The organism is Bradyrhizobium sp. KZN70725 (genome assembly GCF_055264925.1).
Genome location: NZ_JBUYWT010000003.1, coordinates 169,952 through 284,075 on the forward strand (window position 1 = coordinate 169,952; position 114,124 = coordinate 284,075).

General features: G+C 65.3%; 100 protein-coding genes (2 of these 100 cut by a window edge). 41 read left to right on the top strand and 59 right to left on the bottom strand.

Translation table 11 applies throughout. The annotated features are described in order from the left end of the window. Positions 1-80 carry the 3' portion of a YcjF family protein gene (locus tag ACZBJS_RS04370; RefSeq protein ID WP_316395305.1) on the top strand. Its footprint begins 952 nt before the window's first position, so only the last 80 of its 1,032 coding nucleotides appear in the window; its start codon lies beyond the left edge, outside the window; its stop codon occupies positions 78-80. A 115-nt stretch (positions 81-195) separates the two neighbouring features. On the opposite strand, the gene ACZBJS_RS04375 is transcribed toward ACZBJS_RS04370, so the two are convergent. Further along, complete coding sequence (locus ACZBJS_RS04375) at positions 196-1,737, bottom strand: glycosyltransferase family 39 protein (RefSeq protein WP_316395343.1); 1,542 nt, start codon at positions 1,735-1,737, stop codon at positions 196-198. A gap of 220 nt (positions 1,738-1,957) precedes the next feature. Here ACZBJS_RS04375 and ACZBJS_RS04380 point away from each other — a divergent pair, with 220 nt between their 5' ends. The 5 genes from ACZBJS_RS04380 to ACZBJS_RS04400 all read left to right on the top strand — a co-directional run bounded on the left by ACZBJS_RS04380 (position 1,958) and on the right by ACZBJS_RS04400 (position 6,308). Beyond that, on the top strand, positions 1,958-3,703 hold the full coding sequence (locus tag ACZBJS_RS04380; RefSeq protein ID WP_410469703.1) for an adenylate/guanylate cyclase domain-containing protein: 1,746 nt from the start codon (positions 1,958-1,960) through the stop codon (positions 3,701-3,703). Positions 3,704-3,865: 162 nt separating this feature from the next. After that, on the top strand, positions 3,866-4,093 hold the full coding sequence (locus tag ACZBJS_RS04385; RefSeq protein ID WP_316395304.1) for a hypothetical protein: 228 nt from the start codon (positions 3,866-3,868) through the stop codon (positions 4,091-4,093). A gap of 208 nt (positions 4,094-4,301) precedes the next feature. After that, positions 4,302-5,501: a SorA family sulfite dehydrogenase catalytic subunit gene (gene sorA, locus ACZBJS_RS04390; protein ID WP_316395303.1), complete on the top strand. Its 1,200-nt coding sequence runs from the start codon at positions 4,302-4,304 to the stop codon at positions 5,499-5,501. Positions 5,502-5,512: 11 nt separating this feature from the next. Then, positions 5,513-5,824 carry a SorB family sulfite dehydrogenase c-type cytochrome subunit gene (sorB, locus tag ACZBJS_RS04395; RefSeq protein ID WP_050386875.1) on the top strand — a complete coding sequence of 104 codons (312 nt, stop codon included), beginning with the start codon at positions 5,513-5,515 and terminating at the stop codon, positions 5,822-5,824. A 283-nt stretch (positions 5,825-6,107) separates the two neighbouring features. Then, positions 6,108-6,308: a cold-shock protein gene (locus tag ACZBJS_RS04400; protein ID WP_057019268.1), complete on the top strand. Its 201-nt coding sequence runs from the start codon at positions 6,108-6,110 to the stop codon at positions 6,306-6,308. Positions 6,309-6,521: 213 nt separating this feature from the next. Here ACZBJS_RS04400 and ACZBJS_RS04405 read toward each other — a convergent pair whose 3' ends face one another. The 3 genes from ACZBJS_RS04405 to ACZBJS_RS04415 form a co-directional block, all read right to left on the bottom strand. Next, the gene (locus tag ACZBJS_RS04405; protein ID WP_316395302.1) at positions 6,522-8,594 is read right to left on the bottom strand and encodes a tetratricopeptide repeat protein; all 2,073 of its coding nucleotides are present in this window, start codon (positions 8,592-8,594) and stop codon (positions 6,522-6,524) included. 205 nt (positions 8,595-8,799) lie between these two features. Further along, positions 8,800-9,423 (bottom strand): hypothetical protein, encoded by a 624-nt coding sequence (locus tag ACZBJS_RS04410; protein WP_375166689.1) that lies wholly within the window; start codon positions 9,421-9,423, stop codon positions 8,800-8,802. 104 nt (positions 9,424-9,527) lie between these two features. Next, on the bottom strand, positions 9,528-9,989 hold the full coding sequence (locus ACZBJS_RS04415; protein WP_038386239.1) for an Lrp/AsnC ligand binding domain-containing protein: 462 nt from the start codon (positions 9,987-9,989) through the stop codon (positions 9,528-9,530). 114 nt (positions 9,990-10,103) lie between these two features. On the opposite strand from ACZBJS_RS04415, the gene putA reads away from it, so the two are divergent. Together putA and ACZBJS_RS04425 are read left to right on the top strand one after the other, a co-directional pair. Then, positions 10,104-13,112 (top strand): bifunctional proline dehydrogenase/L-glutamate gamma-semialdehyde dehydrogenase PutA, encoded by a 3,009-nt coding sequence (putA, locus tag ACZBJS_RS04420; protein ID WP_316395301.1) that lies wholly within the window; start codon positions 10,104-10,106, stop codon positions 13,110-13,112. A 171-nt stretch (positions 13,113-13,283) separates the two neighbouring features. Next, a complete protein-coding gene (locus ACZBJS_RS04425; protein ID WP_057019265.1) occupies positions 13,284-14,489 on the top strand; it encodes a CaiB/BaiF CoA transferase family protein in 1,206 nt (401 codons plus the stop codon). A 153-nt stretch (positions 14,490-14,642) separates the two neighbouring features. Here ACZBJS_RS04425 and ACZBJS_RS04430 read toward each other — a convergent pair whose 3' ends face one another. The 3 genes from ACZBJS_RS04430 to ACZBJS_RS04440 form a co-directional block, all read right to left on the bottom strand. Beyond that, positions 14,643-14,807, bottom strand: a complete 165-nt coding sequence (locus tag ACZBJS_RS04430; RefSeq protein WP_316395300.1) for a hypothetical protein — start codon at positions 14,805-14,807, stop codon at positions 14,643-14,645. 98 nt (positions 14,808-14,905) lie between these two features. Further along, positions 14,906-16,453, bottom strand: coding sequence for a hypothetical protein (locus ACZBJS_RS04435; protein WP_316395299.1), 1,548 nt, complete (start codon positions 16,451-16,453; stop codon positions 14,906-14,908). A 91-nt stretch (positions 16,454-16,544) separates the two neighbouring features. Then, the gene (locus tag ACZBJS_RS04440; RefSeq protein WP_463438451.1) at positions 16,545-17,621 is read right to left on the bottom strand and encodes a hypothetical protein; all 1,077 of its coding nucleotides are present in this window, start codon (positions 17,619-17,621) and stop codon (positions 16,545-16,547) included. Between the two features lie 203 nt (positions 17,622-17,824). Here ACZBJS_RS04440 and ACZBJS_RS04445 point away from each other — a divergent pair, with 203 nt between their 5' ends. From ACZBJS_RS04445 to ACZBJS_RS04455, 3 genes are all read left to right on the top strand, one after another. Next, positions 17,825-18,199: a Crp/Fnr family transcriptional regulator gene (locus ACZBJS_RS04445; protein ID WP_018273297.1), complete on the top strand. Its 375-nt coding sequence runs from the start codon at positions 17,825-17,827 to the stop codon at positions 18,197-18,199. Beyond that, positions 18,196-19,005, top strand: coding sequence for an MBL fold metallo-hydrolase (locus ACZBJS_RS04450; RefSeq protein ID WP_057019263.1), 810 nt, complete (start codon positions 18,196-18,198; stop codon positions 19,003-19,005). Before ACZBJS_RS04445 ends, ACZBJS_RS04450 begins: the two co-directional genes overlap by 4 nt. Before the next feature lie 139 nt (positions 19,006-19,144). After that, complete coding sequence (locus ACZBJS_RS04455) at positions 19,145-19,759, top strand: glutathione S-transferase family protein (protein WP_225646486.1); 615 nt, start codon at positions 19,145-19,147, stop codon at positions 19,757-19,759. Between the two features lie 197 nt (positions 19,760-19,956). On the opposite strand, the gene ACZBJS_RS04460 is transcribed toward ACZBJS_RS04455, so the two are convergent. From ACZBJS_RS04460 to ACZBJS_RS04470, 3 genes are read right to left on the bottom strand one after another with little or no spacing between them, the layout of a single operon-like run. Beyond that, complete coding sequence (locus ACZBJS_RS04460; protein ID WP_057019261.1) at positions 19,957-20,451, bottom strand: TPM domain-containing protein; 495 nt, start codon at positions 20,449-20,451, stop codon at positions 19,957-19,959. Between the two features lie 2 nt (positions 20,452-20,453). Beyond that, positions 20,454-21,350, bottom strand: a complete 897-nt coding sequence (locus tag ACZBJS_RS04465; RefSeq protein ID WP_316395297.1) for a TPM domain-containing protein — start codon at positions 21,348-21,350, stop codon at positions 20,454-20,456. 21 nt (positions 21,351-21,371) lie between these two features. Beyond that, positions 21,372-21,989 (bottom strand): LemA family protein, encoded by a 618-nt coding sequence (locus tag ACZBJS_RS04470; protein ID WP_028334935.1) that lies wholly within the window; start codon positions 21,987-21,989, stop codon positions 21,372-21,374. Between the two features lie 160 nt (positions 21,990-22,149). Here ACZBJS_RS04470 and ACZBJS_RS04475 point away from each other — a divergent pair, with 160 nt between their 5' ends. The 3 genes from ACZBJS_RS04475 to ACZBJS_RS04485 are packed head-to-tail and all read left to right on the top strand — an operon-like array spanning position 22,150 to position 25,368. Further along, positions 22,150-23,004: an enoyl-CoA hydratase gene (locus ACZBJS_RS04475; RefSeq protein WP_082653946.1), complete on the top strand. Its 855-nt coding sequence runs from the start codon at positions 22,150-22,152 to the stop codon at positions 23,002-23,004. An 8-nt stretch (positions 23,005-23,012) separates the two neighbouring features. Continuing rightward, a complete protein-coding gene (locus ACZBJS_RS04480) occupies positions 23,013-24,158 on the top strand; it encodes an acyl-CoA dehydrogenase family protein (RefSeq protein WP_253625666.1) in 1,146 nt (381 codons plus the stop codon). Positions 24,159-24,171: 13 nt separating this feature from the next. Next, positions 24,172-25,368, top strand: a complete 1,197-nt coding sequence (locus tag ACZBJS_RS04485; protein ID WP_316395296.1) for an acyl-CoA dehydrogenase family protein — start codon at positions 24,172-24,174, stop codon at positions 25,366-25,368. A 122-nt stretch (positions 25,369-25,490) separates the two neighbouring features. Here the strand turns inward: ACZBJS_RS04485 and ACZBJS_RS04490 are convergent, their stop codons facing one another. From ACZBJS_RS04490 to ACZBJS_RS04520, 7 genes are all read right to left on the bottom strand, one after another. Then, positions 25,491-27,818 (bottom strand): xanthine dehydrogenase family protein molybdopterin-binding subunit, encoded by a 2,328-nt coding sequence (locus tag ACZBJS_RS04490; RefSeq protein WP_463438452.1) that lies wholly within the window; start codon positions 27,816-27,818, stop codon positions 25,491-25,493. A 160-nt stretch (positions 27,819-27,978) separates the two neighbouring features. After that, entirely contained in the window at positions 27,979-29,067 is a 1,089-nt protein-coding gene (locus ACZBJS_RS04495; protein WP_316395294.1) for a S1C family serine protease, read from the bottom strand. A gap of 98 nt (positions 29,068-29,165) precedes the next feature. Next, a complete protein-coding gene (locus tag ACZBJS_RS04500; RefSeq protein ID WP_316395293.1) occupies positions 29,166-30,041 on the bottom strand; it encodes a dihydrodipicolinate synthase family protein in 876 nt (291 codons plus the stop codon). Next, the gene (locus tag ACZBJS_RS04505) at positions 30,034-30,990 is read right to left on the bottom strand and encodes an NAD-dependent epimerase/dehydratase family protein (RefSeq protein WP_316395292.1); all 957 of its coding nucleotides are present in this window, start codon (positions 30,988-30,990) and stop codon (positions 30,034-30,036) included. Before ACZBJS_RS04505 ends, ACZBJS_RS04500 begins: the two co-directional genes overlap by 8 nt. A gap of 23 nt (positions 30,991-31,013) precedes the next feature. Continuing rightward, positions 31,014-32,654, bottom strand: a complete 1,641-nt coding sequence (pgm, locus tag ACZBJS_RS04510; RefSeq protein WP_316395291.1) for a phosphoglucomutase (alpha-D-glucose-1,6-bisphosphate-dependent) — start codon at positions 32,652-32,654, stop codon at positions 31,014-31,016. Positions 32,655-32,884: 230 nt separating this feature from the next. Then, positions 32,885-34,537 carry an acetolactate synthase large subunit gene (locus ACZBJS_RS04515; RefSeq protein ID WP_316395290.1) on the bottom strand — a complete coding sequence of 551 codons (1,653 nt, stop codon included), beginning with the start codon at positions 34,535-34,537 and terminating at the stop codon, positions 32,885-32,887. Between the two features lie 78 nt (positions 34,538-34,615). Beyond that, positions 34,616-37,282, bottom strand: coding sequence for a M1 family metallopeptidase (locus tag ACZBJS_RS04520; RefSeq protein WP_316395289.1), 2,667 nt, complete (start codon positions 37,280-37,282; stop codon positions 34,616-34,618). Positions 37,283-37,532: 250 nt separating this feature from the next. On the opposite strand from ACZBJS_RS04520, the gene ACZBJS_RS04525 reads away from it, so the two are divergent. Then, entirely contained in the window at positions 37,533-38,987 is a 1,455-nt protein-coding gene (locus ACZBJS_RS04525; protein ID WP_316395288.1) for a GH1 family beta-glucosidase, read from the top strand. A 1-nt stretch (position 38,988) separates the two neighbouring features. Here ACZBJS_RS04525 and ACZBJS_RS04530 read toward each other — a convergent pair whose 3' ends face one another. Further along, a complete protein-coding gene (locus ACZBJS_RS04530; protein WP_316395287.1) occupies positions 38,989-40,056 on the bottom strand; it encodes a maleylacetate reductase in 1,068 nt (355 codons plus the stop codon). A 20-nt stretch (positions 40,057-40,076) separates the two neighbouring features. After that, positions 40,077-41,057, bottom strand: coding sequence for a helix-turn-helix domain-containing protein (locus ACZBJS_RS04535; protein ID WP_316395286.1), 981 nt, complete (start codon positions 41,055-41,057; stop codon positions 40,077-40,079). Between the two features lie 152 nt (positions 41,058-41,209). Here ACZBJS_RS04535 and ACZBJS_RS04540 point away from each other — a divergent pair, with 152 nt between their 5' ends. Next, the gene (locus ACZBJS_RS04540; RefSeq protein WP_316395285.1) at positions 41,210-41,935 is read left to right on the top strand and encodes an alpha/beta hydrolase; all 726 of its coding nucleotides are present in this window, start codon (positions 41,210-41,212) and stop codon (positions 41,933-41,935) included. 197 nt (positions 41,936-42,132) lie between these two features. On the opposite strand, the gene ACZBJS_RS04545 is transcribed toward ACZBJS_RS04540, so the two are convergent. Both ACZBJS_RS04545 and ACZBJS_RS04550 read right to left on the bottom strand, forming a co-directional pair. Beyond that, positions 42,133-43,626, bottom strand: coding sequence for a flavin-containing monooxygenase (locus ACZBJS_RS04545; protein WP_316395284.1), 1,494 nt, complete (start codon positions 43,624-43,626; stop codon positions 42,133-42,135). A gap of 121 nt (positions 43,627-43,747) precedes the next feature. Further along, entirely contained in the window at positions 43,748-44,197 is a 450-nt protein-coding gene (locus tag ACZBJS_RS04550; protein ID WP_057019245.1) for a cupin domain-containing protein, read from the bottom strand. A 263-nt stretch (positions 44,198-44,460) separates the two neighbouring features. Between ACZBJS_RS04550 and ACZBJS_RS04555 the strand changes: the two genes are divergently transcribed. From ACZBJS_RS04555 to ACZBJS_RS04570, 4 genes are all read left to right on the top strand, one after another. Continuing rightward, complete coding sequence (locus ACZBJS_RS04555; protein ID WP_316395283.1) at positions 44,461-45,489, top strand: AraC family transcriptional regulator; 1,029 nt, start codon at positions 44,461-44,463, stop codon at positions 45,487-45,489. 97 nt (positions 45,490-45,586) lie between these two features. Further along, positions 45,587-46,453 (top strand): S1C family serine protease, encoded by an 867-nt coding sequence (locus ACZBJS_RS04560; protein WP_316395282.1) that lies wholly within the window; start codon positions 45,587-45,589, stop codon positions 46,451-46,453. After that, entirely contained in the window at positions 46,450-46,821 is a 372-nt protein-coding gene (locus ACZBJS_RS04565) for a response regulator transcription factor (protein ID WP_057019243.1), read from the top strand. The genes ACZBJS_RS04560 and ACZBJS_RS04565 overlap by 4 nt, the downstream gene beginning before the upstream one ends. Positions 46,822-47,218: 397 nt before the next feature. Beyond that, a complete protein-coding gene (locus ACZBJS_RS04570; protein ID WP_057019242.1) occupies positions 47,219-47,431 on the top strand; it encodes a hypothetical protein in 213 nt (70 codons plus the stop codon). Between the two features lie 139 nt (positions 47,432-47,570). Here the strand turns inward: ACZBJS_RS04570 and ACZBJS_RS04575 are convergent, their stop codons facing one another. Further along, on the bottom strand, positions 47,571-47,921 hold the full coding sequence (locus ACZBJS_RS04575) for a hypothetical protein (protein WP_057019241.1): 351 nt from the start codon (positions 47,919-47,921) through the stop codon (positions 47,571-47,573). Positions 47,922-48,091: 170 nt separating this feature from the next. Continuing rightward, the gene (locus ACZBJS_RS04580; protein ID WP_316395281.1) at positions 48,092-49,450 is read right to left on the bottom strand and encodes a metallophosphoesterase family protein; all 1,359 of its coding nucleotides are present in this window, start codon (positions 49,448-49,450) and stop codon (positions 48,092-48,094) included. A 131-nt stretch (positions 49,451-49,581) separates the two neighbouring features. Here ACZBJS_RS04580 and ACZBJS_RS04585 point away from each other — a divergent pair, with 131 nt between their 5' ends. From ACZBJS_RS04585 to ACZBJS_RS04615, 7 genes are all read left to right on the top strand, one after another. Further along, a complete protein-coding gene (locus ACZBJS_RS04585) occupies positions 49,582-50,694 on the top strand; it encodes a mandelate racemase/muconate lactonizing enzyme family protein (protein ID WP_463438453.1) in 1,113 nt (370 codons plus the stop codon). Between the two features lie 219 nt (positions 50,695-50,913). After that, a complete protein-coding gene (locus ACZBJS_RS04590; protein ID WP_057019239.1) occupies positions 50,914-52,332 on the top strand; it encodes a M20 family metallopeptidase in 1,419 nt (472 codons plus the stop codon). 446 nt (positions 52,333-52,778) lie between these two features. Continuing rightward, positions 52,779-54,569 carry a peptide ABC transporter substrate-binding protein gene (locus ACZBJS_RS04595; RefSeq protein WP_316395279.1) on the top strand — a complete coding sequence of 597 codons (1,791 nt, stop codon included), beginning with the start codon at positions 52,779-52,781 and terminating at the stop codon, positions 54,567-54,569. Between the two features lie 280 nt (positions 54,570-54,849). Beyond that, complete coding sequence (locus ACZBJS_RS04600; protein WP_016842735.1) at positions 54,850-55,806, top strand: ABC transporter permease; 957 nt, start codon at positions 54,850-54,852, stop codon at positions 55,804-55,806. Beyond that, on the top strand, positions 55,772-56,689 hold the full coding sequence (locus ACZBJS_RS04605; RefSeq protein WP_028334911.1) for an ABC transporter permease: 918 nt from the start codon (positions 55,772-55,774) through the stop codon (positions 56,687-56,689). The genes ACZBJS_RS04600 and ACZBJS_RS04605 overlap by 35 nt, the downstream gene beginning before the upstream one ends. Then, positions 56,686-57,666 (top strand): ABC transporter ATP-binding protein, encoded by a 981-nt coding sequence (locus ACZBJS_RS04610; protein ID WP_229190991.1) that lies wholly within the window; start codon positions 56,686-56,688, stop codon positions 57,664-57,666. The genes ACZBJS_RS04605 and ACZBJS_RS04610 overlap by 4 nt, the downstream gene beginning before the upstream one ends. Beyond that, positions 57,663-58,631 (top strand): ABC transporter ATP-binding protein, encoded by a 969-nt coding sequence (locus tag ACZBJS_RS04615; RefSeq protein ID WP_168855782.1) that lies wholly within the window; start codon positions 57,663-57,665, stop codon positions 58,629-58,631. Before ACZBJS_RS04610 ends, ACZBJS_RS04615 begins: the two co-directional genes overlap by 4 nt. A 187-nt stretch (positions 58,632-58,818) precedes the next feature. Here the strand turns inward: ACZBJS_RS04615 and ACZBJS_RS04620 are convergent, their stop codons facing one another. Continuing rightward, a complete protein-coding gene (locus ACZBJS_RS04620; protein ID WP_057019235.1) occupies positions 58,819-59,781 on the bottom strand; it encodes a LysR family transcriptional regulator in 963 nt (320 codons plus the stop codon). Positions 59,782-59,881: 100 nt separating this feature from the next. Between ACZBJS_RS04620 and bla the strand changes: the two genes are divergently transcribed. After that, complete coding sequence (gene bla, locus ACZBJS_RS04625; RefSeq protein WP_316395278.1) at positions 59,882-60,781, top strand: class A beta-lactamase; 900 nt, start codon at positions 59,882-59,884, stop codon at positions 60,779-60,781. A 34-nt stretch (positions 60,782-60,815) separates the two neighbouring features. Here the strand turns inward: bla and ACZBJS_RS04630 are convergent, their stop codons facing one another. Next, on the bottom strand, positions 60,816-62,237 hold the full coding sequence (locus tag ACZBJS_RS04630) for an amidase (RefSeq protein ID WP_076830648.1): 1,422 nt from the start codon (positions 62,235-62,237) through the stop codon (positions 60,816-60,818). A 222-nt stretch (positions 62,238-62,459) separates the two neighbouring features. Between ACZBJS_RS04630 and ACZBJS_RS04635 the strand changes: the two genes are divergently transcribed. Beyond that, positions 62,460-63,374, top strand: a complete 915-nt coding sequence (locus ACZBJS_RS04635; protein ID WP_158074220.1) for an ankyrin repeat domain-containing protein — start codon at positions 62,460-62,462, stop codon at positions 63,372-63,374. A gap of 115 nt (positions 63,375-63,489) precedes the next feature. Here ACZBJS_RS04635 and ACZBJS_RS04640 read toward each other — a convergent pair whose 3' ends face one another. From ACZBJS_RS04640 to ACZBJS_RS04690, 11 genes are all read right to left on the bottom strand, one after another. Beyond that, entirely contained in the window at positions 63,490-64,056 is a 567-nt protein-coding gene (locus ACZBJS_RS04640; RefSeq protein WP_244558909.1) for a c-type cytochrome, read from the bottom strand. A gap of 247 nt (positions 64,057-64,303) precedes the next feature. Then, entirely contained in the window at positions 64,304-66,013 is a 1,710-nt protein-coding gene (locus ACZBJS_RS04645) for a pyrroloquinoline quinone-dependent dehydrogenase (RefSeq protein ID WP_168855785.1), read from the bottom strand. 403 nt (positions 66,014-66,416) lie between these two features. After that, the gene (locus ACZBJS_RS04650) at positions 66,417-67,355 is read right to left on the bottom strand and encodes a carbohydrate kinase family protein (protein WP_316395277.1); all 939 of its coding nucleotides are present in this window, start codon (positions 67,353-67,355) and stop codon (positions 66,417-66,419) included. A gap of 10 nt (positions 67,356-67,365) precedes the next feature. After that, positions 67,366-69,018, bottom strand: a complete 1,653-nt coding sequence (locus tag ACZBJS_RS04655) for an FGGY-family carbohydrate kinase (RefSeq protein WP_316395276.1) — start codon at positions 69,016-69,018, stop codon at positions 67,366-67,368. A 42-nt stretch (positions 69,019-69,060) separates the two neighbouring features. Beyond that, complete coding sequence (locus tag ACZBJS_RS04660) at positions 69,061-69,834, bottom strand: SDR family NAD(P)-dependent oxidoreductase (protein ID WP_057019317.1); 774 nt, start codon at positions 69,832-69,834, stop codon at positions 69,061-69,063. A gap of 93 nt (positions 69,835-69,927) precedes the next feature. Beyond that, a complete protein-coding gene (locus ACZBJS_RS04665) occupies positions 69,928-70,935 on the bottom strand; it encodes an ABC transporter ATP-binding protein (RefSeq protein WP_057019230.1) in 1,008 nt (335 codons plus the stop codon). A 16-nt stretch (positions 70,936-70,951) separates the two neighbouring features. After that, entirely contained in the window at positions 70,952-71,782 is an 831-nt protein-coding gene (locus ACZBJS_RS04670; protein ID WP_028334898.1) for a carbohydrate ABC transporter permease, read from the bottom strand. Between the two features lie 4 nt (positions 71,783-71,786). Continuing rightward, a complete protein-coding gene (locus ACZBJS_RS04675; RefSeq protein WP_316395275.1) occupies positions 71,787-72,659 on the bottom strand; it encodes a carbohydrate ABC transporter permease in 873 nt (290 codons plus the stop codon). A gap of 136 nt (positions 72,660-72,795) precedes the next feature. Continuing rightward, positions 72,796-74,109: an ABC transporter substrate-binding protein gene (locus ACZBJS_RS04680; RefSeq protein WP_316395274.1), complete on the bottom strand. Its 1,314-nt coding sequence runs from the start codon at positions 74,107-74,109 to the stop codon at positions 72,796-72,798. Between the two features lie 367 nt (positions 74,110-74,476). After that, on the bottom strand, positions 74,477-75,430 hold the full coding sequence (locus ACZBJS_RS04685) for a sugar-binding transcriptional regulator (RefSeq protein ID WP_076830623.1): 954 nt from the start codon (positions 75,428-75,430) through the stop codon (positions 74,477-74,479). A 9-nt stretch (positions 75,431-75,439) separates the two neighbouring features. Beyond that, positions 75,440-76,105, bottom strand: coding sequence for an HAD family hydrolase (locus ACZBJS_RS04690; RefSeq protein ID WP_229190986.1), 666 nt, complete (start codon positions 76,103-76,105; stop codon positions 75,440-75,442). A gap of 114 nt (positions 76,106-76,219) precedes the next feature. Here ACZBJS_RS04690 and ybaL point away from each other — a divergent pair, with 114 nt between their 5' ends. Together ybaL and ACZBJS_RS04700 are read left to right on the top strand one after the other, a co-directional pair. Continuing rightward, entirely contained in the window at positions 76,220-77,941 is a 1,722-nt protein-coding gene (gene ybaL / locus ACZBJS_RS04695; RefSeq protein ID WP_316395273.1) for a YbaL family putative K(+) efflux transporter, read from the top strand. A 61-nt stretch (positions 77,942-78,002) separates the two neighbouring features. After that, positions 78,003-78,236 carry a hypothetical protein gene (locus tag ACZBJS_RS04700; protein WP_028343292.1) on the top strand — a complete coding sequence of 78 codons (234 nt, stop codon included), beginning with the start codon at positions 78,003-78,005 and terminating at the stop codon, positions 78,234-78,236. A 260-nt stretch (positions 78,237-78,496) separates the two neighbouring features. On the opposite strand, the gene ACZBJS_RS04705 is transcribed toward ACZBJS_RS04700, so the two are convergent. From ACZBJS_RS04705 to ACZBJS_RS04730, 6 genes are all read right to left on the bottom strand, one after another. Further along, positions 78,497-78,721 (bottom strand): hypothetical protein, encoded by a 225-nt coding sequence (locus ACZBJS_RS04705; RefSeq protein WP_016843345.1) that lies wholly within the window; start codon positions 78,719-78,721, stop codon positions 78,497-78,499. Between the two features lie 64 nt (positions 78,722-78,785). After that, positions 78,786-79,061, bottom strand: a complete 276-nt coding sequence (locus ACZBJS_RS04710; RefSeq protein WP_057019224.1) for a chaperone modulator CbpM — start codon at positions 79,059-79,061, stop codon at positions 78,786-78,788. Continuing rightward, positions 79,058-79,960 (bottom strand): DnaJ C-terminal domain-containing protein, encoded by a 903-nt coding sequence (locus ACZBJS_RS04715; protein ID WP_316395272.1) that lies wholly within the window; start codon positions 79,958-79,960, stop codon positions 79,058-79,060. Before ACZBJS_RS04715 ends, ACZBJS_RS04710 begins: the two co-directional genes overlap by 4 nt. A gap of 125 nt (positions 79,961-80,085) precedes the next feature. Beyond that, positions 80,086-80,268 carry a hypothetical protein gene (locus tag ACZBJS_RS04720; protein WP_057019222.1) on the bottom strand — a complete coding sequence of 61 codons (183 nt, stop codon included), beginning with the start codon at positions 80,266-80,268 and terminating at the stop codon, positions 80,086-80,088. Between the two features lie 83 nt (positions 80,269-80,351). Then, entirely contained in the window at positions 80,352-81,776 is a 1,425-nt protein-coding gene (locus ACZBJS_RS04725; RefSeq protein ID WP_316395271.1) for a YXWGXW repeat-containing protein, read from the bottom strand. Between the two features lie 96 nt (positions 81,777-81,872). After that, positions 81,873-82,097: a hypothetical protein gene (locus ACZBJS_RS04730; RefSeq protein WP_141340045.1), complete on the bottom strand. Its 225-nt coding sequence runs from the start codon at positions 82,095-82,097 to the stop codon at positions 81,873-81,875. A 347-nt stretch (positions 82,098-82,444) separates the two neighbouring features. On the opposite strand from ACZBJS_RS04730, the gene clpB reads away from it, so the two are divergent. The 5 genes from clpB to ACZBJS_RS04755 all read left to right on the top strand — a co-directional run bounded on the left by clpB (position 82,445) and on the right by ACZBJS_RS04755 (position 87,703). Beyond that, entirely contained in the window at positions 82,445-85,057 is a 2,613-nt protein-coding gene (clpB, locus tag ACZBJS_RS04735) for an ATP-dependent chaperone ClpB (RefSeq protein WP_316395270.1), read from the top strand. Positions 85,058-85,157: 100 nt separating this feature from the next. Next, positions 85,158-85,412 carry a DUF2171 domain-containing protein gene (locus ACZBJS_RS04740; protein WP_057019219.1) on the top strand — a complete coding sequence of 85 codons (255 nt, stop codon included), beginning with the start codon at positions 85,158-85,160 and terminating at the stop codon, positions 85,410-85,412. Positions 85,413-85,559: 147 nt separating this feature from the next. Continuing rightward, complete coding sequence (locus ACZBJS_RS04745) at positions 85,560-86,621, top strand: Dyp-type peroxidase (RefSeq protein WP_316395269.1); 1,062 nt, start codon at positions 85,560-85,562, stop codon at positions 86,619-86,621. Next, the gene (locus tag ACZBJS_RS04750; protein ID WP_168855797.1) at positions 86,614-87,429 is read left to right on the top strand and encodes a family 1 encapsulin nanocompartment shell protein; all 816 of its coding nucleotides are present in this window, start codon (positions 86,614-86,616) and stop codon (positions 87,427-87,429) included. The genes ACZBJS_RS04745 and ACZBJS_RS04750 overlap by 8 nt, the downstream gene beginning before the upstream one ends. A gap of 82 nt (positions 87,430-87,511) precedes the next feature. Beyond that, positions 87,512-87,703: a hypothetical protein gene (locus ACZBJS_RS04755; RefSeq protein ID WP_057019217.1), complete on the top strand. Its 192-nt coding sequence runs from the start codon at positions 87,512-87,514 to the stop codon at positions 87,701-87,703. A 15-nt stretch (positions 87,704-87,718) separates the two neighbouring features. Here the strand turns inward: ACZBJS_RS04755 and ACZBJS_RS04760 are convergent, their stop codons facing one another. Then, the gene (locus ACZBJS_RS04760; RefSeq protein ID WP_316395268.1) at positions 87,719-89,008 is read right to left on the bottom strand and encodes an MFS transporter; all 1,290 of its coding nucleotides are present in this window, start codon (positions 89,006-89,008) and stop codon (positions 87,719-87,721) included. A 118-nt stretch (positions 89,009-89,126) separates the two neighbouring features. Between ACZBJS_RS04760 and ACZBJS_RS04765 the strand changes: the two genes are divergently transcribed. Further along, on the top strand, positions 89,127-90,338 hold the full coding sequence (locus tag ACZBJS_RS04765) for an amidohydrolase family protein (RefSeq protein ID WP_316395267.1): 1,212 nt from the start codon (positions 89,127-89,129) through the stop codon (positions 90,336-90,338). A 27-nt stretch (positions 90,339-90,365) separates the two neighbouring features. On the opposite strand, the gene ACZBJS_RS04770 is transcribed toward ACZBJS_RS04765, so the two are convergent. The 3 genes from ACZBJS_RS04770 to ACZBJS_RS04780 all read right to left on the bottom strand — a co-directional run bounded on the left by ACZBJS_RS04770 (position 90,366) and on the right by ACZBJS_RS04780 (position 93,604). After that, positions 90,366-91,388 (bottom strand): glycoside hydrolase family 5 protein, encoded by a 1,023-nt coding sequence (locus ACZBJS_RS04770; RefSeq protein ID WP_410469702.1) that lies wholly within the window; start codon positions 91,386-91,388, stop codon positions 90,366-90,368. Beyond that, positions 91,385-92,674 carry an O-antigen ligase family protein gene (locus ACZBJS_RS04775; protein ID WP_253625636.1) on the bottom strand — a complete coding sequence of 430 codons (1,290 nt, stop codon included), beginning with the start codon at positions 92,672-92,674 and terminating at the stop codon, positions 91,385-91,387. Before ACZBJS_RS04775 ends, ACZBJS_RS04770 begins: the two co-directional genes overlap by 4 nt. A gap of 75 nt (positions 92,675-92,749) precedes the next feature. After that, positions 92,750-93,604 carry a WecB/TagA/CpsF family glycosyltransferase gene (locus tag ACZBJS_RS04780; RefSeq protein ID WP_316398888.1) on the bottom strand — a complete coding sequence of 285 codons (855 nt, stop codon included), beginning with the start codon at positions 93,602-93,604 and terminating at the stop codon, positions 92,750-92,752. Positions 93,605-94,065: 461 nt separating this feature from the next. Between ACZBJS_RS04780 and ACZBJS_RS04785 the strand changes: the two genes are divergently transcribed. Further along, positions 94,066-95,196 carry a GNAT family N-acetyltransferase gene (locus ACZBJS_RS04785; protein WP_316398889.1) on the top strand — a complete coding sequence of 377 codons (1,131 nt, stop codon included), beginning with the start codon at positions 94,066-94,068 and terminating at the stop codon, positions 95,194-95,196. A 24-nt stretch (positions 95,197-95,220) separates the two neighbouring features. Here ACZBJS_RS04785 and ACZBJS_RS04790 read toward each other — a convergent pair whose 3' ends face one another. Next, positions 95,221-96,441 (bottom strand): FAD-dependent oxidoreductase, encoded by a 1,221-nt coding sequence (locus ACZBJS_RS04790; RefSeq protein ID WP_316398890.1) that lies wholly within the window; start codon positions 96,439-96,441, stop codon positions 95,221-95,223. 618 nt (positions 96,442-97,059) lie between these two features. Between ACZBJS_RS04790 and ACZBJS_RS04795 the strand changes: the two genes are divergently transcribed. Then, complete coding sequence (locus ACZBJS_RS04795; protein ID WP_410469820.1) at positions 97,060-98,385, top strand: lipopolysaccharide biosynthesis protein; 1,326 nt, start codon at positions 97,060-97,062, stop codon at positions 98,383-98,385. Between the two features lie 18 nt (positions 98,386-98,403). On the opposite strand, the gene ACZBJS_RS04800 is transcribed toward ACZBJS_RS04795, so the two are convergent. Continuing rightward, the gene (locus ACZBJS_RS04800) at positions 98,404-100,509 is read right to left on the bottom strand and encodes a GumC family protein (protein ID WP_410469819.1); all 2,106 of its coding nucleotides are present in this window, start codon (positions 100,507-100,509) and stop codon (positions 98,404-98,406) included. 279 nt (positions 100,510-100,788) lie between these two features. Here ACZBJS_RS04800 and ACZBJS_RS04805 point away from each other — a divergent pair, with 279 nt between their 5' ends. Further along, a complete protein-coding gene (locus ACZBJS_RS04805) occupies positions 100,789-101,979 on the top strand; it encodes a glycosyltransferase family 4 protein (RefSeq protein WP_463438463.1) in 1,191 nt (396 codons plus the stop codon). Positions 101,980-101,994: 15 nt separating this feature from the next. Then, the gene (locus tag ACZBJS_RS04810; protein WP_316398893.1) at positions 101,995-103,551 is read left to right on the top strand and encodes a glucosamine inositolphosphorylceramide transferase family protein; all 1,557 of its coding nucleotides are present in this window, start codon (positions 101,995-101,997) and stop codon (positions 103,549-103,551) included. Positions 103,552-103,567: 16 nt separating this feature from the next. Here the strand turns inward: ACZBJS_RS04810 and ACZBJS_RS04815 are convergent, their stop codons facing one another. The 11 genes in view from ACZBJS_RS04815 to ACZBJS_RS04865 are tightly spaced (at most 55 nt apart) and all read right to left on the bottom strand, a layout consistent with a single transcriptional unit that may run on beyond the window. Beyond that, on the bottom strand, positions 103,568-104,770 hold the full coding sequence (locus ACZBJS_RS04815; RefSeq protein WP_076830579.1) for an ABC transporter substrate-binding protein: 1,203 nt from the start codon (positions 104,768-104,770) through the stop codon (positions 103,568-103,570). A gap of 55 nt (positions 104,771-104,825) precedes the next feature. Then, on the bottom strand, positions 104,826-105,527 hold the full coding sequence (locus ACZBJS_RS04820; RefSeq protein ID WP_057019207.1) for an SDR family NAD(P)-dependent oxidoreductase: 702 nt from the start codon (positions 105,525-105,527) through the stop codon (positions 104,826-104,828). Positions 105,528-105,566: 39 nt separating this feature from the next. Continuing rightward, entirely contained in the window at positions 105,567-106,373 is an 807-nt protein-coding gene (locus ACZBJS_RS04825) for a glutathione S-transferase family protein (protein ID WP_168855807.1), read from the bottom strand. Between the two features lie 24 nt (positions 106,374-106,397). Then, a complete protein-coding gene (locus ACZBJS_RS04830; RefSeq protein WP_253625628.1) occupies positions 106,398-107,558 on the bottom strand; it encodes an iron-containing alcohol dehydrogenase in 1,161 nt (386 codons plus the stop codon). 40 nt (positions 107,559-107,598) lie between these two features. Next, the gene (locus tag ACZBJS_RS04835) at positions 107,599-108,372 is read right to left on the bottom strand and encodes an enoyl-CoA hydratase-related protein (RefSeq protein WP_057019204.1); all 774 of its coding nucleotides are present in this window, start codon (positions 108,370-108,372) and stop codon (positions 107,599-107,601) included. Between the two features lie 12 nt (positions 108,373-108,384). Then, positions 108,385-109,395, bottom strand: coding sequence for an NAD(P)H-dependent flavin oxidoreductase (locus ACZBJS_RS04840; RefSeq protein WP_316398894.1), 1,011 nt, complete (start codon positions 109,393-109,395; stop codon positions 108,385-108,387). A 21-nt stretch (positions 109,396-109,416) separates the two neighbouring features. Next, complete coding sequence (locus ACZBJS_RS04845; protein ID WP_168855810.1) at positions 109,417-110,604, bottom strand: acetyl-CoA C-acyltransferase; 1,188 nt, start codon at positions 110,602-110,604, stop codon at positions 109,417-109,419. Positions 110,605-110,619: 15 nt separating this feature from the next. Beyond that, on the bottom strand, positions 110,620-111,750 hold the full coding sequence (locus ACZBJS_RS04850) for an acyl-CoA dehydrogenase family protein (protein WP_316398895.1): 1,131 nt from the start codon (positions 111,748-111,750) through the stop codon (positions 110,620-110,622). A 20-nt stretch (positions 111,751-111,770) separates the two neighbouring features. Next, on the bottom strand, positions 111,771-112,952 hold the full coding sequence (locus tag ACZBJS_RS04855; protein ID WP_253625624.1) for an acyl-CoA dehydrogenase family protein: 1,182 nt from the start codon (positions 112,950-112,952) through the stop codon (positions 111,771-111,773). A gap of 12 nt (positions 112,953-112,964) precedes the next feature. Then, on the bottom strand, positions 112,965-113,702 hold the full coding sequence (locus tag ACZBJS_RS04860) for an SDR family oxidoreductase (protein WP_316398896.1): 738 nt from the start codon (positions 113,700-113,702) through the stop codon (positions 112,965-112,967). 52 nt (positions 113,703-113,754) lie between these two features. Further along, positions 113,755-114,124: the 3' end of a class I adenylate-forming enzyme family protein gene (locus ACZBJS_RS04865; RefSeq protein ID WP_316398897.1), read on the bottom strand. Its footprint extends 1,178 nt past the window's final position; the window shows 370 of its 1,548 coding nt (coding positions 1,179-1,548); the start codon falls outside the window, past its right edge; its stop codon occupies positions 113,755-113,757.

Genomic DNA, 114,124 nt, shown 5'->3' on the forward strand with positions numbered 1-114,124 from the left:
TTCCCTTCAACGCCCTGCCGCGCCCGGCGCTGACGGATCTCGCGAAAGACCTGATCCGCAAGCGCGAGGAAGAGGAATGAGGTGCTTGCCTCGCCCCGCTTGCGGGGAGAGGCCGGAATTTTCGCGAAGCGCAAATTTCGGGTGAGGGGGAGTCTCCGCGAGACCAACTCTCGCCGTCCCCGTGGAGACTCCCCCTCATCCCGACCTTCGCAGAGCGAGCTCTGATCGTCTCGTCCCCGCAAGCGGGGAGAAGGAGGAGGCCAGCACGCGCCAGCGGAAGAAGGTGGTGTCCGGCGGCGGCGACAGATCGGGGGTCCAGCCGCTGATCTTCTCCAGCGCATAGGTGTCCATCACCATGCCGCGCCAGCTGCGCGTCACGCGCTCCAGCGGCTGGCGCACCGCTGATGTCTCGCTCCACAGCGGCAGATTGTTCTCGGACTCGCGCCCGACATAAATGCCGGCGTGATCGCGGATCTTGCTCATGCCGGGATCGGCAAAGCCCTGGAAGCGGCCGCGTTCGTTGATTTCGATGACCGTCACCTTCCCGCGCAGCAACCAGCGCAGCATCGCATAGGTGCGATAATCCGTGGTCGCGACCCAGGTCGCGCCGGTCGCCTCAACCTGCGCCAGCGTGCGCGCAGCCACCACATCGTAGCCCGCCTCGGTGCCGATCGGATCGGTGCGGCCGATCAGATTCCACGGCGCGAACATGTAGTAGAGGAAGACGCAGACGACGAACACGATGCCTGATGTGATCGCGGTCCGCGCCCAATATACCGTCGATTTGACGAGCTCGACCGACCAGCCCTCGAACGGCATCCGCGTGACGTTGATCGCGACCGCCGCAAATCCGGCTGGCCACAAAAACATCGGCCAGGTGTCGCCGACCCGCAGCGTCAAGGACTTCCAGAGGAAGTAGATGAACGGCACCAAGACCGCGGTCGCCAGCAGGATCGCAACCGGCTCGCGCTTGCGATAGCCACGCCATGCCGTCAGCGCGGTGCCGAACAGCGTCACCGGCAGCAGCACGAAGCCGACCAGGCCGAACTGCATGCCGACGAATTCGCCGACGGTGCGCAGCGTGAAGGCGCGCTCGGCGGTGGCGCGCACCGCCTGGAAGCGGAACGAGGCCCAGTCGTGCTCGGCATTCCAGATCAGCACCGGCGAGAACACAACGATCGCGATCAGCACGGCAAGATACGGATACGGGCTGCGCAGCCAGCGCCAGCGCCAATCCGGCACCAGCGCAAAGGCGAGCACCGCCGGCGCGAACATGATCGCGGTGAATTTCGACAGCAGCGCCAGCCCGGCAAATAGCCCCGCGGCGAGCCACCAGCGCCCGTCACCGCTTTGCGCAAGCCGCACCAGCGACCACAGCATCGCCACCGAAAACGGGATCAGCGCCGTATCCGGCGCGACCTTGGCCATCAAGAGGCCGTAATACAGCGCCGCCTCCGGCAGCAGCAGCGCCAGCATCACGGCGCGGACGTTGTTGGCCGTCACGCGGCGGACGATGTCGGCGAGCAGGAGCTGGGTGGCCAGCATCGCGACGATGCCGCCGAGGCGGACGCCGAGATTGGTGTCGCCGAGGATCGCGGTGCCGAAGCGGATGAACCAGGCGACCATCGGCGGATGGTCGAGGAACGACAGCACGTTTTCCTTCGACCAGGTCCAGTAATAGGCCTCGTCGGTGCGCAGATCGAGCGCATGGGCGTAGACCAACCGCATCGCGGTCATGGCAACGATCACGGCGATGACGCCCCGCCAGTCCGGCGCGCGCGAACGGGCCGGCTTAACGCTGTTGTTATCGGCTCCAGGTTCGGCTTGGGCTATCGTCACGGCGCGCTTTTTGTTCGACTCTTAACGGAGTGTCAACGTGCCGCGCGGCCCGCTCTCACGGCTGGTCCGGACCCGCGGTGGTGTTCAGCGCGGGAATTAACCACTAGACTTGCCGATCATGAATCACATGGCCTCCCCCTCGCGCGAGCACTTGCAGGACATGGCCCGCGGTATCGGCCTGCGGCAGGTCCGCATCGTCACGGGGGCGATCATGTTCGCCTACCTGACCAGCCATTTCCTCAACCACGCGCTCGGCAATATCTCGACGCAGGCGCTGGCGATCGGGGTCTACTACCACACCGAGTTCTGGCAGTTCCTGCCGGTCGCGATCGTGTTCTACAGCGCCTGCCTGGTGCATACCGGGCTCGGCATCTGGGCACTCTATCAGCGCCGCGAGTTCCACTGGAAGGCGATCGAGCCGCTGCAACTCACGCTCGGCCTCAGCATCCCGATGCTGATCGTCGCCCACGTCGTCGGCGTACGGCTCGGCCAGACCCTGTACGGGCACGAGAAGCTCTACCCCCAGGAGCTGTACACCTTCTTCATCGCCTCGCCGAACCGGCTGTGGCAGATGCTGGCGGTGCTGGTGATCGCCTGGGTGCATGGCTGCATCGGCCTGTATTTCTGGCTGCGGCTGCGTCCGTTCTTCAAGCGCGCCGCGCCGTTCCTGCTCGCCGGAGCCGTGCTGATCCCGACCCTGGCGATGCTCGGCGTCTACCAGGGCGGCCGCGCCACGGTCGCGGATTATCAAGATCCCGACTGGCGGCGCGAGGAGCTGTCGGTGCAGAAGCTCGGCACAGCGGCGCAGGGGAGCACGCTCGAGAAGATCACCGACGGCCTGACCATCGGCTATCTCGGCCTGCTCGGCCTCGTGCTGCTGGCGCGCGGCGCGCGGGCCCTGCTGGAGCGTCGCGGCGGCATGATCGCATTGTCCTACGGCAACGGCCGCACGCTGCGGGTACCGAAGGGATTGAGCGTGCTGGAAGCAAGCCTGCGCTACAACGTGCCGCATGCGAGCGTCTGCGGCGGCCGCGCACGCTGCTCGACCTGCCGCATCCGCATCATCGGCGACCACGCCGGATTGCCCGAGCCCTCGCCGCGCGAAGCCTTCGTGCTGCACCGGGTCGGCAATGACGATCCGTCGATCCGGCTGGCCTGCCAGTTGCGGCCGACCGCCGACCTGAATTTCTTCCAGCTGTTCCTGCCGAGCACGACGTCGGCCAACGCCCACGCCGCCAATCCGGCACGGGTCGGCCAGGAGCGCTATCTGGTCAGCATGTTCGTCGACATGCGCGGCTCGACCCAGCTTGCCGAGAAGCGGCTGCCGTTCGACACCGTGTTCATCGTCAACCGCTTCCTCGGCGCGGTGTCGCAGGCGGTGCTGGAGGCCGGCGGGCGGCCCAACCAGTTCATCGGCGACGGCATGCTGGCGCTGTTCGGGCTTGCCACCGACCGGCAGGTGGCCTGCCGCCAGGCGTTGCGCGCGGCGGCGCTGATCGCAACCCATATCGACGAGCTGAATCAATTCCTGAGCCACGATCTGCGTGAGCCGATCCGCTTCGGCATTGGCATCCATGGCGGCGAGGTGATCGTCGGCGATATCGGCTATCGCGACCACATGGTGTTCACCGCGCTCGGCGATGCCGTCAACGTCGCGGCACGGCTGCAGGACATGACCAAGGCGCTGGCCTGCGAGGCGATCATCTCGGACGAGGTGCGCGTCACCGCCGGGCTCGCCGACGATGCCCTGCCGGCGCAGGAGGTCGCGATCCGCGGCCGCAACGAGCCGATGACCGTGCGCACGGTCGAAAAGACGCAGCTCCTATCGACGCTGGTCGACGACCGGCGTGCCGTCGCGGCCTGACCGGTTCATCTCCGCTTCAGCCCAATGTGACCTGCCGCACACCCGCCGGTGCGTTCAGCAGAGATGCTCGAACGTGCCCGGTGCCGGATGCGACTGACTGGCGATGGGTAACACTGCAACCGCGCCGCGACAGAGCTCAACGCGCACCTGAAGGAGAAGACCATGTTTCACAAAGTCACGCTCGCTCTCGCCACTGCCGCAACCCTCGGCGCCGCCGCGCTGGCGCCGACCGCAGCTTCCGCCAAGCCGTTCTTCTGGCATCCGCATCACCATCACTTCTGGGGTGGCCCGGGCATTGCCGTCGGCTTCGTCGACTCCGGCTGCTACGCCACCCGCCTGGTGCTGACGCCCTATGGCTATCGCTATCGCACCGTGAACGTCTGCTACTGATCGAACGTTCTACTTGGATGGAAACGCCCCGGTCGTCCACGCGACCGGGGCTTTTCGTTGTTGCGACGCAACGCTGCGAAAGCTCAATTGACTTGCCGTTCCCCGGTGCGACATTTGGACAGCGCGCATTCCGCGATGCGAAGGCGCGCAAGGCAATCTGGGCCTGGTGATGACCGGCTCACGACAGAACAGCTTCGGAGGAAGCGGAATGCTCGATCGACGAGACTTGATGAAGCGCGCCGGATTGGCCGCTTTGGTGACGGGGCTGGGATCAAGGGGTGCATTCGCCCTCGACACCGTGACGCTGCCCTTTGGCAATGGCGAGCGCCCGCTGGTGCGCTACCCGCAAAAGCGCCCGATGATCGGCCTGACCGCCCGCCCGCCGCAGCTGGAAACGCCGTTTGCGGTCTTCAACGACGGCCCGATCACGCCGAACAATGCGTTCTTCGTGCGCTATCATCTGGCAGACCTCCCCTACAATCTCGATCCGGACAAGTTCACGCTGGAGATCAAGGGCAAGGTCGACAAGCCGCTGAAGCTGTCGCTGAAGGACATCAGGAAGCTGAAGGCGACCGATATCGTTGCCGTCAACCAGTGCTCCGGCAACAGCCGCGGCTTCTTCAGTCCGCGCGTCGCCGGCGGCCAGCTCGGCAACGGCGCGATGGGCTGCGCGCGCTGGCACGGCGTGCCGCTGAAGACCGTGCTCGACATGGCCGGCGTGCAGGCCGGAGCCAAGCAGGTCACCTTCAACGGCATGGATGGTCCAGTCAGCGACAAGACGCCGGATTTCGTCAAGGCACTCGACATCGACCACGCACGCGACGGCGAGGTGATGCTGGCCTGGGGCATGAACGGCGAGGACCTGCCCTTCCTCAACGGCTTCCCGCTCCGCCTCGTGGTGCCCGGCTATTACGGCACCTATTGGGTGAAGCACCTCAACGAGATCACCGTGATCGACAACGTGTTCGAGGGCTTCTGGATGAAGTCCGCCTACCGGATACCGGATACGCCGAACAATGCGGTCGAGCCCGGCACCGCACCGAAGGCGACGATCCCGATCAATCGCTTCACGGTGCGCTCGTTCATCACCAGCGTTGCCGACGGCGCCAAGCTGAAGGCCGACCGCACCATGCTGCGCGGCATTGCCTTCGACGGCGGTAAAGGCATCAAGGAGGTGATGGTCTCGACCGACGGCGGCAAGAGCTGGACGCCGGCCAAGCTCGGCAAGGACCTCGGCAAATACGCCTTCCGCGAATGGAAGTTGCCGGTGAAGCTCGCGGCCGGTCCCGCAGAGCTGAAGGTGCGCGCCACCAACAATGCCGGCGACACCCAGCCGGTGGATCCGTTGTGGAATCCGGCCGGCTATCTGCGCAACGTCGTCGAAACCGTGCGCGTCACCGCAGCGTGAGGAGAAGCATCATGACCAGCAAGCTGCTTCCATCCCTCGCCGCGATCGCCGCGCTGTCGATCGGCGCCGCCATCGCCGCGCCCGTGAACTACACGGTCCCCGAGGAAACCGCGGCCTTCAAGCCAGGTCCCAACCTCGAGGTGGTGCAAAACAACTGCACCGCCTGCCACTCGGCCGACTACATCAAGACCCAACCGCAGGGCGAGAAGTTCAAGAAGGATTTTTGGCAGGCCGAGGTGACCAAGATGATCAAGGTCTACGGTGCGCCGATCGACGAAGCCGACGTCGGCAAGATCGTCGAATACCTCTCCGCGACCTATTGAGACGCCGCCGATCGATCCCCGCGCGCCGGCCGAAAAGGCAGCGCGCGGGACGATCGATCCAGTTCGGTACACCGGAACCGATCCGTTTTTGCAGCGCATCAATTGACCACGAAACGGGCAATCCGGCGTAAAACCCCCGCAAAGCGGGTTGTTTCCGGTCAAAAACACACCGTCGTTTGATCTACCCAGCTTTTTTCAAACTGCTATCCTGTCGTTGCGGACAAGCCGGTTTTTGCGGGGACCGACTGGTCTGTTTTCGATTGATTCCGCGGAGACGACTGGAATGCCCAAAGGTACAGTGAAGTGGTTCAACCCGACCAAGGGTTATGGATTCATCCAGCCCGCATCGGGCGGCAAGGACATTTTCGTTCATATTTCAGCAGTTCAGAAGGCTGGCCTTCAGACCCTCAACGAAGGTCAGTCGGTTGAATACGAAGAGATTGCAAATCGCGGCAAGACGTCAGCCGAAAATCTCAAGGTCTAGCGTCACAGCGCCAGATCCGGCGGCGCACTCTCGGACGCCATCCGGGAGTGGGGGCCGATCCACACACCAGACAACGTGACGTTCGGCGGGGCGGGCACGATGCCCGCGCGCCATGGCGTTGAACTATATGGCGTTGAACTATTTCGGCGGCCACCGCTCGCGCGCCGACGACTGCCTTTTGCGCCGGGAAGCGCGCGGCTGCGCATTGCAGCATCACAGGCACGTGCCGCTCTGGCCGTTGCCGCACGGCACCCGCTTCGACAGCTGCTGAACCTTGCGCTTCGACTCGGCCTGCGCCAGCACGTCGAACACGCTTGACGGGGTGAGCTGCGTGGCCTTGCGGAAGTCCTCGGTCGCCTTGTCGACATGGTTGAGCGCCTCATGCGCCTTGGCGCGGGCGAACAGGCCCTCAACCGTCTCCTTCTGCGCGATCGCCCGGTCGAGATCCTCGACCGCCTTGTCGTAGTTGCGCAACGCCGACCAGGTGATGCCGCGCAATGTCAGCGCCGGCTGATAATCGGGCCGCGCAGAGAGGATGAAGTTGAGATCCTTCATCGCGTTGTCCGGCTTCTTCAGCCCGAGATAGGCCCGGGCGCGCAGCACATGCGGGAAAGCATCGTTGGGCGCCCGCGTGATGATCTGGTCGAAGGCGGCGATGGCGCGGTCGTACTGGGAGGAAGTCAGCATCGCGAGCCCGCGGCCGAGCTGTGCCGTCGGATTGTTCGGGCTTCGCTCCAGCACAGCGTCGATATCGACCAGTCCCTCATCTGCGCGGCCCTTGAGCATCAACGCGAGGCCGCGCCACGATTTGGCGATCAGATTGGTCGGCACCAGCGCCAGGGCCTGATCGAAATCCAGCAGCGCCTTGTCGAGCTGATTGAGGCCGATATGGGCGAGCCCACGTTCGGTGAAAGCGAGCGTCTCCTTGGGATTGAGCGAGATCGAATGATCGTAGTCGGCGAGCGCGTCCTGCACCTTGCCGGTGCCGGCCTTGACGAGGCCACGCGCCAGATACGCCAACGAATTGTTCTGATCGAGCGTGATGGCACGGCCGGCGTCGGCCATCGCTTGATCGAACTGCCGCGTGCCGGCGGCATTGAGCGCGCGGGCCGCCAGCAGCTGCGGATCGTCCGGCTTGACCTTGAGCAGGGCATTGAGATCGTTGCGCGCGTCCGCCGACCGGCCGAGCTTTGAATAGGCCAGTGCACGCAGGCGCAGCGCAGCCTCGTTGCGGGGATCGCCGCCCAGCACCTGGGTGAGATTGGCAACGGCGCCCGCGTAGTTGCCCTGTGCGACGAGCTGCTTGGCCTGCTCGACCTGCTGGTTACCCGCCGCCGGCCCGGCTGGCCGCGCCGGCGGCGCGCCTGGAGCCGGTGCGGCCTGCGGCGGCGCGGCGCCGCCTGCTGCCTTGGCGAGTTCGGCCTGCATCGTGACCGCCTGCTGGCGCTGCTGCTGTATCTCCTTGTTGTCGGGAAGCACCGCCAACAACCGGTCGAAGTCGGCAATCGCGCGGGCATAGTCACCCTTGGCGCTGTAGAGCTGGGCACGGGCGAAATAGGCGTTGCGCTCGGCCTGCGGCGCCTGCGCGATCGCACGCGAGAAATCCTCGATCGCTTTATCCATGTCGCCCTTGCGGCGATGGGCCTGACCTCGCCAGTAGAATGCATTCGGCGTGCCGGCGTTGACGGCAATCGCGGTGTTGGCGTCGGCCACCGCCGCATCGGGCTGTCCGGTTTCGACATAGGCCCGCGCGCGCCCGACACGGGCAGCGGGAAGATCCTGCCGCAACGTGATCGCCTGGTCGTAATCCGAGATCGCATCGCTCCAGGCGTGCTGGTCGGCGCGCAGATTGCCGCGCGCCAGGAAGCCGAACGGGTTCTTCGGCTCGAGCTCGATCGCGCGATCGAAATCGGCGCGGGCCTCATCCAAGCTGCCCTTGCGTTGCTGGACATAGCCGCGCGCGATCAGCGCCGGCACGAATTGTCCATTCAGCTGCACCGCTGCATCGGCATCGCTGAGCGCCTGATCGATCTTGCCGCGCGCGATGCCAAATCGCGAGCGGCCGGTGAAGGCCTTGGTGCGGTCCTCCGTGGAGCGTGCGGTATCGTTGATGATGCCCGAGCACGCCGCCTCGGCCTTGTCCGTCGGCGGCCCGCTGCAATCCTCGACATCGCCCGCGCGGGCCGGACCGGCGAGCACGGGCCAAAGTAGCAGCGCAAGCGCCAGCAGCTGTGGGAAACGAACGCCGCGGGTGGCGGCATCAATGCAGATCGAACGTGAACGCATGTGGTAGCCTCGGGTTGACCGAATGCTGCCGGTGTTAACGCGTCACTTGGTTCTTATGGTGATCGGCACTGAACGTATTTTTTGGAACCATATCGTGCGAAGCTATTGTTCGAATCCTGGCATTCGGTTCCCAGCGTCGCGCGGACGCTATCCCTGCGATCAATGATGGAACAGCGCGAAACGCGCAGCTGCGACGCTCAGCCGTTCAATCTTCCGTCACCCATTTGGCGACGGTCATGACATCAGGCGGTTGCAGATAGCCGCGGGGCCAGAGATCGACCGCCCATTCCACCTTGGTCGCGCGCTCGACGAGAACGGCGGTGTTGTGCGGTGTTTGCGCCAACGAAAATCCGCGGTAGTGGGGATCCCCAACGTCATGAAACCTGAACAGGTTCCACGCCTGCATCACCAGCATCAGGCTGGTCGTGTTCCGCGTCGTGTCCCAGCAATCATAATTGTGTTTGTCGTCGTTGGCGCGGAAATCCGCTTTCGCCACGCGCTTGTCGGTGCCGAGGATCGGCCCCATGCGCCGGTCGAACCAGATCACGGCCTTTTGCACGGCCGCGCGTTCGGCGGCGGCATTGGCGCGGCCCGTGGCCATGATCTTGGCCAGAGCCGCCCGGTCGGCTGCGCTGAAGTCGAGCATCTCGCGACGCCGGCAGACGAAGCCGTAACAGACGGTCATCCCCGTCGCCGACGGCGGATAGATCGAGACCGAGGTGTAGAGCTGCAGGATGCCGGAGCTGAGCTCGGCCGCGCGGGCCGGCATGGCCGACGGCAACGACAGCATGAGCACAGCAAGCGCGCCGGCAAATCCGGCCCGCTTCATTCGTATCGGCTGATCAGCGTCTTTCATGAACCACCGCCCCAACTCGACCAAAGGATTATCGCGGGCGTGTCGCGATGCCAAGACATCCGGCGCATGGCTGTGGATCAGACCGGCAGCGGCGCGTCGCGCTTGACTTCCTCCATCACCGCGTAGGTTCGCGTTTCCCGCACGCCCGGCAGCGCCAGCAGGGTCTCGCCGAGAAACCTGCGATAGGCGGTCATGTTGGCGACCCGCGCCTTGACCAGATAGTCGAAGCCGCCGGCCACCATGTGACACTCGAGCACTTCCGGCGCGGTCTGGACCGCCCTGGCGAACTTCTCGAATACATCGGGCGTGGTCTTGTCGAGCAACACCTCGACAAACACCAGCAGACCAAGCCCGAGCCGGTGCGGATTGAGCCGGGCGCCATAGCCCTCGACGAAGCCGTCGCGCTGCAGCCGCTTCAACCGTTCGCCGACCGAGGTCGGCGACAGGCCGATCCTTTCCGCCAACTCCACATTGGCAATCCGGCCATCCCCTTGCAGGATCGAGAGGATTTTGCGGTCAGTCTTGTCGATTTCTGTCATATCTACGGTAATTCTCGAATTGATCCTGATTTTTTAAGGCAAATCTGCTAATTTGTCTATCGAACTACGGTTCACTAGCGCGTACGTGTTCCCACACAATCTCAAGGAACCGCCATGCCAGACCCGTTGCCGCTCCCGCCCCCGTTCAGCGCGCCGTATGCGCCAGACGACAGCGCCATCGCCGCCCGCCTGCGCCAGGACGCGACGCTCGGCGCGGAGGCGGAGGCACGGATCGACCGCACCGCGACGCGCCTGATCGAGGCGATCCGGGCCAATGACGATCCGCTCGGCGGGATCGAGGACATGTTGCGGGAGTTCGCGCTGTCGACCAAGGAAGGGCTGGCGCTGATGGTGCTGGCGGAGGCGCTGCTGCGGGTGCCGGACGCGCGTACCGCCGACCAGTTCATCGAGGACAAGCTCGGTCAGGGCGACTTCGTCAACCACGAGACCAGATCGAGCGCGTTCCTGGTCAACGCCTCGGCCTGGGCGCTCGGCATGTCGGCGCGCGTGATCCAGCCCGGCGAGACGCCGCAGGGCACGATCGGGCGGCTGACGAAGCGACTCGGTGCGCCGGCGGTGCGCGCCGCGACACGGCAGGCGATGCGGCTGATGGGCAGCCATTTCGTGCTCGGCGAGACCATCGAGGCGGCGCTGTCGCGCGCGCAATCGCACACGGCGCGCGGCTCGCGCTATTCGTTCGACATGCTCGGCGAGGGTGCGCGCACCGCCGACGATGCCCATCGCTATTTCGAATCCTACGCCCGCGCCATCGATGCGATCGGCAAGGCGGCCGGCGATCAGCCCCTGCCCGACCGGCCCGGCATCTCGGTGAAACTCTCCGCGCTGCATCCGCGCTTCGAGGCGGTGAGCCACGCGCGGGTGATGACCGAGCTGGTGCCGCAGCTGATCGATCTCGCGCGCCGCGCCAAGGCGTTCGACCTCAACTTCACCGTCGATGCCGAGGAGGCCGACCGGCTGGAGCTGTCGCTCGACGTCATCGCCGCCGCATTCGCCGACCCCTCGCTCGCCGGCTGGAGCGGCTTTGGCCTCGCGATCCAGGCCTATCAGAAGCGCGCCGCCGACGTCATCGACTATGTCGATGCGCTGACGCGTGCGCTGGATCGCAGGATGATGGTGCGCCTGGTCAAGGGCGCCTATTGGGACACCGAGATCAAGCGCGCGCAGGAGCGTGGGCTCGACGGCTATCCGGTGTTCACCCGCAAGGCGATGACCGACCTGAACTACGTCGCCTGCGCGCGCAAGCTGCTGGCGCTGCGGCCTCGGCTGTTTCCGCAATTCGCCACCCACAACGCGCTGACGATCGCAACCATCCTCGAACTCGCCGACGATCCCTCAAGCTTCGAATTCCAGCGGCTGCACGGCATGGGCGAAGCGCTCTACGCCCAGCTCGGCGAGGACAGGCCCGAGATCGCCCACCGCACCTATGCGCCGGTCGGCAGCCACCGCGACCTGCTCGCCTATCTGGTGCGGCGGCTGCTCGAGAACGGCGCCAACTCGTCCTTCGTGGCGCTGGCCGCCGACAATCGCGTGTCCATCGTGGACCTGCTGCGCCGCCCGGCCGAGATCGTCGGCACCGACGACAAGGCGTCGCACTCCGCGATTCCGTTGCCGGCCGAGCTTTATTGGCCGCAGCGCGAGAACTCGCACGGCATCGAATTCGGCGAACGCAAGGCGCTCGGCGCGCTGACGTCGGCGATCGCGGCCGAACGGAAGGCTTCGCCTTCCGTCACGCCATCAACCACCGAGCAGGCGAATGCCGCCGTTGCCGCGGCGCGCCGCGGCTTCAAGGCCTGGAACGCCACGCCGGCCATAAAGCGTGCGGCGATCCTGGACAAGGCCGCGGAGCTGCTCGAGCAGCGCCGCGCCCACTTCCTCGCTCTGCTGCAAAGCGAGGGCGGCAAGACGCTCGATGATGCGCTATCGGAAGTACGCGAGGCGATCGACTTCTGCCGCTACTATGCCGCGCTGGGGCAAAAGCTGTTCGGCGAAGGCGAGACGATGCCGGGCCCGACCGGCGAAAGCAATGTGCTGGAGCTGCACGGCCGCGGCGCGTTCGTCGCGATCTCGCCGTGGAATTTCCCGCTCGCGATCTTCCTCGGCCAGGTGACGGCGGCATTGATGGCGGGCAATGCGGTGATCGCAAAGCCGGCCGAGCAGACGCCGCGCATCGCAGCCGAAGCCGTTGCCATGCTGCATCAGGCCGGCGTGCCGCCATCGGCGCTGCATCTGATCCAGGGCGACGGCGCGGTCGGCGCCGCGCTGGTGGCGCATCCCACCATCGCCGGGGTCGTCTTCACCGGCTCGACGGAGGTCGCGCGGTCGATCAACCGCACGCTCGCCGCCAAGGACGGCCCGATCGTGCCGCTGATCGCCGAAACCGGCGGCATCAATGCCATGATCGTCGACGCCACCGCGCTGCCCGAGCAGGTCGCGGATGACGTCGTGACCTCGGCGTTCCGCTCCGCCGGCCAGCGCTGCTCGGCGCTGCGGCTGCTGTTCGTGCAGGACGACGTCGCCGACCGCATGATCGAGATGATCGCGGGCGCCGCGCGCGAATTGAAGATCGGCGATCCCTCCGAACCGTCGACGCATATCGGACCGGTGATCGATGCCGACGCCAAGCAGCGGCTCGATGCGCATATCGCGCAAATGAAGCAGGAGGCGCGCGTGCATCTCGCCGGCGAGGCGCCATCAGGCAATTTCGTCGCGCCGCACATCTTCGAACTGTCGGCGGCCGGGCAATTGAAGGAAGAGGTGTTCGGCCCGATCCTGCATGTGGTGCGCTACCGCGCCGACAAGCTCGGCGAGGTGCTGAGTGCGATCGAGGCGACCGGGTTCGGGCTGACGCTCGGCATCCATTCCCGCATCGACGACACGATCGAGCACGTGATCGACCGCCTCCAGGTCGGCAATATCTATGTCAACCGCAACATGATCGGCGCGGTGGTCGGCGTGCAGCCGTTCGGCGGCAGCGGCCTGTCCGGCACCGGCCCCAAGGCCGGCGGCCCGCATTACCTCGCGCGCTTCGCCACCGAGCAGACGATCACCATCAACACCGCCGCCGCGGGCGGCAATGCGGCGCTGATGGCGGGGGTGGAGTAATACTCATCACCGACATGTCATTCCGGCATGGTGCATGGGCGCCAGGTCCGGAATGACTTGGTTGCATCGTGCCCCCCAGATGGGTCAAATGGCGGTCCGATCGGGATCATTGCTTGCGATAATTCCAGCTACCGGAAAAACACCAACAAGCGCCACGGGAGCGACGGCACGATGGAAAAAGGCATTTTTGACGGGCTCAAGGTCCTGGACTGCGCGAGCTTCATCGCGGCACCCGCGGCCGCCACCGTGCTGTCCGACTTCGGCGCCGACGTCATCAAGATCGAGCCGCCCGGCGCCGGCGATCCCTATCGCAATCTGCCCAATCTGCCCGGCTATCCATCGAGCGAGCACAATTTCGCGTGGATGCTGGAGGCCCGCAACAAGAAGAGCCTCGCGCTCGACCTCACCAAGCCTGACGCGCAGCAGGTGCTGTACAAGCTCGTCGCCGAGGCCGACGTGTTCATCACCAACATGCCGCCGCAGGTGCGCGCAAAGCTCGGCATCACCTACGACCATCTTGCCCATCTCAACGACCGGCTGATCTACGCGTCCTTCACCGGCTATGGCGAGAAGGGCGAAGAGGCCAACAAGCCCGGCTTCGACTCCAACGCCTATTGGGCCCGCTCCGGCCTGATGGATCTGGTGCGCGCCGACGAGGAGACCACTCCGGCCCGTTCGGTCGCCGGCATGGGCGATCACCCCTGCGCGATGGCGTTCTACGGCGCGATCGTCACCGCGCTGTTCCAGCGCGAGAAGACCGGCAAGGGCTCGCACGTCTCGACCAATCTGATGGCCAACGGCGTCTGGGCCAATGGCGTGCTGGCGCAGGCCAAGCTCGCCGGCGCCAAGTTCAAGAAGCGCAAGCCGCGCGAGGAGGCGCTGAACGCGGTCACCAACCACTATAAGTGCAAGGACGGCCGCTGGCTGATCCTGTCGCTGCTCAACGAAGACCGGCAATGGCCAACGCTGGCGCGCTGCATGGGCCGCGAGGATCTCGTCGCCGATCCGCGCTTCGCCACCAAGGCGGACCGCCATGCGCGCTCGGTCGAGCTGATCAAGATCTTCGACGAGGTGTTCGCCGGCAAGGACCTCGCCGAATGGCGCAAGATCCTCGACGGCAACGGTCTCGTGTTCGGCGTCGTCGGCATCCTCGACGACATCCCGAACGACAAGCAGATGATCGAGAACGAGGTGCTGGTGCGCTTCGAGAACGACACCATGCTGACCGTCAACAGCCCGATCTTCATCGACGGCGCGAGGAAGGTGCAGCCGCGCAAACCGCCCGAGGTCGGCGAGCATTCCGACGAGATCCTGCGCCAGGCCGGCTACGACGAGGCCACGATCCAGAAGCTGCGCGCGTCGGGCGCGGTGGCGTAGCGAACTAACCACCTTCGTGAGTAGCCCGGATGGAGCGAAGCGAAATCCGGGACAAGTCTCGCAATCGGATCACGCAATCCCGGATTTCGCTTCGCTCCATCCGGGCTACGAGGTCAGCGGGCATTCCATCGCAGGCATCCGACGCCTAGGAAGCTATCTTTTCATCCAGGCCCAGACGATGGCCACAACGATGATGCCGAGGATGACCGCGAGCCCGATCGCCCAGCTGCTGACGCGGACGGCGCTGACCGCCTGATGCTCGGCCTCGTTGGCCGCGATCTCGCGGTCGCGCTGCTTGTCGTCCTCGGGAGCACTCATCGGCCGGTCTCCGCTCAAGGCTGGCTGTTCGGGGCATGGTCGCGACGTGGAATGTAGCATCGAATAATGACGCGCAGCCGCTCCGGTTCCGGCGGAAATCACCGGCCCTTCACGAAGCACATGCCGATGCGCGAGGCCTTCCCGGCCACCTGGCAGGCAAGGCCGTCGGCGCAGGTCCAGCCGCGGAAGCTGCGGTCGGTCTCGGCGGGCCTCGCGCCCGGCAGATAGCAATGCGCGCCCCAGCCGTCGCTGTATTCGGTGCCGGCAAGTTCCGCGCTGCCGCGCAGCTGCGGCCGGTTGGAGAAGCCGCGCGAAAAGTCCGGCGCCTTGCCGTCGCGGAAGCTTGCGAGGATATCGCGGCGGCGAGGCTGGTCGCCGAAGAAATGCGGCGAGGCCGGCACCACGGTGGAGTTCGACGGCTTTGCCGCCATCCAGTCGACGCCGGGGAAATGGAAGCCGCCGATGCCGCGGGTCTGGTGACAGCCCGCGCAGGTGACATCGTTGAGGCGCCGCTCGAAGCCGGCCAGCGACTGGATGTTTTGCAGCTTCGTTCCGTCGGCCGCAGCCTTCTGCAGGGCGCCGACGACGTCACCATCGGAGAACACCGCATTGCCGGCCGTGCCCTCACCCTGCACCATGCCGAATTCGGGCTCCAGCTCGCTGACATCGAAACCAGTCGGCGTCGGCGCGACCGCTACGGTCGCGAGGAAGCGATCGGGGATCAGCAAGGTGCCGCGATCGAGCTCGGCAAGATGTTTGGGATCGAGCAACCACGCCTTGAAGTCGCGCCTCAGTGCCCCGTCCGCCAGAATGCGGTCGCGATCGATCTGGTTCTCCAGCGGTGCTTCGGCAAACCGTTTTGCCACGCCGTCATAATCGAACACTTTGAGCAGATAGTCGGTGCGGAAATCGCGCACCGCGGATTTCGGCGCGTGCGCGATCTGCAGATTGGTCTCGATACGATCGATATTGCGCGCATCGATCAGGTCGAGCGGACCATCCTTGCCGAGCAACTTCTCCATCGCCGGCGGCGCGCTGCCGGTCGCGAGCCAGCGCCGCGCGATTTCGCGGCAGCCGAGCGATGCGTCGTTGCCGTCGCCTTTCGCCTTCAGCACGAGGTTCAGCGTCATCGGCAGCCTCTGCGACACCGCGTTCTCGCCGATCGGCGACACATCGGTACGGGTCAGCCGGTAGATCAACCGGATCTCGCCGCAATCTTTCGGCGCCACATAGGCGCGGTCCATGCGGTTGACGATGCCGGCAAGCACGAACCGAACATCGGGGGACTCGAGCAGCGCGCGGTCGAACAGCTGAAACGCAAAGCCGTCGCCGACGCCAATGCTCTCATTCGGCAGGCTTGCCTTATGCTTTGCGACATAACGATCGAACTCGCGATCCAGCGTCTCGCGCACCGGAACCATCGCAGGCAAGGCGAACAGATCGCGGTTGGACAGCGGCGTGTCGGCGGAACGCTCCGGCGCGAGCATCCGGCCGAGGCTGAAGCGGCCGTGATCGAGCTCGCGCAGGATAGCGGGATCGATCGCCGCCGCGCCGCGCTCGAGCGCGCGATCCTCGGCGGCACGTCCAGGCGCGGCGCCGCAGAGCAGAACGTACATCACCAGAAGGCATTTCAGCGCGCGGCTCATGCCCCCACTAACACCGCGCGGCAAACCCTATTCAAGAAAAAAGGCGCTTCACATCGTGGTGAAGCGCCTTGGTGTTGTCGGGTTGCGGAGATCAGCGCGAAACGATCAGGCCCTTGCTGGTGACGACCACCCAACGGCCGTCCTGCTTGCGGATGGCATCGACGCGGCCGAGACCGGGGACGGGGTCGCCCGCGTAAACCTCGTAGATGCCGCCGCGGCCTTCGATCAGCGCGCCGCCATTGCCGACGTCGCGCAGCGACCAGCCGTCGACCACCGGCAGGCGGCCGACCTCTGGCCTGGGGGCGGCCGGCGCCGCCGCGGCAGTCGCCGGGGTGATCGAGCCCGTGACCTCGCGGGCGGGCGTCGCCGCGGCGACGGCGGTCTGCGGCGCGGCGCGGAGCTTGTCGACCGCCTCGCTGAGCTTGTTGAGCTTGGCCATCGGCTCGGCCTGGGCCTTCTCGACCTTCTCGATCCGGTCATTGGTCTTGCTGAACTGGGCCTGGCCGGCCTTGGCGGTCTGCTCGACGCTGGCCTTCAGCGCGGCGACCTCGGATTCGATCCGGGCGAGCGCGGCATCGGCCGCCTCCTTGTTGGCGGTGGCGTCCTTGGCAGCCACATCCCTGACGGAGGCAGCAGCGGGGGCGGCGAGATGGCCGAGCCCCGCGGTCGCGAGCGCACCGCCGATGGCGCCGGCCACGGTCGCCAGCGCGATCACCGCGGCCATCGCGCCGATCCGGCGCGTGCCGGCCGGCTTGCCTGCCGCCTTGGCCGCCTGTTCGGCGCCTGGCCTGGATGCGGTCGCCTCATGGTCCCAGGTGCGGTCACCCGGCGCCATGATCATCAGCTTGCCCGGAAAATGCGGCTCTTCCCGCTTGCCGGTCGCGACCCTGGGCACGTCCATATTGGTCGGCTCGACCTTGGCCTCGACCTTCGGCTCGATCATGGACTCGATCTTGGGCGGTTCAACCTTTGAGGGTTCAACCTTTGAGGGTTCAACCTTGGGCGCGTCCATACGGGGCGCGTCCGCCCTTGGCGACGTCTCTTCCTGCTCGGGCGCAAGCCGGGGAGCTTCGACACCGGTCGCGGCCATCACGGGCTCGCTTTTCGCCGCCATTTCGGCGCCAGTTTGACCGCTGACCGGCTCGCTCTGCTGCTCACTCACGTTCAAAGTCTCCAGACTAGGTTGACAATTCGGTAACTTTTATTGCTTGCGAAATGGTTACCCCGCTCCGCCATTACCTAAATTTTAGGGAGTTTTCCGGGCCGGATTTGGGCGATGCTGCCCTGCGGCAATCTGCGCCGCTTCCGTTTGCGCGCGGCGCTTTCCCGATTAACATACCGCCATCTTCAGCCAGAAGGCAGGAGAGCGCCATGACGATCGAGAAATGCATCAAGGAATTTGGTGTCGATGACGTCATCTTTGAGGAAGGCTCGACCGGCCGCGAGCTGTTTGTCGTGCTCGACGGCAAGGTCGACATCGCCAAGATCGATCGCGGAAACAAGACTGTTATCGTCAGCCTTGGCAAGGGCGAGTTCTTCGGCGAGATGGCCGTGATCGACGGCTCGGCGCGCTCGGCGACCGCCATCGCCTCCGCGCCCGCAACGCGGGTGATGCGGATCAACCACGCCCGCTTCGTCTATCTGGTCAGCCAGCAGCCGGCGTTCGCGCTGATGGTGATGGATGCGCTCTCGAAGCGCCTGCGCGCATCCAACGCGGTCACTTACCGGACGGCGGCAACCCCATGAGCGACCGCAAGCCAAGCCCGTTCAAGACGCTGTTCGACGCCGAGGTCGCAACGCTGATCCAGGCCGCCGACGACGTCTATCAGATCCGCTTCAAGAACCGTGCGGCGAACGCCTATCTGGTGCGCGGCAGCAAACGGACCATCATGATCGACGTCGGACTGTCGAGCAATTATCCGTCGCTCGTCGCCTGTCTCAACCATCTCGGGGTGACGCCCGAGATGGTCGACATGGTGGTGCTGAGCCATGAGCATCTCGACCACATCGGCGCGGCGTACCATTTCCACGGCAGCGCCTACGTCGCCGCGCACCGGCTCGCCGCCAACAAGATCATGCTGCGCGACGATTTCTCGATGCTGCGCAAGATGTTCAACGAGCCGAACGTGCCGATCGATATCGACATCTGGCTCGAGGAAGGCAACCTGATCGACCTCGGCAATTTTCGCCTCAACGTGATGTACACGCCCGGCCACACCTCGGCCTGCATCACGCTGTTCGACCAGGACAAGGGCCTGCTGTTCGCCGCCGACACGCTGATGCCCGGCGGCGTGATGGGCGGCGTGTTCGGCTCCGGCTCGATCGCCGACTATATCCAGTCGCTGGAGCGGCTGAAGGGCCTCAACTCGAAGATCCTGCTGTCGGGACATGGCCGGCTGTCCGACACGCCGCAGGACGATGTGCGGATCGCGCTGCAGCGCTCGCACGGCCTGCTCGAGGACACCGCGCAACTGTTCGATGCACTCGATGCGCGCTCGAATTTCGAGCCGATCATGCAGTCGGTGCGCGACCTCAACAAGCTCGACGATTGAGCTCAGTTCCTCCCCGTCGTTGCGAGCCAACGGGTCGCAATGACGTTCGGGCGACCGAGCGCCTTCACATTTGACAAATCCGCGCCCGGTCTGTTCAACAGCGGCAACAACAACGTTGAAGAAACAGGGAGCGAGGATCATGAAGCTTTACGACTCGATCGGACCCAATCCGCGCATCGTGCGCATGTTCATGGCGGAGAAGGGCATCGAGATACCCAAACAGGCCGTCGACCTGCGCAAGGGCGAGAACCGCGAGACGGAACACCTGAAGCGCAATCCGCACGGCCAGATGCCGGCGCTCGAGCTCGACTGCGGCAACTACCTCTCCGAGATCACGGCGATCTGCGAATATCTCGAGGAGAAGCATCCCTCGCCCGCGATGATCGGCACCACGCCGGAAGAGCGCGCGGAATGCCGGATGTGGACGCGCCGCGTCGATCTCAACATCGCCGAGCCGCTCGCCAACGGCTACCGCTTCGGCGAAGCGCTGAAATTCTTCGAGAAGCGCATTCCCGTTGCGCCCGAAGCCTCGCCCGGCCTGAAGATGATCGCCGCCAACCGCATCAAATGGCTGAATGACCAGATGGCCGACGGCCGCGACTACATCTGCGGCAAGCGCTTCACGCTCGCCGACATGCTGCTCTATTGCTGGCTCGATTTCGGCAACCAGGTCGGCCAGCCGCTGGACCAGTCGAACGCCAACATCGTCGCCTGGTTCAACCGCGTCGGCGCGCGGCCATCGGTGAAGGCGTAAAAGGCGGTCGTCTTATCCTCCCCTCGAGGGGGAGGATCGGTTCGCATGAAGCGTAGCGCAATGCGAACCGAGGTGGGGTGATCTCTCCCCTCGGGTAGCGTTCACGCGGAGAGACCTTCACCCACCTCGCCGCTCATTGCATTCGCGTCGATCCTCCCCCTCCAGGGGAGGATGAAGAGCACCCGACCACTCAGTCCCTAAATCACCACCGGCTTGTCCGGCAGCTCGTTCGGGCCGGCCGGTGGCGGGAAATGCTTTGCCAGCTCGCGCGACACCGCCTCGATCCCCTTGATCACGCCCTGCTCGAACCGGCCGGCCCGGAAATCCGTTTCCATCGTGCGGCAGATCGCCTCCCAGCCGGCATGGCCGACCTTCGCGTCGATGCCGCGATCGGCGACGATCTCGACGTCGCGGTCGGCGAGCAACAGATAGATCAGGACGCCATTGTTGTGATCGGTGTCCCAGATCCGCAAATGCGAGAACACGTCGAGCGCGCGCTCCCGCGCAGGCTGATTGCGGAACAGCGGCACGCCGTCGAGCGCGCCCTCGACGACGAAACGGATCTGGCCGGAATGAGTGGCCTCACCGGCCTTGATCGCCCGCTCGATGGCGTCGAGCACGCGCGGCGGAAAATCACGCCGCACCCGCCAGCGGTGCTCGAGCAGATGCTTGCCGATGCGCTTGATGCCCATGCCTACCAGCTCCCCGAGGCGCCGCCGCCGCCGAAGCTGCCGCCTCCGCCGCTGAAGCCGCCGCTGTCGCTCGAGCTCGAACCGCTGCTCCAGCCCCCGCCGCCGGACCAGCCGCCGGAATAACCGCCGCCGCGCCGGTACGGTCCCGAGCCTGCCGTCGGACCGCCGAAGTTCAATCCGCCGAAGATCAGCGCCGCGACGGCGGCGAACAGGCCGACCACCAGCGCAGTGGCGAGCGAGCCGGCCACCATCCAGGTGAAGACGCCGACAACACCGCCGGTCGCGACCGAGCCCAGCAACCGCCCCAGTATCCCGCGCAACACGCCGGCCACGATGATGACGATAAAGATCGTCACCGGATTGGCGAAGTCGACCAGGTTCGGCCCTTGCCAATGCTCGGGCTCCGGCGCCGGCAATTTCTCGCCATTGATCAGGCGGATCATCCGGTCGACGCCGGCCGAGATGCCGCCAGCGAAATCGCCGGCCTTGAATTTCGGCGTGATGTCTTCGTCGATGATGCGGTGGGTGACGGCATCGCTCAGCACGCCTTCGAGGCCATAGCCGACCTCGATGCGCAAGTGCCGGTCGTTCTTGGCGACGACAAGGAGCGCACCGTCGTCGACCTTCTTGCGCCCGATCTTCCAGGCCTCGGCCACGCGCATCGAGAACTGCTCGATGGTTTCCTCGCCCGTGGTCGGCACGATCAAGACCGCGATCTGGCTGCCCTTGCGGGCCTCCAGATCCTTCAGCCGGTCGGTCAGCGTCGCGACATCGCTCGCCGACAGCGTCCCGGTCTGGTCGACGACGCGGCCGGTGAGCGGAGGCACCGCGACCTCGGCCCACGCCGGGCACACGAAGCCCAGCAGGAAGCCGAGCAGGATGACGCGTGCGGCGGTCATCGCGATGTGCGCACGCCGGCGCTATTTCGACGGCGCAGGGGCCGGCGACGGATTATTGAAATCGACCTTCGGCGCAGTCGATATTTCCTTTTCATTGTCGACCGTGAAGTTGGGCTTCTCCTTGTAGCCGAACGCCATCGCGGTCAGATTGTTCGGGAAGGTGCGGATGCCGACGTTGTAGTCCTGCACTGCCTTGATGTAGCGATTGCGCGCCACCGTGATGCGGTTCTCGGTGCCCTCGAGTTGCGCCATCAGGTCGCGGAACAGCGCGTCCGATTTCAGCTGCGGATAGTTTTCGGTGACGACCAGCAGCCGCGACAGCGCGCTGGTCAGTTCGCCCTGCGCCTGCGTGAACTTCTGGAACGCGGCCGGGTCGTTGAGCACCTCGGGGGTTGCCTGGATGCTGCCGACCTTGGCGCGCGCGTTGGTGACGCCGAGCAGCACGTCCTTCTCCTGCTGCGCAAAGCCCTTCACGGAGTTGACCAGGTTGGGCACGAGATCGGCGCGCCGCTGGTACTGGTTCACCACCTCCGACCAGCTCGACTTGACCTGCTCGTCACTGGTCTGGATCGCGTTGTAGCCGCAGTTGGTCAGGCTCAATGTCGCCAGCGCTGCGAGCACGGTCCAAAGCTTGCGCATGAAGATGGTCCTCCCCGGGTGGATTCTGCGTCAGCGTAACAGATTTTCGCCGGATAATCCCGTGCGGCGGATTTCGCGGCTTCTTTTGCGGATGATGACGCTTGCCTATCCCTGCCCGCGCCGTTCATCATGGCAAAAAAATCGATCGCGGGAGGATCCATTGGCGTCTGAACAATTCGAGACGATTGTTGTCGAACGGCCCGAGCCCGCGATCGCGCGGATCGTGATGAACCGCCCCGAGGCCCGCAACGCCCAGAACCTGCAAATGACCTACGACCTCAACGCCGCCTTCGACCGAGCGGTGCAGGACGACGCGGTCAAGGTCATCATCCTCGCCGGCAACGGCCCGCATTTCTCGGCCGGTCACGATCTGCGGCCAGGGGCCAAGAACCAGGCCGGTGCCGATTTCCCGCCAGTCGGAAATTGGGGCGGCTTCGCCGAGCCGAACGCCCATGGCCGCTTCGCGCGCGAGCAGGAGATCTACCTGCAGATCACAAGGCGCTGGCGCAATCTGGCAAAGCCGACGATCGCCGAGGTGCACGGCAAGTGCATCGCCGGCGGACTGATGCTGGCCTGGGCCTGCGACCTGATCGTTGCCAGCAACGATGCCGAGTTCTGCGACCCCGTGGTGACGATGGGCGTCTGTGGCGTCGAGTGGTTCGTGCATCCCTGGGAGCTCGGCGCGCGCAAGGCCAAGGAGATGCTGTTCACCGCCGACGTCTGGAACGCCGACGAGGCGCATCGCCTCGGCATGGTCAATCACGTGGTGGCGCGCGGCGATCTCTCGTCGTTCACGCTGGCGCTGGCGCGGCGGATTGCCGCAAAGCCCGCCTTTGCGCTGAAGCTTTCCAAGGAGGCGGTGAACCGCTCGATAGACATCATGGGGCAGCCTGCCGCGATCGATCAGGCCTTCGCGCTGCATCAGCTCTGCCACGCCCACAACCTTCAGGAATTCGGCATGGTGGTGGACCCCGCGGGTCTGCATCCCTCCGTCAAGAAAACCGCCAACGTGTAGCAAGCCAGATGGACCTCACCCTCAGCGACGAGCAGCGCCTGCTGCGCGAAAGTGCCGACCGCTTCGTGGCGGAAACCTTCAGCCCCGAGCATCGCAGGAAAGCGGCGAACGATCCGCTGGGCTATTCGCCCGCGATCTGGAAACAGTTCGCCGAGCTCGGCTGGCTGGCGCTGCCGATCAGTGAAGCCAATGGCGGGCTCGGCGGCGGCGCGATCGAGATCGGACTGCTGATGGAAGCGTTCGGCCGCGGACTGGTGTCCGAGCCGTTCCTCTCCACGGTCGTGATCGGCGCCGCGCTGGTCGCCGAGTGCGGCACCGAGGCGCAGAAGCAGGCGATCCTGCCTGATGTTGCCGAGGGCAAGCTTACGCTCACCTTCGCGCATTCGGAGCGCGCCGCGCGCTTCGATCTCGCCCATGTCGACACCACGGCCAGCAAGACCGCCGACGGGTGGCGCCTGAACGGCAGCAAGATCGCCGTACTCGACGGCGCTTCAGCCAACCAGATCATCGTCTCGGCCCGTATCGCCAACGCCAATGGTGCATCGGGCAAGCTTGGCCTGTTCCTGGTGCCGGCGAAAACGCCCGGGCTCACGCTGCGCGACTACGCGCGGCTCGGCGGCGGGCGCGGCTGTAATCTTGATCTCAGGGATGTGCAATTGCCCGCCGATGCGCTGCTCGGCGACGGCAGCGATGCGCTACCCGCGATCGAAACCGTGGTCGACCGCGCGATGGCCGCGCTCGGCGCGGAGGCGGTCGGCATCATGCAGACGCTGCTCGACACCACGCTCGAATATACCAAGATCCGCAAGCAGTTCGGCCGGCCGCTATCGAGCAACCAGGTGATCCGCCATCGCCTCGCCGACGTGGCGATGCAGGTCGACGAGGCGCGCTCGATGGCGTTGCGCGCCGCGCTGATGGCCAATGCCGAGCCTGTGGCCCGCAGCCGTGCGGCGTCCGGCGCCAAGGCGAAGATCGGCAAATGCGCGCGCTTCGTCGCCGAGCAGGCGGTGCAGCTGCACGGCGCCATGGGCGTCACTGAGGAGCTCGACATCGGCGCCTATTTCAAGCGGCTGCTCGCCTTCGACACGCTGTTCGGCAACAGCGCCCATCATTATCGCCGCCACGCCGCGCTCAGCGGCCGCGCCCACACCTAACGGAGAGCGCACCATGGATCTCACCTTCAGTGCCGAGGAACGCGCGTTCGAGCAGGAAGTCCGCGATTTCATTGCCGGCAGCCTGACGCCGGAGATGAAGCGCGCCACCGCGCTGACGCCGTCGGTGTTCTCCGACCCCGACATCGGCATGGCCTGGCAGCGCGCGCTGCACAAGAAGGGCTGGGGTGCGCCGGGCTGGCCGGTGGAGCATGGCGGACCGGACTGGACACCGGCACAGCGCTGGATCTTCGAGGCCGAATGCGCGCGCGCCGGCGTGCCCAATGTCAACGTGATGGGCGTGAAGATGGTCGGCCCCGTCATCATCGGGTTCGGCTCGCCCGAGCAGCAGAATTTCTATCTGCCGCGGATTCTCTCCGGCGAGGATTACTGGTGCCAGGGCTATTCCGAGCCGGGCTCGGGCTCCGACCTCGCCTCGCTGAAGACCCGCGCGGTGCGCGACGGCGACGAATACATCATCAACGGCACCAAGATCTGGACCACGCATGCGCACCACGCCAACCGCATGTTCGCGCTGGTGCGCACCAATGACGGCGAGCGGCAGCAGGACGGCATCAGCTTCATCCTGATCGACATGAAGACGCCGGGCATCGCCACGCGCCCGATCCTGACCATCGGCGGCGACCACGAGGTCAACCAGGTGTTCTTCGACGACGTCCGCGTGCCCGTCGTCAACCGCGTCGGCGAGGAAGGCAAGGGCTGGACCTACGGCAAATATCTGCTCGAATTCGAGCGCGGCTCCGGCATCGCGTCGGCCAAGCTGCGCGAGGCGCTGAAGACGATCACCGATCTCGCAGACTCCGAGGTCACCGGCCGCGCCATCGAGGATCCCGACATCGCGATCCGGATGTCGGAGGTCGAGGTCGATATCGACGCGCTCGAGATGACCGAGCTCAGGGTGCTGTCGGCGCTGCAGACCGGGCAGAATCCGGGCGCGGTGTCGTCGCTGATCAAGCTCCGCGTCAGCGAGATCCGCCAGGCGGTGACGCGGCTCGGCGTCGACGTGATCGGCCAGGACGGACTTGCCGTCGAGCCGGCGCGGCCGTTCTACCGGCTCAACCACGAGCCGGCGATCCCCGAAGAACTGCTGCCGGTGGTACCGGAATATCTCAACGGCCGCGCCTATACGATCTTCGGCGGATCATCCGAGATCCAGCGCGACATCATCGCGAAGATGGTGCTGGGACTGTAGGGCACCTCGTTCCGGGGCATCGCAAAGCGATGAACCTCAGGTGCGCAATTGCGCACCGGGGAACCTCGATGTTGTGGCGCGAGCTTCCGGGTTCGACGCTGCGCGTCGCCCCGGAATGACGGCTAAACGGCCGTCGCCTTGGCGTCGCGGATCGCCTGCCAGATCTTCGACGGCGTCAGCGGCGTGTTCAGCTGCTTGATTCCGACCTCGCTCAGCGCATCCATCACGCCGTTGGTGATGCAGGGCGGCCCGCCGATCGCGCCGGACTCGCCGCAGCCCTTGGCGCCTAGCGGGTTGGTCTTGCACGGCGCGGAGCCATCGAGCGTCACCGTGATCGGCGGAACGTCATCCGCGCGCGGGATGCAATAGTCCTGATAGCTCGCGGTCAGCAGCTGGCCTTCCTCGCTATAGGCCACACCTTCGTACAGCGCCTGGCCGATGCCCTGGACAACGCCGCCATGCACCTGCCCGGTCACCAGCATCGGATTGACGGCGACGCCGACGTCGTCGACCGTGGTGTAGCGCACCACCCGCGTGACGCCGGTCTCCGGATCGATCTCGACCTCGCAGATATGCGTGCCGTTCGGCCAGCTCGGCCCGTCGACATTGCCCTCGCTCTCGACCGAGAGCTTTGCGCCGTTTTCCTTCGCCGCGATCTCGAACAGGCTGATGCGCCTGTCGGTGCCGACCACGGTGAGGAAGCCGTCGCGATATTCGATGTCCTCGACGGAGGCCTCCAGCAAATTGGAGGCCTTGTCGCGCGCCTTGTTGATCATATCGTTGCTGGAGACCGCAACCGCGGTGCCGCCGACGAACAGCGAACGCGAGCCGACGCTGCCGAAGCCGGTGGCGAGGTCCGTGTCGCCCTGGATCACGTCGATCTTGTCCATCGCGATGCCGAGCGTATCAGCGATCATCTGGGTGTAGGTGGTGGCGAGGCCCTGCCCCATCGCCATCGTGCCGGAATGCAGGATGACGCGGCCCTCGGCGGTCGCGTGCAGCGAGACGTTCTCGGTGTGGGCGCGGCCGCCGGTCCATTCGATGTAGCTGGTGAGACCGCGGCCGTAGAGCAGGCCCTTCTTCTTCGCCGCCTTCTTGCGTGCGGCAAAGCCGTTCCAGTCGGCCAAATCAGACGCGCGCTCCAGCATGTGCGCGAAGGCACCGGAATCGTACACCTGCCCAACCGCGTTGGTGTAGGGCAGCTGTGCCGGCTTGATGTAGTTGACCTTGCGGATGGTGCGCGGGTCCATGCCGATCTGGCGCGCGGCGGCGTCGAACAGCCGCTCGACGATGAACACCGCCTCGGGCCTGCCGGCGCCGCGATAGGCGCCGACCGGCGCGGTGTGGGTCATCACCGACTTCACCTCGAAATGCACCAGCGGCAGGTCGTAGACGCCGGTCTGCACGAACGGGCCGAGCACCAGCGGAATGATGTTGGCGGTGCCCGACGAATAGGCCCCGGTGCCGCCTATCGAGCGCACCCGGTAGGCTAGCACGCGGCCCTTGGCATCGAGCGCGAACTCGCCGGTCGAGGTCAGGTCGCGGCCATGGGTGCCGCCGACGAACTCGTCGGTGCGGTCGCCGCGCCAGCGGATCTTCTCGTTCAGCTTGGTCGCGGCATAGGCGACGATGCCGTCTTCCGGATACAGGCTGGTCTTCTGGCCGAAGCCGCCGCCGATGTCGCCGACCAGCACGCGCACGCTGTCCTTCGGCCGCTTCAGGATCGATTCCGCCAAGAGGTCGCGGGTCGAACCCGGAGTCTGCGACTGCACGTGCAGAATCAGCCGGCCGGTCTTCTTCTCGATCTCGGCAATGGTCGAGCGCGGCTCCATCGCCGACGGCACCAGGCGCTGGCTGACCAGGTCGAGCGACACCTTGTGCGCGGCGTTGGCGAAGGCTTCCTCGACCTTGGCGGCATCGCCATAGCTCATCGCGGCCACGATGTTGTCGGGCGCCTCCGGCCAGACCGCCGGCGCACCGGGCTTGATCGCCTCGACCGGATCAACCACCGAGGGCAGCACCTCGTAATCGATCTCGATCGCCTCGGCCGCGGTCTGCGCCAGCACCCGCGAGGTCGCGACCACAGCCGCGACGCCCTCGCCCGCGTAACGCACCACATCATGCGCCAGCAGGCGCCGTGGCGGCACGGTCATCGGCGAGCCGTCGGGCCGCTTGAAGATCGCAAGCGTCGGCAGCGTGCCGATATCGTCCTTGACGAGGTCGGCGCCGGTATAGACGGCCTTGACGCCCGGCATCTCCAGCGCCGCCCTGGCGTCGATCGACTTGATGTTGGCATGGGCGTGCGGCGAGCGCAGCACGTGCAGCCAGAGCGCGCCGTCCTGCGGCTTGTCGTCGATGAAATGCCCCTTCCCGGTGACCAGCCGCTGGTCCTCCAGACGCTTGACTGGCTGGCCCGCACCAAAACGCATACTGCCGGGAAGAATGTTCATCAGAGGGTCCTTCGAGCTTCCAAGAATTTCCAGAGAATTTGGCGGGGGTTTTAGCGGATTTTGGCGGCCTGACAACCACAGCGCCGGCCAGAGGACAGGCGTGTCGTCGCGCGGCGCGCGGAAGCACAATCCGGTGGCACGCGTCAGGCCAGTGACGACATCATTGCGCCCGGCCGATATCGACGATGGCGACCTCGACATCGCGCGCCGAGCCGTCGCGGTTCACGCTGAGCCGCACTTTCTTGCCGACCCCGATCTGCTCGAGCTGGTCGGCCAGATCGGAGAGCCGGTGCACCGGCTTGCCGTCGACCGCGGTGATCACGTCGCCGAGCTCACCGGTCGACATGTCGACCCCGCGTATCCCGGCGCGCTCGGCCGGCGACCCCGGTGTCGTGCGCACCACGATCAATCCTTCGGCACCGATACGCGTGGCGACCGCCTCATTCGCGGTCACGATGCCGATCCCCGGCGTCGGCACGCGGCCGTTGCGGATCAGGTCTGGCACCACGCGATTGACGATGTCGACCGGGATCGCAAAGCCGATGCCGGCATTCGAGCCCGACGGCGACAGGATCGCCGTGGTCACGCCGATCAGCCGGCCGGCGGAATCGAGCAACGGGCCGCCCGAATTGCCCGGATTGATCGCGGTGTCGGTCTGGATCACATTGGAGATCTCGCGCCCGCTCGAGGTCGGCAGCCGGCGCTTGAGCGCGCTGATGATGCCGCTGGACATCGATTGATCGAGCCCGAACGGGTTGCCGATCGCATAGGCAAACTGGCCGACCTTGAGATCGGCCGAGCTGCCGAGCGCCAGTGACGGCGGCAGCTTGCGCGCGCTGCGGATGCGCAGCACCGCCAGATCGTAGTTCGGCGCCGTGCCGACGATTTCGGCTCGCACCGCTTCGCCGGAGGCAAAGCGGATGGCGACCTGGCTTGCGTTCTGCACCACGTGGTTGTTGGTGACGACGTGGCCGTCATTGTCCCAGACAATGCCGGTGCCCGACGCCGCGCCGCCCTCCTGCTCCTCGCTCAACGGATTGGCGGCGGTTTGCGTCACCACCTGCACGACCGACGGCGAGACCTTCTCGAAGATCTCGACATTGGCCTTTTCGGCATCCGACAGCGCGCCGCGCTCGGTGACCGCGCGGGCAGCCGGGCCGCTCCACGGCGCCTGACGGATGCTGCCGGCCGCGAAGATCAGCAGAATGGCCGCGATCACGGCCAGGACAAGGACGGTACGCCGATTCATTGGTGTGCTCCACGCAACAAACGCGCTGACCAAGCGGAGGTTTCCGGCATGGCCAAGGCGGATTGCCCGGCATTTTGCCGCGCAGCCCCCCGACGGCCTCAGCCCAGATCGCGCAACGCCGCCTCGACCACCTTGCGCTGCTCGGCCGTGAGCGGCGCCTGCGGCGGCACGGGATCGCCGACGTCGTAGCCCTGGCTCGCGAGCCCGGCCTTGATGCAGGCGGCGAGGTTGAAGCGGGCAAACGCCTCGTTGATGCGCCACAGCTTGCGCTGCAGGGCCATCGCCTCATCCCAGCGGGTGCGGCGGCACAGATTGTAGAGCTCGACGCTCTGCCGCGGGATGATGCAGGCCGGGCCCGCCATCCAGCCGTGGCCGCCGATCAGCATCACCGCGGCCGGAATATGGGCGGAGGCCGAGAACACTTTCAGGCCGTCGCCGCAGCGGTTCATGATCGACAGCAGCCGCCCGGTGTTGGTCGAGGCGTCCTTGATGTAGCCGATGCGCGGATGCCCGGCGAGCCGCGCGATGACGTCGAGCGTGAGGTCGGAGCGCTGGAAATTCGAATTGGTGTAGATCACGACCGGAATGTCGACGGCATCGGCGATGGCGCGGAAATAGGATTCGACCTGCGCATCGGCGACCGGGAAATAGGCCTCCAGGATAGCGAGGATGCCGGTCGCGCCGCGCTTCTGGTAGGCCTTGGCCTGCGCCACCGCATCCGCCGTCGAGGTCGAGGCGACGCCGGCGACCACCGGCACGCGGCCCTGCGCGGCCTCGATCGTGGTCGCCACCACCTGCATGCGCTGCGCATTGTTGAGATAGGCGAATTCGCCGGTCGAGCCGAGCGGCGTCAGGCCGTGGACGCCGGCCTTGACCAGATCGTCGCAGAGCCGGCCCAGCACCTCGGTGCGGACATGGCCGGCAGGGTCGACCGGGGACACCAGGTACGGAAAGACGCCGTGGAAATCAGCCATTTGCGAGCCTCGTTGACGGCGAGACATAATCGGGATCGTGCGCAAAGGGAAGCGGCGCGCCGCTGCGCAAGGCGCCGAGCACCGCTGCGAAATCCGTGCCGGCGCGGAAGCCGAGCAGCCGTTCGGCCTTGCCGGCATCGTAGATCCGGCCGATCGATTTCGGCAGGCGCCAGCCACGCCGCGCGAACAGCGCCGGCGCATCGGGGAATGTGCGCGCGATGACCCCGGCCGCGTCCGTCTTCAGGTCGGCGACATCGCCACGCTTGAACGGCGTCGGCGCGCTGATCACGAAGACCTCGAAGCCGCGGATCTTGTCGAGCGCCACGACATGGGCATCGGCGGCGTCCTCGACCGTGAGGCGGCGGTACAACAGCTCGGTCGCCTTCAGGTTCTCGCCGTGGATGTCACGGATGGTGTCGTCATCCTCGGGGAAGAAGCGGCTGGTGCGCAGCACCGCGCAGTTCAGCCCGTGCTCGCGGCTGTACAGACGGCACAGCCCTTCAGCGGCAAGTTTTGTCACTCCGTAAATGTTGCGCGGCTCGAGCGGTCCTGTCGTCTCGTCGAGCCATACCGCAGCATGGCCTTCCTCGTCGCGGATCGCCTGCGAAATCATCAGCGAGGTCGTCGAGGTGAAGACGAAACGGTCGTGGCCGGCAGCCACTGCCGCCTGCAGCAAATTGAGCGTGCCTGTGACGTTGACGTCGACAAAGGCCAGCGGCGCGAACCGCGCGATATCAGGCTTGTGCAGCGCCCCGCCATGGATCACGGCCTCGATGCCGTGATCGGCGAACACACGCTCGACCACCGACCGTTCGGCTACCGAGCCTGTGACATCGGTCGCCTCACCCGGGACGACGTCGAGGCCGACCACGTCATGGCCGGCCTGTCGAAGCCGCGGCGCGAGGAAACGGCCGAGCCAGCCGGAGGAGCCGGTCAACAATATTCGCATGAATTCTGCCCGGCCCGCGCCTTTCAGAACACCTTGGCGATCGCGGCCTGCGCATCGCCCTGGATCTGCTTCAGATGATCCGGCCCGCGGAAGCTCTCGGCGTAGATCTTGTAGACATCCTCGGTGCCGGAGGGACGCGCGGCGAACCAGCCCGCCTCGCTCTCGACCTTGATGCCGCCGAACGGCTGGTCGTTGCCCGGCGCCTTGGTCCTGACCGCGCGCACGGCATCGCCGGCGAGCTGCGTCATGTTGAGCTGCTCGGGCCCGAGCGCCTTCAGCGCGTTCTTCTGCTTCGGCGTCGCCGCCACATCGATGCGCTCGTAATAGGGAACGCCGAGTTCGGCGGTCAGCTCGCCGAACAATTCGCTCGGATCGCGGCCGGTCCTGGCGATGATCTCGGCTGCCAAGAGGCCGAGGATGATGCCGTCCTTGTCGGTGGTCCACACCGAGCCGTCGCGCTTCAGGAACGAAGCGCCCGCGCTCTCCTCGCCGGCAAAGCCGAAGCCGCCGCTGCCGAGCCCGTCGACGAACCATTTGAAGCCGACCGGCGTCTCGACCAGCTTGCGGCCCAGCTTCTTCGCCACGCGATCGATGATCGAGCTCGACACGATGGTCTTGCCGATCGCGGCGTCCTTGCTCCATTGCGGCCGGTGCGCGAACAGATAGGCGATCGCGGTGGCAAGGAAGTGGTTCGGGTTCATCAGCCCGTTCGAGCGGATCACGATGCCGTGGCGGTCGGCGTCGGTGTCGTTGGCGAAAGCGACGTCGAAACGGTCGCGCATCCCGATCAGGCTCGCCATCGCATAAGGCGACGAGCAGTCCATCCGGATCTTGCCGTCCCAGTCCGCGGTCATGAAGCGGAAGGTCGGATCGACCGCCTCGTTGACGACTGACGCGTTGATGCCGTAGCGCGCGATGATCGGCTGCCAGTAGTGCACCGCCGCGCCGCCGAGCGGGTCGATGCCGATCTTGACGCCGGCAGACTTGATCAGCGCGAGATCGACGGTGTTGCCGAGATCGGCGACATAGGGCGTGATATAATCGTGCAGATGCGTGGTCGCCGCCTTGCGCGCGCGATCATAGGACAGCCGCGCGACGCCCTTGAGGCCGGCCTCGATGTAGCGGTTGGCGTTCTTCTCGACCACGGCGGTGACGTCGGTGTCGGCCGGACCACCATGCGGTGGATTGTACTTGTAGCCGCCGTCCTCCGGCGGGTTGTGTGACGGCGTGATGACGACGCCGTCGGCGAGGCCCGCGCTACGGCCCTTGTTGTAGCTCAGAATCGCATGCGAGATCACCGGCGTCGGGGTGTAGCCGGCCTGCGCGTCGATCATGATCTCGACGCCGTTGGCCGCGAACACCTCGACCGCGCTGGCCAGCGCCGGCTCAGCCAGCGCATGGGTGTCGATGCCGATGAACAGCGGTCCGGTGAGGCCCTTCTCGCGCCGGTAATCGCAGATCGCCTGCGTGGTGGCGAGGATATGGTCCTCGTTGAAGGAATTCTTCAGCGACGAGCCGCGATGGCCCGAGGTGCCGAACGCAACCCGCTGGGCGGGATCGCCGGCGTCGGGCTTGCCGGCAAAATAGGCCGTGACCAGCCGCGGCACATTGGCGAGCGCGGCGGGATCGATGGGTTTGCCGGCGGCAGGATTTGGTGCAGTCACGTGACCTCTCAGATCTGGTATCGCCGACCATCTGCGCAATGGTGATGCAGTGGCGTGCTACCATGGCGGCTTACGTTCAATCAAGCCGAGGGCTTTTCGTTCCTTGCCCACCGCAACCGTGCTTTAGCGTCTTGTTTGAGCATGATCTCCGCGCAAACGCTTTGCGTTTGTCGCGAGGAAAGCCGCTTCGCACTTTGCGCTAACGCGGCCCTTCGGGTCCGGATCATGCTCTACGACACATCGATCTGCTGCACCTTCTCGCGCAATTCGTCGACCAGCACCCGCTTGTTCTCGGTATAGTCGATCGGCACCACGACAAGATGCACGCCGCCGCCGGAAAACGCCCGTTCCAGGGTCGGAACGATCGCATCCGTGCTCGCGATCCGCGAACCCTTGGCGCCGTAGCTTTCGGCGTATTTGACGAAATCCGGATTGCCGAAGGTCAGGCCGAAATCCGGGAAATTGTCGACCGCCTGCTTCCAGCGGATCATGCCGTAGGCGGAATCCTCCAGGATCAGGATTACCAGATTGAGATTGAGGCGGACGGCGGTCTCGAGCTCCTGCGAGTTCATCATGAAGCCGCCATCGCCACAGACCGCGAGCACGCGGTTCTTCGGATACAGCATCGCCGCCATCATCGCCGACGGCAGGCCGGCGCCCATGGTCGCGAGCGCGTTGTCGAGCAGCAGCGAGTTCGCGAGCAGCGTGCGGTAATTGCGCGCGAACCAGATCTTGTACATGCCGTTGTCGAGCGCGACGATGCCGTCCTCGGGAATGACCTGCCGCACATCGTGCACGATGCGCTGCGGCGTCGGCGGCCAGCGGCCCTCGGTGGCGCGATCGGTGATCTTGGCCAGAATGCTTTGGCGCAGGCTGAGCAGCGCGCTGGCATGCGGCAGCTTTCCCTCGACCCGATCGGCCAGCAATTCAAGGCTCGGACCGACGTCGCCGATCACCTCGCATTGCGGGAAATAGACCTGCTCGACCGTTGCCGGCATGTAGCTGACATGGATCACCTGCGGCCCCTTCGGGCCCATGATGAAAGGCGGCTTCTCGACCGTGTCGTGACCGATCGCGATGATGAGGTCGGCGCGGTCGATCGCCTCGTGCACGTAGTCGCGCTCGCTCAGCGCGGCGGTTCCCATATACTGATTGGTGCCGCCCGACACCGTGCCCTTGCCCATCTGCGTGGTGATGAACGGGATTTTCGTGCGCCGCACGAAATCGCCGATCCCGGCAGTCGAACGCGGACGCGATGCCGCAGCACCAAGCATGATCAGCGGGCGCTGCGCCTTCAGGATCATGTCGGCGGCGCGGTCGAGCGCGGCGGCGTGCGCGATGGGAATCTCGATCGGATGCGGCGGTATCATTTCGACCGGCGCAATCTCCTCGCCAGCGATATCTTCCGGCAGTTCGAGCAGTACCGGCCCCGGCCGTTCCTGCGTCGCAATGCGGAAGGCGTCACGGACCAGGGTCGGAATGGTCGCGCCGCTGACGATCTGCAGCGACAATTTGGTCAGCGGGCGAAACGTGTTGACGATGTCGACAATCTGGAACTTGGCCTGCCGACTGCTCAAGATGCCCTTCTGTCCGGTCAGCATCACCATCGGCATCGCGCCGAGCAGCGCATAGGCGGCGCCTGTCGTGAGGTTGAGCGCGCCGGGGCCAAGCGTCGTCATGCAGACGCCGGGCCTTCCGGTCAGCCGGCCATAGGTCGCCGCCATGAACGCCGCGGCCTGCTCGTGGCGGGTCACGATCAGTTTGATCGAGGATTTGCGCAGGCTCTCGACCACGTCGAGGTTCTCCTCGCCGGGGACGCCGAATACCCGCTCCACGCCCTCATTCTCGAGGGCCGCGACCAGCAAATCGGAACCTTTGACCATCTCAGCCTCGCATCGTTGATTGCATGCCGCGCACGGAGCATAGCCGCATCGCGCGCCGCCGGAAACTGCTTCGCGATCTCACGGTTTGCGCGCCCTGATCCAGCCGTCGGCGGCGGGCAGCACGCGCGCGGCGAGATCGGCCGAGATCGCGATCGCCTGCACGGATCGCGCCACCATCACCCGTCCGCCGGTGGTCGATTGCGACGGAGCAAACGCGGCCAGTTCCGCCGCATGGTCCTCATCGGTAAAATTGGTCATGAAGTTCGGCACGAACTGGTCGCGGAAGTTCGGCCCCTGCCTTGCCAGCAACGTATCGAAATTAGTCCGGACGAAGTCCCAGGCGAGCTGCGGCTGCTCGCCTGAAGACGCAACCGCGTTGATCATCCCCGTCACGATCGTGTCGGGCAATTCGTTGGTCAGCGTCAACGCCAGCGTCGCCCGCGCCAGTTCGGCATCGCGGGCGCTTGCCGCCGCGAGATAATAGCGCAGCCGTTCATTGGTCGCCGTGCTGTTGCGCGCGAGCGCCAGCAGCTGGTCGTAGGTCGCCCGATCGGCGGTCACACCGACAACATGCGTGACGGCATCGCGCAATGCGGTCGGAAGCGAATTGGGATCATCGACGAATCCCGCAAAGCGCCGCCTCGCTTCCGCCACAATAGCTGCATCCCCGAGATCGCCAAGCGTCGAGATCAGGCTTGCACGCAACAACGCAGTGTCATCGTCGCCTGAACCGGCGCCGTCCCATCCGACCCGATCGAACACCGGGCGCAGCTTGGCGCGGGCATAGGCCTGGATCACCGGCCGCTCGGTGCGGCCGCGCGACAGCCGGTTCAGCGCCGCGAATGTCGAGATCACCTGGTCCCACACCGCGCGATGGTCACCGGCATCGAGGGCATCGAGCAGCGCGAGATAGGACGGCGCCTCCGCGCGGCCCGCCTGCACCAGCGCCCAGCTGTCGGTAACGACATTGAGACGGTCGGCGACCTGCATTTGCGGGAATGCGTTCAGCAACGCCGCACGGTTCTTCGGGCCGTACTCGACCCTGAAGTAGCCGACGTCGCCGAGGTTGACCTTGATCGCATCGCCGCAGGCACCGGCCGGGATATCGGTGCTCCCCTTCAGCAATATCTCGTCAAACGGCTTGCCATGCGCCGGTCCGACCGCAACGGGAATCTGCCAGTTGCGGGCCGGCAGCGGCGGATTGTTGGCCGGCGCGACCACGAAGCGATCCTGCCGCAGGGTCAGACGTTGCGCCACGCCATCGCAGGCCGCCTCGGCCACGACCAGCGGCACGCCGTCCTGCTCGGAGAAGGAGGCGGCGATACCGGTGATGGTCTTGCCGGCGCTACTCTCGAGCGCCTGCCAGAGATCAGCGGTCGTCGCGTTGCTGTAGGCATGCGCGGCCATGTATCTGCGGATGCCGTCGCGGAACGCCGGTTCGCCGAGATAGGTCTCGAGCATGCGGATCAGCGCCTGCCCCTTGTTGTAGGTGATGGCGTCGAATGCCGTGACCGCTTCGCTGTGATCGGCAATCGGCTGCTGCACGGGATGCGAGGTGCGCCGCGCATCGAGCGCCATGGCGAACTGCTTCGCGCCGTAGCCGTTCAGCCAGCCCTGCCATTGCGGATAGAACTGCTCCGAGGCCTTGGTTGCCATCCAGCTGGCAAAGCCCTCGTTGAGCCAGAGATTGTCCCACCACGCCATGGTGACGAGATCGCCGAACCACATATGCGCCATCTCGTGCGCGATGATGGCGAAGATGCCACGCCGCGCGGTCTCGGCGGACGTCGCGGGATCGAACAGCAGCCGGCTCTCGAAGAAGGTGATGCCGCCCCAATTCTCCATCGCGCCGCCGAACCCGCCGGGAACGGCGATCAGGTCGAGCTTCGGCAACGGATATTTGACGCCGAAATAGTCGTTGTAATAGGCGAGCAGCTTCACCGCGCTGTCGAGCGCGAACCGGCCCTGGCCGCCCTTGCCCTCCGTCGTCACCACGCCGACCGTGACGCCGCCGGCATCCGCTGTGACGTGCTCGAGCTCGCCGACCGTGAGCACGAACAGATAGCTCGACATCTTCGGCGTCGGCGCGAACGCAACCTTCTTGAGATCGCCGGCGACCGGCTCTTCGCTGGTCACGGGCATGTTGCCGACCGCGAGCAGATTGCGCGGAATGACGACGGTCAGCGCGAAGCTCGCCTTGAACGACGGCTCGTCCCAGCACGGGAAGATCCGCCTGGCATCGGCCGGCTCCAGCTTGCTGGAGATCATCCGCTTGATCCCGGTCCTGGTCGGGTAGTCGACCGAGAACAGGCCGGTGCCGAATTTGTTGATCTGCGCTGTGAAGGCGATGCGTAGCTTGTGGCGGCCGGCCGCAAGCGGCCTGGCGAAGGTCAGCGTTGCGGTCTGCGCGGTGGCGTCGGTCGCGATCTCCGCGCGCTGGGCGCCGTCATCGATCGTAACCTCTGCGAATGTCGTGTTGACCGCGTTCAGCGTCAGCTGCGCGGTCGCCTCGCGTACCTCGATGTCGACGGTCTCGACGCCTGGCAGAGCGAGGCTCGTGATATCAGGCGTCAGCTCGATCGCGTAATGCAACGGGACGACCGTCTTCGGTAGCTTTCCGGGCGTGCGGTCGAACGAAAATGTCTGCTCGGCCTGCGCGCTTGCGGCCATCGCCAAAGCCAAGCCGATCGCAGTGGCAAGACGACGCAGCAGCGCCGTTCGGACATGGGTTGCAGGCTTGTTCATCGCGCGCAGCTCACGGGAATCTCGGGGATATTCGGATGTCATTGCGGAATGACGTAGCAGGCAATCTAGTAGAGAAAATGTCGCCACAAAACTGACAACTCCGCGACATTGACATCACAATGGTTCGCATTGATTGGTACGCCGCTCGCCACGGCGCTTTGGCCCGCCGGCCCTTGTTGCTCAACGGCGGGATGGAAGGTTAACCTACGGCCCGCATTCCAGCCGCAACGTTCGGCGACGGGAGACAGCAATGTTCGGAAAGTTCTCGCGCCGGCAGTTTGCGGGCCTTGCAGGCCTCTCGGCGCTCGGTTTGACCGGCCCTGCCGAGGCTGCAAACCGTGCGTCACGGCCGGACGGCACGAACTTTCCCACCGGCTTCGTCTGGGGCACAGCAACCTCGTCCTACCAGGTCGAGGGCGCGGTCAATGAGGACGGCCGCGGCCCATCGATCTGGGACACTTTCACCCATACATCGGGCAAGATCGAGGACGGCTCGACCGGCGACCGCGCCAACGATCACTATCACCGCTACAAGGAGGACGTCCGCCTCATCAAGGATCTCGGCGCCAAGGCCTATCGCTTCTCGATCGCCTGGCCTCGGGTATTTCCCGATGGCACCGGCACGCCGAACCCGAAGGGCCTCGACTTCTACAACCGCCTGGTCGACGAGCTGCTGGCGAACGGCATCGAGCCCTACGCCACGCTCTATCACTGGGACCTGCCCCAGGCGCTGCAGGACCGCGTCGGCGGCTGGCGCTCGCGGGACACTTCGAAGGCGTTCGGCGACTATGCCGGCTACGTGGCGCAGCGACTGACCGACCGCGTGAAGAACGTCTTCACCCTCAACGAGGTCGGACGTTTCCTCCCGTTCGGCTATGCGCTCGGCGTCGACGCCCCGGGGCTGAAGCTGCCGGCTGGCGAGGTGAACCAGGCGCGCCATCATGTGGCGCTTGCGCATGGCCTTGCAGTGCAGGCGATCCGCGCCAAAGGCCGTGCCGGCACGCGGGTCGGGCCGGCCGAGAACATCACCGCCTGCGTGCCCGCCTTCAACACGCCGGAGAACATCCGCGCTACCGAGATCGCGACGCGCGAGCTCAATGCAGGTTTTCTCGGTGTCGTCCTCGAAGGCAGGTACACCGAAGGCTTCCTGCAATATGCCGACGCGGATGCGCCCAAATTTACCGCTGACGAACTGAAGATCATCTCGCAGCCCAATGATTTCGTCGGCCTGAACATCTACGCGCCGCAATGCTACATCCTTGCCACCGACCATGCCCCCGGCTGGAAGCCGCTGCCGATGCCGGCCTCCTTCCCGCACATGAGCTCGGAATGGCTGCGGATCGCGCCAGAGACGATCTATTGGGCGCCGCGGATCGCCGCCAAGCTGTGGAACATCAAGAGCATCTATATCAGCGAGAACGGCACGTCCGGTGAGGACAAGGTGCATCCGGACGGGCAGATCTACGATCTCGACCGCATCATGTTCCTGCGCAACTATCTCGCCCAATTGCAGCGCGCGACCGCCGACGGGGTCCCGGTCCACGGCTATTTCCTGTGGAGCCTGATGGACAATTTCGAATGGATCTTCGGCTACGAGAAGCGCTTTGGCCTCTACCGGGTGGATTTCGAGACCCAGGCCCGGGTGCCGAAATTGAGCGCGGCGTTCTATCGCGACGTGATCGCGCGCAACGCGATCGGCGTCTGATCTATCCGGCCTGCGGGCGCGCGCCGGACCACGCGCGCTTCAGCAGGTCGCGGATGCCGCTCTCCTCGATCGGCCGCGGATTCCAGTAAGGGTTCTTGCTGGCGAGCGCGGCGGCCTTTGCGATGCCGTCGTCGGGCATGCCGATCTCGGCGAGCGAGCGCGGCGCGCCGAGCCTTGCCGACAGATCGAACAGGCCATCGGCGGCGTCAGCAGCCCCAAGCGCCCTCGCCGCGCGGCTGACTGGATCGCGCGCGGCCGGCGTGTTGTAGGCGATGGTGTGCGGCAGCAGCACCGCATGGGTCTCGGCATGCGGCGGGTCGAACAGCGCGCCGACGGTGTGGCAGAGCTTGTGATGCAGCGCCATGCCGACGGTGCCGAGACAGACCGCGCACAGCCACGCGCCATAGAGCGCGTCCGCGCGCGCATCGAGATCGCGCGGCCGTGCGTTCACGTCCGGCAGCGACGATGCGAGCTTTGCGATCGCCTCTTCCGCCATCAGCGAGGTGATCGGGTTGCCGTCCCGCGCGTACAGCGCCTCGGCCGCATGCGCGATCGCGTTGAGGCCGGAGATCGCCGAGAATTTGGCCGGCATCGAGACGGTCAGGTTGACGTCGTAGATCACGGCCTCGGGCAGGATCTTCGGCGATGATTGCGTGGTCTTGACGCCGTCGACGGTCTCGCCGAGTACCGGCGTCATCTCGGAGCCGGCATAACTGGTCGGCACGATCAGTTGCGGCAGGTCAGTGCGCAGCGCAATCGCCTTGCTGAGGCCGGTCGCGGCACCGGCGCCGATCGCAACCACGCCGTCCGGCTTGAGCTCGCGGACGATCTCCATCGCATGTTCGGTCACCGCGACCGGCGTGTGCACCACTGCACCGTCGAACAATCCGGCCACACGGCCGCCGGTCAGGTCAGCAAGATCGCCGAGCTCGGCCTGCTGCCGCCGGCTCGCCAGCACCAGCGCGCGATTGATGCCGAGCCGGTCGAGCTCGTCCGCCAGCTGCGCGACGGTGCCGACCCCAAACACGACCCGCATCGGGCTGACCTGGTAGGTGAACGGCTGCGCCATGGCGATTTCCGAAGCGTTGGTCAGCCGCGGCGCCAGTCGCGCGGCGTGCAGCCGAAGCGGTGCCTGAAGCGCCGCGTGAAATGCGACAGGTCGGAGAAGCCCCAGTCGAACGCGATGTCGCCGATCGCGCGCCCGGCGACCGCGGGATCCCTCAGATCGCGCGCGGCGCCGTCGAGACGGCGGTCCATCACATGGCTGGCGAATGTCGTGCCGGCGCGCTTGAACAGTTTGTGGACATAGCGCTCGCTGATGCCGATCGCAGCCGCAATGGCGGCAACGCCGAGGCCGGGCTCGCGCAGCCTGCGGTCCACGGCACGGCGCAGCGCAAGCCAGGTCGCATCGGCAAGGCTTGCGCTCTCCCCGACGCCTGCGCGACCACTGCGCGACAGGCTGAGCGCGACCAGATCGAGCAGCACGCCAAACAGCCGCGCGTTGTCCGCATCCGAAGCACGGAGGGCGGATGTGTTCAGAACCTGCGCCGTCTCGGCGATGAGATGGCCGACGAAGGGATCATCCGAAACCCGCGCCGGCGCGACCTCGGGCGCCGACGGCAGCCGTTCATCGAGCGCCTCGGCCGGCACCCAGAACGAGGCGACCTGCAGCGCCGGGCCGCGGTCGTGCAGCAGCGCGAAGCGCTGGCCGCTGTCGAAGATTCCGACCTGCCCCGGCGACAGGCTGATCTCGCGTCCCGCCTGCTGGATGCGGCAGCGGCCGGCAAGCTTCAGATTGAGGTAGTAGCAGCGCCGGCTGGACGCGGCGATGTCGGCAGCGGAGCGCCGCACGACATGCTCCGGGAAGCTGACCCGGTTGACCGCGCCATCCCCGAGCCCAACGGTCTCGACGCGGGCGAGGAAGCCCGGCGTCGCCGGCGGCTCCGGCGTCAGGTTCATGAAGGCCTGGCAGATCGCCTCGCGGTAATACGCGAACTGCTCGCCGGGCCTCGTGTCCGCGGTATTCCAGCTCAGCCTGCGCGAGCGATCCGCGGCGGCGATTTGCTGCATCAGTTCACTCCGAGCCCAGTCCGGTTCGCTCACAGCCAAGCGCGTTCCGCGGGTCCAGGTCAATATCCAGGTCAATATCCATCAGGAAGCGGATGAAACTTGCGCGTATTCCGGGCCGTCCGGACGCGGCAATCCAGACAGGGAGGTACAACATGTCGACCTATGTTCTCGTCCATGGCGCCTGGCATACCGGCGCCGAGTTTGAGCCGGTTGCGGCTGCCATCCGCAAGGCCGGCCATGTCGTCCACACCCCGACCATCAGGGGCAACCGGCCCGGCGACCGGAAGGACTCCGGGCTCGCCGAGGCGATCCAGTCGATCGTGGATTATCTCGCCGAGCATGACCTCAAGGACATCGTCCTGGTCGGCCACAGCTATGGCGGCATGGTCATCACCGGCGTTGCCGACGCCGCCGCGAACCGCATCCGCCGCCTCGTCTACTGGAACGCCTTTGTCCCGAACAATGGCGAATGCCTCAACGACATGGTGCCGCCGCACTATCGCGGCCTGTTCGACGCCATTCATGCCGAGCGGGGCGACGGCTCGGTGGTGCTGCCGTTCCCGATCTGGCGCGAGGCCTTCATCAACGACGCCGATCTCGAGACGGCGCAGCGCACCTATGACAAGCTCAACCCGCACCCGTTGAAGACCTTCCAGGACAAGATCGCGCTGCGCACCAATCCGGCCGAGATGCCGATCGCAAAGTCCTACGTGAACTGCACGGAGGACACCGCGATGCCGCACAGCCTGCCCTGGTATCCACGGTTGTCGGAGAAGCTCGGACTGTTCCGCCTGGTCCAGGTGCCGGGCAGCCACGAGCTGTGCTTCTCCAACCCCGAGCGGCTGGCGCAGGCCTTCCTCGACGCCGGCCGCGATTAGCGGCCTCCGCTTCACCTCGCCCCGCGTGCGGGGAGAGGTCGGAACGCATCATTAGATGCGTTCCGGGTGAGGGGGAGTCTCCACAAACGCAGCCATCACCGCAGATGCGGGGACGGCCCCTCACCCCAACCCTCTCCCCGTAAGAACGGGGAGAGGGAGCGCAGCGCCCTTGCTGCTCGCCCCAATCCCGTGATGCTCTACGCCACCGCTCTGTATGCTGGCGCAGTCGCGAGGAAGCGGGCATAGGCGTCGGCGTCCGGCGGCATGAACTTTTCGACGAGCGGGTTGCGGCGCGACGCCTTGGTGCCGATATCCGCCAGCAGTTCGTCGAAATGCTTGAAGTGGTACGGCGCGACGCACAGCCCGCCATAGACGCCCGCTGCCGGACGCTCGACGCGCTTGAAGTTCAGCATCATCGCGATGTTGCTATTCATCTCGGCCGCGCTCGGCTGCCGTGCCAGCTGGCCGTCGGCGTAGCGCACCAGCCAGTTCGCGGCGAGATCGGCGCACAGCACGGTGCAGAAGCTCGAATTGAAACCGACGAAGCCCATGTCGGGCAGATCGGGATTGGCGATCAGCCGGTACAGCCGGTACTGCCCGTCGGGCTCGACCAGCTTGTTCTGATACTCCTCGGGCAGGAACGGCACGCCGAGCTTGTAGCCGATCGCGAGCACCGCGACGTCGGCCGCGACGCGCTGGCCGCCGCTCATCACGATGGTCTTGCCGTCGTAATGGTCAAAGGTGCCGCGCACTGCCTTGATCCGGCCGTCGGCGACCATCGGATAGAAGCCGGGGGTTGCGATCGGCACCGAGCAGTTGACGCCATCCTCGATCCGCTCCTTCGGCACCATGCCGCATTGCTTCAGCTTGAGCTGCATCTTCAGCATGCTTTCGAGCCCGCGCCAGTTCGCCCACACGAACGGCTTTGCCACGACATGCGCAAGGCGCGCCATCGGCCCGATGCCCCAGCTGGCAAACATCTGCTCCTGCGCGCGGATGTAGAGGATGCGCTTGAAGTTGACGAGGCCGCCGACGAAATAGGGAATCCGCCAGACCGGCTCGCGAAACACGATGGTGACTTCGCTGGCGCCGGAATTGACCGCATTCACCGCGATGTCGGTCGCCGATTTGGAGCCGCCGAGCACCACCACCTTGCGGCCCTTGGCAAGCGTTGGATCGCCGTATTGCGATGAATGCAGGATCTGCCCGCCCTGCGCCTTGAAGCCGTCCTCGCCGGCCAGCGGCAGGGCCTGCGGCTCGTTGAATTGCCCGGTGCAGACCGCGACGAAGTCGAAATCCTCGTGGCCGGTGGCGCCGTCGGTCGAGCGCAGCGCCAGCGTCCAGCCCGGCCTGCCGTCAGTGCGACGCGTCATGGTCTCGACCTTGGTGTCGAACCGCATCGCGCCGTCGAGCCCGTGGCTGCGGGCATAGTCGCGCAAGTAGGCATGAACCTGCGGACCCTTCGGCCATTCCGGATAGGACTCCGGCATCGCCTTGTCGGTGTAGCGATAGAGCTCCTTCGGGCTCTGGGTCTGCACGTCGGGATAGGAGCGCGCCGGCTCCCAAACGCCGCCGAGATCGCCGCTGCGCTCGATGATGGTCACCTTGTGGCCGCGACCGGCAAAGGCCTTGCCGGCTGCGAGCCCGGAAATGCCGGCGCCGATGACGCACACATGCTTCTGCTTGACCATGAAACCGCTCCGAATTGAATGAACAGGTCCAATTTCGTTAAGCGCACGCGTCCCCGTCATCGCCGGAGTCCAGCTCCGGCGATTGCCGCCTCGTGTGCGTATTGTCTGTTTGACCGCCGGGCTAGTCGTTGGCTTCCGGCGGCAGGAAGTCCACCTCGTGCTCGGCGGAGATACGCACCACTTCGGCGGGGTCCTGCAGATTGTGCAGCTTCTCGAACAGCGCCTCGAGCTTCTGCATCGGCGACACCCAGAACAGCGCCCGCGCCGGCTTGTCCGACTTGTTGAAATAGCCGTGCGGGATGCCGCGCGGCATGCGCACGAGGTCGCCGGCCTTGGCCTGCACCCAGACGCCGTCGAGCTTGAGGTCGAGCACGCCTTCCTGCACCAGGATGAACTCGTCCTGGGTCGGGTGGATGTGCACCGGCACGAACTGGCCGGGATCGCTGTTGGTTTCGAACGCGAAGGTCGAGTCGGTGACCGCCTTCGGATAGTAGATTTGGCCCAGGATATTCCAGGTCTTGCCGCCGTAGCCGGTGCCGGTTCGGGTAATGCCTTTTTCGAGCGTGCCCATGTCAGCCTCTCCAGTTTTGATGCGCAGTGCCGGCACGGAGCCTGTCGCCGGCCGGTGAGGCTGTCTAGCCGATAAACGAATCCACACCCGGCACCTTCATGCTGCAATGCGGGAGCATTGCGCCGGCCGGCTGCTGCCCAATGCCGTCGCATCGTCCTGACCGCCGATCAGGCAGATTGCACGACGAAACGGCGTTCCCCTTTGCCGCGGGATGCTCTAGGCTGCCTGATGTTTTAGACCTCAAACAACTCCGGACGGCCGGCGTGACTGCTGTTGGCAACGAGGTTTCGGCAAGCGCAAATCCGGCAAGCGCAAGGCTCAAGGATTTCGCACGCGTCGCGACGGCGCGCGTCGATGACGCGGCGGAAGCGATCGGCCGCATCTTCTGTCCGCACGATCTGACGCCGGTCGATCATTCCGCGAGCGATTTCTCCGCGCATCACAATTGCGCCGACTTCGACGGCTTCTCCATCAACTATGTCGCCTATGGCGGATCGGTCGCGATCAATCCCGGCTGCCTCGACCGCTTCTTCCTGCTGCAGATGCCGCTGTCCGGCTCGGCCGCGGTGCGGACCGCCGCGCGCGAGCTCACCACCGGACCACGGCACACGGCCTCGCTGCTGTCGCCGACCATTCCGACCGAGATGACCTGGCGCGGCGACTGCGCTCAGCTGATCTTGCTGCTCGACCGCAAGCTGGTCGAGCATCGCGCCGCGGCGCTTGGCGGCGTGGCGGTGAGGCCGGTCGAGTTCGATCCGGCCGTCGCGCTGAGCGGGCCACTCGGGCAGACGCTCTCGGCCAAGATCGAGCAGCTTGTCACGGCCGCCGAGCAGCTCGGGCCGCGCAAGGCTTTGTCGGCGGTCGCGGCGGCCGATTGGCGCGAGTCGTTTCTCAATGTGCTGCTCAACGAGCAGCGGCACAGCCTGAGTTCGGCGATCGATGTCTTCAACGGCCGCACCGAGGCCCAGCCGGCCGCCTTGAAACGCGTGCGCGCCTATCTGGAGAGCCGCGCGACCGAGCCGATGGACCTCGCCGAGCTCGCGGAGATCGCGGGCACCGGCATCCGCGCGCTGCAACTCGGCTTCCGCCGTCACTTCGGCACCACCGTGTCCGAGATGCTGCTCGACATCCGCCTCGCCCATCTCAACGCCCGCCTCAAGACGGCGCGGCCGGGCGAGCGCATCGTCGATATTGCATTCGACCTCGGCTTTACCCATCTGAGCCGGATGGCGAGCGCCTACCGCGCTAAGTTCGGCGAGAGCCCGAAGGCGACCCTGCAGCGGCTGAGCTGAGCGGCAGTTCCGGGCGGCCCGGCCACGCCCTGCCCATCCGGCCAGTATCGCCGTCAGCCGCGACATCCCAGATTGAGGGAAGCCAACGGAGTTTCCCATGACCGAACCGAATATCCTGTCATCGCTGTCATCTGCCCTTGCGGAGACCATTGCACGCGCTGCGCCCGCCATCGTCTCCGTGCATTCGCATCGCGCGCGCGCCTCCGGCTTTGTCTGGAAGGTAGGCCTCGTCGTCACCGCCGACGAAGCGCTGGCCGACGAGGGCGAGATCGAAATCCAGTTCGCCGACGGCAGCCGCGGGCCAGCGACCGTCGTCGGACGCGACCACACCACCGACGTCGCGCTGCTGCGCGTCGAAGGCGACGTTGCCCCCGTCAAGCTCTCGACCGAGAACCCCGCGTTGGGATCGCTCGCGGTGATCGTCGCCGCCGACCGCGGCGCGCCGACCGCGCGGCTCGGCATGGTCGCACTGTCCGGCCCGGCCTGGCGCAGCCTGCGCGGCGGCGAAATCGATGCACGGATCGAGCTCGACGTCCGGCTGCGGCACAGCCAGCAGGGTGGCCTCGCGCTGAACGCCGCGGGCGAGCCGTTCGGCATGGCCGTGCTCGGCCCGCGCCGCGTGCTGACGATCCCGGCGACGACCATCGAGCGGGTCGCAGGCCAGCTCGAGAAGAGCGGCCGCATCGCACGCGGATATCTTGGCGTCGGATTGCAGCCGGTCCGTCTCGACGACGGCCTCGGCGCGATGGTGATGAACGTCGACAAGGCCGGCCCCTCGGCCGCCGCCGGCATCCGGCAAGGCGACGTGATCATTGCCGTGAATGGCGAGAAGCTGTACGGCGTGCGCGCGCTGTCGCGCGGCCTCGGACCGCAGAGCGTCGGCACGGTGGTCGAGCTCACCATGCATCGCGGCGGCGAGCCGCTGAACTTCAAGGTGACAGTCGGCGAGAGGCCCGAGACGTGAGCGGTGAGCCGGCCAACGACATCGTCATCGCGCTCGAGGTCGACGACGCCGTCCTCGCCGACCGGCTGGCGACCCTGCTCGGCAGCGTCGCCGGCCTGCGGCTCGCCGCGCCGGGCGAACAGGCCACGGCTGCGGTCGTCGCACGCAACCGCGAGGCCGCGGGCGGCGACTTCGAGCTGACGCCGCGCGAGCTCGACGTGCTGGCGCTGCTGGCGGAAGGCGCGTCCAACAAGATGATCGCACAGCGGCTCGGGATTTCCGTCCACACCGCCAAGTTTCATGTCGGCTCGCTGCTCGACAAGCTCGACGCCACCGGCCGCACCGACGCCGTCGCCCATGCCGCGCGGCGCGGGGTGATAAATTTGTGAGGGGTGGGATGACTGTTGCAGTGACGCTGAGCTGAGATTTCTCCACCCGTCGTTCCTGCGAAAGCAGGGACCCGTACGCTGCGGCGGATGTTGCAGGCAGGACTCGTCATTGTCGTCCTGGCGAAAGCCAGGACCATAACCACCGCATTTGACAGTGAACGAGATCGTGGCCCTAGCGTCGCGCAACATTGCGCACTTGGGGTAATGGGTCCTGGCCTTCGCCAGGACGACTGCGAATCTTCGTGCGCACTCGTCAGTTGCACGCAGCCACTGCACAGCGACCCCAAATCAGTGATTTGGAAAATTCCGCCCTGCGGACACCCGACTCAGTATTCGACCGGATACAGACGCCTTCACGATCTGGCTATGCAATCTTCAGCCAACAAGAAGAAACGGCATGAAGAAGCTGATCGGTCGTCATCGGGACATTCAATACACACTCACCAACATCGAACCCGACCTCTGGGCCTGGTCGTTCGACATCAACGGCAAGACCAGGCAAGGCACCACGCGCGCGCGGCTCGACCTGCTGGCGCGGCGGCGCGTCTGCACGCTGATCGATCGCGAATTGAAACGCGCGGAACGTACCAGGCCCAACGAGCCTGACTGATCGCTCTCCCCGGTGAACGTCCATTGGACAGGCCGCGCCTATCAGAAATGAAAACTCCCGCAGCGTCGGCTGCGGGAGTTGTTGGCATCAATGGCCGCGGGGAGGTCCAACCACCGATACCGACATTCGCTGACCCTGGTCAGGCTGTTTTGGCGAACATCGTCAGCACGCCATCGGCAATGTTGATAGCGACGACCTGCGACGAAGTCAGGCCCTTGGCCTTGAGCGCGGAGACCGCCTGCGGTGTCGCGTCAATCGACTTCCGAAGCGACTGGATGTCGTCTTCCTTGGTCTTTGCCATCGCATCCTCGATCTTCGATCGCATCTCGGGCTTGAGGTCCTTGATGTCGACGACCTGTATGCTCCGGATGACGGTGGACTGATCAGATGACTGCGGCGGCGCATTGGGTTGCGTGCCTTGCGCTTGCACCAAGGCGGGCGTTCCGAGGACGAGCGCGGCAACAGTGACGAATGCTGTGAGATTGCGCATGGTCGATTCCTTTTCGAGGTCAGCAAGCGATAAAACCTACGCGCGAAGTTTGGCTGACGTCTGATTTTTCCATGGCCATTCATTGGAGCCAATGCGACCGCAATGCGGGCGTCGAAGCCCGCATCAGCCGCAGCGCCGACGTCCAGCGCGTCGGCCCCGGGCGCGATTAACTACAATGCGATGACGGAAATAGCGATCTCGAACCGTGGTCCGGCATAGCGCCTGTCATCCGGCCCACCCTCGCCGCACCCGACGTTCCAGACCGCCGGCCATGCGAACCGCTCCAGCCCCGTTGCCGATATCGCCGCGCACGACGTCCAGCGCGTGTCACCGCTGCGTCGCCACAGCACGCCGCCCGGTCCCATGTCCGGATAGAAGGCGATGTCGAGGTTGAAATCGCTGTTGGCACCGAGATCGGGACCGATCCAGTAATAGGGACTGCGTCCACGCTCGCGTCCAAGGATCAAGGTGAGCGTCTGATTCGGCCCGCGCAAGCCAAGCCAGAGCGGTGCGATCACGCCGGGCGCGGGCGTGCAGAGCAGCGTTTGTGGCGCGGCGGTTCCCGCGGCGGTGCGGCCCGCCAGTTTCAGCGCGATGACCGCCGCGGGCGCCAATGTCCCCGACAGCGGTGCAGGGCTGGTCCCGCGCGGCAGCGGCGACCACGCGGCCTGGTCCAGCGATGGCAGCGGCCATGCCAGCTGCTCGCGCGCCACACCTTCGGTATCGAGCACCTGATAGCGGAACCCATCCTGATCGAGCGCGGCCTGCACGCAATGCAGATACTCGACGCCTTCGGGCATCCGGTGCGCAGTGCCGGCGCCCGCCGTGCAGACCTGCAGCACACCACGATGAACCTGGACGTCGAATGCGAGAATGTGGCTGCACAGATAGGCGGTGACATCGGCGCGGACGAGGATATCCCAGAAGCGCTCGCGGTATTCGTGGCCGATCTCGCGCTGATAGCTGCCGCTGTAGCCGTTGATGGGGTACACGGGATGATGGCCCAGCACCAGCTTGTGCCTGGCGTCCTTGTGCTGTGCGAGGACCGCTTGCAGCCAGTCGGTCTCGACATGCCCCTCGCCGCCGAGGCCGCTCCACAGCGTGTGCACGAACACCATCACGAGATCGTCGCGGCGAACCCAGTAGGACAGCCCCTCCTGACCGGGCGGGCCGTTGCGCGGCAGCTGCAGCACCTCGCGGAACACCGCCTCGCTCATCTCGTCATAGGTGGTGTGGTTGCCGGTCGTGTGCCACAGCGGCACCGCGCGCCGGTCGAACCAAGACATCTCGACCTCGAACCAATGCCGCCATTGCGCGCGCAGCGCGTCGGCATCGGCGGTGAGGCCGATGATCTCGTCGCCGGGGAACAGAATGAATTCGGGCGCAGGATGCAGCCGGCGCACCACATCGTTCACCGATGCGAAGGTGCGCTCATGCAGCGCGCCCGGAACGCCCGAGCAGGCATCGGCATAGATCACGAACTGGTGGCCCGAATATCTCGGTAACAGAGCCGGAATTGCATCATCCATGGTCGGACCACGTCCTCGCGAGCCACATCATAAAGGAAGGCAGACTAATCGCTCAAGGCAGACATTCGCAGGCGCAAGGTTGCAGGCAGCCGGGGCTTTTGAGATCGTGTGTCACGCATTGCATTCGTCCCATGACAAGGAGTTCCGGCGTGGCCATCCTCAAGGACCTCAGCATCGGATTCTACAAGATCCCGCTCCCGGTGGTGCTGAGCGACAGCACGCATGGCGAGATCAAGGCGTTCGAGCTCGTCACGATCCGCGCCCGCGATGCCGACGGCGCGGAAGGCACCGGCTACACCTACACGGTCGGCCGCAATGGCGGCGCCATCGCCGATATCCTGGGCCGCGAAATCACCGAGATCTCGCGCGAGATGGAGGCCGACGACACCGAGCAGCTTTGGCACAAGGTGTGGTGGGCGCTGCATTATGGCGGCCGCGGCGGCCCGGCGGTGCTGGCGCTGTCCGCGCTCGACATCGCGTTGTGGGACCTCAAGGCGCGGCGGGCATCGCTGCCGCTGTGGCGGCTGCTCGGTGGCTTCGACCGCCGCGTGCCCTGCTATGCCGGCGGCATCGATCTCGATCTGCCGCTCGATGGCCTGCTCAAGCAGACCGACGACAATCTGGCCAAGGGCTTTCGCGCCATCAAGATGAAGGTCGGCCGGCCGAGCCTTGCGTCCGACGTGGCGCGCGTGAAGGCGATGCGCGGCCATCTCGGCGACGAGTTTCCGCTGATGGCCGACGCCAACATGAAATGGACCGTCGAAGAAGCGATCCGCGCCGCGCGCGCCCTGCAACCCTTCGACCTGACCTGGATCGAGGAGCCGACGATTCCGGACGACGTCGCGGGACACGCCCGCATCGTGCAGGCCGGCGGCGTGCCGATCGCGGCCGGCGAGAACCTGCGCAGCCTGTGGGAGTTCAAGCCGTATATCGCCGGCGGCGCGCTGTCCTATGCCGAGCCCGACGTCACCAATTGCGGCGGCGTGACCAGCTTCATGAAGATCGCCCGGCTCGCCGAGGCCTTCAATATTCCCGTCACCAGCCATGGCGCGCATGACATCACCGTGCATCTGCTGGCTGCGTGCCCGAACCGGTCGTATCTCGAGGCGCACGGCTTCGGCCTCGACCGCTATATCGAGCACCCGCTGGTTCTGGAGCAGGGCATGGCGATCGCGCCCGATCATCGCCCGGGGCACGGCATCGCCTTCGACTGGAAAGGCCTTCAGCGGCTCAGCGTCGCCTGACGCAGAAACATTTCTGCACACCAAGACGTGACATTCGGAAATGCAGGTCTGCCGGCGCGCGCTAGGCGGCGTCGCGACAAGCTGCTAGCGTTTCGCGCTTCAGATTGCCCAAAGCGCGATGAGATCATCGCGCTTCGGCTCATTGTCTGAGCATGATCTTTTCGGAAAACCGCTTCACACTTTTCCGGATCATGCTCTAGCGTTAAGGGATCGGAGCAAATGGACAACCGTAGTGATGTTTGGCGCGGCGTCGACGCGATCAAGCCGCGTTTCATCGAATTGAGCGACCGGGTCTGGGCGATGCCCGAGGTCTGCTACACAGAGGCGCGCTCATCCGCCGAACATCTGGCCGAACTGCGCCATCAGGGTTTTCGCATCACCGAGAACGTCGCCGACATCCCGACCGCGGTGATGGGCGAATGGGGCGAAGGCGGCCCGGTGATTGCCTTCCTCGGCGAGTATGACGCCCTGCCCGGTCTCAGCCAGGAGGCCGGAATCGCCGAGCATCGCCCGGTCGAGAGCGGCGGCCACGGCCATGGCTGCGGACATAATCTGCTCGGCTCCTCCGCGCTGCTCGCCGCGACCGCGGTGAAGGACTGGCTTGCGGCCAACAAGGTGCCGGGCCGCGTGCGCTATTACGGATGTCCTGCCGAGGAAGGCGGCGCGGCAAAGGCCTTCATGGTGCGCTGTGGCGCGTTCGAGGACGCCGACATCGCCATCACCTGGCATCCGCACAGCTTCTGGGAGGTGGCGGTGACGCCGTCGCTCGCCAACACCCGCGCCGATTTCATCTTCACCGGGCGCACCTCGCATGCGGCAGCCTCGCCTCATCTCGGCCGCAGCGCGCTCGATGCGGTGGAATTGATGAATGTCGGCGTCAACTACATGCGCGAGCACATGCCGAGCGACGCGCGGGTGCACTACGCGCTGCTCGACACCGGCGGCATCGCGCCCAACGTGGTGCAGGCCCATGCCCGGGTGCGCTATTCGATCCGCGCCCGCGACCTGCCCGGCATGAACGAGCTGGTCGAGCGCGTGCACAAGATCGCGCAGGGCGCGGCGCTGATGACCGAGACCAAGGTGGAGATGAAGATCATCTCCGCGGTCTCCAACATCCTGCCCAACACGCCGCTGGAACAGACGCTGCACCGGATCATGGAAGAGCTCGGCCCGCCGCATTTCGACGATGCCGACAAGGATTTCGCCGGCAGGATCCGCGCAACCCTGACCGACAAGGACATCGCCTCGGTCTATTACGCGATCGGCATGGAGCCGACCGACCGGCCGCTCGCCGACTTCCTGGTGCCGATCGACGCCAAGCGCAATCCGCTGATCGGCTCGACCGACGTCGGCGACGTCAGCTGGGTGGTGCCGACCGTGCAGGTCCATGCACCGACGGTTGCAATCGGCACGCCGTTCCACACCTGGCAGGTTGTGGCGCAGGGCAAGACGCCGGCCGCGCACAAGGCGATGGTGCAGGCCGCCAAGGCGATGGCCGGCCTCGGCGTCAAGGCGCTGATGGAGCCGGAGCTGATCGCGGCCGCCAAGGCCGACCTCAAGAAGCGGACCACAAGAACGCCCTATGTCAGTCCGCTGCCGGCGAATGTTGCACCGCCGTTGGACATGTCGATCGCCTGAGAACCGCGTGTGCGGGCCGGACCTGCTCTCCGGGATCAAGCAATCGCATATCCCCATCGTCATGGCCGGGCTTGTCCCGGCCAACCACGACTTTCTCACGCGAAAACGGAGACGTGGATGCCCGGCAGAAGGCCGGGCATGACGAGTTTGTGGACGGATCGCTTCAGACGCGAACTCCGGCCTGCGTGGCAAAAAAGCATCTCGGAACAAAGGATAACGAACAAATTTTCCGCACTGCGAGGCGCGCAAGGGCGTGCTTTGGCGTCGATCTGCTGAACCGGTGTGCGGCAAGGGGAGGTTCTGCACAAGCGATAGCCAAAAGACCTAGGCGCTGAAGGGCGGGAGGCGTTGACCTTCGCGGTCATTCGGTGTGCCATCCTGCCGCCAACACGGCGGCCGGTTCCACGGCCCGCCGCAATAACCAATTGAGCCGGACCGAGGGGACAATGTTCGACAGGAATCTGCGTGGCATGATCGACGACGTGAAGGACGGGCGGATGGATCGCCGCGCCTTCGTCAAGCGAATGATTGCCGTCGGCCTCACCGCGCCGATGGCCAACCAGATCCTTGCGATCGGCGGCGTCGCGATGGCGCAGAGCCCGAATCCCTACAAGCCGACCAAGCGCGGCGGCGGCGGTCCGCTGAAGCTGTTGTGGTGGCAGGGCCCCACCCTGCTCAATCCGCACTTCGCCACCGGCACCAAGGACCAGGACGGCTCGCGGCTGTTCTACGAACCGCTGGCAAGCTGGGACGTCGACGGCCATCTCAACCCGATCCTCGCCGCCGAAATCCCCTCGATACAGAACGGCGGGCTTTCCAAAGACGCCATGTCGGTGGTCTGGAAACTCAAGCCCGGCGTCAAATGGCATGACGGCAAACCCTTCACCGCCGACGACGTCGTGTTCAACTGGGAATATGCTACCGACCCCGCGACCGCAGCCGTCTCGAGCGGGACCTATTCCGGCGTGACCGTGGAGAAGGTCGACGACCTCACGGTCCGCATCAAGTTCAAGGATCCGACGCCGTTCTGGGCCAATGCGTTCGTCGGCGCCTATGGCTGCATCATCCCAAAACATCTCTTCGCGGAGTACAAGGGCAGCAAGTCGCGCGAGGCGCCGAACAATCTGAAGCCGGTCGGCACCAGCCCCTACAAGTTCGTCGAGTTCAAGCCGGGCGATCTGGTGCGCGGCGAAATTAATCCCGATTACCATATGCCGAACCGGCCCTATTTCGACACGATCGAAATGAAGGGCGGCGGCGATGCGGTGTCGGCGGCGCGCGCGGTGATCCAGACCGGCGAATATGATTTCGCCTGGAACATCCAGGTCGAGGACGAGGTGCTGCTGCGGCTGGAAAAGGGCGGCAAGGGCAAGACGCTCTATGCCGTCGGCGGCGACATCGAATTCATCGCCATCAACTTCACCGACCCGAACACCGAGGTCGACGGTGAACGCTCGTCGATCAAGACCAAGCATCCGATCCTGTCGGATCCGGCGGTGCGCAAGGCGCTGGCGCTGCTGGTCGACCGCGACTCCGTCAAGAAGGTGATCTACGGCCGCGCCGGCCGCGCCACCGCCAATTATCTCAACGGCCCCGAGGAGTTCGTTTCCAAGAACACCAGATGGGAGTTCTCGGTCGAGAAGGCGAGCGCGCTGCTCGAACAGGCCGGCTGGAAGGTCGGCTCCGACGGCATCCGCGAGAAGGACGGCAAGAAGCTGAAGCTGCTGTACCAGACCTCGATCAACGGCCCGCGGCAGAAGACCCAGGCGATCGTCAAGCAGGCCTGCCAGAAGGCCGGCATCGACGTCGAGCTGAAGTCGGTGGTGGCCTCGGTGTTCTTCTCCTCCGACGTCGCCAACCCCGACACCTATTCCAAGTTCTACGCCGACATCGAGATGTTCCAGATCCCGATGACACAACCCGACCCGGGCCTGCACATGCGCCGCTATCTGTCGCGCAATGTCGCGACCAAGGAGAACAAGTGGCAAGGGCAGAACTTCCCGCGCTGGGTCAACAAGGATTTCGACGCCGCGATCGAGGCGGCCGATACCGAGACCGATCCGATCAAGCGGGCCGAGCTCTACATCAAGTGCAACGATCTGATGTGGCAGGACACGGTGGTGATCCCGGTGATGCACCGCCTCGCGGTGGAAGCCTGCTCCAACACGGTGCGGCCCGCGCTCTCCGGCTGGGCCAACCAGACCGACAATCTGCAAGACTGGTATCGTGAAACCTGAGACACGGGGACAGGTTCGGAGTTTGAGTAGGTGCATCTTCTCCCTCTCCCCGTTCTTACGGGGTCGAGACGAGCGGAGCTCGCTCTTGGAGGGTTGGGGTGAGGGGCTTTCGCAGCAAACACCGTGAAAGATGAGTTCGTGGAGACTCCCCCTCACCCGGAATTCAAGCCGTGCTTGAATTCCGACCTCTCCCCGCACGCGGGGCGAGGTGAAGCTCGCCTTTCGACTGGAAGCAAGATCAACGTGCTCAAGGTGCGAGCGTTAGTTAGATGATCTCTCGATGAGTCAATATATCCTGCGTCGCCTGATGATCGCGATCCCGAGCCTGCTCGGGATCTCGCTCGTGCTGTTCGTCGTGCTGGCGCTCGCGCCGGGCGATCCGTTCAGCGAGCTCGCGACCAATCCGAACGTGCCGCCCGAGGTGCAGGCCGCGCTGCGAGCCAAGTTCGGCCTCGACGACCCGATCTATCTTCGCTACCTGCACTGGCTCGCGGCGATGGCGCAAGGTGACTGGGGCTTTTCCTTTGTCAGCCGGATCAATGTCGACACGCTGATCCTACAGCGGCTGCCGACCACGCTCTACGTGATCGGCTCGGCGCAGCTGCTGGCGCTGCTGATCGCGATCCCGGTCGGCGTCTATGCCGCCACCCGGCCGTATTCGATCTTCGACCAGCTCGCCAACACCTTCGCCTTCATTGGCTTCTCGCTGCCAACCTTCTTCACCGGCATCCTGTTCATCCTGGTGTTCTCGGTGAAGCTGGACTGGCTGCCCTTCGTCTACACCGACGTGCCGGGCAGCGGCATTCCCTGGCTGCTTGAGATGATCCGGCAGGCGATCATGCCGGTGATGGTGCTCGGCCTGTTCCAGGCGGCGTCGATGACCCGCTTCGTGCGCTCGGCGATGCTCGACGTGATCCGGCTCGACTATGTCACCACGGCCCGCGCCAAGGGACTCGGGCAGGCCAAGGTGATCGTCAAGCACGTGATGCGCAACGCGATGATCCCGGTCGTCACGCTGATTGCGCTGCAAATGCCTGCCGTGTTCGGCGGCGCCATCGTCACCGAGCAGATCTTCCGGATTCCCGGCATCGGCTCGCTGCTGATTTCCTCCATCCTCGCCAATGACACGCCGGTCGTGATGGCCGTGACCTTCGTCTTCGCGTGTCTCGTGGTGCTGTTCAACCTGATCGCAGATGTCCTCTATGGCTGGCTTGACCCTCGCATCTCCTTCCGCTGAGCGGCGCGGCTATTCGCCCTGGCGCGAAACCTGGCGGCGCTACCGCCGGCACCGGCCCGCCGTGGTCAGCGCCGTGCTGCTGCTGCTGCTGATCGCAGCCGTCGTGATCGGCCCGTTCGTCTGGCGCGTCTCGATCAGCGACATGGACGTCGTGGCCGGCCTGCAGGGCCCCTCGCTGGCGCACCCGTTCGGCACCGACGATCTCGGCCAGGACCTGCTCGCCCGCATGATCTATGGCGGGCGCATCTCGCTCGCGGTCGGTCTCGCCGCGATGCTGGTCTCGGTGTTCGTCGGCACGCTGATCGGCGCGCTCGCCGGCATGTCGCGCGGCGCGCTCGGCTACGCGCTGATGTGGCTGACCGACTTGTTCCTGTCGCTGCCGCAATTGCCGCTGCTGTTGATGCTGATCTATCTGTTCCGCGACGGGCTGAAGGCGATGTTCGGCCCGGAGGGCGGCATCTTCATCCTGATCGTGCTGGTGATCGGCGGCTTGCGCTGGATGCCGGTCGCGCGCCTGGTGCGCGCCCAGTTCCTGTCGCTGCGCGAGAAGGAATTCGTCGAGGCGGCGCGCGCACTCGGCGCAAGCCCGGTGCGCCAGGTGGTGCGCCACATCCTGCCCAACGCGCTGGGCCCCGTAATCATCGCCGGCACGATCGACGTCGCCGCCGCCATCATCGCCGAATCGACGCTGTCGTTCCTCGGCCTCGGCTTCCCGCCGGATACGCCGACCTGGGGCCGCATCCTCTATGACGCCAAGGACTTTCTCGACATCGGCCCGCATTGGGCGCTGTTTCCGGGCGGCGCGATCTTCATCGCGGTGGTCGCCATCAACTTCATCGGCGACGGGCTGCGCGACGCGCTCGACGCGCGCAAGGTGATCTGATGGCGCTGCTCGACATCAAGGGCCTGAAAACCCATTTCACCACCGACGACGGCATCCTGCAGGCGGTCGACGGCGTCGACATCAGCATCAACCGCGGCGAGACGCTGTGCGTGGTCGGCGAATCCGGCTGCGGCAAGACCGTCACCGCGATGTCGATCCTGAAGCTGATCGCCATGCCGCCGGGCAAGATCGTCGAAGGCGAGATCATCTTCGAGGGCCGCGACCTGGTGCCGCTGACCAGCCACCAGCTCGACGACATCAGGGCCAAGGAGATCGGCTTCATCTTCCAGGAGCCGATGACCTCGCTCAATCCGGTGCTGACCATCGGCGAGCAGATCGCCGAGAGCCTGCGCCGCCACGAGGCGGTGACCAAGAAGCAGGCGCTCGAGCGCACCATCGAGATGCTGAAGCTGGTGCAGATCCCCAACGCCGCGGGCCGCGTGCATCATTATCCGCACCAGTTCTCCGGCGGCATGCGCCAGCGCGTGATGATCGCGATGGCGCTGGCCTGCCGGCCCAAGCTTGTGATCGCAGACGAGCCGACCACCGCGCTCGACGTCACCATCCAGGCGCAGATCCTCGACTTGTTGCAGGACATGAAGGAACGCTTCGGCATGGCGGTGATGCTGATCACGCACGCGATGGGCGTCGTCGCCGAGACCGCGCAGCGCGTCGTCGTGATGTACGCCGGCAAGGTGGTGGAGGAGGCGCCGGTCGACGAACTGTTCGGCAATCCCGGCCATCCCTACACTCAGGGCCTGATCCGCTCGATCCCGCGCATCGATCTCGACGCCGCGCACAAGACGCGGCTGGAGGCGATCGGCGGCTCGGTGCCGATCCTGATCAATCCGCTGCCCGGCTGCCGCTTTGCCGCCCGCTGCAAATACGCCATGAGCATCTGCACCGAAAAGGAGCCGCGGCTGCGCGAGATCGCGCCCGGCCACCGCATGGCCTGCCACCTCGGAGACGCGTCATGACCGAGCCGCTGCTGCGCGTTTCCAATCTGAAGAAGCATTTTCCGGTGCTGGGCGGCCTGCTCTCGCGCGAGGTCGGCCAGGTCTATGCGGTCGACGGCGTGTCGTTCTCGGTCAATCGCGGCGAGACACTGGGGCTGGTCGGTGAATCCGGCTGCGGCAAGTCGACCACCGGCCGCTGCGTGCTGCGGCTGATCGAGCCGACCTCGGGCGAGGTCGTGTTCGACGGCCGGAGCGTCACCGGCCTCGGCGGCGGCGACCTGCGCGCCATGCGGCGGAACATGCAGCTCGTGTTCCAGGACCCGTTCGCCTCGCTCAATCCGCGCATGACGGTCGGCGCGATCCTCGGCGAGCCCTTCATCATCCATAACCTCGTGAGCTCGGCCAGCGAGCGCGAGGACCGCGTCGCGAGCCTCCTGGTCAAGGTCGGGCTGAAGGCCGAGCACATGCGCCGCTACCCGCACGAATTCTCCGGCGGCCAGCGCCAGCGCATCGCGATCGCCCGCGCGCTGACGCTGGAGCCGAAGCTGATCGTGTGCGACGAGCCGGTCTCCGCGCTCGACGTCTCGATCCAGGCCCAGGTCATCAACCTGCTCGAGGATCTGCAGGCCGAGCTGAACCTGACCTATCTGTTCGTCGCCCACGATCTCTCGGTCGTGGAGCACATCTCCGACCGAGTCGCGGTGATGTATCTCGGCCGCATCGTCGAACTCGCCAAGGCCAGCGATCTCTACCGCAACCCGCAGCACCCCTACACCAAGGCACTGCTCTCGGCGGTGCCGGTGCCGGATCCCAAGGCGAAGCGCGACCGCATCCGCCTGAAGGGCGACGTGCCGAGCCCGATGAATCCGCCCAAGGGCTGCCACTTCCACACGAGGTGTCCAATCGCCGAGGAGCGCTGCCGGCAGAGCGCGCCGGAGTTGCTGGAAGGCAGGAACGGGCATTCCGTGGCGTGCCATCTGGCGTAGGTCGCGCGCCAGATGCGATAGCCAGCCGGCGCGGGAGCGCACCGCCTAAAATATCGAAAACAACCCCATGCAAAGTAGCCGGCGGCTGCGGGCGTTCGACACGGCACTTGACATGTCGGGCAAATCAGCGGCATCATTCGATAATTCCGAAATAATGGCGACGATAGTTGAATCACGTCGTCAGACGTTAACGCCGCTTGGTCTTGGTCCGCGGCTTCGGTCCGGCCTTTGTCTTGATCTTCCGCCGCGGTGCAGGCGCGACGGCGTCCTCCACCTCATTCACCTCCGTCCGCAGCGTCTCGAGCAGCCAGTCGCGAAACGCGCGCATGCCCGGCGTCACCTCGCGCGACTTCAGCCAGGTCAGCCAATAGGATCCCGCCGGGACCTCGGCCGCGAACGGACGCTTGAGCCGGCCGGTGGCCAGCTCATTTTCGAACATCGCGATCGGCACCAGCCCGACGCCGACGCCGCGCGCGGCGGCCTCGGCCATCGCGACCGAACTGTCGAAGATCGGCCCCTGGATTTTCGGACACGGCGCGCCGGCGACCGCAAACCATAGCGGCCATTCCTCGGCGCGGTAGGACCGCAGCAGGAATTCCTGCGCGAGATCGGACGGCTTGCGCAGCCGGTCCGCCGCGTCGGGGCAGCACACCGGCGAGAGCGGTGCGGACAACAGATGGATCGCCTCGGTGCCGTGCCACGAGCCGTCGCCGAAGCGCAGCGCGAGATCGAGCCCGTCGCCCGCGATGTCGACGCGGTTGTTGTTGGTGAGCAGACGCAAATCGATATAGGGATGCGCGCGCTTGAAGCGGTCGACCCTTTGCAAGAGCCATCCGGTCGCGAACGTCGTGACGCAGCCGACGGTCACGACCTCGCGCGTGCCCTTGGCCTCGATGCGGTCGATCGCGGCGCCGATCCGGTCGAGCGCGTCTGACAGCACCGGCAGCAGCGCCAGCCCCTCGTCGGTGAGCACCAGCCCGCGCGGCAGCCGGCGGAACAGGCTCGTGCCCAGGAGATCCTCGAGCTGCTTGACCTGATGGCTGATCGCAGTCTGCGTCACGCGCAGCTCCAGCCCGGCGCGGGTGAAGCTGAGCAGCCGCGCGGAGGCCTCGAAGGCGCGCAGCGCGTTCAGCGGGAGATGCCGGCGCACGGCGTCATGACCAAGTTTTCCTCATGTCTCGCTGTATAAATGATTGTTTGTGCGCCGTCACGCCGCCCGGCAGGTTCGCGCCGCCAACGGGAGACTCGACATGCTGACGAGACGGACATTTGGATTGCGCGCGCTGGGCCTTGCGGTGTCCTGCACTTTGCCGCGGCAAGGCGCAGCGGCAGGACCAGGCGAGCCGGCGCAGCGGCTGCAGCAGGAGTTTGCGCGCATCGAGCTGGCAACCAGCGGCCGGCTCGGCGTCGCCGCGCTCGACATGGAGACGGGATTGCGCGCGAGCCGGCGCGGCGACGAGCGGTTCCCGATGTGCAGCACCTTCAAGGCGTTGGCCTCGGCCGCGGTGCTGCACCGGATCGACCGCGGCGAATCCAGCCTCGATCAGCAAATCCGGTTCGAGGCCAAGGATATCTTGGCCAACTCGCCCGTCACCAAGGAGCACGTCGCCTCGGGCATGACGCTTGCCGAGCTTTGCGAGGCCGCCATCACAGGGAGCGACAACACTGCGGGCAACATGATCCTCCGCGAGATCGGCGGGCCAGCCGGCCTGACCGGCTTCTTCCGCACCATCGGCGACAATGTGAGCCGGCTCGATCGCTGGGAGCTGGCGCTGAACGAGGCGGTATCAGGCGATCCGCGCGACACCACGAGCCCGGTGGCGATGCTGAAGGACTTGCAGCGCGTCGTGCTCGGCGATGTCCTGTCCGCGGCCTCGCGCCAGAAACTGATCGATTGGATGGTCGCCAACAAAACCGGCGACGCAAGGCTGCGTGCCGGCGTGCCCCGCGACTGGCGGGTTGCCGACAAGACCGGCACCGGCGAGCGCGGCACCTACAACGACATCGGCGTGTTCTGGCCGCCCGGCCGCAAGCCGATCGTGGTGACGGCTTACCTGACCGGGGCAAGTGCTCCCATCGAGAAGTGCAACGAGGTGATCGCCAATGTCGCGCGCGCCGTCGCCAATGCGAGCACCGGGCAGACCGGCTAAACCGGCGACGCCGCGACCGGCGGCGCCGACAACATCAGGCCGGCCAGCGACCAAGCAAGTCGCTCGCCGCCTCGAACAACGCTGCAACGCGCAATAGTTCGGCATCGGCCCGGAAGCGGCCGACCAGGTGCAGTCCGATCGGCAGGCCGTCGCGGCCGAAACCTGCGGGGATGCTGACGGCGGGATGCCCGGTCATGTTGAACAGCATGGTCCAGGGAAACCAGTGCGGCCGCACGCTGTCGAAACTCCGGCCGTCGATCTCGATCGTGCCGAACAGGTCCTGGTCGATCGGCAGCGCCGACCGGGTCAAGGTCGGCATCGCCAGGAGATCGCCGCGCGCGAACAGCGACTGCACCCGGCGGAAGAGCGCGGTGCGCTCGAACATCGCCCGCTGGTAGTCGACACCGCTGACCTGGGCCGCCAGCGCGAGCTGCTTCAGGAAGGTTGCGCTGAGATCATCCGGATGATCGGCCGCGAGCTTCTCGAAGCGGGTGCGCCAGACGGTGTGATTGATCGCACGCCAGATCGGCTCGATGTCAAAGCCGTCGCCGGAAAACTCTTCGAGCTCGGCGCCGAGGCTCGCCAGACGGTCGAGGCTTGCCTTGAACGCGTCAGCCACATCGGACGTGACCGGACGCCGCGGCGGCGACACGCAGAACAGCACCCGCCGGCCCTTGAGGTCGCCGCGCGGGGCGGCAAGCCCGAGATAGTCAGGCACCGGCACCCCGATCGACCAGGGGTCCGACGGATCCTCTCCCGCCATCGCCTGCATCATCAGCGCCGTATCCGCAACGGTGCGCGTGGTCGGCGTGACATAGGTCTGGTTGCCGAAAGCGTCCTGCACCTGGCTATGCGGGATCACCCCGTTGCTCTGCTTGATTCCGACCACACCGTTGCAGGCGGCGGGAATCCGGGTGGAGCCGCCGCCATCGGTCGCAACCGCCAGCGGCGCGATGCCGCTCGCGACGGCCACCGCCGCGCCGCCGCTGGAGCCGCCACTGGACCGCTCGGCACTCCATGCATTGCGGGTCCGCCCGAACAGCGGCGAGTCGGTCAGGCACTTGCTGCCGAACTCCGGCGTCGTGGTCTTGCCGATCAATATGCCGCCCTGGGCACGGAGGCGGGCCACCGCGACGGCGTCATTGTCGGGCACGTTGTCCCGGTACGGCACCGCGCCGAAGGTCGTCCGGACGTCTTTGGTGTTGACGATGTCCTTCACGGTGAAGGGGATGCCGTGGAGCAGACCGGCCGGCTCGCCAGCCGTGATTTGCCGCTCGGCAGCTTTCGCCTGCGCCATCGCCGCGTCACCGCACAGCGTGATGAAGCAGTTCAATTCGGGTTGCAGCCGCTCGGCACGGGCGAGCACCGCGCGCGTAACCTCGACAGGCGAAACCTCCTTGCGGGCGATGCGCCCACGAAGCTCAACGGCAGACAGCAGACACAGATCGTCGCTCATTTGGGCAAGGACTCGCGTCAGATAGGGTCGACGCCCGCATCGTGCCGCGCTGCAAGCGGCAAGTCCATCGGCTCGGACGCATGGCGAAAGGCCACGGAGCCGCGACGGCGCATGGCCTGCCGGCGCGGCGGGCCCTTCCCGGCCGCGCGGCTTGGCAGCGACGGAGGATCATGCGACGCTCGACCGAATGGCGCTGCTGTCAGCATGACGGAGGACCACGCCTTGTATCGCCGCATCCCCCTCGCCGCGCTGATCGTTGCCGGCAGCGTGCACGGCAGCCTCGCGGCGCTCGATCCGGCGCGATGCCGCGAGCTGATCCGCAAATACGAAACCGACAAGGCCCAGCTCAGCGCGATCGAGATCTCGCTGTCGCTATTTGCGGCCGCCAATGCCGATTGCATCAACCTTGCCACCGAGCTGCTCGATCACGGCGCCTCGGTCGACGCGCGGGACCGGCTGGGCGCAAGGCCGCTGAGCCACGCCGCCCGCTCCGGCCATCTTGCCATGGTCGACCTGCTGCTGGCACGCGGCGCGCCGCTCGATGCACGCAACCTCGCGGGATCGACCGCGCTGTATTTTGCCGCCGAGCGCGGCCATGTCGCGATCGTGCAGCGGCTGATCGACCGCGGCGCCGACGTCAATCTCACCGGACGTAGCGGCGCCTCCCCGGTCGCGGCCGCCGCCTATGCCGGCAGGGACATGGTGGTGCGCATGCTGCTGGCGCACGGCGCCGACGGCCGCAAGGCAGACGACACCGGCAAGCCGCCGGTCGTCTACGCCGCGGCGGGCGGCCAGCTCGGCATCGTCAAGCAGCTGCTCGCGCACGAGATCGACATCAACGCGCGCTACGCCAACGATCTGACGCTCCTGATGTGGGCCGCCGGCCCTGACGAGACCGTGCCGGAGGCGCAAGCACTGGAGGTCGTCTCGTACCTGCTGGAAGGCGGCGCCAAGGTCGACGACCGCGATGCGCGCGGCCGCACCGCGCTGATGATCGCCGCCGAAGGCAATCATCCGGCGATTGCCAGGACACTGCTGGCGCACGGTGCCGACCCTGCGCTGGCCGACAAGGCCGGCAAGCACGCCGCCGATCTCACCATCCTCTCAGTGCTGCGCGAAGAGCTGACGCCGCGTTGAGGCGACTTGCTCGGACGTCATGGCCGGGCTTGTCCCGGCCATCCACGTCTTCTTTTGCCTGGATACCAAGACGCGGATGCCCGGGACAAGCCTGGGCATGACGAGTGCCCGCCGCTCACAGCCCCGCCAGATAGTCCACCAATGCGGCAAGGTCGTCGCGCGACGTTGCCAGCATCAGGTCGGACATGCCGGGATTGTTGCCGCGCGCACGGGTGCGGAAATCGGCGATGGTCTTGGCGAGATAATCCCGTCCCATGCCGGCAAGCCGCGGCACCGTGCCGTCGCCCTGGAAGCGATCGAGATGGCAAGCCGGGCAACCGACCGAGCGGCTGGCGCTGACCGCCTTCTCCGCCACGTCCTTGGGCGCGCGCGGCTGGCCGAGGTCAGGCCACGGCTTCTGCGAAAAATATTCCGCGATCGCCAGCATATCGTCGCGCTCGAACTGCGCCGCGATCGGCTGCATGATCTCGTTCTTGCGATCACCGCGCTTGAAATCGCGCAGCTGGATGTAGAGATAGCCGGCCTGCTGGCCCCAGATCGTCGGAATGGTCTTGTCGACGGGCTTGCCGTTCTCGCCATGGCAGCCGGCGCAGACCTGTACTTTTTCCTCAATCGTCTCTGCGCGCGCCTGCGCTGCCATCAGCAACAGCGCGACGCCGCAAATCATCAATTTACCGAACATTGGCTCATCCTGAGGCGCAGTATCGGTCCACCTCCGTCATTGCGAGGAGCTCGCGACAAAATTGCAAAGCAATTTTGCGCTGGAGCGACGAAGCAATCCATGCTTCCACAAACGCGGCACAATGGATTGCTTCGCTTCGCTCGCAATGACGTGGCTGGACCTTTTATCCGACCAAAACAGAGGCGGGACCGAACCGGTCCCGCCTCGCCGTCAATGTTTGCACGCGTGATGATGCATCAGGCCCGGCTCAGTCGAGCGTGAAGGCGATGATGTTGTTGCCACGCTTGTAGTCGAGCTGGGTGTTACCGCCCGCGCCGACCACGATATATTGCTTGCCGCCGACCATGTAGCTCGACGGCGGCGCGTTGACGCCGGCGCCGGCGCGGAAGCTCCACAGCTCCTTGCCGTTCGACGAATTGTAGGCCGCGAACTTGCCGTTGCCTTCGCCGGTGAAGACCAGGCCGCCGGCGGTGGCGAGGATGCCGCCGATCATCGGCTCGGGCGTGTTGACCTGCCATTTGATCTTGCCGTTGTTGTAGTTCACCGCGGTGATGTTGCCTGCCTGCTTCTCGCCCGGGATCACCTTGAAGGCGCCGCCCAGCCAAAGCTTGCCGTTCGGATAGGCCGAGCTTTCGACGTGGTAGGTCATCGGCTGGTGCAGATTGATCGCGTAGGCCAGCTCCTGTCCCGGATCGGTTGCGATCGGCGACCATTCGACGCCGCCATTGGCGCCGGGCAGCATGCGCGCGCCTTCCTTGGTCGGCAGCACCCACATGTTCTCCTGCGGCACCATCGCCTCGGAGAAGCGGATCAGGCTGCAATCCTTGCGATCGTGCACATAGATGTGCCCGGTCTTGCCGGCATGGATGACGCCGGGAATCGTCTTGCCGCTCTTGTCCTTGACGTTGACCAGCACCGTCGGGCTGACCGCGTCGAGGTCCCAGACGTCATGGGCGATGTACTGGAAGTGGCAGACATACTTGCCGGTGTCGAGATCGAGCGAGACCAGCGAATTGGTGTAGAGGTTGTCGCCGGGCCGGTTCGACCCGTCGAGGTCGGGCGACGGGTTGCCGACGACGAAGTAGATCCGGTTGGTCGCGAGATCGACCGACGGGTTCTGCCACACGCCGCCACCGAGCTTGGCATAGGGATCGCCGATCTTGGCGAGCATGTCCTTCTCGGCCTGGATATTGCGATGCATGTCACGGCCGGTGGCATCCTTGGTCGCCCAGACACCGACGGAGTTCTCCGGAATGGTGTGGAAATTCCAGAGCTGCTTGCCGGTCTTGGCGTCATAGGCGCGCACGAAGCCGCGGATGCCGTATTCGCCGCCATTGGTTCCGATCAGCACCTTGTCCTTAACCACGGTCGGCGCCATCGTCTCGCTGTAGCCGAGCTCGGGATCGGCGATGTTGGTGGTCCAGACCACCTCGCCGGTCTTGGCGTTCAGCGCCATCAGCTTGGAATCGAGCGTCGCCAGATAGACCCGGTCGCCGAGCACCTGGACGCCGCGATTGTTGGGACCGCAGCAATAAACCGTGATCGGGCCCATCTTGTGGGCGTAGTGCCAGAGCTGCTGACCGGTCTTGGCGTCGAGCGCATAGACATGGCTGAACGACGTCGTGACGAACATCACGCCATCGACGACGATTGGAGATGTCTCAAGCGATTCCTTGACGTCGGTCTGGAAGATCCATGCGACGTGCAGGTCCTTCACATTGTCCCGGCTGATCTGCTTGCCCGGATAGAATCGCGTCTGGGCATAGTTGCCGTTGGTGAGCAGGAAATCCCTGCTGTTCTTGTCGGCGGCGTTGAGCTGCTCCTGGGTTACCGGAGAAACATTGGCGTTGCCGAGGACCGACTGCTTCTCCTGCTTGACTTCCTGCGCGATGGCGGCGCCCGACAACAGGCCAACGCCGAGCGCGGCGGCGAATGCCGCAATCCCTCTCACATACATATCTTCCCCCGTTGTTTCTTGGCAATATTAGGGATGCGTGTCTGCTACTTCCCTTCGAGGCCCGGTCGCCCTGGCGAGCCCGCAACCCGTTGCGTGGCCTGGTTGCGCTGCAATAGACGATCAAAAAAGGACGAAGACAGGTATCGATGGATGGATTCCATGTTAGCGCGGTCTTTCACAAAGACAACCGATGCGCTCAATGCGAAGCCGAAGCAGCATGACTTCGCACGATCGAAATGCAGCGATCGCGGGTTGGCATCAAATCCGAGCGATATCGGGTGCTTCGGACGCTTTCACGCATCGCCGGGCAGATTTGCCTTCGCAGGCGCAGCACGCAAAATGAGACTAAGCGTCAAGCGACGGCATCGCGCGGGAGGCCGCGCCGGCTGAGGCCCTGCATGGCTTACCAATAGTCGGCCGGCAACTCCCGGCTGCGCGGCGGATCGGCGCCGGGCCGCGTGCAGGTGAAAGCGGCGCATTTGCAGGCAAAGGACAACGCACGGGTCAGCTCGGCTGCGGAGACGTCGCGCAACTGCGGCTGCGCGATCCGGTCCAACCGATGCAACGCGGCGAGCAGCGCCGCCTGAAAGCTGTCCCCGGCGCCGATCGTATCGACGACGTTGACCACCGGCGCTTCGGCCGCGATCGGTCCTGCCTTGCGATGCCAGGCGCAAGCGCCATCATTGCCGCGCGTAATGACGACGAGCGATGCGCCGCCCGACAGCAGCGTCTCGGCCCGCGCAGCATGGGCCTCGTCACCGAACAGATAGGCGAAGTCGACGTCGGACATCTTTACGATGTCGGCCTTGCCGCAGAACGCCAGCATGCGCGCGCGATAGGCGTCCTTGTCCTTGACGAGGTTCGGTCGGCAGTTCGGATCGAGCGAGATCGTCACGTTCGGACGCGCATCCTCGATCAAGGCCAGCGTCTCCGCCGCACCCTTGTCATGGACCAGCGTGGTCGAGCCGGTGTGCACGCAGGTGACGCCGTCAAGAGCGACCGCATCGCGCCGATAGGTCCAGTTCCGCGACGCGGTGTCGGCGTCATAGAAGGCGTATTGCGTCTCGGTGCCGGTAACGCGCGCAAAGGCCAGCGTGGCCTGGCGATTGCTCCGCGTGGCGCGACGAAGATCGACGCCGGACGCCGCGGCATGATCGGCGATCATCCTGCCGAAGATGTCGGTCGAGATGCCGCCGACAAAGCCGGTGGGAACATCGAGCCGGGCGCTGCCAATCGCGATGTTGAGGCAGGAGCCGCCGACGGCGGGCGTCAAGGCCTCACGTCCGTCCGCCGTCTTCGACGGCAGGAAATCGATCAGCGCATCTCCGCAACTCAGCAGCATGGGGCAAACCTTACGTCGGCGCTTCGCCGGGCACCCGCCTCATCGCCTCGCGGCTGTCGCGGTCAAGCTCTCGCAGCATCTTGTGCACGCCGCGCTTCTTGCGGTGGAACTCGGCGAGCTCCGGCCTGGTCGGCTCGCTCAACCGTCCAAGCGCCGACATGCCGGCCATCGCCGCATTGATCGAGTTGTGCGCGCCGCTGGCGACCGCGCCCAGCATCGCGGCGCCGAGCAAGACGGGTTCTTGGGTCTGCGGCAGTGCCACCGTGTAGCCTGTCGTGTCGGCCATGATCTGGCGCACCAGGGGGCTGCGACTCGCGCCGCCGCCGATCACGATGGTCTTGCCGTTGAGGCCATGCGCCTGCAAGGCGTCGATGACGTCGGCAAGGCCATAGGCCAGCCCGCACAGACCGGCGATGAACAGCCGCTCCAGCGCCGACACGTCGGTGTCGAGATCGAGCCCCGCGATCACCGCGCGCGAGCCGGGATCGGCATAGGGCGAACGGTTGCCGAGGAACTCCGGCAGAACGTGAACGTTGCGCGCGAGCAACGCCGCAGCACCGGCATTGCCGCTGCGCGCCAGGATGCGCCTCTCGAGATATTCGATGACGTCGACGCCGTCGGTCTTCGCCGCGAGCGCAACCTCGGCATGCGCCGGATGCGACTTGAGCAGGTGATCGATCGCGGCGCCCGCCGCCGATTGGCCGCCCTCGTTCAGCCAGAAGCCCGGCACCATGCCTTCGAAATACGGGCCCCAGACGCCGGGCACGAAGCAGGGATCGACCGTCGTCGCCATGATGCAGGCCGACGTTCCCATGATGTAGGCGAGCCGTTGGCAGACATCGACCTCGGCGCCGGAGCCATCGCGGCCGCCGATCGCGCCGACGCCGCCGGCATGGGCATCGATCAGGGAGGCACCGACCGCGGTTCCCGGCAGCAGGCCGAGATCGCGCGCGGCATCCTCGGACAGCCCGCGACCGAGCGGCGAGCCGGGCGGCACGATCTCGCTGCCGATCCGCCCAAAACGGTCGGCCGCGAGCGCCTCGAGCCCGACCCGCTTGAAAAAGGATTCGCTCCAGCCGCCCTCGCCGGCGACATAGGTCCATTTGCAGGTGACCGTGCAGGTCGAGCGCCCCAGCGAGCCGGACGCGCGGAATGAGAGATAGTCGGCAAGATCGAAGAAATGCCCGGCGGCCTCGAAGGTCGCGGGCAGATGCCGCTTCAGCCAGAGGATCTTCGGGATCTCCATCTCCGGCGAGATGGCGCCGCCGACATAGCGCAGCACCTTGTCGCCGGTCGCGTTGACGAATTCGGTTTCGTCCATCGCGCGGTGGTCCATCCAGACCACGACATTGCGTACGGGATCGCCCGACGGGCTGACGGTGAGCGGCCGGCCTTCCCCATCCAGCACAACCAGCGAACAGGTCGCGTCGAAGCCGATGCCTTTGACGTGTTCGGCGGCAACCGCAGCCTCCCGCATCGCACCGCGCACGGAGGCGACGCAGGCCGCCCAGATGTCATCGGACGATTGCTCCACGATATCGCCGGGCTCGTGCCAGACTCGGATCGGATGCCGGGCCGACCCGAGCAGCTTCCCCGACTCGTCGAACACGCCCGCCCGGGCGCTGGTGCTGCCGACGTCCACCCCAATAAAGGCTTGCCGCATGACCGCTCTATCTTCCGTTGAGCACGATCCCCGGGCGCAAGCCTACCAGCAAGTGTAGCCGCCATCGACCAGAACGATGCTTCCGGTCATCAGGCTCGCCGCCTCGGACGCCAGGAACAGCACCACGGAGGCGATCTCGTCAACCTGCCCCATCCGCGCCATCGGGGTTCCACCGATCCAGGCGTCGTACATTCTGGGGCTGTTCTTCACGAAGGCGTTCAGCGGCGTCTCGATATAGGTCGGCGCCACGGCGTTGACGCGAACCCCGCGCGCGCCCCATTCGGCGGCGAGCGATTTGGTCAGGTGATGCACCGCGGCCTTGGAAGCGTTGTAGAAGCACTGTTCCTGCGGCTTGTTGACGATGAAACCGGACATCGAGCCGACATTGACGATGGTGCCGGACTTCGCCTTCAGCATGTGATTGCCGAAGGCGCGGCAGCACCAGAAGGTGCCGTTCAGGTTGACGTCGATGACGTTGAGCCAGTGCTCGTCGGTCACGGTTTCCGCCGGCGTCTCGCTGCGGGCGATGCCTGCATTGTTGACGAGAATGTCGACCTTGCCGTACTTGCCGACCAGTTCGTCGGCGACCGCAGCGACGCGACCGGAATCCGTCACGTCCATCAGCGCGATGTCGGCGTCAAAGCCCTTGGCCTTCAGCGCCGCCTGCGCGTCATTGGCAACCTTGGCGTCGCGATCGCCGATGATGACCTTGGCGCCGGCTTCGGCGAGCGCCTCGGCGCAGGCGAGCCCGATGCCCTGACCCGCGCCGGTGATGATGGCGGTCTTGCCGCCGAGCCTGAATTTTTCGAGATACATTTTCTTCTTCCTTAGCTTCTCTTTGAGCATGATCTGTTCGGAAAGCCGCTTCACGCTTTGCACTAACGCGGCCCTCCGGGTCCGGATCATGCTCTACGCGTGAATCGATTTTCCGCTGTCGTCGAAACGGTGGATGCGCGCCGGATCCGGGATCAGCGACACCCGGTCGCCGGGATGCAGGTCGAGCTCGCCGACATAGCGCGCGGTCAGCATTCCCAGCGGTCCGGCGTCGACATAGAGGAAGGTGTCGCTGCCGAGATGCTCGGCGACCGAGACGGTGCCGTGCCAGCCGCCCTGCCCGTCGCGCTCGACCTTCAGATGCTCGGGCCGTACCCCGATGGTCGCGGCGCCCTGCTGCTTGGCGATCTCACCGGTGACGAAATTCATCTTCGGCGAGCCGATGAAGCCGGCGACGAACAGGTTGGCAGGCTTCTCATAGAGCTCGAGCGGCGATCCGTATTGCTCGATCTTGCCGCCGTTCAGCACCACGATCTTGTCCGCCATGGTCATGGCCTCGACCTGGTCGTGCGTGACGTAGATCGCCGTGGTGCCGAGCTGCTTCTGCAACCGCGTCACCTCGAGCCGCATCTGCACGCGCAGCGCGGCATCGAGATTGGACAGCGGCTCGTCGAACAGGAACGCCTTCGGCTCGCGCACGATGGCGCGCCCGATCGCGACGCGCTGGCGCTGGCCGCCGGAGAGCTCGCGCGGCTTGCGGTCGAGATAGGGCGTCAGGTTGAGCGTCGCCGCGGCGGCCTCGACCTTGCGGTTGATCTCGTCCCTGGCGATCCCGGCCATCTTCAGGCCGAACGCGATGTTGCCGCGCACGCTCATATGCGGATAGAGCGCGTAGGACTGGAACACCATCGACAGCCCGCGCTTGGCCGGCGGCACGTCGACCACGTTGCGTCCATCGATCAGGATGGCGCCGCCGGTGACATCCTCGAGCCCTGCGATCAGCCGCAGCAGCGTGGTCTTGCCGCAGCCGGACGGACCGACGAACACGACGAAGGAGCCGTCGGCGATGTCGAGATCGGCGCCCTTGATGATGTGGACCGGCCCGAACGATTTTTGCACACCCTGCAGCGTAATCTGACCCATGGCAAAAGCCTTTCTGCTACTTGACCGCGCCGAAGGTCAGTCCGCGGACGAGCTGCCGCTGACTGAACCAGCCGAGCACGAGAATGGGCGCGATCGCGAGCGTCGACGCCGCCGACAATTTCGCCCAGAACAATCCTTCCGGGCTGGAATAGGACGCGATGAAGACGGTGAGCGGCGCCGCCTCGAGCGTCGACAGATTGAGGGTCCAGAACGCCTCGTTCCACGCCAGGATCAGATTGAGCAGCAACGTCGAGGCCAGCCCCGGCACCGCCATCGGCGTCAGCACATAGATCAGCTCGCGCCCGATCGTGGCGCCGTCCATTCGCGCCGCCTCGAGGATGTCCTTCGGGATCTCCTTGAAATAGGTGAACAGCATCCAGATCACGATCGGCAGATTGCCGAGGCACAGGATGAAGATCAGGCCAGAGCGGGTGTCGAGCAGACCGAAGGTGCGGTAGATCAGATAGATCGGCACCAGCACGCCGACCGGCGGCATCATCTTGGTAGACAGCATCCAGAGCAGCACGTCCTTGGTCCGCTTGGTCGGCGAGAACGCCATCGACCACGCCGCCGGGATCGCGATCAGCATCGCGATCAAGGTCGAGCCGCCGGCAATGATGATCGAGTTGAGCGCGTGGTGGAAATAGTCGCTGCGCTCCTGCACCGTGGCATAGTTCTCGGTGGTCCAGTGAAAGAACAGGAACGAGGGTGGGATCGCGAACGCCTCGAGCTCGGTCTTGAAGCTCGCCAGCACCATCCAGAGGATCGGGAAGAAGATCAGGAAGCCGACCAGCCAGGCCGCCGCCGTCGAGATCACCTTGCGCCGTGTCGTGACCATCCGCGCCATGACGTTACGCCTCCAGATTCCGGCCGACGATACGAACGAGGAAGAAGGCGACGATGTTGGCGAGGACCACCGCGACCAGGCCACCCGCCGAGGCGCTGCCGACATCGTACTGGATCAGCGCCTGCGAATAGATCAGGAAGGCGATGTTGGTGGTCTGCAGGCCGGGGCCGCCGCCGGTGGTGACGAAGATCTCCGCGAACACCGTGAGCAGGAAGATGGTTTCGATCAGGATCACCACGGTGATCGGGCGCGCCAAATGCGGCAGCGTGATGTAGATGAAGGTCGAGATCGCGCTCGCGCCGTCCATCTCGGCCGCCTCCTTCTGCTCCTCGTCGAGCGATTGCAGCGCGGTGAGCAGGATCAGGGTTGCGAACGGCAGCCATTGCCAGGAGATGATCAGGATCACCGAAAACAGCGGCGCGTCGTTGAACCAGTCGATCGCCGGCAGCCTGAACAGATGCGCGATCCAGGCGAACAGGCCCGACACCGGATGCATCAACAGGTTCTTCCAGACCAGCGCGCTCACCGTCGGCATCACGAAGAACGGCGCGATCACCATCAGGCGGACGATCGAGAGCCCGACCACCTGCTGGTCGAGCAGCAGCGCCAGCGGCACGCCGAGGATGATCGTGATCGCGAGCACCGAGCCGACCAGCACCAACGTGTTCTGCAACGAGGCGAGGAAGGCCGGATCGGTCAGGAAGTAGCGGAAATTCTCCAGCCCAACGAATGATTCAGAGCCGGGATCGAGCAGATTGTAATGCAGGGTCGCGAAATAGATCGTGAGCGCCAGCGGCACGATCATCCAGATGAACAGCAGCGCCACCGCGGGCGTGAGCAGCGTGCGTGCAAGCAGTTGGGTCTGCTGGGTCGCCATCCCCGCCTCCTTCTCAAGGAAAGGAGCGACCATCCCGCTGCGGGACAGGATGGTCGCAAGTGGCCCAGCTCGGGAGGTCTAAGCTGGTCGGGCGGCCAAGGCGGCTGTCGCGCCCCGGCTTTGTTTCAGGCGTGCTCTACTTGATGTAGCCCGCGCGCTTCATTTCGCGCTCGGTCACGGACTGGGCAGCGGTGAGCGCCGCATCGACGGTGGTCGAGCCTGAGAGCGCCGCGGAGAACTGCTGGCCCACCTGGGTGCCGATACCCTGGAATTCAGGGATCGCCGCGTACTGCACGCCGACGTAAGGCACCGGCTTCACCGTCGGCTTGTTCGGATCGGCGGCATCGATCGAGGCCAAGGTCAGCTTGGCGAAGGGGGCGACCTTCAGATAGTCGGGGTTCTTGTACAGCGAGGTGCGCGTGCCCGGCGGCACGTTGGCCCAGCCTTCCTTCGCGGCGACGAGCTTGGTGTAATCCTTGCTGGTCGCCCAGGCGATGAACTTCTCGGCCGCCTCGACCTTCTTCGAGCCGGCGGGGACCGCGAGACTCCACGCCCACAGCCAGTTAGCGTTCTTGCCGAGCCCGGTGTTCGGCGCCAGCGCAAAGCCGACCTTGTCGGCGACCGTGGATTCCTTCGGATTGCTGACGAACGACGCCGCCACGGTGGCATCGATCCACATCGCGCATTTGCCGGCGTTGAACAGTGCGAGGTTCTCGTTGAAGCCGTTGGAAGAGGCGCCGGGAGGGCCGGCCTGCTTCATCAGGTCGACATAGGTCGTCAGCGTCTTCTTCCATTCCGGCGAGGTGAATTGCGGCTCCCACTTCTCGTCGAACCAGCGCGCACCGTAGGAATTGGCCATCGCGGTCAGGAACGCCATGTTCTCGCCCCAGCCGGCCTTGCCGCGCAGGCAGATGCCATAGACGCCGCCCGACTTGTCGGTCAACTTCTTGGCGGCGTCGACCACGAAGTCCCAGGTCGGGCTCTCCGGCATCTTCAGGCCGGCCTTGTCGAACAGGTCGGTGCGATACATCACCATCGAGCTTTCGCCGTAGAACGGCGCGGCATAGAGCTTGCCGTCGACCGAGACCGCATCCTTGATCTTGGGCAGGAGGTCGCCGACGTCGTAATCGGCGCCGAGCTTGTCGAGCGGCACCAGCCAGTTCTTCTTGGCCCAGATCGGCACCTCATAGGTGCCGATGGTGAGCACGTCGAACTGGCCGCCCTTGGTGGCGATGTCGGTGGTCACGCGCTGGCGCAGCACGTTCTCCTCGAGCGTCACCCATTTGACGGTGATGTCGGGATTCTTCGCGGTGAATTCGCTGGTGAGCCCCTGCATGCGGATCATGTCGCCATTGTTGACGGTCGCCACCGTCAGCGTGGTCTGGGCGATCGAGGGGGCAGAGATCAAAACAGCAGCCGCGCCCGCAACGGCGCAAAGGACGTTTTTCAAGGTGACCTCCCTTATGTCACGTTGAGCATATGCCCACGTGTTGAGCGTATGTTCACTCCGTCGCCAAACTTTGTCAAGCACGCGGGAGCGCCGTCCCGCGCGTTTGCGGGTTCCACTGCACGCTGGAATGGAGGTGTTTGCGGAGATGAAGAAGGGCGCTGAGACCCAGAAGGCAACTTGATTTGCGGCCACAGCGGGACTGCGCTCCCTCGCCCCGTTCTTACGGGGAGAGGGTTGGGGTGAGGGGCTCTTTCCGCGCATACGAAGCGGACGAATGCGCGGAGACTCCCCCTCACCCGGATCGCATCTCCGATGCGATCCGACCTCTCCCCGCAAGCGGGGCGAGGTGAAGTACGACTCGTGGCGCCTAACGATCCAGCACCGCGCGCGCGGTGGCCTCATCGGTGATGAGGCCGTTGATCACCCGGCCCGCCAATGCGGCCTTGATCGAGGGCACCTTGGCGGCGCCGACCGCCGCGGCGATCGTGGTCGCTTCCGCGGGGATCTGCGGCGGGATGCTGGTCAGCCGCTTGTTGGTGCCGCCCTTGATCAGGCGGCCCTTGGCGTCATAGGCCCAGCCGGTCACCTCGCCGACCGCGCCGAGCCGCATCATCTCCAGCAGCTCCTCGCGGGTGACGAAGCCGTCGACATGGACCTGGGCCTTCTGGTCCATCTGGCCGATGCCGATCAGCCGCAGATCGGCCTTGGCGGCGACCGCCCTCACCCGCGCGATCGGGTCGATGCGCACCATGCGGTTGCGCTCGTCCTCGCTCGACATCAGGAACGGCAGCGGCATCGGGTAATGGCGCGCGCCGGTGCGGTCGGCGAGCCGTCCCACCGTGTCGTAGAAGCTCGCCGAGCCGTCGGCGGAGATGTTGCCGACCAGCGAGACGATCTGGTGATCGGGCCGCTCGATCGGCGAGACCCGCTCGACCGCGGCGCGCACCGCGCGGCCGGTGCCGAGCGCCACGATCACAGGCGTCTCCGAGCGCAGCGTCGTCTCCAGCAGATTGGCGCTGCGCTCGGCGATCCCTGCATTGGACAGCGGCGCCGCCGGATCGGTCGGCACGACGTCGCAATGCACCAGATCGAACCGCGCCTTCAGCCGGGAGGCCAGCTCCATGCAGGCCGCGATGGGGTGTTCGAGGCGAAACGTGATCAGCCGCTCCGCCAGGCACAGCGACACCAGACGCTGCGCGGAGGCGCGCGACACCTGCAGCATTTTCGCAATCTCATCCTGGGTGTGGCCCGCGATGAAATACAGCCAGCCGGCGCGCGCCGCATCGTCGAGGCGAGACTTTTCGTTGTCGGGCGCAGCCATCGTCTTGCGTCAGCCTTCCATCCAGAAATCCGTCATCGCGGCGAAGATTCGATCCGCCCCCGCTTGCCGCAGCAGAGCACTGCCATCCGCCAACCGATAGTGGGCGCCGCCGACAAATCCCCACACTTTCATGCCCGCCGCCTTCGCGGCCATCACACCGCTGACGCTGTCCTCGATCACGAGCGTGCGGCGCGACGCGGCGCCCATTGCGCTTGCCGCATGCAAGAACAGATCCGGGGCCGGCTTGCCGCGCTTGACCATCTGCGCGGTGTAGAGCCGCGGCCCGAAGCTGGCAGCGAGGCCGGTCAGCTCCAGCGAAAACTTCACCCGCTCGAGATCGCTCGATGAGGCGACACAATATGGCAGCCGCAATTCCTTGAGCACCGCCGCGATGCCGGCGATCGGCTTCAGCCGGGAGCGGAAGGTCTCACGGACCTGCAGCGCAAGGTCAGGCAGAAACGTCTCGGGCAACGGCTTTCCCACGCCCCGGCAGTAGTCGACCAGGGCCGCGGTGCTGCGGCCGAGGAAGAGCTCGAGCGCCCGCTCGGTGCTCATCCCGATGCCGGCCCGAACCATCGCCTCGGCAAGACAGCGGCAGCTCAGTTCCTCGCTGTCGACGAGCACGCCGTCGCAGTCGAAGATGACGAGATCAGTCTCGGGAAGCCGCGGATCCATCCCGACATGAGATCATATGCTCACGCCATGAGCAATAGATCACGGTTTCCGCGCGGAATGCCGCGCCTCAAATGGTCGCGGTGCACCGCCAGGGATGCTGTGCGACAAGGCGAAATGCCGCATGACACACCTCTGATCGCGACCGTCGTCGCGGGCCTCGGCCTCGCTTTTGTCTTCGGAACCATCGCCCAGCGCTTTCGGGTTCCGCCACTGGTCGGTTATCTGCTCGCGGGCGTGGCCGTCGGTCCCTTCACGCCCGGCTTCGTTGCCGATCAGGCGCTGGCAACCGAGCTGGCGGAGCTCGGTATCATTCTCCTGATGTTCGGCGTCGGCCTGCATTTCTCGCTAAACGATCTGTTGTCGGTGCGGGCGATCGCGGTGCCCGGCGCGATTGCGCAGATTGCGGTCGCCACATTGATGGGCCTCGGCCTCGCGCTCTTGATGGGCTGGACCGTCGGCGCGGGTCTGGTGTTCGGCCTCGCGCTGTCGGTCGCAAGTACCGTCGTGCTGTTGCGCGCGCTGCAGGAGCGCCGCCTGATGGACACCGAACGCGGCAAGATCGCGGTCGGCTGGCTGATCGTTGAAGACCTCGCCATGGTGCTGGCGCTGGTGCTGTTCCCGGCGGTGGCGAGCTTGCAGGGCGGCGATGGCGCGGCGCTCACCTCCGACCCCCTCGCCGCCCGTTTCGGTCTCGGGCTCACCGGCGTGCTGGTGCTGACGCTGATCAAGATCGCCGTGTTTATCGCGCTGATGCTGGTGGTCGGACGCCGGCTGATCCCGTGGGTCCTGCACTACATCGCGCATACCGGCTCGCGCGAGCTGTTCCGGCTGACCGTGCTCGCGATCGCGCTCTGCATCGCGTTCGGCGCGACCAAGCTGTTCGGCGTCTCGCTGGCGCTCGGCGCCTTCTTCGCCGGAATGATGCTGCGGGAATCGCCGCTCAGCCAGCGCGCGGCCCAGGAGACCTTGCCGCTGCGCGATGCGTTCGCGGTGCTGTTCTTCGTCTCCGTCGGCATGCTGTTCGACCCGATGAGCGTGGTCCGCGAGCCCTGGCCATTCGTCGCGACGCTGTTCGTCATCGTGGTCGGCAAGTCGATCGCAGCCCTTCTGATCGTCGTGCTGTTCCGTCATCCGATGGCAACCGCCCTGATGATCTCGGCGAGCCTCGCCCAGATCGGCGAATTCTCCTTCATCCTGGCCGAACTCGGCGTTGCGCTCAATCTGCTGCCGAAGGCCGGCCGCGACCTGATCCTGGCGGGCGCGATCTTCTCGATCATGCTCAACCCGCTGGTGTTCGCGGTCGTCGACTGGCTGACGTCGCGGCTCGAGAAGCCGCAGACCTCCTCGCCAACTGCCGCAGCTTCTGAACCAATCCCGGTCACTGAATTGCAGGATCACACCATCCTGGTCGGCTACGGCCGGGTCGGCAGCATCGTCGGCGATGCGCTGCATCAACGCAGCGCGCCGTTTCTCGCGGTCGAGGCGTCCGACGACATGGTCGCCAAGCTCAAGGAGCGTGGCATCGAAGCGCTGATGGGCAACGCCGCGCGCGCCAGCGTGCTGCGCGCGACCAATCCGGCCGGCGCGCGATCGCTGGTCATCGCCATTCCCGAAGCCTTCGAGGCCGGCCAGATCGTCGAACAGGCGCGCGCCGCGAATGCCGATATCCAGATCATCGCCCGTGCACATTCCGACGCCGAGGTCGATCATCTCAAAGCACTTGGCGCCGACATCGTGATCATGGGCGAGCGCGAGATCGCCCGCGGCATGATCGAGGAGCTCGACAGGGCGCCTCCGGCTGCTATGCGAACGGCCGAGCAGGATTCGGCAGCTTGAGATAGACTGCACCCACCGTACAGATGCGCGCCGCGCGTCACGCGATGAGGGAGATCGAGCGATGGCCTTCAAGAGCCCGCACGTATCGCTGGTGTCGTTCTCGGTCGAGATCGGCGCCGCGGACACGACAAACGTCATGCAGATCGAGACCGACTTGCATCTGAACACCCGTCATCCGAGCTATGACGCGGCCGCCGTGGAGCGGCTGGTGCGTGACGCACAAGCCTATCTCGCCGGCAACGCCGGCCAGGTCACCCGGATCCGACTGGTCTCCACCCGCGGCGGCCAGACCTGAAGCCTCATTATTTGAGCTCTTTGTTTGAGCGTGATCACCGCGCAAACGCTTTGCGTCTGTCGCGAGGGAAAACCGGCTTCCACTTTTCCGGATCATGCGCTAGTGTGCTGAATGCGAAGTTCGTGCAACTTCGCGGCAGCCACTTTCACGAACTTCGCATTCATAAAGCACACTAGAATCAGAAGTTTGCTAGTGTCCTTATCGAATCCGAAGTTCGCCCCGAAGGTGCGGCAAATGATGCGAACTTCGGATTCGGGACACTAGCCGCCAAGGAATGCCGGCGCGAGATCCTCCTGCACGATGATGTTGGCGGCTTCCGTCGTCAGTTCGCTGCCGACCAGGTCAAGATTCTTGGCGGCCTCGAACAGCATCGACCGGACGTCGTCCGGCGTCAGCACGCCTTTCGCGATCAGCTTGCGCACCAGCGCCTGCAGGATAAGAACGTCGATCTCGCCATGCGCCAGCGGCGTCGGCTTGTCCGTCATGATCGTCTCCCAGGCTGATCCCAAGGCTGAGTCCCAAGGCTGAGGTTCATCGCAAGTGAGGCGCCTAGCGCGGTGGTGACGCCATGTCCTTGTGCAATTGTTCGAACGCGCGGCGCAGGCCGTGCAGCTGATCGACCAGATGAAGGATGACGTCGATGCCCTCGTCGTTGACGCCGAAGTCGCCCTTCAGGTCGCGGATCAGATGCGCGCGCGCCACGTCGGTGTCGGAGAAGCTGATCTCGCTGGCGGTCTCGTCCGGCACCAGCCATTGCTGCTCGATCCAGAACTCCAGGGTCTGCACCTCCAGACCCGCATCGATGAGGAACTGCTGCTTGTTCATGATGAACCATCCTCGCGCGGATCGAATGCCTTTCGATCCCAGTTCGACACAAACGCCTCGAGCTCGGGATCGGGTCCCTTGGGCAGGACCACCTTGAGCTTGACGAGCTCGTCGCCATGGCCTCCGCCGACGCGGGGCGCACCCTTGCCGCGCAACCGCATGGTCGTGCCGGTGTTCGATCCCTTCGGAATCGTCATGGTCACGGCACCGGTCGGCGTCGGAACGCGGACTTTTCCGCCGAGCACCGCCTCGGACAGCGAGATCGGCAGTTCCAGCGTAATGTCGTCACCCTCGCGGGTGAAGCGCGGGTCGGGGCGAACTTCCACCTCGATCAGCGCATCGCCGGGACCGCCCTTGCCGCTGCCGGGCATGCCCTTGCCGCGCAGACGAATGATCTGGCCATCGACGAGCCCCGGTGGGATCGTCACATCGAGCGTACCGCCGTCGGGAAGCGTCAGCCGCTTGCTCGCACCGGTGATCGATTCCGCGAAGTCGATCGCGAGAGCGTAATGCAAATCGCGGCCGCGCCGGTTGGCGCGCGCCTGCTCGCTGCGCCGGAGCAATTCGGCGAAGGCGTCGTCCTGGTCCATGTAGTCGGCATAGCCGGAACTGTCGGCATAGGGATGCCCCGCATCCGCGGTGGCGAAATCCCTGTAGTAGCGATGCTGCGGCCGCTCGACGCCATCAGCATCGATCTCGCCGGCATCGAAGCGCTTGCGCTTCTCGGCATCCGAGAGCAGATCGTTCGCAGCAGCGACTTCCTTGAATTTGTCTTCGGCCGCCTTGTCACCCGGATTGAGGTCCGGGTGCAGCTTCTTCGCCAGCTTGCGATAGGCCTTCTGGATATCGGCCGCAGACGCCGTCGGGGCAACGCCAAGAACCTCGTACGGATTTCTCACAACCTGCTCCGCAACACCGTGAGTGCACCTGCAATCATGAGGGCGCAAAAGCAGGCGATTTGCAAGTGCGCAGGCGCGCCGCCCGGAAGCGGCCGACGCAGCATGCGCTCACGTGACATGACAAGTTAGGATGTATGTCCGGGGTCCAGATAAGTGGGCATGTTCTTTTGCTGCTGCGGCGTCATCTTGGCGGTATCCGCCTTGCCTGGCACGCCCCGCGGACCGAGCAGGGCGCGCTGCATATCGTCCTCGCTCAAACGCGGCTTGCCATCGTCGAGCTGTCCATCGCCGCCATGACTCTGTGCCATGACCAACCTCCCGTGATGATCGCTTGCACAGGCGGAACAATACCGCGCTCCGCCGGAACGAGCCAGCGGAGCGCGGACGTGCCTTAGTGTTGCTCCTGCCGCTTCTCCTCTGCGGGATGACCTGCCGCAGGCGCAGCATGCGGAGCGGCGTGCGGAGCGGCGTGCGGCTCCGGCCGTGCCGCCGGCTGGGGATGGGCGGCCTGCGGCTGCGGATGCGGCTCAGGGCGCGCCATCGTCTCCGGGTGCGCTTGCGGCTTCGCTGCTGGCTCCGGTCGCGCTTCGGGCCTCGCTGGCTCGGGCCGCGCGACGGGCTTCGCGGCAGGCTCGGGACGCGGCTCTTCCTTGCGCACCTCTTCGGGCCGCTTCTCCTGCACGGCAGGCCGCGTCGCTTCTGCAGGATGCGGCTCAAGCTTCGGCTCGGCGGCAGGCGCCGCGCGCTTCTCTTCGACCGTGGGCCTGTTCGCTTCGGCGGGCGGATGCGCCGCAACGCCCTTCTCGGGAACCGGAAGCGCGTGGGATCCGGCAGGCGCCGGCGCGGCAGGATGCGGCTCGGCCTTGGTCTCGGGAGCAGGTGCCGCGCGCTTCTCCTCCGCCGCGGGCTTGTTCGCCTCGGCGGGCGGATGCGCCGCCGGAAGCTCCTTTCCCGGGACCGAGAGCGCATGGGAGGCAGCCGGTGCTGCTGCGGGTGCGGGTGCGGCTCCCGGGTGCCCCGGCTCCCCGGCCGCCGGCCGTGCGGCGTTGGCAGGCACCGCCTCGCCGAGCGGCCGCGCGCGAACCACGCCCGGTCCCTTCAATTCGCCAGGACGCGCCGTTGCGGCGACTGCGGGCACGCCATTGTTGGTCCGCTTGAACAGGCTCGGATCCTGGCTTGCGGTCTCGACCTGCTTGCGTTGCAACGGCGTCGCCGCGAAGTGCTGCTCCTTGGCGACCGCGCGCTCGGCCGGCGTCGGCCGCACCTCGATGCCGCCGCGGCCGCCATTGTAGCTGACGTTGTTGACGGTGGTCTGATTGATCGTGACGTTCTTCTCGTAGACGTTGGTGATCCGCGCACCCTGCAGATTGTTCACGGTCCGATTGTAGAAGAAGTTGCCGTGATCCCAGCGGCCGCCTTCATAGCCCGACCCGCCGTAGCCGAAGCCGTAATTGATGCCACCGTAGAAGCCGACGCGATCACCCCAGTAGCCCTGATGGAAGATGAAGCCGCCGCCGAACGCGCCCCAATAACCAGGTGTCCACAGCAGCCCGACCCGCGGCGGCTGCACCCAGGTGCCCGGCACCCAGTAGTAATCGCCGCGATCCTCATCCCACGACCAGTTGCCCGGCGACCACATATAGCCGGGACCAGGCACCGGCGGCTGATCGTAGGTCGGCAACGGCGGCGGCGCGGTCTCGACGGCAGAGACCGGCGCGCATGCCGCATCCTGCGCGATTGCGGGCACCGCGGTCGCATAGAACAGCGCCGTGGCAATCGCTGCACACGACGCGGTCGAAAGGAGACGAGTTGTCATTGGGAGCCTCTTCGATGAGCACGTTCAACGTGAGACGGAACAAAGGTTCCGTGCATCGGCAATGCACCGACACACTTCATCGCTAGCGCCTTGACCTTACACCAGGCTGAAACGCATCGACGCAAACGGAAACGCGCTCATCCGGCTATTCATGGTCGGTTCAGAGCGCGCCGTGATGCAACGTTGCGCGATGCAGTGGAACATCGCGCGTTGCTTCTCTGCATCATCGGGCGAGCTACGCGAAACGCGACGTGATCGATTCCGATAGCGTGTCCCGATCATGCCTTTGGCCTTTGTACGATCACGGCGATCCATGCTCATCCAGCACTCGCTTCGCGAGCCCGCCGATCCATCGAACCGCAATCAGCGCGACGCGTGCACCCGGCTTGCCCGCGCGGCCGTAGCAGTGCCCCCGGATGAGTGCCAGCGACGAACATCAGCCCTCACAACGGCTTAACCGAAGCATCCCAGCGAGCGCGCTGCGCGATTGACACTCCCCTGAAAGGACCACACGATGCGAGATGCGGCAGCCTTTGGCCCGCGGTTTTCCGCCGGCGCAATTGCACGGGGCTGTTGCATGATGGATGTCATCGTTCCGCCATCTGTCGCCGACGGAACTGCGTGGCATAATGGATCTCGACGAGCCTGCGTTGCCTTGAGGTGCCACGATGAACATAGAAAAATATACCGATCGCGTTCGCGGTTTCATTCAGTCGGCGCAATCGCTCGCGATGCGCGAGGGGCATCAGCAGTTCTCGACGCTGCACATCCTGAAGGTGCTGCTCGACGACAATGAGGGCCTCGCGGCCGGCCTGATCGACCGCGCCGGCGGCAATTCGCGCGCGATCCTCAAGGCGACCGAAGACGCGCTGGCGAAGATACCGAAGGTCAGCGGCGCCGGCTCCGGACAGATCTATCTGGCGCCCGAGACCGCGCGCGCCTTCGCGGCGGCGGAACAGGCCGCCGACAAGGCCGGCGACAGTTTCGTCTCCGTCGAGCGCCTGCTGCAGGCGCTCGCAGCCGACAAGGACAGCGAGGCCGGCAAACTGCTCGCCAAGGGCGGTGTCAATCCGCAGAACCTGAATGCGGCCATCAACGCGCTGCGCAAGGGCCGCACCGCCCACAGCGCATCGGCCGAGAACGCCTATGACGCGCTGAAGAAATACGCCCGCGACCTCACCCAGGCCGCGCGCGACGGCAAGCTCGACCCGGTGATCGGCCGCGACGAGGAGATCCGCCGCACCATCCAGGTGCTGTCGCGGCGGACCAAGAACAATCCTGTGCTGATCGGCGAGCCCGGTGTCGGCAAGACCGCGATCGTCGAGGGCCTCGCGCTGCGCATCGTCAACGGCGACGTGCCGGAAAGCCTGCAGGACAAGGCGCTGCTCGCGCTCGATCTCGGCGCGCTGATCGCCGGCGCAAAGTATCGCGGCGAGTTCGAGGAACGGCTCAAGGCAGTGCTGCAGGAAGTGACCTCGGCCGAGGGCGGCATCATCCTGTTCATCGACGAGATGCACACGCTGATCGGCGCCGGCAAGGGCGACGGCGCGATGGACGCATCCAACCTGTTGAAGCCCGCGCTCGCTCGCGGCGAGCTGCATTGCATCGGCGCCACCACGCTCGACGAATACCGCAAGCATGTCGAGAAGGATGCAGCGCTGGCGCGGCGCTTCCAGCCGGTGTTCGTCTCCGAGCCGACGGTCGAGGACACCATCTCGATCCTGCGCGGCTTGAAGGACAAATACGAGCAACATCACGGCGTGCGCATCGCGGATTCGGCGCTGGTTGCAGCCGCGACGCTGTCGAACCGCTACATCACCGACCGCTTCCTGCCCGACAAGGCCATCGACCTGATGGACGAAGCGGCCGCCCGGCTGAAGATGCAGGTCGATTCCAAGCCGGAAGAACTCGACTCGCTCGACCGCGAGATCATCCGGCTGAAGATCGAGCAGGAGGCGCTGAAGAAGGAGACCGATCTCGGCTCCAAGAGCCGCCTGCAGACGCTCGAGAAGGATCTCACCGACCTGGAAAAGAAATCGGCGGACATGACTTCGAAATGGCGGTCGGAAAAGAGCAAGCTCTCCGATGCGCAGAAGATGAAGGGCGAACTCGAGCAGTTGCGTACCGAGCTTGCCAATGCGCAGCGCAAGGGAGAATTCCAGAAGGCCGGTGAGCTGGCCTATGGCCGGATTCCCGAGCTCGAGAAGAAGCTCGCGGCGGTCGAAGCCAGCGAGACCTCGTCCGCCAGCGAGACCGTGACCGCCGACAACATCGCGCAGGTGGTGTCGCGCTGGACCGGCGTGCCGGTCGACAAGATGCTGGAAGGCGAGAAGGACAAGCTGCTGCGCATGGAGGAGATGCTCGGCAAGCGCGTCGTCGGCCAGGCCGAGGCGGTCCGCGCGGTGTCGACCGCGGTGCGCCGCGCCCGCGCCGGCCTGCAGGACCCCAACCGGCCGATCGGCTCGTTCATGTTCTTAGGTCCCACCGGCGTCGGCAAGACCGAGCTTGCGAAAGCGCTTGCCGAATATCTGTTCGATGACGAGACCGCGATGATCCGCCTCGACATGTCCGAATACATGGAAAAGCATTCGGTCTCGCGGCTGATCGGCGCGCCTCCCGGTTATGTCGGCTATGACGAGGGCGGTGCCCTGACCGAAGCGGTGCGGCGGCGGCCTTATCAGGTGGTGCTGTTCGACGAGATCGAGAAGGCGCATCCCGACGTCTTCAACGTACTGCTGCAGGTGCTCGACGACGGCCGTCTCACCGACGGCCAGGGCCGCACCGTCGATTTCCGCAACACGCTGATCATCATGACCTCGAACATCGGCGCCGAGTATCTGGTCAACCAGCCGGAAGGCCAGAGCACGAGCGCGGTGCGCGAGCAGGTGATGAACATGGTACGGGCGCACTTCCGGCCCGAATTCCTCAACCGGATCGACGAGATCATCCTGTTTCACCGGCTGCAGAAGAGCGACATGGGCCGCATCGTCGAGATCCAGTTCTCGCGGCTGCGCAAGCTGCTCGAGGATCGCAAGATCGAGCTGGAGCTCGACCCGAAGGCGCGGGACTGGCTCGCCGAGAAGGGTTGGGATCCGGCTTACGGCGCCCGCCCGCTGAAGCGGGTGATCCAGCGCAGCGTGCAGGATCCGCTGGCGGAGATGATCCTTTCCGGCGATGTGCGCGACGGCTCAGAGGTAAAACTCTCGGCCACCAAGGCCGGCCTCACCTTCAACGGCAAGAAGCCGGAGAACGCGGCGGCGGACGAATTCGAACCGGTGTGAGACAGGCCGGATCGCCAACGACGCGCTGTCATCGCCGCGTCGTCTGCCGGCATCATATGCAAGCCGAATATACAAGCTGACCTGCAACCAGGAGAGCGCCATGACGCAGCACAAGATCAAGGACAACATGGAGGTCATCGGCGCCGATGGCGTGCATGTCGGCACCGTCGATCACGTCGAGGGCAACCGCATCAAGCTCAAGAAGAGCGAGAGCGACGGCTTCCACAAGGGCCATCACCACTTCATCGAGCTCGGCTTCGTGGCGGGTGTCGAAGGCTCCAAGGTTCGGCTCTCGGCCAACGCCGCGATCGCGGTGACCCTCGAGGAAGAGAAGTCCGGCAAGCCCGTCGATTGAGACAGGCACCTCTGCAAGAGCGTAAGCCATTCGAGCCCTTGTAAAGGTTCCAGCGGCATGCTCCTCTGACCCTGTCTGGACGCCGATCCGGCGTCCAGCGCCTGCCTTTTGTCCTCGTGGAAGTGCCGTTTAGTCAAGGAGACATGCGTGCCATCAGCCGTTCCGCAACCGGTCGCTGCGAAGCTGACGCGCGCGGCCATCTTCCTTGCGGTCACGATCAAGCCCAATCCGGAATATGACGCGGTGGTGCGGTCGCTGTGCGCCGATCTGGGCGCGCTGCTGCGTGCGGTGGGCTTCCGCGATCTCGAGGGCCGGCTGTCATGCGTCATGGGCATCGGCTCCGACGCATGGGACCGGCTGTTCGGCGCGCCGAAGCCGAAAGGCCTGCATCCGTTCCGCGAGATCGACGGCGTCCACCACGCCGTCGCAACGCCGGGCGACCTGCTGTTTCACATCCGCGCCGTGCCGATGGACCTGTGCTTCGAGCTGGCGACCCAGATCATGACGCGGCTCGGCGATGCGGTTGCGACCTCCGACGAGGTGCACGGCTTCAAATATTTCGACGAACGCGACCTGCTCGGCTTCGTCGACGGCACGGAGAATCCGGAGGACCAGGCGGCCGCCGACGCCACCATCATCGGCGACGAGGACGCGGCGTTCGCCGGCGGCAGCTATGTGATCGTGCAAAAATACCTGCACGATCTGAAGAAGTGGAACGAGCTGCCGGTCGAGATGCAGGAAAAGATCATCGGCCGAACCAAGCTGTCCGACATCGAGCTCGACGATGCGGTGAAGCCGAGCTACGCGCATAACGCGCTGACCACGATCGTCGAGAATGGCGAGGAGCTCGATATCGTCCGCGACAACATGCCGTTCGGCAATATCAGCGAGGGCGAGTTCGGCACCTATTTCATCGGCTATGCCAAGTCCCCGCAGCGGATCGAGCAGATGCTCGAGAACATGTTCGTCGGCAAGCCGCCGGGCAATTACGACCGCCTGCTCGACTTCAGCCGCGCCGTCACCGGCATGCTGTTCTTCGTCCCGTCGGCGACCTTCCTGGAGGATGTCGCGAGCGAGGCGCCGGCACCTTCGCCCGCCGAGCCGTCTCCGGATGACGCCGGGGCTCGCGACACACCTGCACCAGGAATACCGCCGTCCGACGGCTCGCTCGGGATCGGCTCACTGAAAGGAGAGGCTGGACATGAATAATCTTCATCGGGGACTCGCCCCTATCTCGGACGCGGCATGGGCCCAGATCGAAGAGGAGGCCTCGCGCACGTTGAAGCGCCATCTGGCGGCGCGCCGTGTCGTCGACGTCGACGGTCCGAAGGGAACGGATTTCTCCGCGGTCGGCACCGGTCATCTCAAGAAGATTGCGGCGCCCGGCGACGGGGTCGAGGCGACGCAACGCGACGTTCGCGCGCTGGTCGAACTGCGCGTGCCGTTCGAGCTCTCGCGCCAGGCGATCGACGATGTCGAGCGCGGCGCGAATGATTCCGACTGGGATCCGCTCAAGGAAGCGGCGCGCAAGATTGCCTTCGCCGAGGATCGCACGGTGTTCGACGGCTACGCGGCCGCCGGCATCGAAGGTATCCGTCAGGGCACCAGCAACCCGGTGCTGACGCTGCCGCCGAGCGTCAAGAACTATCCCGCCGTGGTCGCGCAGGCGGTCAGCCAGTTGCGGCTTGCCGGCGTCAACGGTCCCTATACGCTGCTGCTCGGCACCGAGCCCTATACCGCGATCGGCGGGGCGACCGACGACGGCTATCCGGTGCTGCAGCACATCCAGCGCCTGATCGACGGCAAGATCATCTGGGCGCCCGCGATCGAGGGTGGCGTCCTGCTGACCACCCGCGGCGGCGATTTCCAGCTCTCGATCGGCCAGGATCTTTCGATCGGCTATCTCAGCCACTCGGCGAAATCGGTTCAGCTGTATTTCCAGGAGACCATCACCTTCCTGATGCTGACGAGCGAAGCGTCGGTGGTGCTTGCGCCGGAGGCGAAGAAACCCGCCTAGTCTTGCCGGCGTTGACCTATCCGGGAAGTCTCCGGCCGTTGCCGGAGCTTCCGCCAAACGTGAAACGGAGAGGAGGCGCGCAATGGACTACGATCTCTACATCAATCCGAAGAAGGCATCGGTCGGTCTCTACGTCCGCAAGGGCGCCGGCCTTCCCGACCTTGCCGACGCCAAGGACTGGGTGTTCGACGGCACCTCGGCGCAGGCCAATCTGCCGCCGCAGCTCGTGAAGGAAATCGAGGCCAACGGCCACGCCTTTCGCGACATGGATTGAGCGCGTCTGCCGGCGTTATTTCTCGCCGACCTTCACCGGGGCGGTCTCGGGCATCAGGCTCATGGCCACGATGCCGACCGCCGCCGCGAGCAGAAGATACCAGGACGGCGCCAGCGGATCGCCTGACACGTGCAGCAGCCACGTGACCACGAGTTGCGCGGTGCCGCCGAACGTCGCGATGGCGACCGCGTAGATCGTGGCGAACACGCCGCCGCGAATGCTCTGCGGCAGCGCTTCGGTGAAGGCGGCATAGAACGCGGTGAACGGCAGCGATCCGATGAACGACAGGATGCCGAAGCCGAACAGCAGCGACCACGCGCCGGGGTCCTGGACGATCCACAGGAAGGCCGGATAGGTCAGCACCAGCACGACCAGCTGCGGCCAGATCATGATCGGCTTGCGCCCGAGCCGGTCGGCAAGCCAGCCGCCCAGCACCGCGCCGATGATCTGCAGTCCGTTGCTGACCAGCGATACCGTGAACGCCAGAGACGGCGACACATGCAGCGTATTCTTGGCGTAGGTCGTCATGTATTGCGTCACATAAGTCGAGATCGTGCCGCTGGCCAGGATCATCACCGCCAGCACGATGACGCGAAGATGCCGCCGCGCCAGCGCCACATGGCTCGAGCGTTCGATCTGCCCGGCGACGTGCTCGCCGTGCGAGACGGTTTCCGGCAGCGTGCGGCGCATCCAGATGCCGAACGGCAGGCAGACGGCGCCTAGCAGGAACGCGATGCGCCATCCATAGGCCTGCAGCATGTCGGGCGCCATCGCGCTGCTCAGGATGACACCGACAAGCGCGCCCACCGTCGCCGCGATCTCCTGGCTGGCAGGCTGCCAGGCGACCACGAGGCCGCGGTTCCTCGGTGCAGCGATCTCGATCAGATAGGCCGTGGTCGGCCCGACCTCGCCGCCCAGCGCAAATCCTTGCACCATCCGCGCCAGGATCACGATGATCGGCGCCACAATGCCGATCGCGGCATAGGACGGCGTCAGCGCGATGGTCAGGATCGCGCCGCCCATCAGCGCGAAACTCAGCAGCATCGCCGGCCGCCGTCCGACCCGGTCGGAGAAGACGCCGAGCACGATGCCGCCGATCGGCCGCGTCAGGAAACCGGCGCCGAAGGTCGCAAGCGACAGCATGAGGCTGCCGTATTCGCTGTGCGCGGGAAAGAAGGTGCGGCCGATCTCGGTCGCAAAGAAGCTGTACGTGATGAAGTCGTAGAACTCCAGCATGTTGCCGATGGTCGCGGCAAGGGCTGCGCGCTTGACATCGAACTGTTCCCCGCTTGCAATCTCCGGCAACGCTCTCGGTTCCTTGTCTGCTTATGCGAGCGGAGTATTATTCCTCCGACCATGTTAGGCAAGGCATGGAGAGCCGCGCGATCTGCATGCGACGCAAGCGACAAGAGGAACAGATCCGATGCCAGCCGACAAACTCTTCATCAATGCCAGGTTCGGTGACGGCGCCAGCCGCGATATGCTGGTTCGTGGCGGCCGCATCGTTGCGATTGAGGCGAAGGGCGAACGCCCCAGCGGGGTCGAGATCGTCGATCTCGGCAATGCGCTGGTCGTGCCCGGCTTCGTCGAAGGCCACATCCATCTCGACACCAGTTTTTACGGCGATACCTGGCGGCCACACCGTCCCTGCACCGACGGATTCGACGTCCATGAGCGGGTGGCGTTTCAGGCCAAGAACCTTGCCGCCGCCGCGCCGATGGACGTGCGCGCGCGGAACCAGCTCGACCTCTGCATCGGCCATGGCACGACGCAGATGCGCAGCCACGTCATGGTCGACGGCTCAGTGGGACTGAAGTCGCTGGAGACCATCCTCGGGGTTCGCGAGGAATACAGCGACTTGATCGATATCCAGCTCGTGGCGTTCCCGCAGAACGGGATCCTCACCAGCCCCCGCACGCCGCAACTGCTCGACGAGGCCGTCAAGCTCGGCGCCAACGCCGTCGGCGGGCTCGATCCCGCAAGCTTCGACCGGGATGTCGAGGGCCATCTCGACGTCGTGTTCGGCGTTGCGCAAAAGCACGGCGTCGATGTCGATATCCATCTTCATGACGGCGGCATGCTCGGTGCCTTCGAGGTCGAGCAGATCGCGGCGCGAACGCGCGCGCTCGGCATGGCGGGCCGCGTCACCGTCAGCCACGCTTACGGGCTCGGCGACATTCCTGCCGATGCGCTGAAGAAGACCGCCGACAGTCTGGCGCGTTCGGGCGTGGCGATCATGACGAATGCCCCGGGCAGCCGGCCGTTCCCGCCGGTCGCGCTGTTGCGGAAAGCCGGCGTCACGGTGTTCAGCGGCAACGACAACATCCGCGACTCCTGGTGGCCCTATGGCGACGGCGACATGCTGGGCCGTGCCATGATGATCGGATACCGCTCGGGCTTCTACACCGATGAGGAGCTCGCGATCGCGTTCGACATGATCACCGTGGCCGGCGCCAAGGCGCTCAGGCTCGAGGACTACGGCCTGCATGTGGGCGCCAAGGCCGATTTCGTAACCTTGAACGCCGTGCATATCCAGGAGGCCGTGGTGGCGCGGCCGTCCGGGCGTTCAGTCTACAAGGGTGGCGTGCTCGTTGCGCGGGACAATCGCGTCGTCAAGGCCGCCGGCCAATCCTGAATCGAACGCTGCGTCCAATCGAACGGCTTAGCGGCCCGGAGGGATGATCGCGCGGAGGATGTCCGCCTTCCAGCGTTGCCGGGCGCCGTCGAATGCCGCAAAATCGTGGTCGAACTGCCAGTACGCCCACGCCCAGCCATTGCGTTCCGCGTGTCGCGCCATGAACGACAGATACGTCGCGCGGCTCTCCGCGGGCGCACGTTCATAGACACCGAACTCGCCAAGATAGATCGGGCGCTGTTCCTTCTCGGACCAGGAGCGGATCTTGTCGAAATCGGCCGAGGCCCTGGCTTCGTCTTCCGCAGAGCCCCAGCGCAACGGACCGATCTTCGAGAAGGTCGGCGACCACGGCGCGCCCTGATGGGTGAATTGCAGCGGCAGGTAATAGTGGAATGTGACGATGAGGTTTCGGTCGCCGGCCGGCAGCACCAGCTGATCGATCGGCAGCTCCTCGATGTTCAGGATCGCGACCACGACATTGCGCTTCGGGTTGGTATCCCGGATGATGGCAAGGCAATCGCCGAGCAGCGCATTCCATTCGGCCGAGGTCATGTTGCCGCCGGGCTCGTTCAGTATCTCGAACACCAGCGCCGGGTATTTCCCCGCATAGCGCGATGCGATCTGGCGCCAGAATGCCTTGAGCTTCACGCCGCATTCCGCCACGTCGCGCTGGCAGAGATCGGTGTCGTGCTCATCGAGGATCGGAACCAGCCTGTTTGCCAGCACCTGCTCGATCACGGCATCGAGGCGCCGCAGGACGGCATCATCGAGGATGTTGCCGGACTCCATATGCCTGAAGCCGAAGAAGTTGATCCGGACATGGGAAAAGCCAGCCCTGCGAATCGCGGCGAGGTTTTCCAGGCGGAACGGCGCGTTCCGGTAGCCTTCCCAGATGCCGTCATAGCCGAGAATATTGATGCCGCGCCCCAATGCCGCGGCGACCGGCGATGCCCCCTGCCCCGCAGCGTTCGCCGGCGCGATCAGCGGGAGAGCAAGTGCCGCCGCCAGCATGACGAAGGCTCTTTGCAGAAGCAATCGGAACGCGGTCATGGCTGCTCCAACTCGCGCGGCTCTACGCGCGATGACGGCACCGGCCGGCAAATGGCGAGGAAGAAGGCGATCAGCAGCACCGACGTGAACATCGTCGAGCGAAGGAAGACCGTCTCGGTGAAATTGGTTTGGCAGTTGAGGAAGACGAACCCGATGATCAACGCGCAGTGCAGACGGTCGATCGCCCGCCCTGCGATCAGGCAGAGCACCTTGTAGGAAAACAGGAACACGCTCGCCGTGAACAGGAAATAGCCTAGGAATCCGGTCTCGACGAGAATGGCGATATAGCCGTTGTGATAATTGTCGAGCACCCAGCCGTGGTTCTGGTTGAAATAGTCGTAGATCGCCGGATTGGTCCAGAATCCGTTGATGCCAAATCCGAACAGCGGCGCGTCATCGAAATGGCTGATGGCGTACTGCCAGATGAAGGTTCGCTCGGTGAAGTCGATCGTCGTGTCGAAGGCATGAATCGAATCGTATCCGGTCGTGTAGAAATACAGGATCAATAGCGCTGCCGCGACGCACATGACACATGGCAGGATCGCGTAGACCTGCATGCACCGGACCGACCACAGGGAGGTGAGCAGCAGCGCGCAGGCAACCAGCGACAGGGCGCCGGCGCCGCGCGACTCCGAGAGCATGACGCAGGTGGAGGCCAGCACGAACGTCACGAGGAACGGTAGCCATCCTTGTCCCGCTATCTTTCGATAGCAGGCGAAGAACATGAGATAGGCCCCGGCGAAGCCGAGGGTTTGCTTCGACTCGAAGACCCCCTGCCACTGCCCCTTGTGCATCCAGGTCTGATCGATTCCGATGTCCGGCAGGATCACCGCACAGAGCGCAGAGGCCGCGATCAGCACCAATAGGCCGCGGGTGGCCGATGTCACGATGTCGTCGATATCGACGCGAGTGATCATGCAGAACGCGCCAAGCGTCGTGATTGCGAGCGCCGCGGCCTTCATCAGGGCCGCCACGCCGAGGTTGGTCCACAGCACGGAAACAGTGGCGAACGCATAGAACGCGACGATCACGAGCGCGTCGAGATTGAGGGCCAGCCGCAGACAGGGACGGATGAACAGGCTTGCGTAAATCAGGACGCCCCACATCAACAGGGCGACGGCTTGCTGTACCAGAGTCAACTCGGTCGGAAGCAGCGCGGCGTGGAAGGTCCCCATCGACATGATCACATTGATGGTGATCGACCAACCGATGACGGTCCTGGCGAAATTTTCCGCCCCGACGCCGGGTGCCTGCCAGACCGAACTGTCGATCGCACGTCCGTCCATTCGGTTGTACTCCGCTCATAGAATGAGCTTGCTGCTCCGGTGGATCGGAGCAGCACATTGCACTCGTGAGAGGCGTCAGTCTTTCGTTGACGAAGATCGGGTCCGGTTGAACAGCAGATAGAGCGCGTGCGGGTTGGTCGTCAGGTAACGCCAGAACAGCCGCCGCGGCTCGAGCCACAGGCGCCAGGCCCATTCGAGGCCGACGATCTGCATCCATCTCGGCGCACGCGGCCGCGAGCCGGACAGGAAGTTGAACAGCCCGCCCGAGGTCTTGATGACGCCGACATTGCCGAGTCGAGGCATGAATTCGTCGACGAAAGCCTGCTCATAGGGCACGCCGAGCGCGACCCAGAGAAAATCCGGCGCCAGGGCGTTGATCTCGTCGACCTTGGCCCGCAGCGCGTCGCCGCGCAGATAGCCGTGCGAATGGCCGACGATCTTGAGCGCCGGATAGGCCCGGCGGACATTGGCGATGGCAGCCTTGTTCTCGGCCTCGTTGGCGCCGAACAGATAGAAAGTCAGCCCGAGTTCTTCCGCCTTGCGCGCGACGTCGTGAAACAGGTCCGTGGTCGCGACGCGCTCGGGAAGCGGATTCGGCGACCGAAGCTTGGACACCATGACCAGCGGTTGCCCGTCGGCGTTGATCAGGTCGGCGGTACGGAACAGCCGATCCGTCATCGGCTCGGTCGAGCAGCGCGACAGCACCTCGCCGTTGGCGGAGGTCAGATACAGCGGACGATTGACACGCCGGTTCGGATGCACCGCCTCGACCATGAACTCGGCGGTCTGCTCGCGATCGAGCACGGCGAGCCGCAGTCCACCGATGGTCGCCCGGGGAACACCGGCAGTCGCAGCCCTGCCGACAGGATTGATACGCCGCTCCGGCGCACCGTGTGGCAATGATCCGATCTGCGCCGACGCCGGGGACATCTGCTCGGCCCGCGACGTGTCGCAAATCCGGACAGGCGGAGCAGCGATGTCCGAATTGAGACGCCGAGGCGGCTTGCGGTCGGCCTGCGGGAACGAAATTGCGTAGGAAGCGCGGGTTTTTTGGCTGTGACTCAGCATTTCGGCGGGACTCCAGGACTTGCGAGCCCTTAACTGCAATATCCGGTCCAGACCGGGTGCGATATCTCACCACGGCGCGATTGAACGCATCCTTAAGGGATTGTTAACGATGCTGATCCCCGGACGCGGCCAACTGAGATGACAGCCGATCGCAGTCGATGCGATGAAGGCAATGGCTCGCCCCGGCAACAATGTGCAAAGGTCGAGGCATTACATTAATACAAATCGTGTTCTGCCGCTGCCCGAGCCGATCGACCTTTGCTATAAGGGCGGCGTGCCGGATTCAATCGGCGCTTTGAAACTGTCGTTTTGTTTGGTCTCACATGAACAAGAATGATGACGCGTTCGATGTCTGCATCGACGACGCATTCGACTTCCTGTCTGAAGAGTACGTGAAGTTATTTGAAGGCTCGGACGCGACCGCCTTCCAGCATCCGCTATGGCTGGACAGCCTTTATCGCAAGCTCGCTCCCGCTGCGTCGGCCAAGCCGCTGGTCGTCGCCGTCCGCCATCGTGCGAACAGGTCGCTTGCGGCCGTGCTGCCGATGCTGCGCGTGCGGCGCGGCCCGATGCGCACCATCGAATTCGCCGATCTCCGCGTGTCCGACTATTTGTCGCCGGTGTGCAGCATCGCGACCTTCACCGACCTGCTGCAAGACCAGCGTGCCTGCGAAAGGCTTCGACAGGTGCTGCGGCCGTTCGACCTGCTGCGCATACCCAAGCTGCTCGATGCGAGGATGCCGATCGAGAATCTGCTCGGAGCGCCCCATCGCAGCCTGATGGATACCAATGCCTACGCGACGGTCCTGGTTGCGCCGTTCGAGCAGTGGCAGATCAACGCAATGGGAAAGTCGTACCAGAAGGAGCTGGCAAAGAAATGGCGCCAGATCCACAAGAAGGGCACGCTCACCTTCTCATGCTGCGCCGATAGCGCTTCCGTCGGCGAAGCCATGGAGACGATGAGAAAGTTTCGCGGTCCGCGGTTTCACGAACAGGGTGATGGCGACCTGTTGCAGCGACCGGAGTATTTCGATTTCTACTCGAGCGTGGCGCTTCGCGGCATGGGCTCGTTTACCCGGCTCTACGCCATGAAGATGGACGGCAAAGTCATCGCGGCAGCCCTTGGGCTGGTTCACCGTGACAGCCTCCTTGTCGTCATGACGGCGTTCGATGTCGAGGGGTACAAGAGCCAATCGATCGGCGCGCTGACATTCGAGAGCGTCGCCAAGGATTGCATCGAGCGCGGCGGTCGGGTGCTGGACTTCACCATCGGTGACGAACCCTACAAGACGTACTTCGGCGGTCAGCCGACGCCGATGTCGGCCGTGACGCAGGCCGGGAGCGCGGCCGGCTCGCTCGCGCTGTTTGCCTTGAAGCAGGCGCCCTGGATCAAGCAGGCCGCCAAGCGTGTGACCGATTTCAGGCCGGTCCGCACCTCGACCGGCACGCGCTAGCGCCGCCCGGCGCTGGCAACCCGATCAGCGGAGCGCGCCGCGGACGCGCATCACCCATCCCGGATGAATCCGGTCCACCCGGTGTGTGATCGTGCGGCGCAGGAAGTGCAGCTTCCGCCGCAAGTTCCAGCGCACACCGGTGTTCAACGTCAAGGCCTGGCGGAAGCCCGCCAGGTGCAGCGAGTGCTGATCCGCGGCGAGCTTGTCCTGATCGGAATAGAACTGCGCAATCTTGTCCGTGCCCATACCGGCGGTCTTCAGCCAGCGCGGCACATAGTCCGTGCAAAGACGTTCGACGTCCACCAGCAGTCGGCCAACGCCGGTTCCGGCTGCGGGACAATTGGTCTGAAACGCATCGCCGATCAACACGACGCCGGGCTGCAGATGGCCCTCGGTCACGGTCAGATCCATGACCCAGTTCTGCACCTGGCCGACCACCTCGAAATCGCCGAGATAGGGCTGCAATCCCGGCATCAGGCGAAGCAGCGTTCGTCTGGTGTCGCGGCGCAGCTCACGCATGATCGGATCGGTCGGATCGCGGAACATGAACAGGTTCGCCCGCATGCCGCCCGACATCGGAAACAGGCTGAGATAGTCGACGCCGTCAGCCGCCTGCTCGCCATAGCAGGTCAGCGCATCGAAATCGAATGGCGCGTTGTCCGGCCGTGCAATCGTGAAGCCGAACGAGACAGAGTGGCGCGCAGCAAGCATCTGCCGGCGCATTCCGAGACTGTGGCCGAGCACGTTCGCCATGCCGGTCGCCAGAACGACCAGACGCGAGACGACGCGCTTTCCGGAGGCCAACGTCAACTGCTGACGTTCCTCGCTGCAGCTGACATTGGTCACCTGGTCGAGCAGCAAGCTCGACGCATCGGGCGTCAGGCCGCGTGCCATGTTGACTAGGTTGGCATAGGAAATCCCGTAGGACCGGCCGACGCCGATATCGACCAGCTTGCCGCTCCTGATGTTGAGCACCCGGTCATAGGGCGCGGCAATGGCCTCGACGTCGTCGATGAAGCCGAGGCGGCGCAGGATATCGATCTGCCGTCCGGCGATTTTTTCAACCCGGAATTCGTCCGGCGGGATCGATCGCTTGTCGATCAGGACGACGCGGTATCCGGCTCGGGCGAGCACAGCCCTTGCGAGCGAGCCTGCCAGACCGGCTCCGACAATTGCGACGTCCGCTTCGATGACCTCGGTCTCGCAGGCCACGATTGGCTTGGTCGCACTTTTCTCGGCAATCATGTTCGTCCGCTCCGACGGCTAGAGCGTTTTCGAGCGAAGTGGATACCGGTTCGCGTGAAGAAAACGCGTCAAAACAAGAATCTAGAGCCCCGTTCCGATTCCATCGGAACGGGAAAAGCTCTGGTTGGCCGCAGGACTGCAATTTCCTTGCCTGCGGTGCCGCCTTGCCGATCGAACACGGCGAGTTCCAGAATCGAGGTTAATGACAACGTCCGGACCACGATCTGCGGTCTCTCGGCACATGGCTTGCACGACGGTCGGCCATGAAACTGAATCTTTGCAGGCTCCGCAGCGGGATGGCGAGGCAATTGCCAGGCCATCGTGCAGCGACAAATGGCGTTGACGCGCAAGCGCGGTCTCTTCCGGTAAGGTCCGCACCACTGGACTGGACGCTGGAGGCAAATCCAACCTGCGCCGTTTGGAGACAGGGCAGACGGCGCCGTTCCAGAATGGAGCAACGCGACCTGGCCCTGTTCACAACTGCGTTGGGCCCGGCAGCCGTTCGAAAGGAACGGAATCTTAGCAAGAGAACATTAACACTCCAGGCTTCACCGATTGCTGCGGTCAACAGCCCGACTGGATATTGAGACGTCTCTGGTGATTGCCTCCGTGCTCCAACTGTTACGGCGCGACGTTACGCGCGGCGTTGCCGGGACCATCCTGCTCAAGGTTGGTAGCGGCGGGCTCGCATTCGCGTTGTTCTCGCTCGCCGCGCGGGCGATGACGCCGGACGCGTTTGGAAACTTCGCAACCCTGCTCTCCGTCGCCCAGATCGCCTCGGTCGTGGGCCTGGTCGGCCAGGAGCTGCTCCTGGTTCGATTTCTCAATGAGTATGAGGTGCGCGGCCAGGCCGAGTTCACCAAGGGTGTGCTGCTGTCGAGCCTGAAGAACTCCGCGATCGGGATGCTGATTTCGATCGCCGCGATCTCCGCGGTGGCAAGCATTCGCGGCGAGTGGTGGCTGTTGATCCTGTCGGTCTCGGCGTTCACCGCGATCAATGCAGGGCTGATGCTCGGCAGCCAGATCGCGCGATCGCTGGTCAGCATCCTGATGGGCGAAGGCAATCGGGAGTTCTTCTGGCGCGTCGCCGTCGTCCTGTTCCTGATCGCGGTGCTGTTCGGCCACCGGCAGCTCACCCCCGCCGAGCTGTTCAGCGCGATGTCGGCCGCGATGGCGCTCGGGCTCGTCGTGCAGATCGTATCGATCATGCGGGCGCTGCCGAACCTGCGGTCGGTCACGGCGCGCTTCGAGGCCTCGCGCTGGAACAAGAGCGCATTCCGGTTCTGGCTCGCCTCCATTCTCGAAGCGGCAAACCAGTATTTCGACGTCATCCTGGTCTACTGGATGCTGGATCCGGCCACCGCCGGCGTCTATTTCGCCGCCTCGCGGCTGGCGAACATCTTCGCGATGCTGTCGGCTGCGCTCTACACGTTCGGGGCGCGTCGGCTGCCCTCGCTGTATTTCAGCAAGAACCACGGCGAGCTCGAACATACGTTGAAGCTGATGGCCGAGGTGACCGCGCTCTGCGTGCTCAGCGGGCTCGTCATTGTCTGGGTGGGCGCCCCCTATCTGCTCGGCCTGTTCGGGCCGCACTTCGCGGCGCAGCAGTGGGTGCTGATCGTACTCGCGATCGGAACGGCCTTCCAGGCGGCAGGCGGACCCTCTGCCGCTGTTCTGCAGCTGACAGGCCATGAGCGTGATTATGTTCCCGTCGTCGCGGCCAATGTGGCGCTACGGCTGCTGGGATTTGTCGTGCTGATCCCGTGGCTCGGCGTGCTCGGCGCCGCGATCTCGGCGACGGTTTCGCTGGTCGTCGCCACCATCGCGCTCAACGTGCTGTGCCGGCTGCGGACCAGCGTCGACCCATCCATTCTGGTGCTGTCGCATCTGTGGCCGTCGAAAGGTGACGCCTACGCGGTCCGCGTTGCGGACAGCAACGACTAGACGTCAGCTGAACCGCCTTCAGCTCGCCAGGCCCAGCGCCTCTCCCTCAGGATCGCGAACGGCGGCATTGACCGCCACGCGATTGACGACCAGCACGGTCGGGACCAAACCATACCCGGATAGATCGGCCCGCGCCTTGCCGATCGCGGCCGAGTTGGCGGCCCCTTCGCGAACCACGAGGATCACGAGGTCGGCATGGGCAGCCAGCGCCACCGCGGCCGGCTGCAGCGCAAGCGACGATGCGTCGGCGATGATCAGGCCGAAATCGGCGCGAATATCGTCCGGCGGATAGGGCGGCGCCTTGCTGCTGGCGCCCAGCAACTCGACGACGGACGGCAGATCGGCCTTGATGATCCCCGATCCTTGCGGCGGCGCGGCCTCGGCGCGCCTGGATTCCATCTCGATCAGGACGCTGAGCATTCCGTTCTTGACCGCGGATCGGTTCAGCGACCGTGCAACGGTACTGCCGCCCGCACCGGCCTCGACCGACAGCAGCAGCGCCACCTTGCCATGGTCTCCCGGAAGCTGCTCGATGTTCTCGATCAGCAGCTGAAGATGCGGACTGAGATCAGGCTCGGCCGTCGACGAGATCGGGGTCTGCCAGACGCTCCTGACGGCGTCGGGCGACGCGATACTGGGAATGCGGGCCAGCACCGGCAATCCCGGCGGCAGCGCAGACTGCGGCGCGTCCGGCGCAAGTGCAGGCGCCTCGGCCCGACGCAGCGGCGGAATGGCCTTGATCGGGAGCTGCTTCAGATTCAGACCGGGAACGGCGACGATCGCCGTCGACGTCAGCAGCGAGACGATCGCGAGCGCGACCAGCAACAGCGGAAGCGGCGGCAGCGTCGAGCGCACCGGCGGCGTCGCGGGCGATGCGACCTTGGTCTGCGAGCTCTGCAGCAGCCGTTGCTCGTCGGTGGTCTTGTAGCGCGAGAGGAACTGCTCGTAGATATTCTTGTTGGCATCTGCATCGCGTTGCAATTCCTGCAGCTTGACGAGAGCCTGACCATCGACCAGGATTTGCTGTTCGACCGCCTTCTGCTGATCCTCGAGCGCCTTCTGCTGATCGCGCTGCGCCTCATATTCCGACTTCGCGGTCTCGATGTTCTTCTTCCGCTCGATCTCGATCTGGCGGTTGAGATCGCTGAGCTGGCTGAGGGCCATCACGAGGTCCGGATGACGATCGCCCAGCACCCCGCGCTTCTGTGCGATTTGATCGTTGAGCGCCGAGCGCTGGGCGCGCAGCGCGCTCAGCAGGTCCTGCTTGACGGGCCCGTCGACATTGGCCTTCAGGTCGCGCTGCAGCTGCTCATAGCGGACCTTGGCCTCCTCGGTGCGGGCGCGCGCGGCGGCGACCTGCTGGGTCAGATCGGTGACGCGCAATTGCTGCGTCGTCGATTCCTTGCCGGCGTTGACGATCCGGTGCTCGAGCTTGAACTTCGCAACGGCATCTTCCGAAGACCGCAAGCGGTCGTTCAACGTCTTGAGCCGGCTCTTCAGCCAGTCGGCGGCTTCGTCGGTCGCCACGCTGCGCGTGCCGCGCTGGCTGGCGACGAACGCCTCAGCCACCGCATTGGCGTAATACGCCGCGCGCTGCGGGTTGTTGGACGTGAACTTGATGGCGATGACATAGGTCAATCCGCGCCGGGAGATGTCGAGCCGGTTGCGAAACCGGTCGAGCAGGCGCGTCGGGTCGGTTCTGCCGCCGGAGATGTCGCTGTCTTCGGCGACCTTGAGTTGCTCGATCAGCGGCCCGAGAAATCCGTCGGATTTGGCGATCTCGACATAGCTCTGCAGTGCTGCGGCATCTTGACCGATGCCCGGCAGGACGTCCTGGTCCGTGGTGACGCGCTGCTCGCGCGGGTCGACCACGACGAGCGCGGTCGCGGCATAGCGCGCCGGAATCAACATCAGCAGAATGACGCCGACCGCGAAGATCACCGCGGCGAGCATCAGAATGCGTTGACCGTTCTCGCGGAAAAAAGCCACCACGCCGGGAATGCTAAGCACGCCCTGGGTGGTTTCCGCAGAGGATCGGCTGGTCGGCACGCCGGCAGCTTCCCACGACGCGGCGGGTTCCGTGGCTTCGGAACGTCTCGGGCCTACGCGGCTACCGAACTTCATGGGGCGGTTACTCGAATTCAACTGACAGTACTGCTCCAACGTAAATATCTATGGTTAATCCACGGTTACCCCCTCCTCATGCGGACGTAACCAATTAGTTAACGAGCCAGCTGTACCCTATGTGTGAAACAATGGCTCTCGATTGCTGGCAATGTCTGATCGCACTAAATGAGCAGTAACCTCAACACGCGCTACTCGATCTACGAGCGCGCTTCGCGTGATAAGTACGCGCGCAATAGCGAGGGAGACGATTTCACTCCTTCGACGGGTGAGGAAGCCGTGCTTCATTACAGGCCAAGCACAGAATTGCGCGAGGCATCGACCGCATCACGCGATCGACCGAACGAGAGCAAGCCAAAGCTGCGTGTCGTCCTGGTACAGACCCAGGCCGAGAACGCCGGCGCGCAGGAGATATCGCGGCTGCTCGGCGCGGGCCTCTCCGCGCGCGGCTATGACGTCGCCAACCTGTTCTTCTTCCGCAAATCGGATTCCTTCGACGAGCCGCCCAATACTTTCTATTGCGCGCAGACCCGCCCGGGAAATCCCCTGGCCCTGCTGCGGATGCTGTGGACGCTCGCCGGTCATCTCAGGACCATCAGGCCCGATGTCGTGCTGACCTTCCAGCACTTCGGCAATGTGATCGGCGGAGGCGTGTCGCGGCTCGTCTGCCGCGCTCCGGTGATCGCCAATCAGGTGTCCTCGGCGATGTCGATGAGCATGCCGGTGCGCGCCGCCGACATCTTCATGGGCTCGACCGGCTTCTTCCAGTGCATCACGCTGAACTCGCGCGACATGGAGCGTGAATACGCCCGCTACCCCGCGACCTATCGCGCGCGCATGACGCACGTCCCGCACGGCTTCGACGACAAGTCGCACAGCCTGCCGAAGAACATCGCGCGGCAGCAGTTCAGGCTGCCGCCGGATCGCACGCTGCTTGGCTGCGCGGCAAGGCTGCATCCGCACAAGCGGCTCGATGCGGCAATTCGCCTGCTGGCCGCCGACCAATCCTGGCATCTTGCCCTCGCCGGACAAGGCGCGGATGAGGAACGGCTGCGAGCCCTGGCGAGCGAGCTGAAAGTCGCGGATCGACTGCACTTCATCGGCGAGATCCCACCGCGCCAGATGGCCGAATTCCTGGCGTGCCTCGACGTCTTTGTATTTCCGACGCAGGCCGAAACCTTCGGCCTTGCCGCTGTTGAAGCCGCGAGCGCCGGCATTCCCTGCATCGTCAACGATCTTCCCGTGCTACGCGAGGTGCTGTCCTACCAGGGACAGCCCGCGGCGGTCTTCGTTGACGCGGCTAACGAGGCGGAGTTTTCGGCCGCCGTGTCGAAAGTCCTGACCGATCGTTTGTTGAGCGATCAGCTGCGGCAAAGTGCCGTGGGCCTGAAGTCGCGTTATTCGTTGGATGCCATGATAGAGGAATACGTCCGCATTCTCGGCAATGCCGTGGGAGTGGACGCGCACTAGGAAATTGGGCTGGACATGATTATCGAGTTTCGCTGCGATCGCGCGCAGGCGCGACTCTGGATGCGTCGCGAGACGCTGCGCGTCAGCGATCAGGATATTCCCGTTCAGATCGCCTGGACGACGACGCCGGGGCCGAGGCCCGCCGGCCTCGACATGCTGTTCGAGCTCGAACGCATCGTGCTGCGCAAGGGCAAGGCGGGTGATGTCGACAGGCTGAAGACGATTGCGGAACGGCCGCGCATGGGCAACCCCGATGTGGTGGTCGACTTCACCACTGCCGAGCGGGACCCGAACTGCTCCGCCAGGCTCTACCTCCGTCCACACTTCAACGGACAGGCGGGCGAAGCCGCCGCACTGGCCGCCATTCTCGCCGGCGACCTGCCGGTGATTGAAATCGTCAACGAGCTCGACGGCACGGTCATGGACCGCGGCCATCCCTCGGCGGAAATCGCCACCGGCCTGAGCGGCGGGCTCGAAACGGTGATGGCGCGCACCCTGTCCATGCTGCCGCCGATCCTGTCGGCGGCTCCGCGGCTGGTGCCGCAACTCGCTGTGCCGGCGACCGGCAGCGCGCCGGGAAATCCCGCGCCCTTTGTCCTGCGCGGCGTCGCGACCTCGATCGCGAAGGAGATCTATCGTCTTTGCTGCTACGCGCCGCATTGGCATGTCGGCTGGCGCTACGCCGACGACGCGGATATCTGGCGGACCGGTGACCTGTCGGGACCTGCCTGGAACGTGCTCGGCGATCCCGGCAATCACTTCTATGCCGATCCCGTCCCGGTGAAATGGCAGGGCAGGACGTTCGTGTTCTTCGAGGACCTCGACCACCGAACCGGCAAGGGCATCATCTCCGCGATCGAATTCGACGGCAACGGTCCGGTCGGCACGGTGCTGCCGGTGCTCGAAGAGCCGTGGCACCTGTCCTACCCGTTCCTGATCGAGAACAATGGCGAGCTGTGGATGATCCCGGAAAGCACCGCGCATCGCGATGTCCCAATCTACAAATGCGTTCGCTTTCCCGACAAGTGGGAACGGCAGGGCACGCTGCTGTCCGGGCTCGAACTCGCCGACGCGACCATCACGCAGCATGACGGCCTCTACTACATGTTCGGAGCCTGGCGCGACGGCACCGGCGGATATTCCGACACGCTGGCGATCTATTACGCCGAGCAATTGTTCGGCCCCTGGCGGCCGCATGCAAGCAATCCGATCCTGATGGATCGCGCGACGACCCGACCCGCCGGCAATTTCGTGACCATCAACGGCAAGCTGTGGCGGCCGGTGCAGGACTGCACCAACGGATACGGCGCGGCGCTCGGACTTGCGGAAGTGCTCGAACTGTCGCCGACGACCTACCGGCAGGCCGTGCGCCATCTGCTCAAACCCGGGCCGCTGTGGACCGGACGCAAGCTGCACACGCTCAACCGCTGCGGCCGGCTCGAGGTGATCGACGGCTCGCGGGTCCAGCCGAAGACCACCGCCTTGCTGAACAGCCTGCGGTCAAGCGACCGACCAGCCCAGCGGGAGTGGCAAGGCACGCTGGCGAAGCCGATCGCGCGACGGCTCCACTAGCCTCGGTCGACCCGGTTCAGTTCAGGTCGGCACTCAGCACGCCGCCGAACTGCTCCCATGAGCTTCCGGTCCAGCGTTGCAGCTGAAGCTGCGTATAGGCCATGCTGTTGTCGGGGCCTGTGTTGATGGCGATGCCCGGCATCAGCGTCGGCAGCACGAGCCCTCTGATGTTGCGCGCCTGCTTCACGATGTTCTCGCGCGACAGGTCGTCACCGCACTGCTTCAGCACCTGCTCCAGGATCTGGCCCTGCTGGGTGCCGAACAGATAGTTGTTGTCGCCGATATCGGCGCCTGGGAGATATTTCTCGAAATGGGCGCGATACCACTTCATGCCGGGATCGTCGGCCCACTTCTTGTCGTTCGGATCCTTGGTGATGGTCGCCACGACAACGCCGACCGCCTTGTCCGCGCCCGCCGGCACGATGGTCGCGGAGACCGAGCTCGACACATAGTTGACGATGGTCAGCGGCGACCAGCCGATCTCGTTCGCCTTCTTGATCGCCTGGGCCACGAATTTCGGTGTGCCGGCGATCAGGAACGCCTGCGCACCCGACGCCTTCAACGTCACCACGCGGGATTCGATGGTCGGCTCGGTGACCTCATAGGGAGACGTCACCACCTTCTTGTCGAAATCGGCCTTCAACACCTCCTTGAACGCGGCGACGAAATCGCGGCCGAGATCGTCGTTCTGGTAGAGGATCGCGATCTTCGCATCGGGCGCCGTCTGCGTAATGTATTTTGCGTAGATCTTGCCTTCGGTGTTGTAGCTCGGCAGTCCCGTGGTGGTCAGCGGAAATTCCGCGAAATTCGTAAACTTGGTCGCGCCGCTGACGACGAACAGATGCGGCACCTTCTTCGCGGTGACGTATTTGATGGTCGCGCCGATGCCGGGCGTGCCGAGCGGGCTGAACAGGAACGCCACCTCGTCGCTCTCGATCAGCTTGCGGGTCTGCTCCACGGCCTTGGGCGGCGTATAGGCATCGTCATAGGTGATGAGGTTGATCTTGCGGCCGTTGATGCCGCCGCGGTCATTGACGGAATGGACGTAGGCGATCAGGCCCTTGCCGGTGTTGCTGAGCGGAGACGCCGGGCCGCTGAACGGGAACGTCGCCCCGACCTTGATCTCTGATTCCGATACCCCCGGCGTTTCGGCGCGGACTGGAGCCGCGGCAAGCGCCGCGAGCATCGCAACGGACACGGCAAGCGTCTTCAACAACATGAAATTCCTCCTGAGCTTTTATGAATTGACCAACTCTTGCGATCGGCGCGCGGCGCTACCAGGCTTCGCCGAACGGCCTGATCTCGACATTGAACGACCACGCGCTGCGATCCTGATGGGCGACGTGCCAGACCTCGTCGGCGATCGCTTTCGGCTTGATGAAGAAGTCGTCCGGCCGATCCGGCCAGCGCTTGCGCGTCCACTCCAGATCGATCACGGCATCGATCACGAGATAGGCGACGTGAACACCTTGCGGCCCCAGATCGCGGGCCATCGCCTCGGCGAGAATCCGCTGTGCCGCCTTGGTCGGCGCGAACCCCGCGAAGCCGGCCTTGCCGCGCAACGCCGACGTATTGCCGGTCGCGACGATGGCGCCCTTGCCGGCAGCGATCATCGCCGGGGCAAATCGCCGTGCCAGGTACAGCAATCCCATCGTGTTGACCTGGAAGTTGCGATTGAGAATCTCTGGATCGATCTCGCGGAAGGTGCCGAACGCCCCGCCGACGGCGTTATGAATGACCACGGCGGGATTGCCGAGATCGCGCTCCACGGCGGAGGCCACCGCCTCGACCTGCGCGGGATCGGACACGTCGCACCGATAGGCCTTTGCGCCCGGCAGCTGCTTTTCGAGCGCGGCGAGGCGCGCCTCGTTCCTGGCGAGAAGCGCGACGCGATAGCCGCCCTCAGTGAATCTCCTGGCGAGCGCCGAACCGGTGCCGGGCCCAACGCCGGATATCAGAGAGACAGGTGCGGTCATGCGATCAACCCTCCGCGTTGCGGCTCATGGCCTTCATGGTCAGGCGGCCGCCTTCGACAGCAGCTTCTCGACGTAAGGCTTGAGGTCCGGCCCGACATGCTCATGCGCGATCAGGCGGCCAAAGTGCGCGAACATCAGCGGATACTCATCCTGCACGCCCGAATGCAGGATTTTCGCCAATCCTTGCTTTTTCAGCTGCTCGGTCCGCGCATGTTCATTCATGAACAGCGCGAGTTCGGCGGCAAAGCAGATGTCGGCAATCGAGATACCGTTCCCGACCAGCGCCTCCCGCCGCGGCGACAGCGCCTGCTCGATGCCGGACGCATAGATCGCGAACGCATCCTTGGCTCGCGCATGAATGGCCGCATCGACGGTGCCGCCCGAGAGCGCCAGCAGATAGATTTGCGAGTCCCGCGCGAACACCAGGCTTACATCGAGAAAACTGTCGATCCGCGACGCCTCAAAGGCGTCGCGCCCGTAGAGCGGGAACTTCGCCTCGCCGAGCCGCGCCACCGTGCGCATGATGCTGTTCGATTCGAAGATTCCGACCTTGCCGTCGGCGCCGAACGCGGCCGGCACATTACCGAACGGCTGCGCCGCCATGAACGCATCGGTCTTGAACAGTTGCGCCCCGGTCAGTCCGACCCGCCCGGTCCGTGCCAGCGACGACAGCGAGGCGCGCTCATGCTCCGCCAGCGGGCGGGCATCATAGTCCCACAACCAGTCCCGCAACTCCTTGCCGGACGCGCCCCTGACCTCGACGTCGACGCCGCAGAACCGCGCCGCGATGGTCGCCTTCCAGACCCGTGGGTTCGGCAGATAGGAGAAGATGCGCAAGGCGGCCATGGCGGCTGCTCCGGTGCTGATGCCTCAGGCGGCCAGCTTCAGGATCTTGACGACGTCGGCGGGCTCGCGGATCGGCTGCGGGTTGGCCCGCGTGAAGATCGACAGCATGGCGTTCCGGCCGATCAGCTCAAACCGATCCTCGCCGACGCCGACATCGGCAAGCCGGCGCGGCAGGCCGAGCTCCGCGATGAACGCCGCAAACGCCTCGCCGGCGTCGCGCCCCGGCGCGCCGAGCGCGGCGGCGATCGATTGCTGGGCTGCCTCCGTCGCCGGGCGGTTGTAGCGCAGCACGCTCGGCATCATCACCGCCGTGCAGAAATAATGCGGCACATCGCAGGTGCCGCCGAGCACATGGCCGATGGCATGACTGGCGCCCATCGGCACCCGCGACTGCAATCCGAACGCCGACAGCCAGGAGCCGAGCTGGCAGCTCAGCCGCGCCGCCGCGTCGTCGGGGTGGGCCTTGGTGCGCAGCAGACCGTCGTGCAGATAGCGCAGCCCCTGCTGGCACACCGCATCGACCAGCACGTTGGGGCGGCTGGAGCAGATCGCCTCGATGCCGTGATCCATCGCCCGCGTCCCGGAACCGAGCCAGAGCTTCTCCGGTGTATATTTCGTGATCGCGGGATCGAGGATGATGCTGCGCGGCATCATCATCGGGTGGTTGAAGATCTGCTTCAGCTTGCGGCTGGTATCGGTGACCAGCGCGCCGGAATTGTATTCGCCGCCGGAGAGCGTGCTGGGGATCGCGATCATGCGCACTTTCGGCGTGCGGAACGGCCCGAAGCGGCGGTCCGGCGTGGTCTCGAAGCCGTCGAGGCCATCAGGCTCGAAGATCTCGTGCTCCATGCACATCAGCACGATCTTCGCCGCATCGACCACCGAGCCGCCGCCGATCGCGACGACGAGGTCCGCCTTGGCCTCGCCGGCTTGCCGCGCGATCTGCGTCACCACGTCCCGCGTCGTGTGCTGCGGCACGCCGTCGAAGGTCGCGGCGTGGCGGTCGCCGAGGGCTTGACGGATTTTCCCGATCTCGTCGGTCGTGGTGTTCAACGTCCGGCTGGCGATCAGATAGACGCGCCTGGCATCCAGCCGCTCGGCCTCCTCGCGCAGCGCTTCGGCCGCCGGCTTGCCGTAGATCACGGATTCCATGGTCGGGTATTGATGGCTGCCGGTGACGCGCATGCTTTCACTCCCTCGATGTGTCCGTAAGTTCCGCTGTCGGTCAGGCCGACAGCTTAGTGAAATCAGGCTGACGCCGTTCGGCGAAGGCGGCAAAGGCTTCGCGCGCCTCGGGCGTCGTCAGCCGCTCCTTGAACAGCACGCCTTCCTCGGCGATCTGCGCCGCGATCTTCTGCTGCTCGCGCATCAGCTTCTTGGTCATGCTGAGCGACCCCGCCGGCCGCCTGGTCAGTGCGACAGCCGCGTCATGCGCCCTCTTGCGCAGATCGGCCTGCGGCACCACGGCGTTGGCGAGACCAGATGCCAGCGCACCCTGCGCATCCATCGGCTCGCCGAGCGCGAACATCGCATAGGCCCGCGCGTGTCCGATCCTCAAGGGGAGCAGCCAGCTCGACGCCGCTTCCGGAACCAGAGCGAGGTTGACGAACGGCGTGATCAGCCGCGCATTCTCGGCAAGATAGACCAGATCGCAATGCAGCAGCATGGTGGTGCCGACGCCGACCGCATTGCCCTGCACGGCGGCGACCAGCGGCTTGCCGACCTTGCTGATGGTCTCGATGAAGCGATGCGCGGGGCTATCAACTGCGCTTTCGCCGCGTGCCTGGCTCGCGAAGTCGGCGAGGTCGTTGCCCGCGGTGAAGCTGTCGCCGTCGCCCTGGAACAGGATGACGCGGACGGCCGGATCGGTCTCGGCCTGCTTCAGCGCCTGCGACATGGCGTCATACATGGCGCCGGTCAGCGCGTTCTTCTTCTCGGGTCGCTGCAAGGTCAGCGTCATGACGCCGGCGGCGATCTCAACCTTGACATGCTCGGTCATGGCACTCTCCCGTCAGGCGACCGCGCGGGCCGCCGTGGTTTCGAACTTGCCGTCGAGGAAGCCGGTCAGCCGCTGCCGGATGATCGCTTCGGCTTCGGCCATGATGCGGTCGATCAGCTCCTTGACGGTCGGGATGTCATTGATCAGGCCGACCACCATGCCGCAGCTCCAGGCGCCGGCATCCATCTCGCCGTCGATCATCACCTTCGGATAGACGCCGGCGACTTGCTCGTGGATATCCTCGATCTTCAGCCTGGCGCCCTTCTCGCGCTCGATCTCGAGCAGCTCATCGACGCCCTTGTTCTTCAGCACCCGCTCGGTGTTGCGTAGCGCGCGCATCACGAGGCGGGTGTCGAGCTCGTCGGCGTCGAGCAGCGCCTGCTTCACATTGGGATGAACCGGCGCTTCCTTCGTCGCGATGAAGCGCGTGCCCATGTTCATCCCGGCAGCGCCCATCGACAGCGCCGCGACAAGGCTGCGCGCGTCCGCCATGCCGCCCGAGGCGACGAACGGGATCTTCAATTCGTCCGCCGCGCGCGGCAGCAGGATCATGTTCGGGATGTCGTCCTCGCCGGGATGGCCACCGCACTCGAAGCCGTCGACGCTGACCGCGTCGCAGCCGATCTTCTCGGCCTTCAGCGAATGCCGCACCGAGGTGCATTTGTGGATCACCTTGATGCCGGCCGCCTTCAGCGCCGGCATGTACTGCTCCGGGCTGCGGCCCGCGGTTTCCACCGCCTTGACTCCGCCCTCGCGGATCGCCGCGATGTATTCGGGATAGGGCGGCGCGGTGAAGCTCGGCAGGAAGGTCAGGTTCACGCCGATCGGCTTGTCGGTCATGTCGCGGCAGCGCGCGATCTCCTTCGCCAGCAGCTCCGGCGTCTTCTGGGTCAGGCCAGTGATGATGCCGAGGCCGCCGGCGTTGGACACCGCGGCCGCCATCTCGGCGAAGCCGACAAAATGCATGCCGCCCTGGATGATCGGATGCTGGATGCCGAACAGTTCAGTGATTGCTGTCTTCACAAGTCTCTCCCGCGTTTCCGCTCAGTGGACGATTTCGAACAGGCCCGCCGCGCCCATGCCGCCGCCGATGCACATGGTCACCACGCCGTATTTCGCCTTGCGCCGCCGGCCCTCGATCAAGAGGTGACCGGTGAGCCGCGCCCCGGTCATGCCGTAGGGATGGCCGATCGCGATCGAGCCGCCATTGACGTTCAGCTTGTCCGGATCGATGCCGAGCTTGTCGCGGCAATAGATCACCTGCACCGCATAGGCCTCGTTGAGCTCCCAGAGATCGATGTCGTCGATCTTGAGGTTGTGCCGCTTGAGGAGCCGCGGGATCGCGGCAACCGGGCCGACGCCCATCTCGTCCGGCTCGACGCCGGCGGCGACGAAGCCGCGGAAGATGCCGAGCGGCTTCAGGCCCTTCTGCGCGGCAACCTTGTCGCTCATGATCACGCAGGCCGAGGCGCCGTCCGAGAGCTGGCTCGCATTGCCGGCGCTGATGGTCTTGCCCTCGAACACCGGCTTGATCTTGGCGAGCCCGTCCGCCGTGGTATCCGGCCGCGGGCCCTCATCCTTGGCCAGCGTCACCTGCTGAAAGCTGACTTCCCTGGTGTCCTTGTTGACCACGGCCATTTTGGTCGTGATCGGCACGATCTCGTCGTTGAAGCGGCCGCCCTGCAACGCGGCGCCGACGCGGCGCTGGCATTCGAGGCTGTACTCGTCCTGCTTGTCGCGGCCGATCCCGTAACGCTCGGCGACGACTTCCGCCGTCTCCAGCATCGACATGTACATCTCGGGCTTCATCGCCATCAGCTCGTCGTCGACGGCGTGGAATCTGTTCATGTGCTCGTTCTGCACCAGGCTGATCGACTCGATGCCACCGCCGATCGCGATCTCGACGCCGTCGAGCATGACAGAGCGGGCGGCGACCGCGATCGCCTGCAGGCCGGAGGCGCATTGCCGATCGATGGTGGTGCCGGCGACCGTCACCGGCAGCCCGGCGCGGATGGCACCCTTGCGCGCGACGTTCATCACCATGGTACCCTGCTGCATCGCGCAGCCCATCACCACGTCCTCAACCTCGCCGGGCGCGATGCCGGCACGCTTCACCGCTTCGGCCATCACATGGCCGGCCAAAGTCGGGCCGTCGGTGTTGTTCAGCGCGCCGCGATAGGCCTTGCCGACGCCGGTGCGCGCGGTGGAAACGATGACTGCATCCTGTGACATGCTTGCCTCTCTGGCTTAGGCGACCGCGTCGAGCTGCGCATAACGCAGCACGTGATAGGCGGGATCGCCGAACTGGATGTTGATGGAGGAAATCCGCTTGAAGTAATGGCCGACATTGAGCTCGTCGGTCATGCCCATGCCGCCATGCAGCTGCACCGCCTGGTCGGCGACGAACTTGCCGGCATATCCGATCTTCGACTTGGCGCCGGAGGCGAGCCGAGACACGCCGGCCTCATCGTCGCTGAGACTGAGGCTCAGATGCTGCATCAGCGACAACGCCTCCTGATGCGCGATGAACATGTCGACCATCCGGTGCTGCAGCACCTGGAAGCTGCCGATCGTGACGCCGAACTGCTTTCGCGTCTTGGAATAGTCCAGCGTCGAGGCGTTCAGTTCGCCGATCGCGCCGACCGCCTCGGCGCAGAGCGCGCCGATCGCGCGGTTACGGCAGGCTTCCAGCGCGGCGACGCCCCCGCCTTCGCTGCCCAGCAATTCCGCGCGCACGCCGCGCAGGCTGATCTCGGCCGCCCTTCGGCCATCGATCGTCCTGAAGCTTTGCAGGTCGAGATTGGCGGCGCGGCGATCGACGACGAACAGGCTGACGCCGCCGCGATCGTGACGATGGCCCGAGGTGCGCGCGGAGACGATCAGATAATCCGCCCACGGCGCGGCCAGCACCGCCGTCTTCTCCCCGGTGAGCACGTAATCGTTGCCGTCGCGGCGCGCCGTGGTGGTGACGGTGGCGAGATCGAAGCGCGAGCCCTTCTCGGTCCAGGCCAGCGCCCAAAGTTTCGTGCCTGCGATGATGTCGGCAATGAACGCTTGCCTCTGCGCGTCGGAACCTGCCTGCTCGATCAAGCCACCCGCAACGACGACCGTCTCGACGAACGGCTCGACCACGAGATGCCGGCCGAACTCCTGCATGATGATCATGGTCGACAGCGGCCCGCCGCCGAGCCCTCCGACCGCTTCCGAGAACGGCGCGGCGAGTAGGCCGAGCTCGGCGAACTCAGCCCATTGCTTGCGGCCCAACCCCTCTTCGCTCGCGACGATCTTGCGGCGGGCGTCGAAATCATACTGGTCGCGCAGCAGCCGCTGGACGCTGGACCGCAACAACTCCTGCTCTTCCGTGAACTGGATATCCATCCGATCCTCGTTGCTTGTGGCTAGAGTCCAAGCACCGCCTTGGCGATGATGTTGCGCTGGATCTCGTTCGACCCGCCGTAGATCGAGAGCTTGCGCGAGTTCAGATATTTCTCCGACGCGGTGTGGCCGTAGTCGGGGCCCGGCATGAAGTGGTTGGCGCTGACCGGATGCTCGCGGATCGCGAGTCCGTAATTGCCGATGGCGCGATGGGTGAGTTCGGTGATGTTCTGGAAGATCTCGGTGCCGCGGATCTTGAACAGCGAGGCCGCCGGTCCCGGGTCGATGCCGCGCGCCATCTGGGCGACGACGCGGAGTTCGGTCGCCTCCAGCGCCAGCACGTCGAGCTCGACGCGGGCGATGTCCCGGATGAATTCCAGATGCGCCGGATCGTCTTCGGGGATCTCCGCCTTCACGATCTTCTTCAGCCGCGCGATGTAGCGCGTCGAGCGGCCGATGCCGGCCATGCTGGTGCGCTCATTGCCGAGCAGGAATTTGGCGTAGGTCCAGCCCTTGTTTTCCTCGCCGATCAGGTTCTCGGCGGGGACGCGGACGTTCTCCAGGAAGACGTCGTTGACCTCGTGCGAGCCGTCGATGGTGATGATCGGGCGCACGGTGACGCCGGGCGACTTCATGTCGATCAAGAGAAACGAGATGCCGGACTGCGGCTTGGCCGTGGGATCGGTGCGCACCAGGCAGAAGATCCAGTCGGCATGCTGCGCCAGCGTGGTCCAGGTCTTGTGGCCGTTGACGATGTAGTGGTCGCCGTCACGCACCGCCTTGGTGCGGACGGTCGCGAGGTCGGAGCCGGAGCCCGGCTCCGAATAGCCCTGGCACCACCAATCCTCGCCGGACAAGATGCGCGGCAGGAATTTCTTCTTCTGCACATCGTTGCCGAAGGTGTAGATGACGGGCCCGACCATGGTGACGCTGAACGCCAGCGGCGGCATCGTGCCAGCGCGCGTCGTCTCCTGCTCGAAGATGAAGCGGCGGGTGATCGACCAGCCGGGCCCGCCATATTCCTTCGGCCAGAGCGGCGCGATCCAGCCCTTCTTGTGCAGGATGCGATGCCACAGCAGCATCTGCTCCTTGGAGAGATCGGTCTCCGGATTGGCGACGCGCATCTCCGCCGGGTAGTTGTCCTTGATGAAGGCGCGAACCTCATCGCGGAACGCCGCATCTTCAGGGGATAGCGCGAGCTCCATCTGACCGGCTCCCTACCACTTCTCGCCGAAGGGCCGGATTTCCAACTCGAAGGTCCAGGCGCTCTTCGGCTGCTGATAGAGCTGCCAATAGGCGCCCGCGACCGATGCCGGCGGCATCAAGAGATCGGGATCGTCGAGCGCGTTCGGGCCGAGCGCCTCGAGGCGGCGCTGCCGCACCCATTCGGTGTCGACGCCGGAATCGATGATGAGATGCGCGACATGGATGTTCTTCGGCCCGAGCTCGCGCGCCATCGCTTGCGCCACGGCGCGCAGGCCGAACTTGGCGCTGGCAAAGGCGGCATAGCCGCTGCCGCCGCGCAGCGACGCGGTGGCGCCGGTGAAGAAGATGTTGCCTTCGCCGCGCGCCGTCATCAGCCGCGCCGCTTCACGTCCGGCCAGGAAGCCGGAATAGCAGGCCATCTCCCAGACCTTGCGGAACACCCGTTCGGTGGTTTCCAGAATCGGGAAATTGACGTTGGCACCGATGTTGAAGATACAGACCTCGAGCGGCGCATGCTTGTCGGCGTCGTTGAGGAACGCGGTGATCTCCTCCTCCTTGCGCGCATCGAGCGAGCGCGCATGGATCTCGCCGCCGGCGGCCTCGATCTCCTTGACCAGCGGCGCGAGCTTGTCGCCGTCGCGGCGGCCGGCGAAGATCGTGAAGCCCTCGGAGGCGAACTTCTTGGCGATCTCGCCGCCGATGAAATCACCGGCACCAATGACGGCAACCGTCCTGTTTCTCTTCTGCATGGTGGTCTCCGGTGTTGCTTGAGTGAATGATGTTGCGGACGACGCGGCAGTTTCAGCTACGCAATGATTCCGCAAGCTTGTGCTTCAGCAGCTTGCCCGTCGATGTGGCGGGCAGCGCATCCATCAGGATAATCTCAGACGGGCGCTTGTACGAGGTCAGTTGCGGGGCAACATGGGCCATCAGGTCCGCCGTGGTGACGGTCGAACCCTTGATCAGCTGCACGAAGGCCACGACCTCCTCATTGCCCTCGACCGCCCGGCCGACCACGGCGCACTGCACCACGGCGTCATGGGTGCTCAGCACCGCCTCGATCTCGGCCGGATAGACGTTGAAGCCGGAGCGGATGATCATCTCCTTGGTCCGCCCGACGATATAGAGTGCGTCATTCTCGAAACGGGCCAGATCGCCGGTGTTGAACCAG

Excerpts from the sequence above, each read along its gene's own strand:
- ACZBJS_RS04375 (WP_316395343.1), bottom strand. The coding sequence starts at position 1,737 with ATGACCGCGATGCGGTTGGTCTACGCCCATGCGCTCGATCTGCGCACC.
- ACZBJS_RS04380 (WP_410469703.1), top strand. The coding sequence starts at position 1,958 with ATGAATCACATGGCCTCCCCCTCGCGCGAGCACTTGCAGGACATGGCC.
- ACZBJS_RS04385 (WP_316395304.1), top strand. The coding sequence starts at position 3,866 with ATGTTTCACAAAGTCACGCTCGCTCTCGCCACTGCCGCAACCCTCGGC.
- sorA (WP_316395303.1), top strand. The coding sequence starts at position 4,302 with ATGCTCGATCGACGAGACTTGATGAAGCGCGCCGGATTGGCCGCTTTG.
- sorB (WP_050386875.1), top strand. The coding sequence starts at position 5,513 with ATGACCAGCAAGCTGCTTCCATCCCTCGCCGCGATCGCCGCGCTGTCG.
- ACZBJS_RS04400 (WP_057019268.1), top strand. The coding sequence starts at position 6,108 with ATGCCCAAAGGTACAGTGAAGTGGTTCAACCCGACCAAGGGTTATGGA.
- ACZBJS_RS04405 (WP_316395302.1), bottom strand. The coding sequence starts at position 8,594 with ATGCGTTCACGTTCGATCTGCATTGATGCCGCCACCCGCGGCGTTCGT.
- ACZBJS_RS04410 (WP_375166689.1), bottom strand. The coding sequence starts at position 9,423 with ATGAAGCGGGCCGGATTTGCCGGCGCGCTTGCTGTGCTCATGCTGTCG.
- ACZBJS_RS04415 (WP_038386239.1), bottom strand. The coding sequence starts at position 9,989 with ATGACAGAAATCGACAAGACTGACCGCAAAATCCTCTCGATCCTGCAA.
- putA (WP_316395301.1), top strand. The coding sequence starts at position 10,104 with ATGCCAGACCCGTTGCCGCTCCCGCCCCCGTTCAGCGCGCCGTATGCG.
- ACZBJS_RS04425 (WP_057019265.1), top strand. The coding sequence starts at position 13,284 with ATGGAAAAAGGCATTTTTGACGGGCTCAAGGTCCTGGACTGCGCGAGC.
- ACZBJS_RS04430 (WP_316395300.1), bottom strand. The coding sequence starts at position 14,807 with ATGAGTGCTCCCGAGGACGACAAGCAGCGCGACCGCGAGATCGCGGCC.
- ACZBJS_RS04435 (WP_316395299.1), bottom strand. The coding sequence starts at position 16,453 with ATGAGCCGCGCGCTGAAATGCCTTCTGGTGATGTACGTTCTGCTCTGC.
- ACZBJS_RS04445 (WP_018273297.1), top strand. The coding sequence starts at position 17,825 with ATGACGATCGAGAAATGCATCAAGGAATTTGGTGTCGATGACGTCATC.
- ACZBJS_RS04450 (WP_057019263.1), top strand. The coding sequence starts at position 18,196 with ATGAGCGACCGCAAGCCAAGCCCGTTCAAGACGCTGTTCGACGCCGAG.
- ACZBJS_RS04455 (WP_225646486.1), top strand. The coding sequence starts at position 19,145 with ATGAAGCTTTACGACTCGATCGGACCCAATCCGCGCATCGTGCGCATG.
- ACZBJS_RS04460 (WP_057019261.1), bottom strand. The coding sequence starts at position 20,451 with ATGGGCATCAAGCGCATCGGCAAGCATCTGCTCGAGCACCGCTGGCGG.
- ACZBJS_RS04465 (WP_316395297.1), bottom strand. The coding sequence starts at position 21,350 with ATGACCGCCGCACGCGTCATCCTGCTCGGCTTCCTGCTGGGCTTCGTG.
- ACZBJS_RS04470 (WP_028334935.1), bottom strand. The coding sequence starts at position 21,989 with ATGCGCAAGCTTTGGACCGTGCTCGCAGCGCTGGCGACATTGAGCCTG.
- ACZBJS_RS04480 (WP_253625666.1), top strand. The coding sequence starts at position 23,013 with ATGGACCTCACCCTCAGCGACGAGCAGCGCCTGCTGCGCGAAAGTGCC.
- ACZBJS_RS04485 (WP_316395296.1), top strand. The coding sequence starts at position 24,172 with ATGGATCTCACCTTCAGTGCCGAGGAACGCGCGTTCGAGCAGGAAGTC.
- ACZBJS_RS04490 (WP_463438452.1), bottom strand. The coding sequence starts at position 27,818 with ATGAACATTCTTCCCGGCAGTATGCGTTTTGGTGCGGGCCAGCCAGTC.
- ACZBJS_RS04495 (WP_316395294.1), bottom strand. The coding sequence starts at position 29,067 with ATGAATCGGCGTACCGTCCTTGTCCTGGCCGTGATCGCGGCCATTCTG.
- ACZBJS_RS04500 (WP_316395293.1), bottom strand. The coding sequence starts at position 30,041 with ATGGCTGATTTCCACGGCGTCTTTCCGTACCTGGTGTCCCCGGTCGAC.
- ACZBJS_RS04505 (WP_316395292.1), bottom strand. The coding sequence starts at position 30,990 with ATGCGAATATTGTTGACCGGCTCCTCCGGCTGGCTCGGCCGTTTCCTC.
- ACZBJS_RS04515 (WP_316395290.1), bottom strand. The coding sequence starts at position 34,537 with ATGGTCAAAGGTTCCGATTTGCTGGTCGCGGCCCTCGAGAATGAGGGC.
- ACZBJS_RS04520 (WP_316395289.1), bottom strand. The coding sequence starts at position 37,282 with ATGAACAAGCCTGCAACCCATGTCCGAACGGCGCTGCTGCGTCGTCTT.
- ACZBJS_RS04525 (WP_316395288.1), top strand. The coding sequence starts at position 37,533 with ATGTTCGGAAAGTTCTCGCGCCGGCAGTTTGCGGGCCTTGCAGGCCTC.
- ACZBJS_RS04530 (WP_316395287.1), bottom strand. The coding sequence starts at position 40,056 with ATGGCGCAGCCGTTCACCTACCAGGTCAGCCCGATGCGGGTCGTGTTT.
- ACZBJS_RS04535 (WP_316395286.1), bottom strand. The coding sequence starts at position 41,057 with ATGCAGCAAATCGCCGCCGCGGATCGCTCGCGCAGGCTGAGCTGGAAT.
- ACZBJS_RS04540 (WP_316395285.1), top strand. The coding sequence starts at position 41,210 with ATGTCGACCTATGTTCTCGTCCATGGCGCCTGGCATACCGGCGCCGAG.
- ACZBJS_RS04545 (WP_316395284.1), bottom strand. The coding sequence starts at position 43,626 with ATGGTCAAGCAGAAGCATGTGTGCGTCATCGGCGCCGGCATTTCCGGG.
- ACZBJS_RS04550 (WP_057019245.1), bottom strand. The coding sequence starts at position 44,197 with ATGGGCACGCTCGAAAAAGGCATTACCCGAACCGGCACCGGCTACGGC.
- ACZBJS_RS04560 (WP_316395282.1), top strand. The coding sequence starts at position 45,587 with ATGACCGAACCGAATATCCTGTCATCGCTGTCATCTGCCCTTGCGGAG.
- ACZBJS_RS04570 (WP_057019242.1), top strand. The coding sequence starts at position 47,219 with ATGAAGAAGCTGATCGGTCGTCATCGGGACATTCAATACACACTCACC.
- ACZBJS_RS04575 (WP_057019241.1), bottom strand. The coding sequence starts at position 47,921 with ATGCGCAATCTCACAGCATTCGTCACTGTTGCCGCGCTCGTCCTCGGA.
- ACZBJS_RS04580 (WP_316395281.1), bottom strand. The coding sequence starts at position 49,450 with ATGGATGATGCAATTCCGGCTCTGTTACCGAGATATTCGGGCCACCAG.
- ACZBJS_RS04585 (WP_463438453.1), top strand. The coding sequence starts at position 49,582 with ATGACAAGGAGTTCCGGCGTGGCCATCCTCAAGGACCTCAGCATCGGA.
- ACZBJS_RS04590 (WP_057019239.1), top strand. The coding sequence starts at position 50,914 with ATGGACAACCGTAGTGATGTTTGGCGCGGCGTCGACGCGATCAAGCCG.
- ACZBJS_RS04595 (WP_316395279.1), top strand. The coding sequence starts at position 52,779 with ATGTTCGACAGGAATCTGCGTGGCATGATCGACGACGTGAAGGACGGG.
- ACZBJS_RS04600 (WP_016842735.1), top strand. The coding sequence starts at position 54,850 with ATGAGTCAATATATCCTGCGTCGCCTGATGATCGCGATCCCGAGCCTG.
- ACZBJS_RS04605 (WP_028334911.1), top strand. The coding sequence starts at position 55,772 with ATGGCTGGCTTGACCCTCGCATCTCCTTCCGCTGAGCGGCGCGGCTAT.
- ACZBJS_RS04615 (WP_168855782.1), top strand. The coding sequence starts at position 57,663 with ATGACCGAGCCGCTGCTGCGCGTTTCCAATCTGAAGAAGCATTTTCCG.
- bla (WP_316395278.1), top strand. The coding sequence starts at position 59,882 with ATGCTGACGAGACGGACATTTGGATTGCGCGCGCTGGGCCTTGCGGTG.
- ACZBJS_RS04630 (WP_076830648.1), bottom strand. The coding sequence starts at position 62,237 with ATGAGCGACGATCTGTGTCTGCTGTCTGCCGTTGAGCTTCGTGGGCGC.
- ACZBJS_RS04640 (WP_244558909.1), bottom strand. The coding sequence starts at position 64,056 with ATGTTCGGTAAATTGATGATTTGCGGCGTCGCGCTGTTGCTGATGGCA.
- ACZBJS_RS04645 (WP_168855785.1), bottom strand. The coding sequence starts at position 66,013 with ATGTATGTGAGAGGGATTGCGGCATTCGCCGCCGCGCTCGGCGTTGGC.
- ACZBJS_RS04650 (WP_316395277.1), bottom strand. The coding sequence starts at position 67,355 with ATGCTGCTGAGTTGCGGAGATGCGCTGATCGATTTCCTGCCGTCGAAG.
- ACZBJS_RS04655 (WP_316395276.1), bottom strand. The coding sequence starts at position 69,018 with ATGCGGCAAGCCTTTATTGGGGTGGACGTCGGCAGCACCAGCGCCCGG.
- ACZBJS_RS04660 (WP_057019317.1), bottom strand. The coding sequence starts at position 69,834 with ATGTATCTCGAAAAATTCAGGCTCGGCGGCAAGACCGCCATCATCACC.
- ACZBJS_RS04665 (WP_057019230.1), bottom strand. The coding sequence starts at position 70,935 with ATGGGTCAGATTACGCTGCAGGGTGTGCAAAAATCGTTCGGGCCGGTC.
- ACZBJS_RS04670 (WP_028334898.1), bottom strand. The coding sequence starts at position 71,782 with ATGGCGCGGATGGTCACGACACGGCGCAAGGTGATCTCGACGGCGGCG.
- ACZBJS_RS04675 (WP_316395275.1), bottom strand. The coding sequence starts at position 72,659 with ATGGCGACCCAGCAGACCCAACTGCTTGCACGCACGCTGCTCACGCCC.
- ACZBJS_RS04685 (WP_076830623.1), bottom strand. The coding sequence starts at position 75,430 with ATGGCTGCGCCCGACAACGAAAAGTCTCGCCTCGACGATGCGGCGCGC.
- ACZBJS_RS04690 (WP_229190986.1), bottom strand. The coding sequence starts at position 76,105 with ATGGATCCGCGGCTTCCCGAGACTGATCTCGTCATCTTCGACTGCGAC.
- ybaL (WP_316395273.1), top strand. The coding sequence starts at position 76,220 with ATGCCGCATGACACACCTCTGATCGCGACCGTCGTCGCGGGCCTCGGC.
- ACZBJS_RS04700 (WP_028343292.1), top strand. The coding sequence starts at position 78,003 with ATGGCCTTCAAGAGCCCGCACGTATCGCTGGTGTCGTTCTCGGTCGAG.
- ACZBJS_RS04705 (WP_016843345.1), bottom strand. The coding sequence starts at position 78,721 with ATGACGGACAAGCCGACGCCGCTGGCGCATGGCGAGATCGACGTTCTT.
- ACZBJS_RS04710 (WP_057019224.1), bottom strand. The coding sequence starts at position 79,061 with ATGAACAAGCAGCAGTTCCTCATCGATGCGGGTCTGGAGGTGCAGACC.
- ACZBJS_RS04720 (WP_057019222.1), bottom strand. The coding sequence starts at position 80,268 with ATGGCACAGAGTCATGGCGGCGATGGACAGCTCGACGATGGCAAGCCG.
- ACZBJS_RS04725 (WP_316395271.1), bottom strand. The coding sequence starts at position 81,776 with ATGACAACTCGTCTCCTTTCGACCGCGTCGTGTGCAGCGATTGCCACG.
- ACZBJS_RS04730 (WP_141340045.1), bottom strand. The coding sequence starts at position 82,097 with ATGAGCATGGATCGCCGTGATCGTACAAAGGCCAAAGGCATGATCGGG.
- clpB (WP_316395270.1), top strand. The coding sequence starts at position 82,445 with ATGAACATAGAAAAATATACCGATCGCGTTCGCGGTTTCATTCAGTCG.
- ACZBJS_RS04740 (WP_057019219.1), top strand. The coding sequence starts at position 85,158 with ATGACGCAGCACAAGATCAAGGACAACATGGAGGTCATCGGCGCCGAT.
- ACZBJS_RS04750 (WP_168855797.1), top strand. The coding sequence starts at position 86,614 with ATGAATAATCTTCATCGGGGACTCGCCCCTATCTCGGACGCGGCATGG.
- ACZBJS_RS04755 (WP_057019217.1), top strand. The coding sequence starts at position 87,512 with ATGGACTACGATCTCTACATCAATCCGAAGAAGGCATCGGTCGGTCTC.
- ACZBJS_RS04765 (WP_316395267.1), top strand. The coding sequence starts at position 89,127 with ATGCCAGCCGACAAACTCTTCATCAATGCCAGGTTCGGTGACGGCGCC.
- ACZBJS_RS04770 (WP_410469702.1), bottom strand. The coding sequence starts at position 91,388 with ATGACCGCGTTCCGATTGCTTCTGCAAAGAGCCTTCGTCATGCTGGCG.
- ACZBJS_RS04775 (WP_253625636.1), bottom strand. The coding sequence starts at position 92,674 with ATGGACGGACGTGCGATCGACAGTTCGGTCTGGCAGGCACCCGGCGTC.
- ACZBJS_RS04780 (WP_316398888.1), bottom strand. The coding sequence starts at position 93,604 with ATGTCCCCGGCGTCGGCGCAGATCGGATCATTGCCACACGGTGCGCCG.
- ACZBJS_RS04785 (WP_316398889.1), top strand. The coding sequence starts at position 94,066 with ATGAACAAGAATGATGACGCGTTCGATGTCTGCATCGACGACGCATTC.
- ACZBJS_RS04790 (WP_316398890.1), bottom strand. The coding sequence starts at position 96,441 with ATGATTGCCGAGAAAAGTGCGACCAAGCCAATCGTGGCCTGCGAGACC.
- ACZBJS_RS04800 (WP_410469819.1), bottom strand. The coding sequence starts at position 100,509 with ATGAAGTTCGGTAGCCGCGTAGGCCCGAGACGTTCCGAAGCCACGGAA.
- ACZBJS_RS04810 (WP_316398893.1), top strand. The coding sequence starts at position 101,995 with ATGATTATCGAGTTTCGCTGCGATCGCGCGCAGGCGCGACTCTGGATG.
- ACZBJS_RS04815 (WP_076830579.1), bottom strand. The coding sequence starts at position 104,770 with ATGTTGTTGAAGACGCTTGCCGTGTCCGTTGCGATGCTCGCGGCGCTT.
- ACZBJS_RS04820 (WP_057019207.1), bottom strand. The coding sequence starts at position 105,527 with ATGACCGCACCTGTCTCTCTGATATCCGGCGTTGGGCCCGGCACCGGT.
- ACZBJS_RS04825 (WP_168855807.1), bottom strand. The coding sequence starts at position 106,373 with ATGGCCGCCTTGCGCATCTTCTCCTATCTGCCGAACCCACGGGTCTGG.
- ACZBJS_RS04830 (WP_253625628.1), bottom strand. The coding sequence starts at position 107,558 with ATGCGCGTCACCGGCAGCCATCAATACCCGACCATGGAATCCGTGATC.
- ACZBJS_RS04835 (WP_057019204.1), bottom strand. The coding sequence starts at position 108,372 with ATGACCGAGCATGTCAAGGTTGAGATCGCCGCCGGCGTCATGACGCTG.
- ACZBJS_RS04845 (WP_168855810.1), bottom strand. The coding sequence starts at position 110,604 with ATGTCACAGGATGCAGTCATCGTTTCCACCGCGCGCACCGGCGTCGGC.
- ACZBJS_RS04850 (WP_316398895.1), bottom strand. The coding sequence starts at position 111,750 with ATGGATATCCAGTTCACGGAAGAGCAGGAGTTGTTGCGGTCCAGCGTC.
- ACZBJS_RS04855 (WP_253625624.1), bottom strand. The coding sequence starts at position 112,952 with ATGGAGCTCGCGCTATCCCCTGAAGATGCGGCGTTCCGCGATGAGGTT.
- ACZBJS_RS04860 (WP_316398896.1), bottom strand. The coding sequence starts at position 113,702 with ATGCAGAAGAGAAACAGGACGGTTGCCGTCATTGGTGCCGGTGATTTC.